Origin of the sequence: Mesorhizobium sp. M1D.F.Ca.ET.231.01.1.1, from assembly GCF_003999155.2 — a bacterium.
Classification (GTDB): domain Bacteria; phylum Pseudomonadota; class Alphaproteobacteria; order Rhizobiales; family Rhizobiaceae; genus Mesorhizobium.
Window position 1 is genome coordinate 1 of the sequence record NZ_RZOZ02000012.1, and the last position, 110,178, is coordinate 110,178.

General features: G+C 65.6%; 113 protein-coding genes and 3 pseudogenes (1 of these 116 only partly in view). 53 read left to right on the plus strand and 63 right to left on the minus strand.

Annotation, left to right across the window (positions count from 1 at the left end; translation table 11 throughout):
* Both EN874_RS25720 and EN874_RS33830 read right to left on the minus strand, forming a co-directional pair.
* Positions 1-190 (minus strand): annotated as a pseudogene (locus EN874_RS25720) (short-chain dehydrogenase); the annotation flags it as partial.
* Between the two features lie 358 nt (positions 191-548).
* Positions 549-692, minus strand: a complete 144-nt coding sequence (locus EN874_RS33830) for a hypothetical protein (protein ID WP_168247611.1) — start codon at positions 690-692, stop codon at positions 549-551.
* A gap of 47 nt (positions 693-739) precedes the next feature.
* On the opposite strand from EN874_RS33830, the gene EN874_RS25725 reads away from it, so the two are divergent.
* Positions 740-1,042 carry a DUF982 domain-containing protein gene (locus EN874_RS25725; RefSeq protein ID WP_126084608.1) on the plus strand — a complete coding sequence of 101 codons (303 nt, stop codon included), beginning with the start codon at positions 740-742 and terminating at the stop codon, positions 1,040-1,042.
* Positions 1,043-1,046: 4 nt separating this feature from the next.
* On the opposite strand, the gene EN874_RS25730 is transcribed toward EN874_RS25725, so the two are convergent.
* Positions 1,047-1,766, minus strand: coding sequence for a Crp/Fnr family transcriptional regulator (locus tag EN874_RS25730; RefSeq protein ID WP_127427908.1), 720 nt, complete (start codon positions 1,764-1,766; stop codon positions 1,047-1,049).
* Positions 1,767-1,951: 185 nt separating this feature from the next.
* Between EN874_RS25730 and EN874_RS25735 the strand changes: the two genes are divergently transcribed.
* From EN874_RS25735 to EN874_RS33835, 3 genes are all read left to right on the plus strand, one after another.
* Positions 1,952-2,185 carry a hypothetical protein gene (locus EN874_RS25735; RefSeq protein WP_127427907.1) on the plus strand — a complete coding sequence of 78 codons (234 nt, stop codon included), beginning with the start codon at positions 1,952-1,954 and terminating at the stop codon, positions 2,183-2,185.
* A gap of 92 nt (positions 2,186-2,277) precedes the next feature.
* Positions 2,278-3,174: an alpha/beta hydrolase gene (locus EN874_RS25740; protein WP_127427906.1), complete on the plus strand. Its 897-nt coding sequence runs from the start codon at positions 2,278-2,280 to the stop codon at positions 3,172-3,174.
* Positions 3,175-3,340: 166 nt separating this feature from the next.
* Positions 3,341-3,517: a hypothetical protein gene (locus tag EN874_RS33835; RefSeq protein ID WP_168247612.1), complete on the plus strand. Its 177-nt coding sequence runs from the start codon at positions 3,341-3,343 to the stop codon at positions 3,515-3,517.
* A gap of 55 nt (positions 3,518-3,572) precedes the next feature.
* Here the strand turns inward: EN874_RS33835 and EN874_RS25745 are convergent, their stop codons facing one another.
* The gene (locus tag EN874_RS25745) at positions 3,573-3,794 is read right to left on the minus strand and encodes a hypothetical protein (protein WP_127427905.1); all 222 of its coding nucleotides are present in this window, start codon (positions 3,792-3,794) and stop codon (positions 3,573-3,575) included.
* Between the two features lie 395 nt (positions 3,795-4,189).
* Here EN874_RS25745 and EN874_RS25750 point away from each other — a divergent pair, with 395 nt between their 5' ends.
* Genes EN874_RS25750 through EN874_RS25765 form a run of 4 tightly spaced genes read left to right on the plus strand, consistent with a single transcriptional unit; the run spans position 4,190 to position 5,510 of the window.
* Positions 4,190-4,681 (plus strand): hypothetical protein, encoded by a 492-nt coding sequence (locus EN874_RS25750; protein WP_127427904.1) that lies wholly within the window; start codon positions 4,190-4,192, stop codon positions 4,679-4,681.
* A 26-nt stretch (positions 4,682-4,707) separates the two neighbouring features.
* Positions 4,708-4,926, plus strand: coding sequence for a hypothetical protein (locus tag EN874_RS25755; RefSeq protein ID WP_126084614.1), 219 nt, complete (start codon positions 4,708-4,710; stop codon positions 4,924-4,926).
* Positions 4,927-4,938: 12 nt separating this feature from the next.
* Complete coding sequence (locus EN874_RS25760; protein ID WP_127427903.1) at positions 4,939-5,136, plus strand: hypothetical protein; 198 nt, start codon at positions 4,939-4,941, stop codon at positions 5,134-5,136.
* A gap of 56 nt (positions 5,137-5,192) precedes the next feature.
* A complete protein-coding gene (locus EN874_RS25765) occupies positions 5,193-5,510 on the plus strand; it encodes a plasmid stabilization protein (RefSeq protein ID WP_126084616.1) in 318 nt (105 codons plus the stop codon).
* A gap of 136 nt (positions 5,511-5,646) precedes the next feature.
* On the opposite strand, the gene EN874_RS25770 is transcribed toward EN874_RS25765, so the two are convergent.
* From EN874_RS25770 to EN874_RS25825, 12 genes and pseudogenes are all read right to left on the minus strand, one after another.
* On the minus strand, positions 5,647-6,150 hold the full coding sequence (locus EN874_RS25770) for a hypothetical protein (protein WP_127427902.1): 504 nt from the start codon (positions 6,148-6,150) through the stop codon (positions 5,647-5,649).
* 175 nt (positions 6,151-6,325) lie between these two features.
* Positions 6,326-6,697: a hypothetical protein gene (locus tag EN874_RS25775; RefSeq protein ID WP_127427901.1), complete on the minus strand. Its 372-nt coding sequence runs from the start codon at positions 6,695-6,697 to the stop codon at positions 6,326-6,328.
* 87 nt (positions 6,698-6,784) lie between these two features.
* The gene (locus EN874_RS25780) at positions 6,785-8,905 is read right to left on the minus strand and encodes an EAL domain-containing protein (RefSeq protein WP_127427900.1); all 2,121 of its coding nucleotides are present in this window, start codon (positions 8,903-8,905) and stop codon (positions 6,785-6,787) included.
* Positions 8,906-9,128: 223 nt separating this feature from the next.
* A pseudogene (locus EN874_RS25785) lies at positions 9,129-9,274 on the minus strand (amidohydrolase); the annotation flags it as partial.
* Positions 9,275-9,287: 13 nt separating this feature from the next.
* Positions 9,288-10,485 (minus strand): annotated as a pseudogene (locus tag EN874_RS25790) (diaminopropionate ammonia-lyase).
* 378 nt (positions 10,486-10,863) lie between these two features.
* The gene (locus EN874_RS25795; protein ID WP_127427899.1) at positions 10,864-11,823 is read right to left on the minus strand and encodes a branched-chain amino acid ABC transporter permease; all 960 of its coding nucleotides are present in this window, start codon (positions 11,821-11,823) and stop codon (positions 10,864-10,866) included.
* A gap of 1 nt (position 11,824) precedes the next feature.
* The gene (locus EN874_RS25800; protein ID WP_126084622.1) at positions 11,825-12,712 is read right to left on the minus strand and encodes a branched-chain amino acid ABC transporter permease; all 888 of its coding nucleotides are present in this window, start codon (positions 12,710-12,712) and stop codon (positions 11,825-11,827) included.
* A 7-nt stretch (positions 12,713-12,719) separates the two neighbouring features.
* Positions 12,720-13,424, minus strand: a complete 705-nt coding sequence (locus EN874_RS25805; RefSeq protein ID WP_127427898.1) for an ABC transporter ATP-binding protein — start codon at positions 13,422-13,424, stop codon at positions 12,720-12,722.
* The gene (locus EN874_RS25810) at positions 13,421-14,233 is read right to left on the minus strand and encodes an ABC transporter ATP-binding protein (protein WP_168247613.1); all 813 of its coding nucleotides are present in this window, start codon (positions 14,231-14,233) and stop codon (positions 13,421-13,423) included. Before EN874_RS25810 ends, EN874_RS25805 begins: the two co-directional genes overlap by 4 nt.
* Positions 14,230-15,438 carry an ABC transporter substrate-binding protein gene (locus EN874_RS25815; protein ID WP_127427897.1) on the minus strand — a complete coding sequence of 403 codons (1,209 nt, stop codon included), beginning with the start codon at positions 15,436-15,438 and terminating at the stop codon, positions 14,230-14,232. The genes EN874_RS25810 and EN874_RS25815 overlap by 4 nt, the downstream gene beginning before the upstream one ends.
* Positions 15,439-15,660: 222 nt before the next feature.
* Positions 15,661-16,368, minus strand: a complete 708-nt coding sequence (locus EN874_RS25820; RefSeq protein WP_127427896.1) for an SDR family NAD(P)-dependent oxidoreductase — start codon at positions 16,366-16,368, stop codon at positions 15,661-15,663.
* A gap of 325 nt (positions 16,369-16,693) precedes the next feature.
* Entirely contained in the window at positions 16,694-17,293 is a 600-nt protein-coding gene (locus EN874_RS25825) for a YdeI/OmpD-associated family protein (RefSeq protein ID WP_127427895.1), read from the minus strand.
* Between the two features lie 155 nt (positions 17,294-17,448).
* On the opposite strand from EN874_RS25825, the gene EN874_RS25830 reads away from it, so the two are divergent.
* A complete protein-coding gene (locus EN874_RS25830; protein ID WP_127427894.1) occupies positions 17,449-18,177 on the plus strand; it encodes an SDR family oxidoreductase in 729 nt (242 codons plus the stop codon).
* Here the strand turns inward: EN874_RS25830 and EN874_RS25835 are convergent.
* Positions 18,128-19,069 carry a LysR family transcriptional regulator gene (locus EN874_RS25835; RefSeq protein ID WP_127427893.1) on the minus strand — a complete coding sequence of 314 codons (942 nt, stop codon included), beginning with the start codon at positions 19,067-19,069 and terminating at the stop codon, positions 18,128-18,130. The two genes, EN874_RS25830 and EN874_RS25835, sit on opposite strands and share 50 nt — an antisense overlap.
* 6 nt (positions 19,070-19,075) lie before the next feature.
* Positions 19,076-19,978 carry a S1C family serine protease gene (locus EN874_RS25840; RefSeq protein WP_127427892.1) on the minus strand — a complete coding sequence of 301 codons (903 nt, stop codon included), beginning with the start codon at positions 19,976-19,978 and terminating at the stop codon, positions 19,076-19,078.
* Between the two features lie 206 nt (positions 19,979-20,184).
* Here EN874_RS25840 and yghU point away from each other — a divergent pair, with 206 nt between their 5' ends.
* Both yghU and EN874_RS25855 read left to right on the plus strand, forming a co-directional pair.
* Positions 20,185-21,054: a glutathione-dependent disulfide-bond oxidoreductase gene (gene yghU / locus EN874_RS25845; RefSeq protein ID WP_127427891.1), complete on the plus strand. Its 870-nt coding sequence runs from the start codon at positions 20,185-20,187 to the stop codon at positions 21,052-21,054.
* 916 nt (positions 21,055-21,970) lie between these two features.
* The gene (locus EN874_RS25855; protein ID WP_127417034.1) at positions 21,971-22,063 is read left to right on the plus strand and encodes a putative RiPP precursor; all 93 of its coding nucleotides are present in this window, start codon (positions 21,971-21,973) and stop codon (positions 22,061-22,063) included.
* A gap of 98 nt (positions 22,064-22,161) precedes the next feature.
* On the opposite strand, the gene EN874_RS34495 is transcribed toward EN874_RS25855, so the two are convergent.
* The 9 genes from EN874_RS34495 to groL form a co-directional block, all read right to left on the minus strand.
* A complete protein-coding gene (locus EN874_RS34495) occupies positions 22,162-22,821 on the minus strand; it encodes a hypothetical protein (RefSeq protein ID WP_245516193.1) in 660 nt (219 codons plus the stop codon).
* Positions 22,818-23,345 carry a hypothetical protein gene (locus EN874_RS34500; protein ID WP_245513675.1) on the minus strand — a complete coding sequence of 176 codons (528 nt, stop codon included), beginning with the start codon at positions 23,343-23,345 and terminating at the stop codon, positions 22,818-22,820. The genes EN874_RS34495 and EN874_RS34500 overlap by 4 nt, the downstream gene beginning before the upstream one ends.
* Before the next feature lie 128 nt (positions 23,346-23,473).
* Positions 23,474-24,250, minus strand: a complete 777-nt coding sequence (locus EN874_RS25865; RefSeq protein WP_127427889.1) for an exodeoxyribonuclease III — start codon at positions 24,248-24,250, stop codon at positions 23,474-23,476.
* A gap of 172 nt (positions 24,251-24,422) precedes the next feature.
* Positions 24,423-25,073, minus strand: a complete 651-nt coding sequence (locus EN874_RS25870; RefSeq protein WP_127427888.1) for an alpha/beta fold hydrolase — start codon at positions 25,071-25,073, stop codon at positions 24,423-24,425.
* A 238-nt stretch (positions 25,074-25,311) separates the two neighbouring features.
* Complete coding sequence (locus EN874_RS25880) at positions 25,312-26,415, minus strand: tetratricopeptide repeat protein (RefSeq protein WP_127427886.1); 1,104 nt, start codon at positions 26,413-26,415, stop codon at positions 25,312-25,314.
* 11 nt (positions 26,416-26,426) lie between these two features.
* Positions 26,427-27,338 (minus strand): Ku protein, encoded by a 912-nt coding sequence (locus tag EN874_RS25885; protein ID WP_127427885.1) that lies wholly within the window; start codon positions 27,336-27,338, stop codon positions 26,427-26,429.
* Between the two features lie 363 nt (positions 27,339-27,701).
* Positions 27,702-30,185: a DNA ligase D gene (gene ligD / locus EN874_RS25895; protein WP_127427883.1), complete on the minus strand. Its 2,484-nt coding sequence runs from the start codon at positions 30,183-30,185 to the stop codon at positions 27,702-27,704.
* 244 nt (positions 30,186-30,429) lie between these two features.
* A complete protein-coding gene (locus EN874_RS25905) occupies positions 30,430-30,654 on the minus strand; it encodes a hypothetical protein (protein WP_127427882.1) in 225 nt (74 codons plus the stop codon).
* Between the two features lie 153 nt (positions 30,655-30,807).
* Positions 30,808-32,436, minus strand: a complete 1,629-nt coding sequence (gene groL, locus EN874_RS25910; RefSeq protein WP_127427881.1) for a chaperonin GroEL — start codon at positions 32,434-32,436, stop codon at positions 30,808-30,810.
* Between the two features lie 323 nt (positions 32,437-32,759).
* Here groL and EN874_RS25915 point away from each other — a divergent pair, with 323 nt between their 5' ends.
* Positions 32,760-33,257 (plus strand): N-acetyltransferase, encoded by a 498-nt coding sequence (locus EN874_RS25915; protein ID WP_127427880.1) that lies wholly within the window; start codon positions 32,760-32,762, stop codon positions 33,255-33,257.
* 40 nt (positions 33,258-33,297) lie between these two features.
* Here the strand turns inward: EN874_RS25915 and EN874_RS25920 are convergent, their stop codons facing one another.
* From EN874_RS25920 to EN874_RS25930, 3 genes are read right to left on the minus strand one after another with little or no spacing between them, the layout of a single operon-like run.
* Positions 33,298-33,669, minus strand: coding sequence for a hypothetical protein (locus EN874_RS25920; protein WP_127427879.1), 372 nt, complete (start codon positions 33,667-33,669; stop codon positions 33,298-33,300).
* A 45-nt stretch (positions 33,670-33,714) separates the two neighbouring features.
* On the minus strand, positions 33,715-34,098 hold the full coding sequence (locus EN874_RS25925; RefSeq protein ID WP_127427878.1) for a hypothetical protein: 384 nt from the start codon (positions 34,096-34,098) through the stop codon (positions 33,715-33,717).
* A 39-nt stretch (positions 34,099-34,137) separates the two neighbouring features.
* Positions 34,138-34,575 (minus strand): EF-hand domain-containing protein, encoded by a 438-nt coding sequence (locus EN874_RS25930; protein WP_127427877.1) that lies wholly within the window; start codon positions 34,573-34,575, stop codon positions 34,138-34,140.
* Between the two features lie 205 nt (positions 34,576-34,780).
* Here EN874_RS25930 and EN874_RS25935 point away from each other — a divergent pair, with 205 nt between their 5' ends.
* The 3 genes from EN874_RS25935 (at position 34,781) to EN874_RS25945 (ending at position 36,904) form a co-directional block, all read left to right on the plus strand.
* Positions 34,781-35,200 carry an EF-hand domain-containing protein gene (locus tag EN874_RS25935; RefSeq protein ID WP_245513676.1) on the plus strand — a complete coding sequence of 140 codons (420 nt, stop codon included), beginning with the start codon at positions 34,781-34,783 and terminating at the stop codon, positions 35,198-35,200.
* Positions 35,201-35,238: 38 nt separating this feature from the next.
* The gene (locus EN874_RS25940; RefSeq protein WP_127427876.1) at positions 35,239-35,661 is read left to right on the plus strand and encodes a BA14K family protein; all 423 of its coding nucleotides are present in this window, start codon (positions 35,239-35,241) and stop codon (positions 35,659-35,661) included.
* Positions 35,662-35,896: 235 nt separating this feature from the next.
* A complete protein-coding gene (locus tag EN874_RS25945; RefSeq protein ID WP_127427875.1) occupies positions 35,897-36,904 on the plus strand; it encodes an aldo/keto reductase in 1,008 nt (335 codons plus the stop codon).
* A 13-nt stretch (positions 36,905-36,917) separates the two neighbouring features.
* Here EN874_RS25945 and EN874_RS25950 read toward each other — a convergent pair whose 3' ends face one another.
* A complete protein-coding gene (locus tag EN874_RS25950) occupies positions 36,918-37,145 on the minus strand; it encodes a hypothetical protein (RefSeq protein WP_127427874.1) in 228 nt (75 codons plus the stop codon).
* 449 nt (positions 37,146-37,594) lie between these two features.
* Between EN874_RS25950 and EN874_RS25955 the strand changes: the two genes are divergently transcribed.
* Positions 37,595-38,131, plus strand: a complete 537-nt coding sequence (locus EN874_RS25955; protein ID WP_127427873.1) for an Hsp20/alpha crystallin family protein — start codon at positions 37,595-37,597, stop codon at positions 38,129-38,131.
* Between the two features lie 41 nt (positions 38,132-38,172).
* Here EN874_RS25955 and EN874_RS25960 read toward each other — a convergent pair whose 3' ends face one another.
* The 3 genes from EN874_RS25960 to EN874_RS25970 form a co-directional block, all read right to left on the minus strand.
* Positions 38,173-38,802, minus strand: coding sequence for a glutathione S-transferase family protein (locus EN874_RS25960; protein WP_127427872.1), 630 nt, complete (start codon positions 38,800-38,802; stop codon positions 38,173-38,175).
* Positions 38,803-38,922: 120 nt separating this feature from the next.
* Positions 38,923-40,023: an NAD(P)/FAD-dependent oxidoreductase gene (locus tag EN874_RS25965; protein WP_127427871.1), complete on the minus strand. Its 1,101-nt coding sequence runs from the start codon at positions 40,021-40,023 to the stop codon at positions 38,923-38,925.
* A gap of 89 nt (positions 40,024-40,112) precedes the next feature.
* On the minus strand, positions 40,113-40,346 hold the full coding sequence (locus tag EN874_RS25970; RefSeq protein WP_126084653.1) for a hypothetical protein: 234 nt from the start codon (positions 40,344-40,346) through the stop codon (positions 40,113-40,115).
* Between the two features lie 136 nt (positions 40,347-40,482).
* Here EN874_RS25970 and EN874_RS25975 point away from each other — a divergent pair, with 136 nt between their 5' ends.
* The 7 genes from EN874_RS25975 (at position 40,483) to EN874_RS26005 (ending at position 47,927) form a co-directional block, all read left to right on the plus strand.
* Positions 40,483-41,082, plus strand: a complete 600-nt coding sequence (locus tag EN874_RS25975; RefSeq protein ID WP_127427870.1) for a DUF922 domain-containing protein — start codon at positions 40,483-40,485, stop codon at positions 41,080-41,082.
* A 376-nt stretch (positions 41,083-41,458) separates the two neighbouring features.
* Complete coding sequence (gene ugpC / locus EN874_RS25980) at positions 41,459-42,535, plus strand: sn-glycerol-3-phosphate ABC transporter ATP-binding protein UgpC (protein ID WP_126084655.1); 1,077 nt, start codon at positions 41,459-41,461, stop codon at positions 42,533-42,535.
* A gap of 36 nt (positions 42,536-42,571) precedes the next feature.
* On the plus strand, positions 42,572-43,897 hold the full coding sequence (locus EN874_RS25985) for an ABC transporter substrate-binding protein (RefSeq protein WP_127427869.1): 1,326 nt from the start codon (positions 42,572-42,574) through the stop codon (positions 43,895-43,897).
* Positions 43,898-44,005: 108 nt separating this feature from the next.
* Positions 44,006-44,944: a sugar ABC transporter permease gene (locus EN874_RS25990; RefSeq protein ID WP_127427868.1), complete on the plus strand. Its 939-nt coding sequence runs from the start codon at positions 44,006-44,008 to the stop codon at positions 44,942-44,944.
* Between the two features lies 1 nt (position 44,945).
* A complete protein-coding gene (locus tag EN874_RS25995; protein WP_127427867.1) occupies positions 44,946-45,839 on the plus strand; it encodes a carbohydrate ABC transporter permease in 894 nt (297 codons plus the stop codon).
* A 252-nt stretch (positions 45,840-46,091) separates the two neighbouring features.
* Entirely contained in the window at positions 46,092-46,319 is a 228-nt protein-coding gene (locus EN874_RS26000; protein WP_127427866.1) for a hypothetical protein, read from the plus strand.
* 63 nt (positions 46,320-46,382) lie between these two features.
* Positions 46,383-47,927 (plus strand): winged helix-turn-helix domain-containing protein, encoded by a 1,545-nt coding sequence (locus EN874_RS26005; RefSeq protein WP_168247614.1) that lies wholly within the window; start codon positions 46,383-46,385, stop codon positions 47,925-47,927.
* Here the strand turns inward: EN874_RS26005 and EN874_RS26010 are convergent.
* Positions 47,924-48,343: a VOC family protein gene (locus EN874_RS26010; protein WP_127427864.1), complete on the minus strand. Its 420-nt coding sequence runs from the start codon at positions 48,341-48,343 to the stop codon at positions 47,924-47,926. The genes EN874_RS26005 and EN874_RS26010 overlap by 4 nt on opposite strands.
* A 433-nt stretch (positions 48,344-48,776) precedes the next feature.
* Here EN874_RS26010 and EN874_RS26015 point away from each other — a divergent pair, with 433 nt between their 5' ends.
* A complete protein-coding gene (locus EN874_RS26015) occupies positions 48,777-49,985 on the plus strand; it encodes an MFS transporter (RefSeq protein WP_127427863.1) in 1,209 nt (402 codons plus the stop codon).
* 47 nt (positions 49,986-50,032) lie between these two features.
* On the opposite strand, the gene EN874_RS26020 is transcribed toward EN874_RS26015, so the two are convergent.
* Together EN874_RS26020 and EN874_RS26025 are read right to left on the minus strand one after the other, a co-directional pair.
* A complete protein-coding gene (locus EN874_RS26020; protein ID WP_127427862.1) occupies positions 50,033-50,326 on the minus strand; it encodes a DUF1330 domain-containing protein in 294 nt (97 codons plus the stop codon).
* A 14-nt stretch (positions 50,327-50,340) separates the two neighbouring features.
* The gene (locus tag EN874_RS26025) at positions 50,341-50,877 is read right to left on the minus strand and encodes a GNAT family N-acetyltransferase (RefSeq protein WP_127427861.1); all 537 of its coding nucleotides are present in this window, start codon (positions 50,875-50,877) and stop codon (positions 50,341-50,343) included.
* Positions 50,878-51,080: 203 nt separating this feature from the next.
* Here EN874_RS26025 and EN874_RS26030 point away from each other — a divergent pair, with 203 nt between their 5' ends.
* Positions 51,081-51,716, plus strand: coding sequence for an ankyrin repeat domain-containing protein (locus EN874_RS26030; protein ID WP_127427860.1), 636 nt, complete (start codon positions 51,081-51,083; stop codon positions 51,714-51,716).
* A gap of 334 nt (positions 51,717-52,050) precedes the next feature.
* On the opposite strand, the gene EN874_RS26035 is transcribed toward EN874_RS26030, so the two are convergent.
* Together EN874_RS26035 and EN874_RS26040 are read right to left on the minus strand one after the other, a co-directional pair.
* On the minus strand, positions 52,051-52,617 hold the full coding sequence (locus EN874_RS26035; RefSeq protein WP_127427859.1) for a GNAT family N-acetyltransferase: 567 nt from the start codon (positions 52,615-52,617) through the stop codon (positions 52,051-52,053).
* Positions 52,618-52,710: 93 nt separating this feature from the next.
* Complete coding sequence (locus EN874_RS26040; RefSeq protein WP_168247621.1) at positions 52,711-54,903, minus strand: cation:proton antiporter; 2,193 nt, start codon at positions 54,901-54,903, stop codon at positions 52,711-52,713.
* A 385-nt stretch (positions 54,904-55,288) separates the two neighbouring features.
* Here EN874_RS26040 and EN874_RS26045 point away from each other — a divergent pair, with 385 nt between their 5' ends.
* From EN874_RS26045 to EN874_RS26055, 3 genes are all read left to right on the plus strand, one after another.
* Positions 55,289-55,495: a hypothetical protein gene (locus EN874_RS26045; RefSeq protein WP_127427857.1), complete on the plus strand. Its 207-nt coding sequence runs from the start codon at positions 55,289-55,291 to the stop codon at positions 55,493-55,495.
* A gap of 107 nt (positions 55,496-55,602) precedes the next feature.
* Complete coding sequence (locus EN874_RS26050) at positions 55,603-56,334, plus strand: DUF2270 domain-containing protein (RefSeq protein WP_127427856.1); 732 nt, start codon at positions 55,603-55,605, stop codon at positions 56,332-56,334.
* Between the two features lie 195 nt (positions 56,335-56,529).
* Entirely contained in the window at positions 56,530-58,749 is a 2,220-nt protein-coding gene (locus EN874_RS26055; RefSeq protein WP_127427855.1) for a diguanylate cyclase, read from the plus strand.
* A 73-nt stretch (positions 58,750-58,822) separates the two neighbouring features.
* Here the strand turns inward: EN874_RS26055 and EN874_RS26060 are convergent, their stop codons facing one another.
* From EN874_RS26060 to EN874_RS26070, 3 genes are all read right to left on the minus strand, one after another.
* Complete coding sequence (locus EN874_RS26060; RefSeq protein WP_127427854.1) at positions 58,823-60,196, minus strand: amidase family protein; 1,374 nt, start codon at positions 60,194-60,196, stop codon at positions 58,823-58,825.
* A 122-nt stretch (positions 60,197-60,318) separates the two neighbouring features.
* Positions 60,319-60,924, minus strand: a complete 606-nt coding sequence (locus EN874_RS26065) for a sulfotransferase family protein (protein WP_127427853.1) — start codon at positions 60,922-60,924, stop codon at positions 60,319-60,321.
* Between the two features lie 46 nt (positions 60,925-60,970).
* The gene (locus EN874_RS26070; RefSeq protein ID WP_127427852.1) at positions 60,971-61,870 is read right to left on the minus strand and encodes a VOC family protein; all 900 of its coding nucleotides are present in this window, start codon (positions 61,868-61,870) and stop codon (positions 60,971-60,973) included.
* Positions 61,871-62,056: 186 nt separating this feature from the next.
* Between EN874_RS26070 and EN874_RS26075 the strand changes: the two genes are divergently transcribed.
* Positions 62,057-62,356 carry a hypothetical protein gene (locus EN874_RS26075; RefSeq protein ID WP_126084676.1) on the plus strand — a complete coding sequence of 100 codons (300 nt, stop codon included), beginning with the start codon at positions 62,057-62,059 and terminating at the stop codon, positions 62,354-62,356.
* Between the two features lie 7 nt (positions 62,357-62,363).
* On the opposite strand, the gene EN874_RS26080 is transcribed toward EN874_RS26075, so the two are convergent.
* From EN874_RS26080 to EN874_RS26105, 6 genes are all read right to left on the minus strand, one after another.
* The gene (locus EN874_RS26080; protein WP_127427851.1) at positions 62,364-62,678 is read right to left on the minus strand and encodes a MocE family 2Fe-2S type ferredoxin; all 315 of its coding nucleotides are present in this window, start codon (positions 62,676-62,678) and stop codon (positions 62,364-62,366) included.
* Between the two features lie 65 nt (positions 62,679-62,743).
* Positions 62,744-63,715 carry a sugar ABC transporter substrate-binding protein gene (locus EN874_RS26085; RefSeq protein WP_127427850.1) on the minus strand — a complete coding sequence of 324 codons (972 nt, stop codon included), beginning with the start codon at positions 63,713-63,715 and terminating at the stop codon, positions 62,744-62,746.
* 117 nt (positions 63,716-63,832) lie between these two features.
* The gene (locus EN874_RS26090) at positions 63,833-64,840 is read right to left on the minus strand and encodes a sterol desaturase family protein (protein WP_127427849.1); all 1,008 of its coding nucleotides are present in this window, start codon (positions 64,838-64,840) and stop codon (positions 63,833-63,835) included.
* Positions 64,841-64,848: 8 nt separating this feature from the next.
* Positions 64,849-65,640, minus strand: a complete 792-nt coding sequence (locus EN874_RS26095; protein WP_127427848.1) for a 3-methyl-2-oxobutanoate hydroxymethyltransferase — start codon at positions 65,638-65,640, stop codon at positions 64,849-64,851.
* Positions 65,641-65,856: 216 nt separating this feature from the next.
* Entirely contained in the window at positions 65,857-66,855 is a 999-nt protein-coding gene (locus tag EN874_RS26100) for a LacI family DNA-binding transcriptional regulator (RefSeq protein ID WP_127427847.1), read from the minus strand.
* 76 nt (positions 66,856-66,931) lie between these two features.
* A complete protein-coding gene (locus tag EN874_RS26105; RefSeq protein ID WP_127427846.1) occupies positions 66,932-67,759 on the minus strand; it encodes an aldo/keto reductase in 828 nt (275 codons plus the stop codon).
* Positions 67,760-67,903: 144 nt separating this feature from the next.
* On the opposite strand from EN874_RS26105, the gene EN874_RS26110 reads away from it, so the two are divergent.
* Genes EN874_RS26110 through EN874_RS26120 form a run of 3 tightly spaced genes read left to right on the plus strand, consistent with a single transcriptional unit; the run spans position 67,904 to position 72,934 of the window.
* A complete protein-coding gene (locus EN874_RS26110; RefSeq protein ID WP_127427845.1) occupies positions 67,904-68,992 on the plus strand; it encodes a chemotaxis protein CheB in 1,089 nt (362 codons plus the stop codon).
* Positions 68,946-72,557 (plus strand): CheR family methyltransferase, encoded by a 3,612-nt coding sequence (locus EN874_RS26115; RefSeq protein WP_127427844.1) that lies wholly within the window; start codon positions 68,946-68,948, stop codon positions 72,555-72,557. The genes EN874_RS26110 and EN874_RS26115 overlap by 47 nt, the downstream gene beginning before the upstream one ends.
* Complete coding sequence (locus tag EN874_RS26120) at positions 72,554-72,934, plus strand: response regulator (protein ID WP_127427843.1); 381 nt, start codon at positions 72,554-72,556, stop codon at positions 72,932-72,934. Before EN874_RS26115 ends, EN874_RS26120 begins: the two co-directional genes overlap by 4 nt.
* Before the next feature lie 36 nt (positions 72,935-72,970).
* Here EN874_RS26120 and EN874_RS26125 read toward each other — a convergent pair whose 3' ends face one another.
* Positions 72,971-73,582 (minus strand): TetR/AcrR family transcriptional regulator, encoded by a 612-nt coding sequence (locus EN874_RS26125; RefSeq protein WP_127427918.1) that lies wholly within the window; start codon positions 73,580-73,582, stop codon positions 72,971-72,973.
* 470 nt (positions 73,583-74,052) lie between these two features.
* Here EN874_RS26125 and EN874_RS26135 point away from each other — a divergent pair, with 470 nt between their 5' ends.
* The 6 genes from EN874_RS26135 to EN874_RS26160 all read left to right on the plus strand — a co-directional run bounded on the left by EN874_RS26135 (position 74,053) and on the right by EN874_RS26160 (position 79,431).
* Positions 74,053-74,553 carry a (2Fe-2S)-binding protein gene (locus EN874_RS26135; RefSeq protein ID WP_127427841.1) on the plus strand — a complete coding sequence of 167 codons (501 nt, stop codon included), beginning with the start codon at positions 74,053-74,055 and terminating at the stop codon, positions 74,551-74,553.
* A complete protein-coding gene (locus EN874_RS26140; protein WP_127427840.1) occupies positions 74,550-75,533 on the plus strand; it encodes a xanthine dehydrogenase family protein subunit M in 984 nt (327 codons plus the stop codon). Before EN874_RS26135 ends, EN874_RS26140 begins: the two co-directional genes overlap by 4 nt.
* Entirely contained in the window at positions 75,530-77,818 is a 2,289-nt protein-coding gene (locus EN874_RS26145; RefSeq protein ID WP_127427839.1) for a xanthine dehydrogenase family protein molybdopterin-binding subunit, read from the plus strand. The genes EN874_RS26140 and EN874_RS26145 overlap by 4 nt, the downstream gene beginning before the upstream one ends.
* A gap of 286 nt (positions 77,819-78,104) precedes the next feature.
* Positions 78,105-78,314 carry a hypothetical protein gene (locus EN874_RS26150; RefSeq protein WP_127427838.1) on the plus strand — a complete coding sequence of 70 codons (210 nt, stop codon included), beginning with the start codon at positions 78,105-78,107 and terminating at the stop codon, positions 78,312-78,314.
* A 110-nt stretch (positions 78,315-78,424) separates the two neighbouring features.
* A complete protein-coding gene (locus EN874_RS26155) occupies positions 78,425-78,802 on the plus strand; it encodes a VOC family protein (protein WP_127427837.1) in 378 nt (125 codons plus the stop codon).
* A 125-nt stretch (positions 78,803-78,927) separates the two neighbouring features.
* Complete coding sequence (locus EN874_RS26160; RefSeq protein WP_245513677.1) at positions 78,928-79,431, plus strand: hypothetical protein; 504 nt, start codon at positions 78,928-78,930, stop codon at positions 79,429-79,431.
* A 29-nt stretch (positions 79,432-79,460) separates the two neighbouring features.
* Here EN874_RS26160 and EN874_RS26165 read toward each other — a convergent pair whose 3' ends face one another.
* Positions 79,461-80,471 carry an NAD(P)-dependent alcohol dehydrogenase gene (locus tag EN874_RS26165; protein ID WP_127427836.1) on the minus strand — a complete coding sequence of 337 codons (1,011 nt, stop codon included), beginning with the start codon at positions 80,469-80,471 and terminating at the stop codon, positions 79,461-79,463.
* 99 nt (positions 80,472-80,570) lie between these two features.
* Here EN874_RS26165 and EN874_RS26170 point away from each other — a divergent pair, with 99 nt between their 5' ends.
* Complete coding sequence (locus EN874_RS26170; protein ID WP_127427835.1) at positions 80,571-81,527, plus strand: LysR family transcriptional regulator; 957 nt, start codon at positions 80,571-80,573, stop codon at positions 81,525-81,527.
* Here EN874_RS26170 and EN874_RS26175 read toward each other — a convergent pair.
* Both EN874_RS26175 and EN874_RS26180 read right to left on the minus strand, forming a co-directional pair.
* Positions 81,496-82,254 carry a slipin family protein gene (locus tag EN874_RS26175; RefSeq protein WP_127427834.1) on the minus strand — a complete coding sequence of 253 codons (759 nt, stop codon included), beginning with the start codon at positions 82,252-82,254 and terminating at the stop codon, positions 81,496-81,498. The two genes, EN874_RS26170 and EN874_RS26175, sit on opposite strands and share 32 nt — an antisense overlap.
* Positions 82,251-83,624, minus strand: coding sequence for a nodulation protein NfeD (locus EN874_RS26180; protein WP_127427833.1), 1,374 nt, complete (start codon positions 83,622-83,624; stop codon positions 82,251-82,253). The genes EN874_RS26175 and EN874_RS26180 overlap by 4 nt, the downstream gene beginning before the upstream one ends.
* Positions 83,625-83,850: 226 nt before the next feature.
* Between EN874_RS26180 and EN874_RS26185 the strand changes: the two genes are divergently transcribed.
* From EN874_RS26185 to EN874_RS26205, 5 genes are all read left to right on the plus strand, one after another.
* On the plus strand, positions 83,851-84,093 hold the full coding sequence (locus tag EN874_RS26185) for a DUF1127 domain-containing protein (RefSeq protein WP_168247615.1): 243 nt from the start codon (positions 83,851-83,853) through the stop codon (positions 84,091-84,093).
* Positions 84,094-84,347: 254 nt separating this feature from the next.
* Positions 84,348-84,926, plus strand: a complete 579-nt coding sequence (locus EN874_RS26190; RefSeq protein WP_127427831.1) for an OsmC family protein — start codon at positions 84,348-84,350, stop codon at positions 84,924-84,926.
* Positions 84,927-84,990: 64 nt separating this feature from the next.
* On the plus strand, positions 84,991-86,217 hold the full coding sequence (locus EN874_RS26195; protein ID WP_127427830.1) for an NAD(P)/FAD-dependent oxidoreductase: 1,227 nt from the start codon (positions 84,991-84,993) through the stop codon (positions 86,215-86,217).
* An 11-nt stretch (positions 86,218-86,228) separates the two neighbouring features.
* Positions 86,229-87,524: an NAD(P)/FAD-dependent oxidoreductase gene (locus EN874_RS26200; protein ID WP_127427829.1), complete on the plus strand. Its 1,296-nt coding sequence runs from the start codon at positions 86,229-86,231 to the stop codon at positions 87,522-87,524.
* Positions 87,521-87,976, plus strand: coding sequence for a MaoC family dehydratase (locus tag EN874_RS26205; RefSeq protein ID WP_127427828.1), 456 nt, complete (start codon positions 87,521-87,523; stop codon positions 87,974-87,976). Before EN874_RS26200 ends, EN874_RS26205 begins: the two co-directional genes overlap by 4 nt.
* 30 nt (positions 87,977-88,006) lie before the next feature.
* Here EN874_RS26205 and EN874_RS34505 read toward each other — a convergent pair whose 3' ends face one another.
* Complete coding sequence (locus EN874_RS34505) at positions 88,007-89,569, minus strand: alpha/beta hydrolase (RefSeq protein ID WP_245513678.1); 1,563 nt, start codon at positions 89,567-89,569, stop codon at positions 88,007-88,009.
* A gap of 224 nt (positions 89,570-89,793) precedes the next feature.
* Positions 89,794-91,221 (minus strand): MFS transporter, encoded by a 1,428-nt coding sequence (locus EN874_RS26215; RefSeq protein WP_127427827.1) that lies wholly within the window; start codon positions 91,219-91,221, stop codon positions 89,794-89,796.
* A gap of 133 nt (positions 91,222-91,354) precedes the next feature.
* Between EN874_RS26215 and EN874_RS26220 the strand changes: the two genes are divergently transcribed.
* Complete coding sequence (locus EN874_RS26220) at positions 91,355-92,248, plus strand: LysR family transcriptional regulator (RefSeq protein WP_127427826.1); 894 nt, start codon at positions 91,355-91,357, stop codon at positions 92,246-92,248.
* 108 nt (positions 92,249-92,356) lie between these two features.
* On the opposite strand, the gene EN874_RS34870 is transcribed toward EN874_RS26220, so the two are convergent.
* From EN874_RS34870 to EN874_RS26230, 3 genes are all read right to left on the minus strand, one after another.
* Positions 92,357-92,479, minus strand: a complete 123-nt coding sequence (locus EN874_RS34870; protein WP_281058966.1) for a hypothetical protein — start codon at positions 92,477-92,479, stop codon at positions 92,357-92,359.
* A 542-nt stretch (positions 92,480-93,021) separates the two neighbouring features.
* Positions 93,022-93,111, minus strand: coding sequence for a lasso RiPP family leader peptide-containing protein (locus EN874_RS26225; protein WP_127427825.1), 90 nt, complete (start codon positions 93,109-93,111; stop codon positions 93,022-93,024).
* Between the two features lie 250 nt (positions 93,112-93,361).
* The gene (locus tag EN874_RS26230) at positions 93,362-94,294 is read right to left on the minus strand and encodes a hypothetical protein (protein ID WP_127427824.1); all 933 of its coding nucleotides are present in this window, start codon (positions 94,292-94,294) and stop codon (positions 93,362-93,364) included.
* 242 nt (positions 94,295-94,536) lie between these two features.
* Between EN874_RS26230 and EN874_RS26235 the strand changes: the two genes are divergently transcribed.
* Positions 94,537-94,758: a hypothetical protein gene (locus EN874_RS26235; RefSeq protein ID WP_127427823.1), complete on the plus strand. Its 222-nt coding sequence runs from the start codon at positions 94,537-94,539 to the stop codon at positions 94,756-94,758.
* A 341-nt stretch (positions 94,759-95,099) separates the two neighbouring features.
* On the opposite strand, the gene EN874_RS26240 is transcribed toward EN874_RS26235, so the two are convergent.
* On the minus strand, positions 95,100-97,106 hold the full coding sequence (locus EN874_RS26240) for an AI-2E family transporter (RefSeq protein ID WP_127427822.1): 2,007 nt from the start codon (positions 97,104-97,106) through the stop codon (positions 95,100-95,102).
* Positions 97,107-97,286: 180 nt separating this feature from the next.
* On the minus strand, positions 97,287-97,832 hold the full coding sequence (locus EN874_RS26245; RefSeq protein WP_127427821.1) for a hypothetical protein: 546 nt from the start codon (positions 97,830-97,832) through the stop codon (positions 97,287-97,289).
* Positions 97,833-98,327: 495 nt separating this feature from the next.
* On the opposite strand from EN874_RS26245, the gene EN874_RS26250 reads away from it, so the two are divergent.
* Positions 98,328-100,286 (plus strand): acyltransferase family protein, encoded by a 1,959-nt coding sequence (locus tag EN874_RS26250; RefSeq protein WP_245513679.1) that lies wholly within the window; start codon positions 98,328-98,330, stop codon positions 100,284-100,286.
* A gap of 50 nt (positions 100,287-100,336) precedes the next feature.
* Here the strand turns inward: EN874_RS26250 and EN874_RS26255 are convergent, their stop codons facing one another.
* Positions 100,337-100,690: a cupin domain-containing protein gene (locus tag EN874_RS26255; protein WP_127427819.1), complete on the minus strand. Its 354-nt coding sequence runs from the start codon at positions 100,688-100,690 to the stop codon at positions 100,337-100,339.
* Positions 100,691-100,924: 234 nt separating this feature from the next.
* Here EN874_RS26255 and EN874_RS26260 point away from each other — a divergent pair, with 234 nt between their 5' ends.
* From EN874_RS26260 to EN874_RS26275, 4 genes are all read left to right on the plus strand, one after another.
* Complete coding sequence (locus tag EN874_RS26260) at positions 100,925-101,245, plus strand: hypothetical protein (protein ID WP_127427818.1); 321 nt, start codon at positions 100,925-100,927, stop codon at positions 101,243-101,245.
* Positions 101,246-101,444: 199 nt separating this feature from the next.
* A complete protein-coding gene (locus tag EN874_RS26265; RefSeq protein WP_245513680.1) occupies positions 101,445-101,723 on the plus strand; it encodes a hypothetical protein in 279 nt (92 codons plus the stop codon).
* Positions 101,724-101,876: 153 nt separating this feature from the next.
* Positions 101,877-102,218: a hypothetical protein gene (locus EN874_RS34875; RefSeq protein ID WP_126084711.1), complete on the plus strand. Its 342-nt coding sequence runs from the start codon at positions 101,877-101,879 to the stop codon at positions 102,216-102,218.
* A gap of 148 nt (positions 102,219-102,366) precedes the next feature.
* Positions 102,367-103,647 carry a DUF763 domain-containing protein gene (locus EN874_RS26275; protein WP_127427816.1) on the plus strand — a complete coding sequence of 427 codons (1,281 nt, stop codon included), beginning with the start codon at positions 102,367-102,369 and terminating at the stop codon, positions 103,645-103,647.
* Positions 103,648-103,862: 215 nt separating this feature from the next.
* On the opposite strand, the gene EN874_RS26280 is transcribed toward EN874_RS26275, so the two are convergent.
* From EN874_RS26280 to EN874_RS34515, 3 genes are all read right to left on the minus strand, one after another.
* The gene (locus EN874_RS26280; RefSeq protein ID WP_128261477.1) at positions 103,863-104,231 is read right to left on the minus strand and encodes a hypothetical protein; all 369 of its coding nucleotides are present in this window, start codon (positions 104,229-104,231) and stop codon (positions 103,863-103,865) included.
* Between the two features lie 121 nt (positions 104,232-104,352).
* Entirely contained in the window at positions 104,353-104,949 is a 597-nt protein-coding gene (locus EN874_RS26285; protein ID WP_127427814.1) for a DUF6456 domain-containing protein, read from the minus strand.
* A 93-nt stretch (positions 104,950-105,042) separates the two neighbouring features.
* A complete protein-coding gene (locus EN874_RS34515) occupies positions 105,043-105,876 on the minus strand; it encodes a GcrA cell cycle regulator (protein WP_245513681.1) in 834 nt (277 codons plus the stop codon).
* Between the two features lie 611 nt (positions 105,877-106,487).
* On the opposite strand from EN874_RS34515, the gene EN874_RS26300 reads away from it, so the two are divergent.
* Together EN874_RS26300 and EN874_RS26305 are read left to right on the plus strand one after the other, a co-directional pair.
* Positions 106,488-107,132 carry a S24 family peptidase gene (locus EN874_RS26300; RefSeq protein ID WP_127427813.1) on the plus strand — a complete coding sequence of 215 codons (645 nt, stop codon included), beginning with the start codon at positions 106,488-106,490 and terminating at the stop codon, positions 107,130-107,132.
* 205 nt (positions 107,133-107,337) lie between these two features.
* Positions 107,338-110,178: the 5' portion of a tetratricopeptide repeat protein gene (locus tag EN874_RS26305; protein ID WP_127427812.1), read on the plus strand. Its footprint extends 792 nt past the window's final position; 2,841 of the gene's 3,633 nt are visible here — the first part of the coding sequence; it begins with the start codon at positions 107,338-107,340; the stop codon falls past the right edge of the window.

Below are 110,178 nucleotides of genomic sequence, written 5' to 3' on the forward strand. Positions count from 1 at the left end.
CCTCGCCGGGCTTCGGGTGATGCTGCTTCGGAAAAGGCGGCACCGGATATTTGCGCGCGCCGGCCTGCATGGCGCCCTCCTGCTTTGCCTTTGGCTTGGCACGGTCGATCGCATCGACCTTGCGCTGCACGCTGCGCTGCCGGCTCGCCGTCTTCGCGCTATCGGATTTGGATCGGATATCGGTCGACATCGCCATCTCCTTTTCGAAAGACAACGCATGCCGGGGGAAAAGGTTGGCTTTCGCCGGGGCGAGCTCGGCCGCGTGGCCACGGCGCGCGCTATATCAAAGTTAAATGCGGGCGCTCGCCATAGCTGCTAATCGATCGATGTTTTGGGGGACTCTGTAGGAGGAGAGTTCCATGGTCGTTCGAAATCTGGTCGGCAGGCTTTCGGCTGCATTTGTGCACCAGCGTGCCGCCGCGCCGATCGCCCCTCTTAAGCCGATCCGGGCCTCGCTCGCCGACGTGCCGCTGAGAGTGCGCCCGCGCCCGCCCCACCGTCCGGCGCCTCCCATCCGGCCCGCGAGCAATATGTAACTCGCCCTTGCGTCAGCCCTGGCCGATCGGATGCAACCGGCCGGCCGCATCTTCGTTTATGGCGATCCCAATCGTGGTGGAGGCAAACATGAAATCCATTCGCATGAGCAATCCCATTTTCATCCTGGCGGCGGCACTGACCGCGGTGCCTTTCATCGGCCGCGCCTGGCGCGCGCATGAATGGCTTGGATGGTGACCAAGAAATGAGCCGGTTCCTGCCGCTCGCCATCCGCTTCCACAATGGCGGCTCGATGGTGGTTTGCTCGGTCGCCGACGCAAAGAAGGCGTTGAACGGTACATGGAAGGACAAGCAGGCCCCGGACTATCTCGCGGCGGCGCGGCTGGTTGACGACGCCATGGCCGGTATCTGCCGTCCGGCGGTGGCTTTCGCGGCCTTCAAGAAGGCCGCAGCCGAGCAGGGTCTCCTGAGGGTGAGCGACCGGAGTGCGGCGCTCACCATGCTCGACGCGCTGTGGTCGCGCGATGGCAAGGCCCCACCGGAGTAGAACCTCACCTCGGCTCGTTGGTCATGCTGAGATAGGTCGGGTCGAATTCCGCGATCTCGACGAGACGCGGCCAGTCGACGATCGTGACCGTTTGGCTCACCCAGTTGATCACATTCATGCGCCGCAACGCGCCGATGACCCGGTTCATATGCACGACCGAGAGGCCGAGCACGTCGGCGAGCTCAGCCTGCGACAGCGGCAGATGGAAACTCATGTCGCGGGTCTTCTTCACGACCTGAAGCCTGACCAACAACTCGCAGATGAGATGCGCCAGATGCGAGGTCTTGGAACGGCGCCCCATGGCCACGATCCATTCGCGGTGGATGGCGCCGTCGACAAGCGTATCCAGCCACAAGAGCCTGGTGAGATGCGGCGCCTGCTCGGTGATCGCGCGCAGCTTGCTGTGATCAGCCGCCACCACATGGCAGGGCGAAAGCGCGATGATGCCATGGTCCATGGTCTTCAGGAGAAAGGCATGCAGGTCGACGAAATCGCCGGCCACCTGCAGAGATGTGAACTGCCTGCCGCCATCCTCGAGCACCTTGTAGCGCGCGGCGAGCCCATCGACGATCAACGTGCTGACGCTCGGCCTCGATCCTTCCGGGACAATGTCCTCGCCGGTGAGGAAATACTTCTCGACCGACATTGCGCCGGCCAGCAGTGCCTTTTCCTCGTCCGACAGGGCGTCGTGCTGGCCAAGGTTGAGATAAAGGGAATCCAGCATTCGGATTTCCATCCTCCGTTAGCGAAACCTAACGTTGGAGGACCGGGACTGGTTGCAGGGGAGCAGTCGTGAAATCGGCCGTAGCAGGAGATCGCGACGGCCCGAACTGTTCTCGGGATCAGTCGCCTGGAACCATGATCGAAGCGATGGATTGATCGTCAAGATAGACGGCAAAGGCGGTGCCGATGGAACGCTTCTACTTCGACCTCTACAACACCGAAAGCACCCAGAAGGACGCCGAAGGGCAGCTTTTTCCCGACCGCGAGAGTGCGCGCATGGAAGCACTGCGGATACTGCATGATGTTGTGCGCGACGAGGCGCTGGGCGGGGATCGTCTCAAGATCACCGTCAAAGTCCGGAACCAGAAGAGGGACCAGATATTCGAGGCATCCCTGACGCTCGATTCCGCGTGGAGCTGAACATCGCGAGGCGCGAGCCGAAAGGACGCTTCGGCCGGCGGTCGCGGCAACCATCCCCAGCCTCATCGCGTTCCGCCTGCCGGAGGCAAAGCATGTTCGACGATTTCGAAAGTGCCGAGGTCGACACTGGCGGGGCACGGATATTCATCCGGATCGCCGGCGGCGGCCCCGCGCTGCTTCTGCTGCATGGCTTCCCCGAAACGCATCTGATGTGGCGCGACGTGGGGCCGAAGCTCACTGACCGCTTCCGCGTCGTCTGCGCCGACCTGCGCGGCTACGGGAAAAGCTCCTGCCCGCCGTCCGATCCGGATCATGCGCCATACGCCAAGCGCGCCATGGCTGCCGACCTTGCGGCGCTGATGACGAAGCTCGGCTTTTCCCGATTCATGGTCGCCGGGCACGATCGCGGCGGCCGCGTCGCCTATCGGCTGGCGCTCGACCACTCCGACCGCGTCGACAAGCTAGCCGTGCTCGACATCATACCCACCGCCGATGCGTGGGACTTGGCCGACGCCCGGCTGGCGCTGGGCTATTGGCCATGGTCGCTGCTGGCGCAAGCCGCGCCGCTGCCGGAAGCGATCATGGGAATGGCCGCGGATGCGATCGTCGACAATGCGCTGGCCGGCTGGGGCTCCTCGCCCGCCGCCTTTCCCGCCGAGGTCCGGCAGGCCTATGCCGATGCCTTGCGCGATCCGGCTCATGCGCACGCCATCTGCGAGGAATACCGTGCGGCGGCGACGCTCGACCGCGAGCACGACCATGCGGACCGGGCAGCCGGCCGGCGCATCGGCTGCCCGGTGCTGGCGCTATGGAGCGGCCATGGCGCGCTCGCCGAGTGGTACCTTCAAGAAGGCGGACCGCTGGCACTGTGGCGGAAGTGGGCTGACAATGTCAGCGGTGGGGCGATGCCCGGCGGGCATTTCTTTCCGGAGGAATTTCCGGACGAAACCGTAGCAGCGCTGTGTGATTTTCGCTCGCCGGAGAGGTAGCGGACCGCAAGTGGGTCCTGCCGGCACTTGCCGGTCGCAGCCAGAGGATCAACCGGCAGGCGCAAGCCGGTGCCAGATTTGCTCCTGGCCCCAGATTTTTTGCTCAGGGTCCATTGTGATGAAACATTCTTCCTCCCTTGCCGTTCGAGGTCCAAGGAGAACCGTTATGATTAGGCATAGCGGCGAAGCAAGCTCGAAGAAGAAGGTCGAAATCGCGGTGCTCGTCTCCCAATTGACACAAGCGACCGGGATTTCCAACGCGGAAGCGCGGAAGCTGATCAAGCTGGTCGGCACCGATTGGCCTTCACTGCTGCGACGGGCCGGCTTCCTGAAAGCCCGGTAAGCTGCCGCCTTCCGTTACTAGGTTGGCGACAACCCGGTTAGCGGGCGCCCGGCTGCTATATTCCGTAGACCACCGTGAGATAGATCGCCGGCGCCACGATCAGGCAGAGCGCCATCGCGATCACCACCGCATTGCCTAGGCGCTCGGTGCGCCTGGCAATGTCGCCGACGTCGTCATCGTTGATGAATTGGAGGATCGAGATTTCGGCGAGAGCGTAGAGATGATTGTCGTTTGCGGCGTGGCTTTCAGCATCTCGCGCTTTGGGCTTGGCAGACATAGAGGTCAAATCGTCGTCTCACTTTCGAAACCGGCAACGCGGCTTCCTCATTCCGATGGTTTAGTTTCGGTTCGATGGCCTTGGGTGCCCGCCGTTGCGCGGAATGGCGGACACCCAAATGCCGCCGACGGAGGGGTCCATCGGCGACCGCTCACCAACTCGAAGCTTCCGCTTTGGTTGCCGGCGACGGCCCAATGCGCGGGACGCTCGGACTTCAGTCGCAGGAACGGTTCGGACCGTGGCCCCTCATGGAGCGCTGGACGGCGCGATGGTCGCGGCGCGCGGCCTCCGGGTACGGCGCTCTCCGTGGTTGGAACTTCTTCGCCTCCCCCCGGTTCCTCAGAAACACGCCGCGGCTCGCCGCCGTCCAGGCGGATGTCTCAACGGAGGAACCGATGTCCGTGCACGCCCTTCACCCCGATCGCGTCGACGAGGCACGCACGCATGCCTATTCGACCTTCGCTCCGCTGTTGATCCATTCGCTGACCCAGAGGCTGGCACGCAGCCAGGGCATGAAGGAGTTGGATAAGATCGAAACGTCGCTCGTGCGCCTTATCGAGGAAACCGTCGTCGCCGCGCCCGACGGCGAGGCGATGAAGGAGTTCGCGGTCGAGCTCGTGGTGTCGACGCTGCGCAACGTGCGTGAGCATCCCGACGCCAAGCACGACCTGGAAGAGATCGAGGAGCGCCGCACGGCCGGGCGCTCCGAGAACCCGGAGACGCTGGAAGAGCAGTTGCAGTCCGGTCTGGAGGACAGTTTTCCGGCGAGCGACCCGCCGGCGGTCGTTTCGACCTCCATCACCGGTGGCTCGAAGGACATCGTCGGAACCGACGAGGTGCTGCGTCGCAAGAAGGAGGCGCGCCGCGGGCCGGAGAAGGCCGGCTAGCGCGGCGACAACAAAGGAGGCCTGCGATGAACCAGGCAAACGACAATATCCCGAACCGACCTGGTGCCGGTCATTCGCCGTCCCCCGGCCGGTTGCCGACCAAGGGCGGCGAGGATCCGGATGTGCGGTTCCTGGCGGAAAACAGCGATCTTTCGCCGAAGCAGGCGCGTGAATTGATCCGCGAGCACGGTCATGATCGAGACAAGCTCATGAGGATCGCTCGCACCATGAAGGCCGAGGGCTGAAGCGAGGCAAAAATGAGCAATTCACCGAAGAAAGGGCCACCGGGAACTTCCGATCAGTGGCCGCGCTGGGAAGGCCCAAAAGAGAGCCGGCCACCCGGCTACCTGCCGGCCAAGGACGATCCAGACGAGGATCGCGACGCCGCCGGCGAGAATAACAAGGATCCGGAACGGTCCGACCTGGGCGACGTCGCCAAGAAGAAAGGCACCTAAGACCAATCCCAGGTCTTCACACCTTGAACTTCACTCAGCGCAACAGGAGAAGAAAAATGCCACGCGGAGACAAATCGAAATACACCGACAAGCAGGAGCGCAAGGCCGACCACATCGCCGAAGGCTATGAGAAGCGCGGCGTGTCCGAGAAGGAAGCCGAGCGGCGCGCCTGGGCGACCGTCAACAAGGACGATGCCGGCGGCAAGAAGGAAGGCGGCTCCGGCCGCGGCAAGCACACCGGCAATCCGGCGGCGCATAAGGGCGGGCGGATCGGCGGCAAGGCTTCCGGCGACCGACCGGCCGCGGCGCGTTCGGCTTCGGCCAAGAAGGCGGCGGCGACCCGCAAGCGCAACGAGAGCCACACGCATCACTGAACGGGTTTAGTCTCGGTTTAGTCTCCCCCGTTAAGGCGGAGATGGCCGGCCAGAAGTCGCCTCGCAAAGCGACGTGCGTCGCCCTCGACGTGAGACGCCCTCGGTGACATCCTTCCTTCAAGCGGGGGGATCAGCCTCAGCCGCCGTAGAGCCCGATCTCATCAGGCTGGATCCAAGCGGCCTCGTCCCCGGCGATCTCGCCCAGGTGCTTCTCCGGCGCGGCGTCCAGCGGGTCGCGGTCGCCGCCAGTCGGATCGACGATCGCATTGACCAGCGTATCGAGCGAAATGCCAAGCTGGTCCAAGCCGAGCTGCCTTTCGATCTCGGCAATCGCCGAGGGCGATTGCCGCTTCAATGCCTCGACCGCATTCTTGACGGCCGAACCGTAGGAAAACACGGACTCGTAGTCGGCCTGGTCGAGGCCGAACTCCTTGCCCGCACGCTCCATCAGCCGGACTTTCGTCGCCGTGACGTTGAGGCTGTTCACGCTGAACATGGATTGAGAAATGCCAGCCGGCGCCTGGACCAGCGACGAGCCGGATCCAGCGAGGCTGTCTGTGGCCGATCTGGCCGTCGCCGGCGGGCGCTGCGGCTGCAGGATCGGCAGGGCAGTGTTGTTCAGCACGGATAGCGGAGACATTCTCGGCCCCAACGGTACCAGTCCGTCATGGAAGGGCGCCGGACAGTCGAGCCAAGACATCATGTCTCGAGCAGAATGAAATCGGTTCGGCAAGGTGATAGCCGCTTATATCTCAAGAATCTCCTAGGCTGCTCAACCTGCGCGCGTGACCGGCGGGCGGCTGTGGCGCCGCCGCTCAGTCGTCGCCGCCGTCATGGCTGCCGCTGTCCCCACCGCTCCCGCCGGCCCCGCCATCATGGCTGCCGCCGTCGCCGCCATCGTCGCCGCCGCTGTCGCTATCGTGATCGGCGCTCTGGTGATCACCGTCCTCGTTGTCGCCTTGGTCGTCCTGATGCGAGCCGGAATCGGCGCCCTCGCCTTCATGGCCGGTGTCCTCATTCTCGGCGACGTCGCGGTCGCCGTCATTGCCGGCGGCGGCGCCCTGGTCGTCATCATCCTCGGTCACGGTCACCTGGCCGCCATGGTCCGAGCCTGCGAAGGATGGCTGCGCTGCGAGAATGCCGAGCAGGCCGATCGCGGTTGCCGCCAGCAATGGAAGGGTCTTCATGATCGCTCCGATCTTATCGTCGGTGCGGATCATTGCCTTGCCGGATTACGGCGCCGTTAAGCGGGTGATTGCAATTTTAGCGGCTGCTCATTTTATGCCGCCCATGCGGGCTTGCCGTCTTTCAAGCGGCGCCGCGCCAACGACCGCCCGCGCCACGACCGCCTCGAGCGGCTCCGGCCTGTGCAGGAGATAGCCCTGGCCATGACCGATTCCCATGCCCGTGAGGACCTCCAGCGCGCTGCTTTCCTCGATCTTCTCGGCCACCACGGCGGCCCCCACGCTGCGGGCGATGCCGGCAATCGCCGAGACGATCTCGCGGTCGAAGCGGCTGTCGGCGATGTGCTCGATGAAGGAGCCGTCGATCTTGATGGCGTCGATGGGGAAGCGCCTCAGATATTCGAAGGAGCTCATGCCGGCGCCGAAATCATCGAGGCTGACGCGGCAGCGGCGCTGCCTGGCCCTGCGCACGAATTCTTCCGCCGCGTCGAAATTGGTGACGGCGGCGGTCTCGGTGATCTCGAAGCCGATGCCTGAGGGCGGCGCGCCGCTCTCGGCAATCGCGGCGTCGACGAAATCCCAAAGCTGCGGATCGGAGAGCGTCTGCGCCGACAGGTTGAAGCCGAGCGAGATGGCGCCGGAACGGATCGCCCTGCCGTGCCGCATCAGCGCCGTGCGGATGATCCAGCGGTCGAGCCGGGCGGCGAGCCCGAAACGTTCGGCTACCGGCATGAACTCACCCGGCGGGATCGGCTTGCCGTTGCTCCCCTGGAGCCGCGCCAGCACCTCGACATGGCGGCTCTCTTCCCAGGGCCTGCCGAGGCGATGGATCTCCTGGCCGAACAGCGTCAGCCTGCCGCCGTCCATCGCATCGACCAGATCGGCGGCGAGCCGCGCGGCGTTGAGGCCGCTGGCGCTGGCGGCCGTCTCGGCCGAGAACACGGCGAAGCGGTCGCGCCCGCCGGCCTTGGCGGCGTAGCAGGCATCGTCGGCGCAGGCCAGCGCGTCGGCCACCGCCGTCCTGGAATCGCGCACGAAGGCGATGCCGATGCTGGCGGCCAGCCTGCGGGAGGTGACAGCGGAGCCAAGATCGGCGTCGCGCACGGCGGCGAGCACGGCGTGCGCAAGCCGCTCGGCGCAGGCATCGCCGCAGTTCGGCACCAACAGCGCGAACTCGTCGCCGCCGAGGCGCGCGGCATGCGCCGAGGGCGGCAGGCTGGCGACGATGCCGGCGGCCACGCTCTTCAGCGCGATATCGCCCGCGGCATGGCCGGCATAGTCGTTGAGCGCCTTGAAGTAATCGAGGTCGACATAGAAGACGGCGAGCGGCAGCCGGTTGACGGCGGCGATGCTTTCGGCCAGCAGCCGGTCGAAGGCCGCACGGTTCAACAGCCCGGTGAGCGCATCGTGGCGCGCGGCATGGGCGAGCTCCTCGGCGCGCTTCTTCTCGTCGGTGATGTCGCGCACCGTGCCGAGGATCTGGCCGGCCGAGCCGACGCCGGCGATGAAGCGCACCAGCGACTCGACATGACGGATCTCGCCGTCGCGCCTGATGATGCGGTATTGCGTGGCGGTAACGCTCTCCGAGCCCGGCGGCGGCAGGTGCGCGCGCTCGGTGGCCTCCTTGTCGTCCGGGTGAAGATAGGTGTGCCAGAGGCCGGCCGTCACCTCGTCGGTGTCGCTGACCAACCCGAATATCTCCCTGGTGCGCGCGTCCCAATAACTCTTGTTGGTGCCGATATCGTAATGCCAGATGCCGGTGCCGCTGGCGGCGAGCGCGAGGCGGAAACGCACGTTGATCTGCTCGAGCGCGGCCTCGGCCTCCTTCTGCCTGGTGATGTCGGTCTGCACGCCCATGAGGCGCAGTGGCTTGCCCTCGGCGTCGCGCTCGACGATACCGCCGCGGTCGAGCACCCAGACCCAGTGGCCGTCCTTGTGCTTCAGGCGCAGTTCCGTCTCGATCGATCCGGTGTGGCCGGCGATATGGCGGTCGCCGCTCGCCAGCGCCCGCTCGCGGTCGTCTGGGTGGGTGAGGGTCAGCCAGAGATCGGAGGTGTCGGCGAGCTCGCCCTCGGCATAGCCCAGCATCCTCCACCAGGTCGGCGAATAGTAGCAACCGCCGGTCGCGAGGTTCCAGTCCCAAAGGCCGAGCTGGGCGCGATCGAGCGCCAGCGCCCAAAACCTTCCCTTACGTGTCTTGTCGTCCGCCATGCCCTGGTTTTGCCTTCCCCCGTCCGGGCATAGAGCATGAAACCAGACAAGAAAGGGTTACCGGGTCGGGGCTGCCAATCTCCCCTCGCGGGGGGCAGTGGCCGGCAGGCCACAGGGGGGCCTCGCACCATCGGCCGCCAGCAGAGCAATCACGCCTAAAGGAGCAATCAATTGTCGGGAAGCGGCAACGGCGTGTCACTCAAGGTCCGCAGGTAAGCGATGAGACGCCCTCGGCGACCTCCAACCCGAAGGCGCGCAGCGTCTCCGCGACGAAGCCGGCGGGGCGCTTTTCCTCGAAGCCGAATTCGGGACGGGCGTGGAGACGCGCAGCCACGCCGTCATCTCGCGGTGAAGCGCCTGCTGGTCCATCGTCGTCTTCCCTTCAGGCAGACTGCAACAGCACGTCTTGCGGCGCCATCCCCACCAGCTCGGCATAGCGGCCGGGATCGGTCGCCCCTTCGGAATTGATGATCAGCACGCGGGAATTGGCATCGAGACCGAGCGCCGCGCGCATGCCCTTGTCACTCGCAGCACGGACGAGACCGGCAAGCCCTGCCCCGCCGCTTTCTCCGGAGACGATCGCCGGATCGTTACCCAAGGGTCGCGCCAGCTGATTCATCACCGCGACCGCGTCTTCCTCCTCCACCGTCATGAAGGCATCGCCGACGCGCGCCAGCACGCGCCAGGCGATCAGGGACGGCTCAGCGCATTCCAGCATTGCCATCACCGTCGACTGCCGATGTTCGATCGTCACCGGACGTCCGGCCGCCGCCGAGGCGTAGACGCAAGCCGAGCGCCTCGGCTCGACCACCACGGTCTTCGGCCGCCGCTCGCCGAGCAGAATCGCCATATGGCCAGCAATCGCCGCCGCAAAGCCGCCAACGCCGGCCTGCAGGAAGACGTGCGTGGGCGGTTCGGCCATGCGCCGCAGCGCCTCGCGCACGCTCACCGTATATCCCTGCATGACAAGCCCGGGGATGCGCTCGTAGCCCAGCCAGGACGTGTTGGAGACGATCTTCCAGCCGCGCTCGGCACCAACCCGGGCGACTTCGCGCACCGCATGATCATAGCCGCCCGCTACCTGCACGATCTCGGCGCCGAAGCGGGCGATGGCCGCCACGCGCCCGGCGCTGACCCCGGCATGGACATAGATGACCGAGCGTGCGCCGACGAGGCCGGCCCCCTGCGCCACCGAGCGGCCATGGTTGCCATCGGTGGCGCAGCAGAATGTCATCTGGGCGGCGATGGCGCGCAGCTCGGAACTGTTGATTTCGCCGACATCGACTGCGCGACCGAAACGCTTGCCGGCCTCCTCCAGCACCAGCCGGATGACGGCATTAGGCGCCGCCCAGCGCCTTGATGCTGCCAAGGCCAAGACGCTGGCCCTCATCCTTGACATGCAGTGCTGCGATGCCGAGGTCATCGGCCAGTGCCGGCAAGGCGCACAAAGGTGTTTCGGTATGGTTGCCGCGCGCCTTGAGATAATGCTCGGCCCGGTCGGCGCCTGCCATGCCGAGGGACTCGGCGTCGGCCGCCACCAGCGGCTGGTTGTGTTCGCGGCGCTGGTTGAGCAGCAGCATGCTATTCTTTCTTCGAGGCACTGAACTCTGCTGGCGGGTGCGAATCCGCCGCTTGAGTTGGCTAAGTGATTGAAGTTTGTATCGATCTGATGTCGCCGAATGCGGCGCTGGAGGACCTGAATGCCTCCAAGATGACTATTTCTGGTGGTAATTGGCCGTGGTCGTCTGCATTCCTCCCCACTATCAGTCACGCCGAACAGCAATCAGTTCGCTGGCGGCCGGCAACATTACTCAAGCCAGTTGCTTCGTCAGCGAACCTCCTGCGGCGTCATCCCGACCAGCTCGGCATAGCGGCCGGGGTCTGTCGCGCCTTCGGAATTGACTATGAGCACGCGCGATTGGGCATCGAGGTGAAGCGCCGCCCGTCTTCGCTCATCCCTACCGCCACAGCCACCTCGCATACACTTCCCCGACGATGCCACGCCGGAAGATCAGCACGCAGACCATGAAGATCAAGCCGGTGGCGATGGTCACCGGAAAGCCGGAGGTCGCCAGCGTATTCTCCAGGCCGACGACCAGGCCTGCGCCGACCACCGGGCCGACCATGGTGCCGATGCCGCCGAGCAGCGTCATCAGGATCACTTCGCCAGACATCTGCCAGGTGACATCGGTGAGCGTCGCGAACTGGAAGACGATAGCTTTCAGCGCGCCGGCAAGGCCGGCAAGTGCGGCCGACATGACGAAGGCGGCGAGCTTGTAGCGGCCGACCGAATAGCCGAGCGAAATCGCGCGGTTCTCGTTCTCCCGGATTGAGCGCAGGATCATGCCGAAGGGCGAGTTGACGATGCGCCAGATGGCGAAGACGCCGATCAGGAAGACGGCGAGGACGAAGAAGTACATGTTCATCGGCACGTTCAAATCGATGATTCCAAGAAGCGTGCCACGCGCAACGCCCTGGATGCCGTCCTCGCCTTCGGTGAAGGGCGCCTGGACGCAGAAGAAGTAGAACATCTGCGCCATCGCCAGCGTGATCATCGAGAAATAAATGCCCTGCCGACGAATGGCGAGGAAGCCCACGACAAGCCCCATTGCCGCAGCGCCCACGGTGCCGAGCAGGATGCCGGCCTCGGGCGGCCAGCCCCAGGCCTTCACCGCATAGGCGCAGAAATAGGCGGCGCCACCGAAGAAGGCGGCATGGCCGAAGGAAAGCAGACCGGTGTAGCCGAGGAGCAGGTTGAAGGCGCAGGCGAAGAGCGCGAAGCACAGCATCTTCATCACGAAGATCGGGTAGATGAGGAAGGGCGCCGCGACGAGCGCCGCTATACCCAGCGCGACAAGTCCCCGTTCCAGCCTCACCGAGGCGGCGAGGCGCTCTTCATGAAGGGTTGCCTCGCTCATCTCAGGCGTCCCTTCCGAACAGGCCGGCGGGCCTGAGCAGCAGCACGATCGCCATGATGACGAAGACGACGAGGTTCGAGGCCTCGGGGTAAAAAACCTTGGTCAAGCCCTCGGCGAGGCCCAGCATGTAGCCGGTGACGATGGCGCCGAGGATCGAGCCCATGCCGCCGACCACGACCACCGCAAAGACGACGATAATGAGGTCCGAGCCCATCAGCGGGCTGACCTGATAGACGGGCGCGGCGAGGATGCCGGCCAGTCCTGCAAGTGCTGCGCCAAGTCCATAAGTCAGCGTGAGCAGCAACGGCACGTTGACGCCGAAGGCCTGCACCAGTTCCGGGTTCTCGGTGGCGGCGCGCAGGGAGGAGCCGAGCCTGGTCTTCTCGATCAAGAGCCAGGTGCCGATGCAGACGATGAGCGAGGCCACCACCACCCAGCCGCGATAGTTGGGCAGGAACATGAAGCCGAGATTGGTGCCGCCGGCGAGCAGCGCCGGCACGGCATAGGGATTGCCGGAGACGCCGTAGTAGAAGCGGAACACGCCTTCGATGACGAGCGCGAGACCGAAGGTGAAGAGCAGGCCGTAGAGCGGGTCGAGACGGTAGAGCCGCGACAGCGCCAGACGCTCGACCACGATGCCGAACAGGCCGACGGCCAAAGGCACGATGACAAGCGCCGGCCAGTAGCCGATGCCGAGATGGGTCAGCAGCAGATAGCCGATGAAGGCGCCGAGCATATAGAGCGCGCCATGGGCGAAGTTGATGATGCGCAAGAGTCCGAAGATGACGGCCAGGCCGAGGCTGAGCATGGCGTAGAAGGAGCCGTTGATCAGCCCGACCAGGAGCTGGCCGAGAAGCGCCTGGATGGGAATGCCGAAGATCATGGTCATTTGGCCATCATACCCCCAGCACCTCGTGCAGCTTCTCGGTGTGCGCGGAAAGTTGCCCGACCGGAAAACCCTCCACCACCTTGCCGTGGTCCATCAGATAGAAACGGTCGGCGATACGGGCGGCGAAGCGGAAATTCTGCTCGACCAGAAGGATGGTCATGCCGCGCTTCTTCAGCGTCGCCAGCAATTCGCCGATGCGCTGCACGATGACCGGCGCCAGCCCTTCGGTCGGCTCGTCGAGCAGCAGCATCTCGACGCCGGTTCTGAGTATCCGGGCGATCGCCAGCATCTGCTGCTCGCCGCCGGAAAGTTTCGTGCCCTGGCTGTTGCGGCGCTCCTTGAGGTTCGGGAAGAGCTCGAAGATCTCTTCCACGCTTATGCCGCCCTTGGCCACCACCGGCGGCAGGATGAGGTTCTCATCAACCGTCAACGTAGCGAAGATGCCGCGCTCCTCCGGCACGAAGCCGATGCCTTGGTGGGCGACGCGATGCAGCGGCAGGCGGATCAGGTCCTTGCCGTTGAAGGTGACGCTGCCCGTGCGCTTGCGGATCAGGCCCATGATGGCGCGCAGCGTCGTCGTCTTGCCGACGCCATTGCGGCCGAGCAGCGTGACGGTCTCGCCGCGCAAGACCTCGAGATTGACGCCATGAAGCGCGTGGCCCTCGCCGTACCAGGCATGGAGGTCTCGCACGGCAAGCAGCGGCTCACTCATGCCCGCCCCTCTTCATGCTCGGTCCCCATGTAGGCGACGCGCACGCGCTCGTCCTGGCTGACGGTGGCGTAGTCGCCGGCGGCGAGCACCTGGCCGCGCTGCATGACGGTGATCCAGTCGCACAGATCGGCAACGACAGTGAGGTTGTGCTCGACCATCAGCACGGCGCGGTCCTTCGCCAGCGAGCGGATGATGCCGGAGATCATGCCGACATCCTCATGCCCCATGCCGGCCATCGGCTCGTCGAGCAGAAGCACTTTCGGGTCGAGCGCCAGCGTGGTGGCGATCTCCAGCACGCGCTTCCGGCCATAGGAGAGATCGCCGGCGAGACGATGCGCTACATCGTCGAGGCCGACGATGGCGAGCAGCTCGCGCGCCCTCGGCGTCAGCTCGTCGAGGGCCGAGAGCGAGCGCCAGAACTGGTAGCCCAGCCCGCCAGGGCGCTGCAGCGCGACGCGCACATTGTCGAGGAGGCTGAGGTGCGGAAAGATCGCCGAGATCTGAAAGGAGCGGACCAGGCCCATGCGCGCCACTCTCGCCGGCGGCATGCGGGTGATGTCGGTGCCGAGCAGTTCGATCGCGCCGCTGGTCGGCTGCAGGAATTTTGTCAGCAGGTTGAAGATGGTGGTCTTGCCGGCGCCGTTCGGGCCGATGAGGGCATGGATTTTCGCATGATGGACGTCGAGGTCGACATCCTTCACGGCGACGAAGCCGGCGAAATCGCGCCTGAGGCCGCGGGCGGAAAGCACCACCCGCAGCCCCTGTTCCGTGCCGCCCTGTCGGACGGGGGTGGCGGTTTCGAGCGTCACTTGGTGACGAGCGGACAGCCGCTGTCCTCGGCCTTCATGAAAGCCTTGTCGCCCGGAATTGTCGCCAGGTAATTGTAATAGTCCCAATCCTTCTTCGACTCTTCCGGCTTCTTGACCTGGTAGAGATACATGTCGTGCACCATCGAGCCGTCGGCCTGCACCTTGCCGTTCACGGTGAAGACGTCGTTGACCGGCATCTCATGCAGTTGCTTGGCCACCGCCTCGGTCTCGTCGGTGCCGGCCTTGTCGATGGCCTTCAGATATTGCGTCACCGCCGAGTAGGTGCCGGCCTGGATCATGTTCGGCATCCGGTTGGTGCGCTTGAAGAATTTTTGCGCGAAATCGCGGCTCACGTCGTCGCGGTCCCAGTAATAGCCTTCGGTCAGCACCACGCCCTGCGCCGCCTGCAGGCCGAGGCCATGCACCTCGGCAAGCGTGAACAGAAGAGCTGCCAGCCGCTGGCCGCCGGCGACGATGCCGAATTCGGCCGCCTGCTTGATCGAGTTGGAGGTGTCGAGGCCGGCATTGGCAAGGCCGATGATCTTGGCGCCGGAGGACTGCGCCTGCAGCAGGAAGGAGGAATAGTCGGTGGAGCCCAGCGGATAGCGCACCTCGCCCAGTACCTTGCCGCCGCTCGATTCGACCAGCTTGGCGGTCTGGTCCTTCAGGGAATAGCCGAAGGCGTAGTCGACGGTGATGAAATACCAGCTGTCGCCGCCCTGCTGCACCAGCGCGCCGCCGGTGCCGACCGCCTGGGAGTGCGTGTCATAGGCCCAGTGGAAGCCATAGGGCGAGCACTGCTTGCCGGTGAGGTCGGTGGAGGCGGCGCCGGTGACGATGTCGATCTTCTTCTTTTCCTTGGAAAGCCCCTGGACGGCGAGCGCTACGGATGATGTCGTGAGCTCCATGATCGCGTCGACCTGCTCAGTATCGTACCACTGGCGCGCGATGTTGGAGGCGATGTCCGGCTTGTTCTGGTGGTCGGCGCTGACGATCTCGATCGGCGCGCCCTGCACCTTGCCGCCGAAATCCTCGACCGCCATCTTGGCGGCCTCGACCGACCATTTGCCGCCGAAATCGGCATAGACGCCCGACTGGTCGTTGAGGATGCCGATCTTGACCTTGCCGTCGGAAATTTCGCCAGCCGCCGCTGGCATTGCGGATGCCGCAATGAGCGCGGCCGAGACGAGATAGGATGCTTTCACTGGTGGTTCCTCCCTTGTGGCCAACCACGTCAAACGCGGCGAGCCTCGCAATGGTTCAACAGTTCCGTCCGATGTCGTGGAAATTCGGGCTCGCGCCCCGATCGCCGTCCCTCCTCTTCCGCCGCATTCCTGGTGCCGGCGGCGAACCTAGCATCACCTTTTGCGGGCCGAGAATGCTATTTTCGTAGCATGGAGGATAGGGCACGCCGGCGCCGCGCCACCTCACCACGGCAGCCGTTTGCCGTCGCGGAAGAAGCCGCCGGTCGGGCCGTCGTCCGGCAAGGTGGCGGCCCACACTATGCCGGCGGCCCCTTGCGCGACGGGGCGTCCGCCGGGGCCGCCCATGTCGGTCGCGACCCAACCGGGACAGATCGAATTGACCAGCACGCCGGTGCTTCGGAGTTCCGCCGCGAGGATGCGCGTCAGCGCGTTGAGCGTCGCCTTGCTGGTCGAATAGGCCGGCGCGCCGGCGCCCATCGAGGCGAGTGAGCCGCCTTCGGAAGAGACGTTGACCAGCCGGCCGTGGCCGGAGGCGCCGAGCAGCGGCGCGAAGGCAACCGCCACGCGCCAGGCGCCGAAGACATTGGTCTCGAAGGCCTCGCGGATCACCGTCCAGTCGGGTCCAAGTGCCCGCGCGGACGGGTCATAGTGGATGGCGGCGTTGTTGACCAAAACGTCGAGCCGGCCGAAGCGGCGCTCGACTTCGGCCGTCGCGTGCGCAGCGGCGTCCGGCGCGGCAACGTCAAGCGCGATGGCCTTCACGCTGCCGCCAAGCGTCCTTGCCGCAGCCTCGCCCTTGGCGAGGTCGCGCACGCCGATGAGCGCCGTGAAGCCGAGCTCCGCGAGCTGGCGGGCCGTCTCCAGGCCGATGCCGCGATTGCCGCCGGTGATCAGCGCCACCTTGCCGTTATGCGTTGTCTTGGCATTCATCGTCTTTCTCGCAGGAGCATTGGTCTTCAGGGCTTGGTGTCTGGCCGCCCGGCGGCTTTGTCGGCACATTCGCACGGTCAGAATTGAATGATTAGATGGAAAGACTTTCAGTCATTGCGCGATCCCTTGCATGAATGGATCATCGCAGTCTGGCGCGCTGCCTGCCATCGCCCCACGGCATCGTCTGGCTCCCACGAAGCGGCTCACGGTTCGCCGCAGCGGCGCCAAGCTCTTCCAGCAGGCGCGTGCTGCGACGCCTCGGCGCGGTCTGCCTCGCCGACTTCGGGCTTCTGCTGGCCGGCGCCAGCTTATAGCTCCGGCCGGCCTATTTCTTGTTCTGCGGATGGATCGTCTCGCCGCGCTTAAGCATCTCGACGAAACTCTCGATCTTCTTCCTGCGCCCCGCCTCGGTCTTCATGTTGTGGATGCGGAAGGCTAGCGCGAAGCGGTTCTGCGCCGAAAGCTCTTCCAGCATCTCCTTTGCTTTCGGCTCGGCGTCGATGGCCGCCTGCAGGTCCGGCGGGATGGTCATATCCCTTGAGCCGCCATAGGCGCGGTCCCAGCGGCCGTCGGCCTTGGCCGCCTCGACTTGGCGCAGGCCATGCTTTGTCATGCGGCCCTGCTCGATCAGGCGGGCAACATTGTCGATGTTGATCCTGCTCCAGATGCTCTTTTTGCCGCGCGGCGTGTAGCGCTGCAGGAAGCTCTTCTCGTCGAGCGACTTGCGCACCGCGTCGATCCAACCGAAGCAGAGAACGACGTCGATCGCCTCCTTCGGCGTGATCGAGGCAAGGCCCGAACCCACCTTGTGGACCCTGATCCAGATCTCGCTTTCGCTGGCGTGGTTGTCGGCCAGCCAGGCGTAGAAGCTTCCCGCATCGGGGAATTCATGAACCTTGTCCGGGTCGACTTTTATGGGAGCCATTGGTGTTCCTCTCGCACGGCGCCAAAGCTGCCGATCTCCCCCCTTGTGGGGGAGATTGACTGAATCACCATCGGACTCCTCGATAGCCCTATCGGTTTCTTCCGTTTTCGTTTCGCCCACTCGCCTGCAACAACAGCGTCCATGCAAGGAAAGGCATGGATATGGACAATCGAAAAATCCTGATCGTCGGCGGCAGCTCGGGCATGGGGCTGGCGCTTGCCAGGCGCTGCCTCGATGAAGGCGCGGCTGTAACTATCGCCGGGCGCGGCGAAGCGAAACTGGGCGCCGCACGGGACGAGCTCGGCCGCCCGGCCGCGCTCGAGACGGCGGTGGTCGACGTCAGCCGCGAGGCCGAGGTCGCCGCGCTGTTCGAGCGTATCGGCCGGCTCGACCATATCGTCAGCACCGCGGCCGACATCGAGGGCGCCTACCGGCTGTTGCCGGAGGTCGAGCTTTCAGCCGCGCAAAGGGTGGTGGAGAGCAAGTTCTACGGGCCGCTGCTCTTAGCCAAGCATGGCGCGCCGAAGCTTTCGGCAACCGGCTCGCTCACCTTCGTCTCCGGCATCGCCGCCTACCGGCCGGCGGCGCGCGGCTCGGTGGTCGCCGCCGTCAACGCCGCGCTCGAAGGGCTGGTGCGGGCCTTGGCCATCGAGCTGGCGCCGATCCGCGTGAACGCGGTGTCGCCCGGCTGGGTCGACACGCCGATCTGGCAGTTCGTTGCCGGCGATGCGAAGAACGAGACGCTCGCCGCCATGGCCAAGCGCCTGCCGGCGGGGCGCGTCGGGCGGCCTGAGGACATTGCCGACGCGATCCGCTTCCTGATCGGCAACGGCTTTACGACGGGAACGACACTGCATGTCGAGGGCGGGCATCGGCTGGCCTGACCGGCGCGAAGCCCGTGTCCGCCGAAGCGAGCAGCGCCTTCAGCGCCGGCGGCTGGACCCGCCCTCGGCGCCAGATCATCACCAGTTGCGCCGAGCGGACAGGACCCGGCCATGCAAGCTCGGCCACCTCGCCGCGATCGATCGCCGTGGTTACCGCAAGCCGCGGCACAATGCCGAAACCCGCGCCGGCCGCCACCAGCCCCGCGATGGCGTCGATGCTGCCGACCTCGGCCGCGAGCTTCGGCCCGTTGAGCCCGGCCTCGGCGAAGGCCCTGTCGACCATGGCGCGGTAGACGCAGCCGGTTTCGGTGGCGACGAAGCGCTTTTCGGCAAGCTCGGCCAGATCGACGTCCGCCCGGTTCTCGCCCGGCGGCGCGATCAGCACCAGCGGCTCGGCCGCGACGATACGCCTGGCGAAGCGGTCATCCGGCGCGCTGGCGCCGGACCTGTCGAAGCAGAAGGCGACGTCGATCTCGCCATCGCCAAGCCTTCGCAGCAATTCACCGCTGCCGGCGATCTTCAGTTTTATGGAGATATCGGGATGAACGGCCTGGAAGTCGGTGAGCCAGCCCGCGAGTCTTACGGAAGCAATCGATTCCAGCGCGCCGATCGATAATGTTGGGGCCGTCTCGCCCTTGCTGGCATCGACGGCGGCTCGCGCATCGTCGGCGAGCGCCAAAAGCCCCTCGGCATAGGGTTTCAGCGCGTCGCCGGCCGGCGTCAGCTCAAGCCCTTGCCGCGAGCGCGTGAACAGGTCGGCGCCAAGCTCGGCCTCCAGCGCCTGGATCTGGTCGCTGACGCTCGACTGCGCGAGATTGACCTCGGCGGCTGCGCGCGTGACGTTGCGCGTGCGCGCGACCGCAAGAAAGGTCTTCAGCAGCCTTGGATGCATGCGGCCCTACTGCAGCTGCGGCTTCTTGAGGAAGGAATTGCGGTCGGCGGATTTTACGCGCAGCCAGGTCTCGCGGCCGTCGCGCACCACGCGCAGCGGAATCTCGGCGCCGGCAGGGTTCTCCCACAACTTGCGATAGAAGTCGGCGAGACCGTCGACCTCGCCGTCGCGCACGTCGGAGATGATGTCGCCCTGGCGCAGGCCAGCCTTGGCCGCCGGGCCGCCCTCGGCGACGCTCATCACCACCACCATGCCGTTCGACTCGGCCGAGAAGGCGCCGAGCCACGGGCGCGGCGGCTTGGCCACCTGGCCGCGCTTCACAAGGTCGTCGAGGATCGGCGTCAGAAGGTCGATCGGCACGATCATGTTGATGTCGGCGATCTCGCCGGCGCGGCTCATCTGCAGGCGCAGCGAGCCTACGCCGAGCAGCTTGCCGTCGCGGTCGAACAGCGCGGCGCCACCCCAGGACGGATGCGCCGGCGCGGTGAAGATCGCCTCGTCGATGAGATATTCCCAATACCCGGCGAATTCCTGCTTGGTGACGATATGCGCATCGACCTGCTGGCCCACGCCGTCGGCAAGCGTCACGGCGTCGCCGATATTGGCCTTCCTGGCGTTGCCGAACTTTACCGCCGGCAGGTTGAGCGGCGACAGCGCCTGCACCAGACCGAAGCCGGTCTCCTGGTCGTAGGCCAGCGCGTGCGCGGCGACCACGCGGCCGTTCTGGTCGGTCAGCCAAACCTCCTCGGCCTCGGTAATCAGATAGCCGATGGTGAGCACCAGCCCATTGTCGCGGATCACCACGCCGCTGCCCTCGCGGCGCGTGCCCAGCGCATTGGCGGTGAAGGCGTCGTCCGGAACCGTGGCGCGCACGGCCACGACGGAGCGCGATACTTTTTCGATGGTCATCGGTCGATCCTGAATTGCGGGTCTTTTTCTATAAGTATGGCCAATGGGACGCGGTGCAAGGGTTCCACCCCTCTCGCGGGAGAAGGGGGGTCCGTGCTGGCCCAGTCACTAGTTCAACGAAAATTGAACTTTTTTCTTTGACGGACGCGTGGTCGCACCTAAGTCTATGCCCAACCAACCCGCATCCGCCCGCAGGAACCCGCAAGATGAACCAGTACACCCCGCCTAAAGTCTGGACCTGGAACAAGCCGAACGGCGGCGCTTTCGCCTCGATCAACCGGCCGGTCGCCGGACCGACACACGAGAAGGAGCTTCCTGTCGGCAAGCATCCGCTGCAGCTCTATTCGCTGGCCACGCCCAACGGCCAGAAGGTCACGATCATGCTGGAGGAGCTTCTGGCGCGCGGCCATAAGGGCGCCGAATACGACGCCTGGCTGATCCGCATCAATGACGGCGACCAGTTCGGCTCAGGCTTCGTCGAGGTCAACCCGAACTCCAAGATCCCGGCGCTGATGGACCGCAGCGAGCCGAACCCGGTGCGGGTGTTCGAATCCGGCTCGATCCTCACCTATCTGGCGGAAAAGTTCGGCGAATTCCTGCCGGCGGAGCGTGCCGCTCGCGCGGAAACCTTCTCCTGGCTGTTCTGGCAGATGGGCTCGGCGCCGTATCTCGGAGGCGGCTTCGGCCATTTCTACGCCTATGCGCCGGAAAAGATCGAATACGCCATCGACCGCTTCGCCATGGAGACCAAGCGGCAGATGGACGTGCTGGACCGGCGACTCGCCGAGAGCGAATACCTTGCCGGGCCCGACTACACCATCGCCGACATGGCGGTCTGGCCCTGGTATGGCGGGCTCGCCAAGGGCCGCAGCTACAATGATGCCGCGCAGTTCCTCTCCGTGCACGAGTACAAGCACGTGCAGCGCTGGGCCGACGCGATCGACGCCAGGCCGGCGGTGAAGCGCGGCCGCATGGTCAACCGCCTCTCCGGCGACCCGGCCTACCAACTGCACGAACGCCACGACGCCAGCGACTTCGAGACGAAGACGCAGGACAAGCTGCAAGCGGCGGAGTGAAGGCAATCTGCCCCGCAAGGGCCGCAAGGTGGGAGATCAGGCGCTCAGCCGCTTTCGCCAACCTCCCACGTCTCGCCTATTCCGCGAACGAAAGCGCGCCCGCCACGCCGAATATCTCGGCGCTCGTCGTGGCGGGAGGTTCGCCGCCCAGTGCCTGATAGAGCTTGGCAAAGCAGGCGAAGCCGACGATGAGCATCCCCAGCGCCAGCAGCCCTGTCGGTCGATCTTTTCATCAGCGCCCCCAGCGCCTTCCCAATCGGGCAGCGGGAAGCGCATCAGCCACCCTAGCCGGGCTTTTTGCCGGGGCTAAGTGCAAGACATCACACGAGGAAAGTTAAATGCGCCTTCGACCGGCGTGTCTTCTCCATCCGGCCGCGGTGGACATTTTCGACTTTACTCGACTGGCGAACCAATATCCGACGCCCGAGACGGCCGCGCCATGTCTTTCGCGCCATAAGTGCCGACCGCGTGAGCAAAAAGCCACACTCCCCAAGAATAAAAAGCTCTACCACCTGCCTTGGTTGACAGGAAACGCGCATGTGACATTATCCAGCGGGGATTTTTAGGAGAGCATTGGCATGAAGAAGATTTATGAGAGGCCTGTCCTCGTCCGCAAAGGCAAGCTTTCGACGATCACCGCGGTTGCGTCGACCGTGATCCCGGGTTGATCCCACACAACCTTATGGGCTTGATCCCGCTGTCCAAGGCACCAGTCTTCCTCACCGATTTGTAGCGCTGTTATTCCGGTGTCGGTGGATAGCCTGACCCATTTGAGGGGGAATCCAACTATGAAGAAGACCTACGAGAAGCCCAGTTTTGTCCGCAAAGGCAAGCTTTCCAGGATCACGGCGGGACCGTCGGCTCCAGTCACAAACGGTTCAACCTGATCCGAAGAGGGATTCAGGGAAACTCAGCCATGAAGAAAACCTATGAGAGGCCGACCCTGCTCAAGAAGGATAGGCTTTCGGCGATCACCGCTAACGGCGCCGCTTCGCCCGTTACGATCTGAGTACCAAAGCGCCCCGCACCGACATTGAGGCGGCGCACCATAGCGCTTGCCTGACCTGTGTCGTTTGCCCCGAAGCTGCCGCGCTTGGCCGGCATGCGTCAGAGCGACAGCACCAGATCATCAAGCACCATCTGCCAGTGATGCTTCGTCGACAGGCGTACACGCGTCACCGCTTTCAGCATCGGCGCGTAGTGAACCGGCGCCAGCGCCGACAGCGCGACCTCGTCGCGCGCGACCAGCTCGTCCCCCAGCCAGCTTTCGACCAGGGCGGTCTCGCCCTGTGAGCGCAGCCACGCGGCAGTCAGCATCACCGAATGGAAGCCGAAGGGCGCCGCGCGGCCGAGCTCGGCCGGATGGCCGCTGCTGGTATAGGCGATGTAGGCGCCCGAGACGTTGCCGTTGACGTAGCCCTGGCTGTTCTTGGTGTGGTCGCGCGACATGGCGTTGAGATTGTACCAGTCCAGCCCGGCATGGCCCGACGGAATCTTGCATAGGCCGCGCGTGGTTACATCGTCGAAGGCGATGGCGCTGAGCGGCGCATCGGGCTCGAGCGCCCCGGGCGCAAGCAAGCCGAGCTCGACCGGATAGGCCGAGAGCGCGAGGCGCCGGTCGAGCCCGCCGCCGGCAATCACGACTTGATCGGCCTCGACGGCGAGAGGGAAATGGAAGGCCTCGCCCGGGCCGAGCGGCCGGCTGTCGAGCAGCCGGCCCTTGCCCATCACCGATAGCGTCGCTGCGGCCGGCGTCCTGCCGCTCACCATGCGCGCGGGCGTGAGCCCGACGGCCTAGGCAGTCCCTCCCCGGCCATGCCCACGAGCGAGCCGCGCGAGTCCATCAAGCGCACCAGCTGGTTCTCGTTAGCGCCGCTAGCGCGCCAGCCCGGCGGCACTGAGACGGAAAAGCGGTAGGTTCCGGGCGTGCGGATCGCAGCGCTGCGCCGCTTCGACGACATCGGGAAATTGGCAAAGCCGGCAGCATTGCTTCGCACCGCGGCAATAAAGCGGCCCTGCTCGTCGAACAGCCGCACCGCGACGCCAGCCATCGGGCGGTCGGTCAGGCCATAGGTTCCGTCGCCGTCGACATCCATGAAGACGAAGGAGGAGAAGTTCAGCTTGCCGGATGTCGGGCCCCACGCGGTGCGCGGCGCATAGTCGCCGGCCGGATTGGGATTGCCGCGAGCCCTGCGGCGCTTGCGCCGCCAGCGCAGGGCGAGCGCGATGAGCGCTACGGCGCCGGCGAGGACAAAGGCGCAGATGAAGAGGACGAGGGCGTTGTCAGCCATGGCGAGGGTCGCGGGCTGTAGGGTTGATGGTCAGCAAAGGCGACGATCCTTGGTTGTTCTGATGCAACCTAGCTTGCTGCAAAGCGGCTGGACAGACAGCACCCTCCTGCTCCCACAAGCGGAGAAGGTCAGGTCGCCAGCTCTACCCACACCGGCGCGTGGTCGCTGGCATTGTCCTGGCCTCGCACATCGCGATCGATGCCGGCCGCCTTCAGCTTTCGCGCCAGCTTCTTCGGCAGCAGGATGTGGTCGAGCCTGAGGCCAGCGTCGCGCGGCCAGCGGTTTCGGCGGTAGTCCCAGAAGGTGTAGAGCTTCTCTTCCTTCGGGAACGTTTTGCGCAGCGCATCCGTCCAGCCCTGCTCGATCAGCGAGGCGAAAGCGGCGCGGCTTTCAGGCTGCACCAGCGCGTTGTCGTCATAGGAGCGGGTTTGGTAGATGTCGCGCGGCTCGGGCACGATGTTGTAGTCGCCGGCAAGCACCACCGGCAGGCCGGTGTCGAGGAGTTGCCCGGCATGCGTGGCGAAGCGCTCGTGCCAGGCGAGCTTGTAATCGAGTTTCGGCCCCGGCTGCGGGTTGCCGTTGGGCGCGTAGAGGCAGGCAATGACGACGCCGTCGACCGCCGCCTCGATGTAGCGCGCCTGGCGGTCGGCATCGTCGCCGGGAAGCGCGTCGCGCGTCAGCACCGGCTCGGCGCCGCGAGCCAGTATGGCAACGCCGTTCCAGGTCGGCTCGCCCTTCCACACCGCGCCGTAACCGGCATTCGCCAGCCTGGTCAGCGGAAACTGGGTGTCGCGCGCCTTGAGCTCCTGCAGGCAGACGACATCAGGCTTGGCGCGGGCAAGCCAGGCCAGAAGGTTTTCCAGCCGGCTGTTGATGTTGTTGATGTTGAAGCTGGCGAGTTTCATTTTTGGATGCCGAAGGCGCCCTCGCTTCGTCATCCTCGGGCTTGACCCGAGGATCCATGCCGTGCCCCTCGCCGTGGAACGCGGCGAGGCAGAATTCTGAACCGTTGCAACGCCTTAGCGTCACGGAATGGATCCTAGGGTCTACGCGCGTCGCTTCGCTCCTTGCTCCGCCCTAGGATGACGAAGTCGATGGCCCTATCCACGCCTTAATCGTATCCGCCACCGTCTTCAGGTGATCCGCCGTCGAAAACCCCGACACCGCCTTGCGCGGTTTCAGGTCGTGGTCGCCATCTTCCAGCCAGACCAGTTGGATGGCGTCGGAGAGGCCGTAGGTCGCGACCTCGTCCTTCGTGCCGAACTCGTCGCGCGTGCCCTGGAAGATCAGCGTCGGCGTCTTGAGGTCGATGAGATGCTTTGTGCGCAATTGCTCCGGCTTGCCCGGCGGATGGAACGGATAACCGAGGCAAACCAGGCCGGCGATCTCGCCTTTTTCAAACATCTCGTCGGCGACCATGGAAGCGACGCGGCCGCCCATCGACTTGCCGCCGATGATGAGCTTGCCGGTCACGCCCCTGGCGCGAAGATCGGCGATCGCCTTCACATATTCCGGGTTCACCGTCTCGGCGCGCGGCGGCGGCTTGCGATGGCCGTAGCGGCGCGCCGCCATGTAGTGGAACTCGAAGCGCGCGACACGGAAGCCGGCCGCGGCGAGCGCCTTGGCCGTGGCGGCCATCGAGGCCGAGTCCATCGGCGCCCCGGCGCCGTGCGCGAGCAGGATGATGACGGGGGCGGTATCGGGGCCGTCGAAGAGGAGGTGGGTCATGGGGCTGTGCTCGGCGCGACGGCGAAGCTGCTGATCTCCCCCCTTGTGGGGGAGATGGCCGGCAGGCCAGAGGGGGGCGCGAAGGAACGCCGACTTCGACTCTTACAAACCGAAAAACTTAGAGGTCGCCGCCGCGAGCCGCTGAGAGGCTGGCGGGACAGCGCCCCCCTCTGTCCTGCCGGACATCTCCCCCACAAGGGGGGAGATTGGCTGTCGCGACGGCCTTCGCCAATCATCGTCATCCCGCTGTCCGCGCCATATGCAGATCCACGAACTGTACGCCCTTCCGCGCCAACCTTGCCCATTCGGACTCAGCGTCGAGCTCAAGATACCGCACCCACAGCCGGCGGGCCTCGGCAAGATTGCCGGCGTCGAATTCCAGCCGGGCGAGGTTGAACACCGGGTCGGCATAGGTCTTGTCGAGCGCGGTCGCCTTCTGCAGATGACGGCGAGCCGAGGCAACCTTGCCCTCGTCGCTCATCAGGCCGGCAAGGTTGAACCAGGCTTCGACGAAGCCGGGATCGAGCTTGATCGCGCGGGCATAGTCGTGCGCGGCTTCCGCCACGCGGCCGGCGCCGCGCAGGCAGTTGGCGCGGTTGAAGGCGGCAATGGCGTCCTTTGGGTCGATCGCGAGGCAGCGCTGGTATAGCGCGGCCGCATCGTCGTGGCGCCCCTCCTCTTCCGCGGCTTCGGCCTCGGCGAAGAGTTCCTCCAGCGTGTCGTCTTCCGAAGACCCGAGGTCGAACAGCAACTGGCCGTCGAGCTCGCTCGTCCCCTCGTCGAGATAGATCGCGTCCGGGCGGCCATGCTGCGAGCCGAGGTTGAGCGACTTGGCGGTGAGCGAGGCGACCGGGCCGGAGCGATGGACGGAGCGGGCGATCGCGCCCCAGGTGGCGCCGCTGGCAATCAACCCGGCGTATTTGCGAGCGAGGATAAGATCGCGGAAGGAATAGGGCTCGCCGTCATGCTCGAAGGCGTCGAACAGCGACAGCATGTCGAGGTCGTCGCCGGCAAGGCGCGACTGGTCGACGAGCGACTGCCTCGACAGCGACGAGGCCTCCGGCGCCTTCATCAGGCCGAGCAGGCGCAAAAAGCCGTTCTCGCTGATCAGCGCACGCCCGGCGTCGCGCTCGGCTTTCACGCGGCGCTCGATCTCGGCGTCGCCGAACTTCGTCAGTCCCGCCTTGGCGAGAAGCGCACGACCGAACACGACATGGGTGGTGCGCCGCGTGACGCCGCGCCTCAGCTCGGCATGGCGGCGCTCGACCTCGCGCGCGGCGAGGCGCAACGGAAAGGCGGCCAGCGCGCCGACGACGCCGAAGACGGCGCCGGGAACGATCACCGGCCCTCCGGTCACTTCTTGCTCTTGCCGACGGCCTTCAACAGGTTCGCCTTCAGCGGGTTCTCAGGCGCGCCGCCGCCGGCGGCCGCCTTTTTGGCGGGTTTCGCGGGCGCTTCCTCGGCCTTGCTCTTCGACTTGGCAGGAGGCTTCGCCTGCTGCGACAGGCTCGCCTTCAGCGCATCCATCAGGTTGATGACGTTGCCGCGCTCGGGTGCGGCCGCGATGATCGGCTTGTGGCCCTTCAGCTTCTCGCGGATCATGGCCATCAGCGCCACTTCATAGCGATCCTCATAGTTCTTCGGGTCGAAATGGGTTTCCTTCTGCTTGATCAGCGCCTGGGCGAGGTCGAGCATTTCCGGGTCCGGCTTGCCGGCCGGGATGTTGCCGAAATATTCAGTCGTGCCGCGCACTTCGTTGGGGTTCCTCAAGGTGCAGACGAACATGCCGTTCTCGCGCGCGCCGATCGTCACCACGCGCTCGCGGCTGGAAAGCACCAGCCGCGCGATGGCGAGCTTGCCGGATTTGCGCATCGCCTCGCGCAGCACCGCAAAGGTCTCCTCCGCCATGGCGCCGTCGGGCGCGAGGTAATAGGGCGAATCCTGGTAGATCACGTCGACTTCGCCCTCGTCGACGAAGGCCTCGATGTTCATCGTGTGGTTGGATTCGATCCTGACCGCATCGAGGTCGGCGTCGTCGATGATGATGTACTGCTTGTCCTCGTATTCGTAGCCGCGCACTAGGTCCGAGCGCTCGACCAGGCCGAGCTCGGGATCGACCGGCTTCATGTTGATGCGGTTATGCGTCTTCTTGTGCAGCTGATTGAACGAGATGCGCTCGCTCGCGCTGGTGGCCGGATAGAGCCGGACCGGACAGCTGACGAGGCTGAGCTTGAGGTAACCTTTCCAACTTGCCCTGGGCGCCATGATGAACTCCTACGCGGCCATGCACTGACATTCTGGCTTGAGCATGATCTTGTCCAAAAACCGGTTCCCACTTTTTGGGATCATGCTCTCTGCAGCGCTTCCCGCTCAAGGACGGTTGGCGCCATGGAAATCCTACACCGACCCCTCATGATACCGGCAAATCCCTAGCGAAGTCTTTTGCGGGGCTGGGCGGGGAGGATAATTCAAATTGTAGGAAGCGTCGATGGAGATGGAACTGAGAGGCTGGCGAGTTGCCGAAAGCCTTTAATGCTTCGTCATCCTAGGGCGGAGCAAGGAGCGAAGCGACGCGCGCAGACCCTAGGATGACGAAGGCGAAGTGGCCGCGCCACCCTTCACCGGCCCCTACCTCCCCTCCATCACCGGCAGATCCCTCGCCGCCTCATCGATCTCGGCCCACGGATCGCCCGAGGTCTCCAGCAATCCTGGCAGCGAGGCGTAGTTCAGATCCTCCGGCGCGTCGATCGTCTCGAGATCGGTCCAGCTCACCGGGGTCGAGGCCGGCAGGTTGGTGCGGGCCCGCAGCGAATAGGGAGCGGCGGAGGTGTGGCCGCGGGCGTTGCGGTGGAAGTCGATGAAGATGCGCTTCTTGCGGTTTTCCTTGCCCATGGTGGTGACAAACGTGTCGGGCGCGGTGGAGGCAAGATAGGTCGAGATGGCGCTCGACGCCTGGTGCAGCTTCTTCCAGTTCTGCTTGCGCGTCACCGGCACGGTGATGTGGATGCCCTTGCCGCCGGAGGTTTTCGCGAAGGGCACTAGGCCCAGGCCTTCCAGGCCGGCCTTGATGTGAACCGCTGCCTCGACCACTTCGCGCCACGAAATCCCCTCGCCCGGGTCGAGGTCGAAGACGATCTGGTCGGGCTTGTCGAGTTTGGTGCGGTGCGTGCCCCAGGTGTGGAACTCGACGACGCCGAACTGCGCCAGCGCCAGATAGCCCTTGGCATCCTCGACCGAGAGATAGGTCTTGGTCTCACCCTCCGAATTGGTCGACTCGAACACCGCCACCGAAGGCGGCATGCCGGTGAAGGCATGCCGCTGGAAGAAGCAGTCCTGCGGCTTGCCGGTCGGGCAGCGCACCAGAGACACCGGGCGGCCGATGATGTGCGGCAGCATGAAATCGCCGACCAGCGCGTAATAGACGGCGATGTCGAGCTTGGTCGGCCCGGTCCTGCCGAACAGGCGGCGGTCCGGATTGGTGACCCAGATGGTGGCGAGGTCGGACTCCGCGATCAGCCGCTTGCGCTTGACCGGCACCGGCGTCGTTAGCCCGCCGACATCGCGCAAGCCGCGAAACACGCCATGGCGGATCGCATTGTCGGCGGTGCGGTTGGAATAGCGGATGCGGGCCGACAGCAGCGGCTTCACCCAATGCATCTCGCGCATGATCTCGCGCGGCGCGCCCTCGGGCGGCGTGGCGCCGGCGGTCAGCCGCTCCAGCCGGGCAAGCAGGTCCGTCGCCATGTCACGGTCGAAGCCGGTGCCGACCTTGCCGCGATAATGCAGTTCGCCGTTCTCGAACTCGGCCATGCCGAGCGCCGCCAGCCCTTCCGCCCGGTCGGAGACGGTGTAGCCGGCGATGACGAAATCTTCGGTCTTCTGCGCCTTCACCTTGGTCCAGCTCTTGGTGCGGCCGCTCTGGTAGATGGCGTCGGCGCGCTTGGAGACGACGCCTTCCAGCCCAAGTTCCGAGGCCTGATCGTAGAGCCCCTGCCCGTCGCCCTCGACATGGTCGCTGAACTGGATGGCGGAGTTGGCGGCCTGGTCGGCGAGCAGCTCGGTAAGCAGCGCCTTACGCTTCTGCAAAGGCACCTTGCGCAAGTCCCAGCCATCCAGATGCAATAGGTCGAAGGCGTAGAAATGCAACTTGGTGCCGGCGCCCTCCGCAAGCGCATCCTGCAGCAGCGCGAAGCGGGAAATGCCCTTGTCGTCGAGCACCATGATCTCGCCGTCGATGATCGCCTGGCTGACCGGCAACCGGGCGAAGGCCTGTGGCAGATCGCCGTAGCGCTTCGTCCAGTCGATGCCGCCGCGGGTGATCAGCCGAACCTCGCCGTCGACGACATGCGCCATGGTGCGGTAGCCGTCGAATTTGATCTCGTGCAGCCAGAGCTCGCCGGTGCGCTCCGCGGGATCGTCGCTACCCGGGGGCTTCGGCACCTGGGCGGCGAGTTGCGGCTCGATGCGGCTTGGCGGCTCGCCCTTCACCGCGCCGGGCAGCGAGCCCGGCTTTGGCGGCAGGCGCCGCGGCTTCTTTTCGGCGATCAGCTGCTCGATGCGGCGACCCGACTTCACGCTTTCCGGACGCGCCTCGAGGATGTCGAGACTGGTGTCGGAGGCGAGGTCGCGCTCCTTGAACAGGAGCCAGTTCTTCTTGTTCTCGTCCTCGCCGGGCTTGGGCTTCAGCCTGGTGAGCATCCAGCCGCCATTGAGCTTCTCGCCGGCCAGCCGGAATTTGAAGGCGCCGGTCCTGAGGCTCTTTTCGACATCCTCCATCGGCGCCCAGGTGCCGGTGTCCCAGACGATCATCGGCCCGCCGCCATACTCGCCCTCGGGAATGACGCCCTCGAAGTCGATATATTCGATCGGATGATCCTCCGTCTCGACGGCGAGGCGCTTGTCGGCCGGGTTGAGCGAGGGCCCGCGCGGCACCGCCCAGCTTTTCAGCACGCCCCCCACCTCTAGGCGCAGGTCGTAATGGTCGGCCGTGGCGTGGTGCTTGTGGACGACGAAGCGGTTGCCGCCGCCGACCGCTGGCCCGCCGGCGGGCTCCGGCGTGCGGCTAAATTCGCGCTTGGCGCGGTAGGTCTTGAGTTTGGCGGGGCCTGGCATGGGTTAGTTGCAGAAGGACGGAATAGAAAAAGGCGAAGGCCGAGTTCCTTCGCGCCCCCCTCTGTCCTGCCGGATATCTCCCCCACTTGGGGGGAAATTGGATGTCGCGCGGGTGTTCGCCAATCGCCGACGTTGCAGGAAAAGCGCCGACGACGAAGCTGCTCTCCCCCCTCCTGGGGGAGATGTCCGGCAGGACAGAGGGGGGCGCTGTCCCGCCAGCCTCTCAGTCGTCATCCTCGAATGCTCAATCGTCGGCAGCCGGCGTCAGTTCCAGCTCGGCTGGCGAAAGCCCTTGCCTCAGCTGCGAAAGCCGGAACTCGTCGACCCAATAGGCCTCGCCGTCGACCAGCACGCGGGCGCTGTAGGTGCCGCCGGAAAAGCTCTGCGCGGTGACATAGACTTTGTGACGGTCGAGCGCCTTCTTCACCGCGGCGCGGCGGGAATTTTCTCTGGCGGCGGGACTGGCCATGGCCTCACTCTGTATACGCTGCCGCTCAAAGGTCGGCGCTTGTAAGGATGGCGGAGAGCGGCGAGTGAGTCAATTTGGCGCAGTTGGCGGCGATCGCCCCTGCAACATCGACAGCTGGCGAAGCATCGCGCTTCGCCAGCCATGGCCACTGCGCTAGTAGTCCATTCCCGCCCCCGGAGGCATCGAGGGGGCGCCCTCCTTCTTCGGCTTTTCCGCCACCATCGCCTCGGTGGTGACCAGAAGCCCGGCGATGGAGGCGGCATCCTGCAGCGCGGTGCGCACCACCTTGGCGGGATCGATGACGCCTTGGCTGTAGAGATCGCCGTAATCGCCGGTCTGGGCGTTCCAGCCGAAAGAGAACTGCCCGTTCTCGCGCAGCCTGCCGACGATGATCGAGCCTTCGGCGCCCGCGTTCTCGGCGATCTGGCGCACCGGTGTTTCCAGCGCGCGGCGCACGATCTCGATACCGGTCTTCTGATCGGGATTGTCGGCGGCGGCAGCGTCGAGAGCCTTTGCGGCTCTCAGCAACGCCACGCCGCCGCCCGGCAGGATGCCTTCCTCGACCGCGGCGCGGGTGGCGTGCAGCGCGTCGTCGACACGATCCTTGCGCTCCCGGACCTCGACCTCGGTCGAGCCGCCGACGCGGATGACTGCGACGCCCCCGGCGAGCTTGGCCAGCCGTTCCTGCAGCTTCTCGCGATCGTAGTCGGAGGTGGTTTCGTCGATCTGCTGCCTGATCTGGGCGACGCGGCCCTGGATCTCCTCCTTCCCGCCGGCGCCGTCGACGATAGTGGTGGCCTCCTTCTCGACAGTGATCCGCCGCGCGCGGCCGAGCATGTCGAGCGCGACATTCTCGAGCTTGATGCCGAGATCCTCGGAGATGACCTGGCCACCGGTGAGGATGGCGATGTCTTCCAGCATGGCCTTGCGGCGGTCGCCGAAGCCCGGAGCCTTGACGGCGGCGACCTTCAGCCCACCGCGCAGCTTGTTGACGACCAGCGTCGCCAGGGCCTCGCCTTCGACATCCTCGGCGATGATCAGAAGCGGCTTCGCCGACTGCACCACCGCCTCCAGGATCGGCAGCAGCGCCTGCAGATTGGACAGCTTCTTCTCGTGGATCAGCAGATAGGGCTCCTCGAGATCGGCGCGCATCTTGTCCTGGTTGGTGATGAAGTAAGGTGAGAGATAGCCACGGTCGAACTGCATGCCCTCGACCACCTCGAGCTCGGTCTCGGCGGTCTTGGCCTCCTCGACCGTGATGACGCCTTCATTGCCGACCTTCTGCATCGCTTCGGCCAGGAAGCGGCCGATCTCGGCGTCGCCATTGGCCGAGATTGTGCCGACTTGGGCGATCTCGTCGTTCTTGGTCACCTTGCGGGCATTGGCCTTGAGATCGGCGACGATCACTTCCACGGCCCTGTCGATGCCGCGCTTCAAATCCATCGGGTTCATGCCGGCGGCAACGGCCTTCGCCCCTTCCCTGACGATCGTCTGGGCGAGGACCGTGGCGGTGGTGGTGCCGTCACCGGCAACGTCGCTGGTCTTCGACGCCACCTCGCGCACCATCTGCGCGCCCATGTTCTCGAACTTGTCCACCAGTTCGATTTCCTTCGCCACGGTCACGCCGTCCTTGGTGATGCGCGGCGCGCCGAACGACTTGTCGATGACGACATTGCGGCCCTTAGGGCCGAGCGTCACCTTCACCGCGTCGGCCAGGATATCGACGCCGCGCAACATCTTGTCGCGGGCCTCGGTGTGGAATTTCACTTCCTTGGCAGCCATGGAACCTCCCTCAGCGAAGCTCTCAAGCCAGGCCTCGCGCGCCTATCGCAACTAGTCTGGCGCGAAGAGGTTTCAAGGGTGGCGGCCGGAAATTTTCGGCATACAGCCCGCTTCAACGCGCTGTAATCATGAGCTTATTCGAGATAGCAGAAGCGGAGACAGCGGCTTTTCTTCTCGCCGCCGGAACCTGTGCAACGCAGCATCGGAACACTTCGCCCCGTCAGTCCGTTCAAAGGAGCCTGGGCCGGCGGCCTTGCCAGGCAGGCGTGCGGGCTGCGGTAGTGGGCCGCGTCACGTTGCGCCGGCGAATGAGGGAGATGGCAATGGTCCACATCCGGGCGATGACGAACGACGATCTGGCGGCTGTCTCGCGACTGCTAGGAGGGTCTTGGCGGCGGACCTATGCGCCGATCCTGGGTGAGGAAAACACGGCCCGGCTCTCCGATGAGAGACATGCACCGGACAGGCTGGCCGAAGAACTCGCCGACGAGAACAAGATGTCGTTCGTCGCCGAGCGAACGGACGGCTCGATCGCCGGCTATGCGATGGCGGCGATGGACGAAAAAGGCGACGTCACGCTCAACCGGCTGCATATTGAGCCGCAGGAGTTCGGCAGCGGCCTCGCCGTCGACCTGCTGCACGCGGTGCTTGCCGCTCATGCCGGCATTCCTTCGATCGCGCTGGAGGTGATCGAGGGCAACGATCGGGCGATCGCCTTCTACCGCAAGCACGGCTTCGAAGTGGCCGAGCGCCGGCCGGCCGCTCATGGCGTCGGCGGCCACGCCTCTCTGATCATGCGCCGGCTGCTGCCGATGGCGTAGACGGCCGGTCAGGCGGCGGTCCGCAGCCGCAGCGTTTGCATCACACTTTCCTCGAACGCGCCGGGCGAGCCCGAGGCTTCGGCCAGTTGCCGCGCATCCCAGGCGCGGCCGATGCGGCCTTCGGCAAGCAGCACGGCGCGGTTGCAGAGCGCCGGCACCGCCTCCACCACATGGGTCGAGACGATGACGGCGTGACGGCCGCTTGCGGCGGCGAAACGATGACGCGCTTCACCTCAAAGGCGGCGACGGGATCGAGGCCGTTGAGCGTCTCGTCGAAGATCAGGAGCGGCGGCGCGCCGAGCAGCGCCGCGACAATGGCGATCTTGGCGCGCGTGCCCAACGAATAATCGGCGATCGGGCGGTCGATCCAGCGACCGAGATCGAGCCGCTGCACGAGGTCGCCATCCGGCAAATGGTCCGGCCCGCAGGCGCGGATCGAGGCGACGAGCTCGACATGTCAGCGGCGCCAGCGGCGGAAGCCGTAGACCGTGTTGCCGTTCGGGCCCGTAAAGCTGCCGACCGAGCGGCCGCCGAACGGCCCGGCCGCCGAGTAGCGTTGGCCCGAAAAGGTCTGCCCGTTCGGCCCGGCGCCAGAATAGCTTCTGGAACAGCGGTCAACAACGCCCGCCTTGCAGGTGGAGCTGGACGTGTAGGTGCCGCCATTGGGACCGGTGCGCGTGGTCGAGCCGGTGTAGACGTTGCCGTCGCGGGTCACGCTGCGGCTGATCTCGCCGCCATGCGCGGTCTTGCGTGTCCATTCCTCGGCGGAGGCCGGCGAGGCGACCGACCAGACGACCATGGCGCCGAGGCAGATGAGCGGAAGCTTGCGTGAAGAGATCATGTCGTGTTCCTGGTTTCGATGAGGGGGTGACGCCGCCCTTCAGTTGGCGCGATCGGCGATCAGCTTGCGCACGGCGGCGATCTCGTCGGCCGAGAGCTTGCCGTCGCCATTCCTGTCGACGAGGTCGAAGAGGGGTGTGCTGGTGCTGAACTCGTCCTGCGAGACCTTGCCGTCGCCGTTCCTGTCCATGCGCCGCCAGCGGTTGCCGAGGCGCGCCTCGGCCGCCAAGGCACGATCGTCTATGGCCTGGCGGGCGGTCTCGATCTCGTTTTCGTCGATGACGCCGTCGCCATTGCGGTCGAGCCTTTTGAACATGCGCTCGCGGGCGGCCATGATCTCGTCCTTGGTGACTGCGCCGTCACCATTGGTGTCGACGTGCTGCAGGAAGCGCTGGGCCCGTGGCGCATCCTGAGCCTGCGCGGACGAGAGCGGCGCAAGCCCGAGAAGCAGGGCCGCAAGGAGGAATGACTGTCTCATGATGGTGGTCCTTTCGTTGGGTCGCAGGGGGCGACTGCAGGCCAATACGCAAGGACCGCCCCGCCCCTACGCCGGCTGCAAAATTTTTTCCGACCGTGCTTTCAAAAAAATCGGCGCGGGTCGCGTAGGCGCCGGCAAGCGGCTGCGTAGAAGGCGGCTGAAGGACAAGTCCGCGGCGGGCTGTCCGACCCAACCGGAGACCGACATGAGAAAGACGATCATCGCCCTTGCCGGCCTGCTCTTGAGCGCGGACAGCGCGCTGGCGGCCGGAGGTGGCAGGGAGCTGTTCCAGCGCATCGACACCAATGGCAACCGCAAGCTCGAGTTCAGCGAGATCCAGGCGATGCGGGCGCAGATGTTCGATCGCATGGACCTGAACCACAACGGCCTGCTCGACGCCGACGAGGTCCGAGCGGCGGTCGAACAGGTCAAGTCGAAGCGCGACCTGCAGACGGCCCGCTTCGCCGGCCTGCAGGACGAGGCAGCCGCATGGACCGCAACGGCGACGGCAGGATCTCGCGCGAGGGAATTCACCACCCTCATTCCGGACCGGCTGCTGCAGGCGGACACCAATGGCGACGGCGCGCTGTCGATGGCCGAAATGCGGGCAATGCGGCCCCAGTGATTCAACCCAGATGTGAATCAACCCAGAAGGAGTAAGCAATGAACCGGACAGTCACCGCTTTTTGCGGCTTCATGCTCGGCGCCGCGGCGCTGGCCGCACCGGCCGAAGCCATGCCGATTGCGCCTGCCGCGGGCTCGCCTTCCGTGACCAGCCAGGCGACGCCGGTCTGGTACCGGCGCGGCTTCTATGCCGTCGGCGGCGTCTACTACTATAACGGCTATCGGGGCTATTGGCGCGTGCGGCCCGGCTACCGCTACTACAACGGCTACTGGTTCCCGGCCGCCGCCTTCGCGGCCGGCGTCGCGGCGGCCACGGTCGCGCCGGCGCCCCTCCCGGCGGCGCGCCTGGCCGCCGCGCATGTGCGCTGGTGCTCGGAGCGCTACGTCTCCTTCCGCGCGTGGGACAACAGCTACCAGCCCTATGAAGGGCCCCGGCAGCAGTGCTGGTCGCCCTATAGCTGAGTTGAGCGGCCGTTCGCCGAGCGCGGCGATCCGGGTGGTTCCGTCAGGGTCCGAGGGAGTGGATCGGCCGGAACCACCCGCCCGCCTTGTGTCCTTCCCAAGACAGACCGCACCATACGATATCGCTTTTGCGTCTCGTTTGACCTGGATCAAGCGCCGCAGAGGCCGACGCTGGACGCGTTCCGTCCCAGCTCTATAATTTAGCCGAGTTGCAAATTCGGCCGGAGCAAGACGCATGAGCCTGGGCAAGCAGAAACTCGGGGGCCAGGGGCTCGTCGTCTCCTCGATCGGCCTCGGCTGCATGGGCATGAGCCAGTCCTACGGGCCGGCGGACGAGGCGGAGTCGATCGCGACGATCCACCGGGCGATCGAGCTCGGCTGCACTTTCCTCGACACGGCCGAGGTGTATGGGCCCTTCCTCAACGAGGAGCTGCTCGGCCGCGCGCTGAGGGGCCGGCGCGATAAAGTGACGATCGCCACCAAGTTCGGCTTCCGCATTGTCGACGGCAAGCAGGACGGGACCGCCCGCGACAGCCGCCCAGAGCATGTCCGCGAGGCGGTGGACGCCTCGCTGCAGCGCCTCGGCACCGACCATATCGACCTCCTCTACCAGCACCGCGTCGACCCGGCCGTGCCGATGGAGGACGTGGCGGGCACGGTCGGCGAGCTGGTGGCGGAAGGCAAGGTGCGCTTCTTCGGCCTATCGGAAGCGGGTATCGCCAATATCCGCCGCGCGCATCAAGTGCATCCCGTCTCGGCGCTACAGAGCGAATATTCGCTGTGGGAGCGCAACCTCGAGCCCGAGATCATCCCGGCGCTTGCCGAGCTCGGCATCGGCCTGGTGCCGTTCGCGCCGCTCGGACGCGGCTTCCTTGCCGGCGACGTGAGGCGCGCGGAAGACTATCCGGAAGGCGATTTCAGGCGCGGCGACCCGCGCTACCAGGGCGAGAATTTCGACTTGAATGTCGCGGCGGCGGCCACAGTGCGCGACATCGCCGCGGCAAAGGGCGTCAAGCCCGGGCAGGTGGCGATCGCCTGGCTGCTCGCCAAGGGGCCGGAATTCGGCATCGACATCGTGCCCATCCCCGGCACCAAGCGGCGGACCTATCTCGAAGAAAATGTCGCGGCGGCCGACATCGAACTCGATGCCACCGAGATGCTCGGGCTAGACATGGCGCTGACGCCCGACAAGGTGTCAGGGCCGAGATATAACGAGCGGACGATGTCGATGGTGGATCGGTAGGCCCTGTCAGCTCCTACTTCTTCTTGCAGTCCGGCAACGCCTCCATCGCCTTCCTGGCCTCCCCTTCGCTGGCGTATTTCTTCTTGCCGAGATCGACGACCAGCGTCCCGTCCGGCTTCTTCGGCACGATCTCGCACTGCTTCGAGACAGCATCCCTGGCGACCCAGTACTCCTCCGCCGCCACGGCGGGCAGACTGACAATGCCGGCGGCGAGGCTGGCGATGGCGATGGGGCGAACCATTCCTGATCTCCATTGTGCTGCGGGAAAGCAGGCCGGCGTCTTGCGCGAACGGCGTCGGCTCACTGCTCTAACCATTTGTTTTTGCGCAATTCCGGCCAGAAAACCGCCACGCGCTTTCCCGAAATTGCTTGAACGGAAACGCCCTGCACGGCCTTCCGTTCCGGCATGTTCCATCGTCGCGCGGCGACGACAGGCAGACTGGAAAATCATCGCGTCCGTCGGCCCTTCGAAAAAGCCTGACGCAGCGCCAAAGCGGGCCTTGACTTCGGCGAACCAATCACCAGATCGATGCTAGCCGATCTCGTGCGCAAGCGCTGGACATACCGGGTGTGTTTGAAGTGCGGCCGACGCCCTGGAGGACCAGTCAGGCCAGGCAGTGCACAGCCTCGAAGCTGTCCGGTGCCCAGGCACCTGCATCGCCTCACGCAACCGAGAAAGGAGACATTGAAATGGCAATTCGTGATCTCATTCCTTGGGCCAGGGAAGGAAATCAGGCCCCCGGTCTCTATCGCGACAGCGATCGCGACCCCTTCATGGCGCTGCATCGCGAGATGAACCGCTTGTTCGACGACGCATTCCGCGGTTTTGGCAGCAGGATGCCGTCGCTCGCTGAGTCTTTTGGCGGTCGCGCCGGATGGCCGAGCGTCGAAATCTCGGATACCGATTCCGAGGTCCGCATCACGGCCGAGATGCCCGGCATGGAGGAGAAGGATGTCGAGCTGATGCTGGACGACGGCGTGCTGACGCTGCGCGGCGAGAAGAAATCGCAGACCGAGGACAAGGACAGGCAGTTCTCCGAGCACTTCTATGGCCGCTTCGAGCGTCGCATCCCGCTCGGCACCGAGGTCGAGGAAGACAAGGTGCGCGCGGATTTCCACAATGGCTTGCTCACAGTGACGCTGCCCAAGACTCCGCGCGCCCAGGCGAAGGCCAGGCGTATCCCGATCGGCGGTGCCGGTGCCGGCTCCACCAAGAGCAAGCATTGAAGCCCGCTCGCCGGCTGGGCGCGCTGCGCCCGGCCGGCAGTTCAACCGCCCGAATGCGGATCGATGCTGTAGGGATGGACGGGATAAGCGGGGCCGATCGCTTCGCGGACCCGATCGATCCAGGCGCCGACCGCCGGATAATCGGCAAGCGCAAAGCCGCAATCCCCAGCGCGGTGGCTATAGGCGTAGACGGCGATGTCGGCGATGGTGAGCGAGCCGCTGACGAGGAACGGCGTGTCCTGCAGGCTGCGCTCAAGAGCGCCGAGCGCGCGGGCACCCGCCTCGCTTTTGCCGGCAACCATCGGCTGGTTGCGCTCCAGCCGCCCGGTCAGCGTCCAGAAGCGCAGCGAGCCGATGACCGGCTCGACATGATACTGCTCGAAGAACAGCCATTGCATGACCTTGGCCCGGGAGAAGCGGTCCGCCGGCAGAAAGGGCGTGCCCTCGGCGAGGTAGACGAGGATGGCGTTGGACTCGGCGATCGCCTCGCCGTTCTCCAGGCCAAGCACCGGGACGGCGCCGGCCGGATTGAGCTTGAGAAAGTCCTCGGTGCTGCTCTCACCCTCGAAGATCGACACCTGCCGCGTTTCGTACGCGATGCCGAGCAGCCCCAGCAAGACGCGCACCTTCCAGGCGTTTTGCGACGGCAGGTAGTCGTAGAGCGTGAACATGGCTGGGTCCCCTCTCGTGCAGATGGGGTGGCCTCGCATGGAGCATGTATGGGCGCCACCCGATTCATGCGGCGCCGACTCTCGGCATTTGAACACCCCCAATGCAGCACTTGGGAGTGTTCACCCCCGCCTCGCAATATCCTTCGCCACGGCCTGCGCCTCGATGCCGATCTCGCGCAGCAGGCCGGTGACCGGATTGTAGAAGCCGACGAGATAGACGCCGAGATCGGACGCTCGCGGATTGACGCCGCTCTTTGCCGGCCTGAGCTCCGCCGGCAGGATGCCGTCATAGCCCGGCCGGTAGCCGGTGGCGAAGATCACCGCGTCGAATTTCTGCTCGCGCCCGTCGGTGAATTTCGCGCCGTCCTCCGTGAAGCGGACGATGTCGGGGAGGATGCTGATCCTGCCCGCCTTGATCGCCGCCACGGTGCCGACATCGATCACCGGAATGCGGCCGGCGTCGATCTGCGCAAGAATGCCGGTCTTCGGCCGTCTGATGCCGTACTTCTCCAGTCGGCCCAACGCCAGGTCGAGGATTTTTGGGAACATCCAGTCGTTCAGGGACTGCGGCATCGGCCGGCTGGCGATGCCCACCATCTGGATCGGCACGCCGAAGAGCTGGCGCGGCACGATGTGGACGCCCTTGCGCACCGAGATCGCCGGATGCGCACCGCTTTCGGCGAGGTCGAGCGCGATCTCGGCGCCGGTGTTGCCCATGCCGACGACCAGCACATCCTTGCCGACATAGGACGCCGCTTCGGTGTAGGCGGCACTGTGTAGCACTTCGCCCTCGAACGCCTCGATGCCGGGGAAGCCCGGCACGATCGGTTCGGCATTGTTGCCGGTGGCGACGACGATTTTCCGGGCGACGATGCCGCCGGCATCGGTCTCGACCAGGAATTTCTCGCCCGCGCGGCGGATCGATTTCACCGTCACGTTGAACCGCGGCTTCAGGCCGAAGCGCTGGGCATAGGCATCGAGATAGACGACCACCTTTTCGCGCGGGACGTAACGAGGGTGGCTTTTGGGGAACGGCACGAAGGGTAGCGAGGAGAAGGACTTCACCGTGTGGAGATGCAGCCGGCGATAATGCCGCCGCCAGGCCGGCGCCACCTCGCTGGCCTTTTCCAGAATGGTGAAATCGACGCCAGCCTGTTGCAGGCAGGCGCCGACGGCCAGACCGGCCGGCCCGGCGCCGACAATGACGACATTGGTGTCCAAGCTAGCCTCCTCCCCAAGGCAGGAAGAAGCTATGCCCGCGGTGTCGGAGGGGCAAGTGGGGGAAATCACCTATACCCCGCGCGCCAGCGTTACTCCATCGCGCCAGGCACCTCGGGCTCGTCTTCGGGCGGTTCCAGAATCTCGATCAGCCGCGCCACCCTGGCGCCCGGCATCGCGCGGCCCTCGTTCACCAGCGCCTCGTCGGCGCCAATCCAAGCGAAGGCCTCGCGCAATTCCTCGAGGCTGGCACCGGTGAGCGCGATGTCGGCGATCACGGCCTCATCGACCGGGCCAAGAACGGAAATGATCTCGTTGCGGGTCATCCTTGTCTCCCCTGGGTCGGAACGATGCAAGGAAACGGCGGGCGGGTGGAGCAGGTTCCGATGCCGTCGCCATCTTTGCTCCCGCACCGACAACCGCTATGGACGAAGCCTCGCTCCGCGATCCTGTAGAGTCCTCATGAAACCCGCCCTGCTGCTTTCCGCCCTGCTGCTCGCCACGCCCGCTCTCGCCGACTGGAAACCGGTCGAGAAGGTCGCGACCTATGCCATCTCGGGGCAAACGGTGGAGGCGCTCTATGTCTCGATCGGCGAGAAAGGCCCGGTGATCGGCAAGGACCCGGCCGGCAACGAGCGGCGGGCCATCGCGCACACTTTCTTCAAGCTGACCTGGCAGCGGGACTACCGGCCGCAAGGCGGTGCCTGCGTGCTGAAGACGGCGCGGCCAAAACTCATCATCACCTATACGCTGCCCAAACCCGCCGGGAAACTTGCCCCCGCCGTGCAGGCGCGCTGGAATGCGTTTGCCGATGGGCTCGCCGCGCATGAGAAGGTGCACGGCGCCGGCATCGTCGACATGGTGGACAAGATCGTCGCCTTCAGCACTGGCCTCACCGTCGCCGACGACCCCGGCTGCACGAAGATCAGGGCAGAGCTGACGCAATATCTCGACCAGCTCTCCAGGGCCCAGCGCCAGGCCAGCCACGATTTCGACAAGGTGGAGTTCGGCCAGGGCGGAAATTTGCAGAAGCTGATCGCGGCGTTTTTGATCGGGGGCTGAGAGGGGCTGGGTATCGGCCGGTTGATCGGCGGCAAAGCCGCGGCCCAAAGCGCGTCGCGATCTTTCAGGTTTGCTCCACGCGCTTTAGGTTTTGATCATACGCATGGCCGGTTCCTACTTTCGCGAGACGTGCCCTAGCTTGACTTCGCCTCGCGGCGGGCTTTGCCCGTTGTCCCCAACGACGAAAGCATAAGCGTGCGCGCCGCCGCTTTACAGGCGGATTTGGTAGCGCTACCGTTTCACAGTCGCGTGACCCGGGGGAGCTGGGGCAGACGTCGCCGACGCCAGTGGTGGATGCTTGCCGGCATCCGTTTCGGCCACACCTGATAGAAACGGCTCTCCGCGAGACTTCGCAGGGACCATCGGGAGGAATGCGATGGCGTCTGTCGCGATTGGCGATGTCTACAAATCGTTCGGGGCTACCCAGATCCTGCATGGCGTCAGCGTCGACATAGACGACGGCGAGTTCGTCACGCTGGTCGGCCCCTCCGGCTGCGGAAAATCGACGCTTCTGAGGATGATCGCCGGACTGGAAAAGATCTCGCGCGGCCATATCTCGATCGGCAGCCGCATCGTCAACGACGTTGCGCCAAAGGAGCGCGACGTGGCCATGGTGTTCCAGAACTACGCGCTTTATCCGCACATGACCGTTGCCGAGAACATGGCGTTCTCGCTCATGCTCAAGGGCGTCCCGAAGGCGGAAAGCGATACGGGCGTGAAGCGGGCGGCCGAAATCCTCGGGCTGGTGCCGCTTTTGTCGCGCTATCCGCGCCAGCTTTCAGGCGGCCAGCGGCAGCGCGTCGCCATGGGCCGGGCCATTGTGCGCAATCCGCAGGTGTTCCTGTTCGACGAACCGCTCTCGAACCTCGACGCAAAGCTGAGGGTGCAGATGCGCGCCGAGATCAAGGAACTGCACCAGCGGCTGAAGACCACGACGGTCTATGTCACGCACGACCAGATCGAGGCCATGACCATGGCCGACAAGATCGTGGTCATGCATGACGGGGTCGTGGAGCAGATCGGACCGCCGCTGGAACTCTACGACCGGCCGAACAACCTCTTCGTCGCGAGCTTCATCGGCTCGCCCGCCATGAACCTGCTCAAGGGCACGTTCGCCAACGACGGCGCGCCGTCGTTCCGGGGCGCGGGAGGCGTTTCCGTGCCTCTGCCGAAACCACCCTCGATCGGCAACGGCGAGGCTATCGTGCTCGGAGTGCGGCCCGAGCATCTGCGGCTGGCCGAGGACGGCATTCCGGTGACGGTGGTGGTGATCGAGCCGACCGGCTCGGAGGTGCAGATCATCGGCCGGACGGCCGGCGGCGAGGATATCGTCGCCAATTTCCGGGAGCGCCATTCCTTCGCGCCGGGAGACACCATCCGGCTGTCGGTCGAGCCCGGGCCCATCCATCTGTTCCACGGCGAAACCGGCCAGCGGATCGAAGCGGCGCGATAAGCCACCCAGCGAGGAAACACACAGGAGGAGACGAGCATGAAGTTCACCAGACGCGACGTGATCCGCACGACCGCCGGCGCGGCCGCTGGAGCCTTGGGCAGCCGCTTTGTCGGCTCGGCGGCCTTTGCGCAGGACGCCCTCACCTACAAGCCCGAGGACGGTGCGAAGCTCAGGCTGCTGCGCTGGTCGCCCTTCGTGCAGGGCGACGAGGACCAGTGGCTGAAAAACACCAAGCGGTTCACCGAGGCCACCGGCGTGGAGGTCCGCGTCGATAAGGAAAGCTGGGAGGATATCCGGCCGAAGGCCGCGGTCGCCGCCAATGTCGGCTCCGGCCCCGACCTGATGCTGGTCTGGTTCGACGATCCGCACCAATATCCCGACAAGCTGCTCGACGTGACCGAACTCGGCGACCATCTCGGCAAGAAATATGGCGGCTGGCACGATGGGCCGAAGCAGTATGCGACGCGCGAGGGCAAGTTCCTCGGCCTGCCGCTTGCCACCATCGGCAACGCCATCGTCTATCGCGAAAGCTGGGTGAAGGAGGCTGGTTTCTCCGAATTCCCGAAGGACACGGCCGGCTTCCTCGAACTCTGCAAGGCGCTCAAGGCGAAGGGCCATCCGGCCGGCTTCACGCATGGCCACGGCGTCGGCGACGGCAACAATTACGCGCATTGGCTGCTGTGGAGCCATGGCGGCCAGATGGTCGACGAGAAAGGCAAGGTGACGATCAACAGCCCCGAGACCCTGAAGGCGATCCAGTATGCGCAGGAGCTCTACAAGACCTTCATCCCGGGCACGGAAAGCTGGCTCGACGTCAACAACAACCGCGCCTTCCTGGCCGGCGAGGTGAGCGTCATCGCCAACGGCATCTCCGTTTACAACACCGCCAAGGTCAACAAGGACAAGGATCCGAAACTGACCGAAATCGCCAAGGACATGCGCACGACCAACCTGCCGATCGGTCCGGTCGGGAAATCGGTCGAGCTGTTCCAGGTGACCACGGCTGTCATCTTCAACTACACGCCCTATCCCAACGCGGCCAAAGCCTATCTGCAGTTCATGTTCGAGGATCCGCAGATGTCGGACTGGATCACCTCGTCGGCCGGCTATTGCTGCCAGACGCTGAAAGCCTTCGACAGCAATCCGGTGTGGAAGGCCGACCCGAACAATGCGGCTTACGCGAAGGCCTCGGCGACGCTGCGCCCCAACGGTTATGCCGGGCCGCTCGGCTATGCCTCGGCGGCGACCATGGCCGACTATGTGCTGGTCGACATGTTCGCCAAGGCCGTGACGGGCCAGGCCACGCCGCAGGAAGCAATGGAAGAGGCGGAGAAGCGCGCCAACCGCTACTATCGCGTTTGATCCTGTTCGTCGCCTGAACCGGGGTGGCCGCGCCCGTCGTCCGGAAGCATCCGGAACGGACAGCGGCCGCCCCGCACGCTGTACCAGACCTCGCAGGGAGCCCGCGCCATGGCCGTGCCATCCGTTGCCGTTCAGCAACGTCCGTCGATGCTTTCGCGGCTCGCAGAAAGCCGCAACACCCTCGGCCTCGGCTTCATGCTGCCGGCGGCGGCGCTGCTCCTGGTCTTTCTCACCTATCCGCTGGGGCTCGGCATATGGCTCGGCTTCACCGATACGCGCATCGGCCGCCCGGGCATCTTCATCGGCGCCGAGAACTATGAGTATCTGTGGAGCGACAGCGTATTCTGGCTCTCGGTCTTCAACACGCTGCTCTACACGGTCAGCGCTTCGATCCTGAAGTTCGTGCTGGGCCTCTGGCTGGCGCTCATCCTCAACGAGAAACTGCCCTTCAAGTCGTTCTTCCGCGCGGTAGTGCTGCTGCCCTGGGTGGTGCCGACGGTGCTGTCGGCCATCGCCTTCTGGTGGATCTACGATTCACAGTTCTCGATCCTGTCCTGGGGGCTGCAGCAGATGGGACTGATCGACCACCGCATCAACTTTCTCGGCGACCCGACCAATGCGCGCGCTTCCGTCATCGCGGCCAATGTCTGGCGCGGCATTCCCTTCGTCGCCATCACGCTGCTTGCCGGCCTGCAGACGATCCCGCAATCGCTCTATGAAGCCGCCACGCTCGACGGCGCCAGCCGCTGGCAACTGTTCCGCCATGTAACGCTGCCGCTGCTGACGCCGATCATCGCCATCACCATGACGTTTTCGGTGCTGTTCACCTTCACCGATTTCCAGCTGATCTATGTGCTGACCCGCGGCGGGCCGGTGAACGCCACGCATCTGATGGCGACATTGTCGTTCCAGCGCGGCATCTCAGGAGGCCAGCTCGGCGAAGGCGCGGCAATCGCCGTCGCCATGATCCCCTTCCTGCTGGCGGCGATCCTGTTCAGCTATTTCGGCCTGCAACGGCGCAGGTGGCAGCAAGGCGGCGGAGACTGACATGGCCGCGATCAAGGAAGTCGAGCGCATGTGCACCGACGAAGGCGGCATGGGCTACCTGCAAAGCCTGCCGCGCCGGGTGGTGACGGTCTATCTGCCGCTGCTGGTGTTTCTGATCGTGCTGTTGTTTCCGTTCTACTGGATGACGATCACGGCGGTTAAGCCCAATGTCGAGATGACCGACTATGTGAACTACAACCCGTTCTGGGTGGTGCATCCGACGCTGGAGCACATACGCTACCTGCTCCTCGAGACCTCTTATCCCGGCTGGCTCTTCAACACGGTGATCATCTCCACCGCCGCCACCTTCCTGTCGCTGGCGGCCGCGGTGCTTGCCGCCTACGCGATCGAAAGGCTGCGGTTCTCGGGCGCGCGCCAGGTCGGCCTCGCCGTCTTTCTCGCCTATCTGGTGCCGCCCTCGATCCTGTTCATTCCGCTGTCGGTCATGGTGTTCAATCTCGGCCTTTATGACACTCCGTTCGCGCTGATCCTCACCTACCCGACCTTCCTGATCCCGTTCTGCACCTGGCTCCTGATGGGCTATTTCCGCTCGATCCCGTTCGAGCTGGAGGAATGCGCGCTCATCGACGGCGCAACTCGCTGGCAGATCCTCACCAAGATCGTGCTGCCGCTTTCGGTGCCTGGCCTGATCTCGGCCGGCATCTTCGCCTTCACCCTGTCATGGAATGAATTCATCTACGCGCTGACCTTCATCCAGTCGTCCGAGAAGAAGACGGTGCCGGTGGGTGTGCTGACCGAGCTGGTCCGCTCGGACGTCTATGAATGGGGAGCGCTGATGGCGGGCGCGCTGATCGGCTCGCTGCCGGTCGTCGTGCTCTATTCCTTCTTCGTCGAGCACTATGTTTCCTCGATGACGGGCGCGGTGAAGGAATAGCGTCGCCTCGCGTCGGCACCGGCTTCGCAGCATCGCGGATGCCGGAGCGGCGTCGGGATTGTTGACAGCATAGCCCGCTATCGCGGCACGGCCTGCGCATGCCTGCCGGCCGTGAACCGATTGCGATGGAATTCAGCAAAATATCAGCAGCCATTCAGGACAAAGCGCCCCTGTCGCGGCGATGCTTGCGCAAACAGCCGATGAGCGACCCTGCAGCGAGCACCGCTGCCGCTGGCTACCTGGAGGTTGATCATGCATATCAACGCCGAAGCGCCGTTCCCGCCTGCCCAGCTGGCACGAGAGGAAATGCTTCGTTTCCTTTCGACCGGATTTGGCGGTCCATGTTGTGGCGAGAGCAACGAGATGCTGGCCTACCTCGAAGGGGTGGCGTCCAGCGAGAAGGCTGCGGTCACCGAGCCGCCCAGACCAAGGTCTCGCCTGCGCGGCCTCTTTTCGGGCTTGCACTTGTTTCCAGCTTGACCTTGCCGGCATTTGCCATTCCCATTAACGGCGCGCGATGAAGCGCGGCGATGGGGCAAGAGCTTGGCGCTACGGATCGGCGGCGCGGTGCTCGATCTCGACCGGGGTACGCTCCGGCGTGACGGCGAGATCGTGCCGGTCCGGCCGAAGACCCTGGAGCTGCTGGCCTATCTGACGCGCAATCCCGGCCGTGTGCTGAGCAAGGAAGAGTTGCTGCAGGCTGTCTGGCCGGGAATCATCGTCTCCGACGACTCCCTCACCCAATCGATCCACGATGCACGCAAATCGATCGGCGACGAAGCGCAGGCGCTGATCCGCACCGTGCCGCGCCGCGGCTATCTGTTCCAAGCCCCCGAGGTCGAGGCGGCAACTCCGCATGCGGGCGCCATGGCTGCCGCCCGGGCGGAGCCGATGGTGGCCGTCCTGCCGTTCCATGTCGATCCGGCCGACAGCGCCGCCAAGGCATTGTTCGACGGCGCGGTCGAGGAGATCACCAATGCGCTGTCCTACTTCAAGACCGTCGCCGTGCTGGGGCGTCATTCCGCATTCGCTCTGGCCGAATATTCGCGCGAGGACATCCGCGCGACCGCCGAGCGCCTCGGGGCCGACTATGTCAGTGAAGGCAGCGTCGAGACTGCCGGAGCGGATTACAGCGCACGGGTGGTCCTGACCGAAACGGCGTCCGGCCGGCGCGTCTGGGCCCAGACCTTCACTTTCGCCAAAGGCGAGATCTTCACGTTCCAGACGATGGTGGCGCAACGCATCGTGACGGCCCTGGTCGCCAACGTCGAAAGCGCGGTGATGCGGCGCGGCCTGCCCGCGGCGGCAGCCAATGTCGAAGCCTATCTGCATTTCCTGCGCGGGAAGGAATTGCTGCGCAGCTATGGCGAACGGGTCAACCAGGATGCGCGCGAGCATTTCCTCAAGGCCATCGAGCTCGATCCTCGTTCCGGCCTGGCGAACGCCTATCTGGCGCTCGCAGATGTCATCATCGGCGGCTACGCCGATGCGCCACGCGCCGTGCTCGACCAGGCGCGGGACCGCGCGCTCCATGCCATCGCGCTTAGTCCCGACGAGGCGCGATGCCACCGCATGCTGGCGCTGATCCTGCTTTATCGCGGCCGTGACGAGTACGACGCCGCCGAAAAACATTTCGCCCGCGCGGTCGATCTCAATCCCTATGACGCCGACACGCTGGCGCAGACCGGCTTCTTCCGCGCCATGCGCGGTGACGGCGAGGCTGGACTCGCCCTGCTGGACAAAGCCGTCCAGCTCAATCCCATGCATCCGACCTGGTATTATTACGATCGCGGCGAAGCCCTGCTGGCCGTCGGCCGCTATCAGGAAGCGGCGGCGTCCTTCTCATGCCTGCCCCGCAAGAGCGCCTGGCAATGGGCGCGGCTGGCCGCATGCCACGCATTTGCCGGCGACCACGCTAAGGCGTTGGCCTGCGTCAGGGAAGGTCGCGCCTTGGAGCCTGACCTCACCATCGCCCAGATCGTCCGGGAAATGCGCATGGAACGCGCTGAGGACCGCGAACGACTCCGTCGCGGGCTCGAGCTCGCCGGCTGGGACGCGGCCGGCTGTATCGGCCGGGACCCTCCCTAGAAGCTGATCTCCACGGCCGCGGCGTTCCGCCTGGCCTCCCCATGGAACACCGCCTCGATGTTGTTGCCGTCGGGGTCGAGCAGGAAGGCGGCGTAGTAGCCGGGGTGGTAGGGGCGCTCGCCCGGCGCGCCGTTGTCCCTGCCGCCGGCGGCCAGCCCAGCCTCGTAGAAGGCGTCGACCATCGCGCGGTCCTTGGCCTGGAAGGCGAGATGGTGGCGACCGGTGAGCACGCCTTGCGCCGCCCGGCTGTCGGCGCTGGAGACGAACAGCTCGTCGGCCCAAAAGTAATCGTCGGCCTCGCCGCCGACCGGAATGCCCAGCACCTTGAACGCCGCGCCATAGAAGCGCCGGCTGGCCTTCAGGTCGAGCACGACAAGCTGGATGTGGTCGATGAGTCGGCCGCGATAGAGTTCCATGGGTGTCCTCCTGGTTGAGGGGGTCAATTTAGAAGCGGCCAGCGAGCGGTCAATGCGGGGTATGGCGGTCTGCTGACACTGAGACGTCGGCGGGACAGCGCCCCCCTCTGTCCTGCCGGCCATCTCCCCACAAGGGGAGATCAGCCGTCACTGGGCCTTTCGCTAATCTCCAACATTGCGGGAAAGCGCCTGCGCCTAAGCTGCCAGTCTCCCCCCAAGTGGGGGAGATGTCCGGCAGGACAGAGGGGGCGCGAAGGGAACTCAGCCTTGCAGGCGACAGCCCAATATTCCACCCCAACAAAATCCGGATAAAAAATGCAACCAGATTGTAGGATCGGCTTCTCCTGCGGCGTCCTTCGGACGCAAGCGGCACGATGAACCTGGCAAAAGCGTGCCGCATCAAACAGGATGCCTTACGGCATGGAGACGAACCATGAACCATTCCTATCGTTGGGTCATTGTCGCGGCTGGCGCGCTGATGACCTGTGTGGCGCTCGGCGCAATGTTCTCGCTGGCGATCTTTCTCGAGCCGATGTCGCTCGACACCCAATGGTCGCGCGCCGGCATTTCCAGCGCCATGACCTTGAATTTCCTCGTGATGGGCGTAGGCGGCTTCGCCTGGGGCTCGATCTATGACCGTGTCGGGGCGCGTCCCGTCGTGCTTGCCGGCGCGGTGCTGCTTGGCCTCGCTCTGGTGGTGGCGAGCCGCGCCAACTCGCTGCTGGTCTTCCAGCTCAGCTACGGCGTGATCGTGGGCCTTGCGGCCAGCGCCTTCTTCGCGCCGATGATCGCGCTCACCACCGCCTGGTTCGACACCAACCGCAGCCTTGCCGTATCGCTGGTCTCGGCCGGCATGGGCGTGGCCCCGATGACCATCTCGCCCTTCGCGCGCTGGCTGATCTCGGCCTATGACTGGCGCACCGCCATGTTCGACATCGGCGTCATGGCCTGGGTGCTTCTCCTGCCCGCCGTCTTGCTGGTGCGCCAGCCGCCGGCGGCGACTGCGGCATCCGATGGCGCGCCACGACCTGCCAACGATGATCCCGGCATGAGCGTCGGCCAGGCGCTGCGCTCACCGCAATTCCTGATCCTCGGCCTCACTTTCTTTGCCTGCTGCGCAGCGCATTCCGGGCCGATCTTCCATATGGTCAGCTACGCGATGGCGTGCGGCGTGGCGCCGATGGCGGCCGTCTCGATCTACAGCGTCGAGGGCCTTGCCGGGCTCGGCGGGCGCCTGCTTTACGGCGTGCTTGCCGATCGGCTGGGCGTGAAGCCCGTGCTGGTCACCGGACTCGCCATTCAGGGCCTGGTGATCGCCGCCTATCTCGGCGCCGGCCGTCTGGAGCATTTCTACATACTGGCCGTCATCTTCGGCGCCACTTATGGTGGCGTCATGCCGCTCTACGCGGTCTTGGCGCGCGAATATTTCGGCGGACGCATCATCGGCACCGTGCTCGGCGCCGCCACCATGCTCTCCAGCCTCGGCATGTCATTCGGGCCTTTGGCCGGCGGCATGATCTACGACGCCTATGCCAGCTATTCCTGGCTGTTCATCGGCTCGGCGCTGGTGGGTCTCGGCGCCGCCGGCATCGCCATCGCCTTCCCGCCGCAGCCAAGCCGGCAGCGGCTGCAGATGGCGTAAGCGGAAGCTGGGTTGCTCGCCCCCGCTATACCGGGGGCGAGCGACAGCTAAGCCGACACCCCTTCGATGGCCATGATGCGTGTATGGGCGCTGCGGAAGCGGATTTCCTTCAGGCGCGCATATTCCGGCGAGTCGTACCAGGCGGCGAGCGAAGCCATGTCGGGAAATTCGATGATGACCAGGCGGTGCGGTTCCCAGTCGCCCTCGAACACCCTGGTCGCGCCGCCGCGCGCAAGATAGCGCCCGCCATAGCGCGCCTCCGTCGCCGGGACCTCGCGCCTGTACTCGTCGAAAACGGCTATGTCGGTGATTTCGACATCGGCAATCAGATAGGCGGACATCGCAGCTCTCCCTCTCAAATCGTCTTCCACATCATCAGGATCGGCACCGGCGCGCCGCCAGTGTCGTCGAAGATCCTCTTGCCCAGCTGGTAGCCGCAGGCCCGGTAGAGCGGCTCTCCGGCCATCGTCGCGCCGAGCTCGACACGGCGGAAGCCTTCCTTCCTCGCGGCGTTTTCGCAGACGGACAGGATGAGGCGGCCAACGCCGCGCCGCACGAAATCGGGGTGAGTGTACATCGCCCTCACGCGCGCTGCGTCCCTGCCGGGATCGAGCAATGCGGCGCTGCGCCCGGGCGTCTTGTCGCCGCCATACATGGTGGCGCGCCGGCTCCAGCCGCCGCAGCCGGCAAGCGCTTGTCCGCAGGTCACGACGAAGTAGGTTCCGTCGTCGATCAGCTGGGTGTCGAGACCCATGATGGCGCGGCTGGATTCGATCTGGGCGTCATCGAGGAAGGGTTTTTGCAGTTCGGCGATCGCCAGCGCCATCAGCGCCGAAATCCCTTCGATGTCGTCGCGGGTCGCTGTCCGGTACTGCAACTCCTGGCCGGCCATTCGCGGAATGCCAAGCGCCGTTGGAATGGAGCTATGTTATATTGGCGTGCACTCAGATCAAGGGCCGAGCGGAGCCACGCCTTGGCTGGCGCGAAAATCCATTTGCCGGATGCCGGCTACTGTGAAACCCTCCGCCAGGGAAGCCGCAAACCGATGCGTTCCGGCCACTTGCCGGCACGCACCATGATCCGGGGAACATTGCAGTGACGGCAAGCTTGGAAGCCGAAGACGCCAGGACCTGGTCGAACCTGCTGGTCGCGGCCGAGAAAGGCGACGCGGAGGCCGTGCGCGCGGAACTCGCCGCCGGGGCGGACATCAACCAGGCCGACGAGGGCGGCTGGTCGGCGCTGCACCTCGCCGCCCACAATGCCCGTATGGCGGCGCTCGAGGCGCTGATTGCGCACCCGGCAATCGACGTCAATTCCAGGAACAGATGGAAGAGCACGCCCTTGAGCCTGGCCGCCGCCAAGGGGCACTACGACTGCATCCTGGCCCTGGTGAGACATCCCCGGATCGATATCAACGCCCGCGCCGATTATTACGGCAGGACGGCGCTGATCGAAGCGGCAAGGAACGGCCATCTCGATGTCGTCAAGCTGCTCCTCGAGCATGGCGCGGACGTCAATCTGGCCGACAAGACGGGACGCAACAGCGCGCTCATAGAGGCCATCAAGGGACGGCACTACGAAGTCGCCGAGTATCTGCTGGACTCCCGGAAGGTGAACTTCCTCAACAAGGACATGCGGCTGAACGCGCTGATCTGGGCCGGCAGCACGCGCAACGCTGAGCTCATCGGGAAGCTGGACGCAGCGATTCACGCTTTCTTCGAAGGCGAGTGAGCGAGATGCCTTCAGTATTGTAGCGCGATCGCCACAGCGGCAGCGCCCATGCACATGACCGCGCCGCGGTTTGAACGGGCGCGCGGCGACTGCAAGCTGCGCCGCGTGCCGGCCCGGCGACAGCGAAAGAGGAACCGTGCCGGGGCCAGATGATGGCGGTGATGGCCGGAAGGACAGTGCCCTCAGGCTGCCGGCCCTCCGCAGCGGCGCTGCAATCGGAGGGTGGGAGCTGCTAGAGCAATTCCAGGAAAAGTGTGTAACGGTTTTCCGTCCGGAATTGCGTAAAAACAAATACTTAGAACGGTTCGGCGATTCTATGAATTGCTGAATTGCTCTAATCGTTTTGCGCCGCCACCCTCTTCTCCACCACCCAGCGATGCTTGCCGATCCGGCGGTTGCGGCTGAAACCCTGGGCTTCGAACATCGCCAGCGTGCCGTTGTGCAGGAAGGCGCCGGCGACCTTCCGGCCTTCGGCATCTTCCGGATAGCTTTCCACCGTGCCGCCGCCGAGACGGCCGATCTCGGTCAGCGCGCCGGCAAGGGCTGCCACGGCCACGCCCTTGCCGCGAAGAGCCTTGTCGGAGAAGAAGCAGGTGATGCGCCAGTCGGGCAGCGCCGCCAACCCTTCCTCATAGGCGCGCCGGTGCTTTATGCGCGGCAATTCGGCGGTCGGGCCGAACTGGCACCAGCCGACGCAGGCCGGACCGTCGAAGACGAGCGCGGCATGCGCCCGGCCCTCGCGCACCAGCGCCTGCTTCGCGTCGCGGTTGCCGGCGGCGCCAACGCCCTTGGCATGGAAGGCCATGCACCAGCAGCCGCCCCACACGCCATTGTGCCGTTCGACCAGCGCGGCGAAATGCGGCCAGGTGGTTTCGTCGAGCGGTTTTGTGCTGAAGCTCATCGCCAACCTCCGAGCGCCGAGGATAACCGATTTTGGGCGGGCGTCGAAGCTGCCGATTTCCCCCGTGGAGGAGATTGGTCAATCGCCTGCCCCTCACCCCGTCCCCGACCTCAGCGCCTCCCTGCCCTCGTCGTCGCGGCGCAGGCGCGCGTCGGAGACCAGCACCACGGGGCACGGGCAGCGCTGCAGCACGCCGCTCGTCGTTTCACCGAAGATGAGCTCGTCGCCCGGCCGCCGCGCCACGCCCATGACGATCAGCGCGACGTTCCTGCCGGCCTGTCGGGCGATGGCGTCGGCGGCGGCGGCCCGCGAGCGGATGGCTGTCTCGATCTCGACGCCATAGCGGTCGGCAAGCGCGACAATGTCCTTCAGCACAGCCTCCCTGCGGCGATGCGAAACCGTGTCACGCGGCTCGTCACGGGCGACCCGCGCAACATAGAGCATCTTGACCGGCGCGCCGGTCACGGCGGCGATGGAAAGCGCCAGCTCGGCGCCACGGCGGGCGACCGACGTGCCGTTGACCGGCACCAGGATCCGGCCCGACTGGTGGCCGAGCCTCGGCATATGCCGGCCGGCGCCCGTCGGCTTCAGCACCAGGCAGAGCGGGCCGTCGAAGGCGCCGGCGATCTCGTTCAGGCGATGCGAGAAGCTGCCTTTCGAAGTCACGGCGCGTCCGAGACCGATCAACAGCATGCCATAGCCCTTGCGCGCTTCCCTGGCGACCGCCTCGGCCGAGAGCGGGTCATCGTGCCGGCGGCGCATGAGCGGCGTTTCATGCGCCGGCTCCTCGTCGGCTTGCCTCGCCGCCTCGCGGCCCTCCTCGGCGCCCTTCTCGATCTCGTCGAGATGCGCCGCCTCGCCGGGCTCGGCTTCGCTTTCGCCGCTGGCATGCAGCGCCGTCATCGGCTTGCCGGCGCCGATCACGCCGGCAAGGTAGGCGGCGAACCGGCCGACCACGCCCTCGTCGACCACCACCAGGATCCGCTCCAGGTTGGCGATGAAGCCGCGCTGGTCGACCTCCTCGCGCTCCAGCCTTTTCTTCTCCGCCTCGCCGATCGGCAGCCGGCCCAGCGCCCAGCGCAGCGTCGGGGGCATGGCTAAAGTGGTGATGACGGCCATGGTGAGGATCATTGTGAAGAGGTTGTGCGAAAGCACGCCGATCGATAGGCCGATCGAGGCGACGATGACCTCGGTCGAGCCGCGCGCGTTCATGCCGCAGCCGACGGCAATGCCCTCGCTGCGGCTCATGCCGGAAAATTCGGCGCCGATGAAGGCGCCGCCGAACTTGCCGATGCTGGCGATCACCACCAGCGCTACGGTGAGCAGCGCAAGCTGGGTATCGGCAAGCACGGTGAGATCGGCAGACAGACCCGCGACGCCGAAGAACACCGGCATGAAGAGCGCGGTGATGACGCCGCGCAATTGCCCCTCGATGTGGCGCGACAGGATCGGCGACTCGCCGACCAGTATGCCGGCGACGAAGGCGCCGAGCACCGTATGCACGCCGATCAGGTCGGTGATCAGCGCCATCGCGCCCATGATGGCGAGGATGACGGTGACCACGGCATATTCCGAGCGGAAGGTGTCGTTGGTCCAGCGGATGGCGTCGAAGACGATGCGCCGGCCGAGCGTGAAGGAAAAACCCATGAAGGCGGTGACGCCGGCGAGCGTGAAGGCGAGGCTGCCGAGCTCGATGCGGCCATGCGTGGCGATGCCGATGGTGATGGCGATGATCACCCAGCCGATCGTGTCCTCGATGATGGCCGAGGAGACGATGACCTGGCCGAGGTCGCGGCGCATGAAGTTCATCTCGCGCACCACCATGGCGACGATCTTGACCGAGGAGATCGACAGCGCCGTGCCGAGGAAAAGCCCGGCAACGACACGCTCGCTGCCGGTGGCGAGCAGCGATGCCGGCATGAACTGCGCCGCCGTGAAGCCGAGCACGAAAGGCACGGCGACGCCTGCGGCGGAGATGGAAAAGCAGGCGCGGCCGACGCGGCGCACCAGCCTCAGATCCGTTTCCATGCCGGTCAGCAGCAGAAGCATCAGGACGCCCAGCTGGGCGATGGCGTTGATCATCGACTTCTGCGCGGCATCGCCGGCAAAGACCAGGCGCTCGGCCGCGGGCCAGAGCCAGCCGAGCAGCGAGGGGCCGAGCAGGATGCCGCCGATCAGCTGTCCCATCACCGCCGGCTGGCCGAGGCGCTCCAGCAATTCGCCGATGCCGCGGCCGACGACGAGCAGCAGGATCACTTCGAGAACGAAGATCCCTTCGCTGGACATGCCGGTCTTCTCGGCAGCCCAGGCGACGGCCGGCGTCAAAAGGAGCGACGCGGCGCCAAGTGCAATCGTCCAGCGCCGATTCGGTAGGAAGGACAATTTCTGCACCCCTCGATTATGCTTGGCGATAACGGTTTCGCATATCCATCGGTTACACGGCCTTTCCTCGCCCCTACGATAGTGGAGGAGAGGTGGCTCGGCAAAGCCGAGACGGAGAAAGGAGCGCCCTACGACCGACCCTCTCCGCCCGCTTCGCGGACACCTCTTCCCGCTTTGCGGGGACGAGGAAAGTTCGCGACAATTCTATTCAAATGCGATTGTGGATGTTTGCGTTTGGGTAAAGCGACTCGCGCATGGTCGATACAAGGCGGGCAATAAGGAGAAGCTAATGAAAAGCGACTTTGCCGCCGCGCACCTGCACCTCGACAGGGCCTGCCACTATCTTCGCGGCGACGACGAAACCAGCCGCATGGCGCTTGCGGCGCTCGACCTTGTGATCGAAGCGGTAGCGACCGCCCAATATGCCAAGCCCGAGGCCGAAGTGGTGCCATTTCCGGCTGCTTCAAAGCGAGCGCTGCCTCCCATCGCATCCTGACTTATCCGCCTGAACAGCGGGAACATTTTTGCCGGCCGCACATTATGCTATATGGGGTGTGGCCGGCTCGTTCGGCCGGCCACGGCGGGAGGCACGTGGCAAGGGGAATGTCACAGGTCCAGACCATAAAGCCAGCCGAGGCGGCCGCTGCGCCGCGAGGGTCCGACGCGTTCGCGCTGAAGCTGACGTCTTCCGAATTCGCTACCACCATGTCGCATTTCCACCGCGCCGAGATCGCGCGCATGGCCGGCTGGCGCGACCGGCTCGACCGCACCAGCAACTGGTCGATCACGGTCGTTGCCGCGATGCTCTCGGTGTCGCTGTCGACGCCGAGCGCCCATCACGGCGTGCTGCTCTTCGCCATGCTCTTGATCACGCTGCTTTTGTGGATCGAGGCGCGCCGCTACCGCTTCTTCGACGTCTACCGGGCGCGGGTGCGCCAGTTCGAGCGCTACTACTTCGCGCAGATCTTCTCGCCGCAGCCGGATTTCGCCTCCAACTGGCTGGCGATCCTTGGCGAGGGCCTGCGCTCGCCGCGCTTCCTCATCTCGCAGCGCGCGGCGCTGGTCCGGCGGCTGCGCCGCAACTACGTCTTCATGTACACGATCCTGATGCTCGCCTGGGTGCTCAAGATCACCACGCCAAGCCTGGCGCGCGAAGGCTCATCCATCGGCTTCGGCGCGTCACTCCTCGACACGTTCCGGGTGGCGACGCTCGGGCCGATCCCTGGCGTCGTGGTGGTGTGCGGTGTGGCGGTGTTCTATGTCGGCATGCTCGCCGCGGCTTTCCTGATCAGCGCCGACGACGGCGAGCTTTCGTTCGGCGACGTGCATGTGTGAGCGGCGAAAGCCGCAACTTTTTTCAAATCAGCCACAGCTTTCGAAGAAGCAAAGCGCACGCCGATGCCTGCCGGGACAACCTCAGGGCCGCGCCGCCGTTAGCACGTTGATAAGCATTTGGTAATAAAAGACGACGGATGAGAGACAGGCCTGGATTCGCAACCAGAAAAGCGCTGTTGCCTGCAGGGCCATGCGGTGCGCATTAAGAGTCAGATCATCCTCAGCATGGTTAGCGCCGCGGCGCTGATCGGGCTGGTTGGCGGTGTCGCCATCTTCACGCAGATGACGGCGACCAAATATCTCGGGCTGATCGAAGCGACCAATGTCGCGCGCGAGCTCGCCGACACTATCGTCTTCAAGCCCTCCGACGGTACGCCTTCGCTGCTCGATCGGCCCGAGGCGCTCACGCAGTTCCTGGAGCAGCAGCATCGGCGCGCGCGGCGGGATTTCATCGTCGTCGATCGCAACAAGGTAATCGTCGCCCATGCCGCCGACGAGGAGCACAAGGCCGGCGACAAATTCGACCACGACCCCGGCAACGAGGTCGGCCAGACACTGCAAGACGGCATCCCACGCAAGTTCGTCGATCAGAACGAGATGAACGCCATCCTGGCCGTTCCGATCGAACGGGGCGAGGACAATATCGTCGGCGCCGTGCTGCTGGAATACGATCCCGTGGTCAACGCCGCCGAGCAGCGCACCAATAACCTGCTCTGGCTGGTCGGCCTCAGCACGGCCGCCGCCATGCTGGTCGCGGCGGGTTTCGCCTGGCTGCTGCTCAGCCGCTTCGGCTCCGGCCTCAAGGACATGATGCACGGCATGCAGGCGCTGGCGCGGGGCAACGCCATGACGCGCATCAGCCATGCCCGCAAGGACGAGTTCGGGCAGCTGGCCGACGGCTTCAACACGATGGCCGATCAGCTCGCGTCGGCGCGGGCGCATATCGAGGACATCGTCGAGACGGTGGCCGAGGGCATCGCGGTGCTCGACGGCGACGGCCGCATCGTCAGCGTCAACCCGGCCGCGACGACGATGATCGGCCGGCGCGCCGACAAGATCGTCGGGCTGCAATGGGACCTGGCGGTGAAGCTGCACGACGCGAAGGGCGGCGACTTCACCGGCGGGACGTCGCCCGTCGAGATGGCCTTGGCTACCGGGCGCCAGCACCAGGGCGAAGTGCGCCTGGCCAGGCTGGATGGCTCGCAAATGCCTGTCATCGCCAGCTGCAGCCCGCTGAGCCGGTCGGAAGGCGGCCTGGTGCTGACCCTCAACGACATCAGTGAATTGCGCCGCGCCGAAGGCATCGTCAACGAGCGCGCCGATCAACTGGCCATCCTCAATCGCGAGCTGCACGAGAAGTCGGAGACGACGACCCGGCTGGTCAAGCTCGGCGAATTGCTGCAAGCCTGCGTGACTTTCCCCGAGGCCTTCTCGGTGGTCGGCACGGCGATGACCGAGTTCCTTGGCGGTTTAAGCGGCAGCGTGCATCTGACCAGCGCCTCGCGCAACATGGTCGAGGAGATGGCCCATTGGGGCGATGTCCGCTCGAGCATCACCCAATTCGCGCCGGAAGATTGCTGGGCGCTGCGGCGCGGCCAGGAGCATGTCGCCGGACCGGGCATGCTGACACCGCGTTGCGCGCATATCACCGAGAACGGCAAGAAGGGCTATGTCTGCATGCCGCTGGCCGCGCAGGGCGAGACGCTCGGCATCCTGCACCTGTGCGAGCCAAACGCGGCCGAGAAGCCGCAATGGCTCGCCGAGCGGCAGCAGATCCTGCGCGGCGTCGTCGACACATTGGCGCTGGCGTTGGCCAATCTGCGCCTGCGCGAGACGCTCAGGCAGCAGTCGATCCGCGATCCGAACACTGGCCTGTTCAACCGGCGCTACCTCGAAGAAACCAGCAGCCGCGAGCTCAGGCGCATGGAGCGTTCGAGCCAGCCGTTGGTGGTCATCATGCTCGACGTCGACCACTTCAAGCAGTTCAACGACACGTTCGGCCACGAGGCCGGGGACCTCGTGCTGAAGCAGGTCGCGGCGACGTTGATCGAGCATGCGCGCGACAGCGATGTGGTGTCGCGCTATGGCGGCGAGGAATTTGCGCTCGTCATGCCGGGATGCTCGCTTCAGGAGGGCGCCGAGCGCGCTGAAACGCTGCGACAGGCGATCAAGAATCTGCATCTGGCGCATCGCGGCCGCACGCTGGGCACCGTGACGGCCTCGTTCGGCGTCGCAGCCTATCCTGAGCATGGCGCGGGCTGGGCCGAGCTCACCAACGCCGCCGACCACGCGCAATACGATGCCAAGGCCGAGGGCCGCGACCGTGTGGTCGTGGCCAGGAACACCCCGCCGGGCGAGCGCCCCGCGATCCAGCTGGTGCCGTCGAAGAAATCGGGCGCGGACGTCAAGGGCTGAGGCCGCCGGCAGCGCGGGGCCGATCGGGCTACTCGCCGTGCGGTCGGCGATGAACTCCGGAGCGCCGCCTGCTTTACAATCCCGGCGGCCTGACGAAGCCGTCGGTAAGCCGCGCGAGCGCCTTGGCGACTGCCAGCAGCTTCATATCCGAATGGCGGCGGCCGACGAGCTGGGCCCCGATCGGCAGGCCCCCGCGGTCGAGGCCGATCGGGATGACGGCGGCCGGATGCCCGGTCAGGTTGAAGCGGCAGGCGTGGCTGAGCGCGCTCCAGTACGGCGTCTCGACGCCGTCGACGGGGATCGGCGCCCCCGTCTCGCGGTGGTGGAAGGCGGTGCACATCATCGCCGGGCAGACCAGCACGTCCCAATCGTCGAAGAAGCGTTCCCAGGCGTGGATGAATTCGTCGCGCCGGTTGAGTGCCTCGAGATAGGCAGCCAGCGAGGGCAAGGCTTCGCGCTGCCGGAAGGCCTGCGAGTACCAGGTGATGAGATCGGAGAGCAGCGCCCTTTCCGCCACGAAATCATGCTGCGGCAGGGCCTCCCGCACGCGCGCTCCCCCGACCTCGATAGCGCCGGCGAAGCCTGCAATTGCCTCGGCGATGTCGAACGCGGTCGGCACGCCCGGGAATTCCGGCGCGAAAGCCACCCGGAGCTGCCCGAGCGGCGGCTCCGGCACTTCGTCCGTCGTCACAGGCGGAACTTCGGTGTCGATGCCGTCGGCGCCGGCGATGATGCGGTGCGCGAGGATGAGGTCGTCGACGTCTCGGGCCAAGGGCCCGATACCGAACAACAGGCGGAAGCTGCGCGGCATGTCGGGCTGATCGGCATAGCTGCCGGTGGCCGGCACGGTCGCCTCGGTCGGCATGAAGCCGTAGATGCCGGTGAGATGCGCCGGCACGCGGATCGAACCGCCGGCGTCGCTGCCGATCTCCAGCGGCACCAGCCCGGCGGCGACCGCGGCCGCCGCGCCGCCGCTGGAGCCGCCCGGCGTGCGGGTGACGTCCCACGGATTGACGGTGCGGCCGAAGATCGGATTGACGGTCTGCAGATCGCGCAGCCTGGGCGGCACGTTGGTCTTGCCGATGATGATCGCGCCGGCCTGGCGCAGCCGCGCAGCGATGGTGCTGTCCGTCGCCGGAACGTGGTCGGCAAAGGCCTCCAGGCCGACAGTGGTGCGCATGCCGGCGGTGGCATGGCCGTCCTTCAGCGTGACCGGCACGCCATGCAGCGGACCGACGGCTTCGCCGCGCGCGAGCGCCTGGTCGGCGGCCTCCGCTCCGGCGCGGGCAGCTTCCTCGTCGAGGGTGACGATGGCGTTTAGGAGCGGATTGACCAGCTCGATGCGGGCAAGCTGTGCCTCCATCGCCTCGACGGCGCTGACGCGCCGCTCGCGGATCGCCACCGCCAGCTCGCCGGCGGTCAGGAAGGTGGTGTCGGAGTGGGTCATGTGTTTTCTCCGGAGGGAGTGGTGAATGGTGAATGGTAATAGTGAGTAGTGAGTAGTGAGATTAGGCTGTACGCATGCCGCGCACTTTGATTTCTATTTTCCATTCACCATTCACTACTCCCCTACTCCCCTATCTTCAGCGCCGTGCGGAACTCCTTCGTGGTGTTGCGGTTCGGATAGGGCTCGGCCGGCACCGGGACACCGAGATGGGCGCAGAGCGGTTCCCAGCCGTCGCCGAGCTTGTGGACCAGCAGGCGCTCGGCCGGCACGGTGTCGAGCACCGCCTCGACATTGGCCTCGTAGGTAGCGATCGCGTGCGCGCGATCATCCGCCCGCCCGCCGAAGACCTTTCTTGAGACCAGCGAAATGCCCAGCGACTCCTGATCCTGGCTGTCGGCGATGGCCGGCAGGATGGTCTTTGCGAAACTCTCCCACCAGCTTTCCGGCGAGCGCCAGGTGAGGATGACGCGCGCGTGCGGGTAGGCTGCGATCAGCTCGCGCCAGTAATGCGCTGACGGCCAGTCGACGCAGGATTTGTAACCGGCGAAGAGACGATCCCAATCCGGCGCGGCGCCCTTGGCGAGCGCCCGCCAAAGCCGCTTCTGCTCGTCATGTGCCATCACCTCCGACATGTGATGACACGGCCCGAAGCCGAGCATCGTCAGCGCCTCGCGCATCGAATCCGTGCCGGTTCGGCCAAAGCCGGTCCCTACTACCTTGATCGACATTTCCCCTCCTCCCTCTGTCCTCCCCGATGGGTCCGCTGCGGCGCGATCAACCTTCCTGAACCACTATCCGCAAGAGATTGCCCTCCGGATCGGCGGTCTCGACGGCACCACCGATGTTTTTCGACGGCGCGCCGGCGGCGGCGAGCCTCAGCGCCACCGCCGCAAGCTCCTCCGCCGACGCGAGCTCGACCGTGAAACAGTCGAGGCCGGCCGCACGCGGCGGCGGCTCGCGCAGCTCCTCGCGCGCCCAGATATTGAAGGCTACCATATGGGGCCGGCGTCCGGTGCCGCAGTCGAACATGCCGAAGGTCCTCGACTGGATGTGCGGGCGGAAGCCGAGCACGCCGACATAGAATTTCATCAGTTCCTCCGGCGCGCGGGCGCGCATGTGGATGTGGCCGATGAAGGCGTCCTCGGCGATCCTCTGCTCGACGTGGCCGGAATTGCCGAGGTCGCGCAGCAGGCCCGGGACGTCCAGCGCCTCGAGCCCGGAATGCGCGCTGCCGTCGGTGGCGATCAGCGTCACGCGGCCATCGGCCGATACCTCCCGGCGAAGGAAGCGCTCCGGCGTGTCGAAGCAGATCTCGATGCCGTTGCCGGACGGGTCGGAAACGTAGAGCGATTCCGAGATCAGATGGTCCTGGGCGCTGTATCTCAGGCCCGATGCCTTAAGGCGGGCGGCCGCGTGGGCGAGGTCGCGCCGCGTCGTCACATGGATGGCGACGTGGAAGAGATCGCGCGATTTCTGCGGCAGCGGCGTCTGCGCTCCGGCATGGAGCACGATCAGCGTCCTGCCGCCGGCGCCTAGCTCCGCGGTCGCGTCGTTCTCGCCCATCGGTTCGAGTCCAAGGGTATCGCGCCAGACGATCAAAGCCGCCGGGATATCGGTCACCTTGAGATGGACCGGCCCGAGGCGGGTGGCTTGAGACAGCAATCCTTCGTCCATCGTCGTCTATCCGATTGCGGTCGGGAACATATTAGCTCTGAACGATATTTCTGTCTTGCGCCAAGTTCGGGTTGACCCCTTCCCGGCGGGCGGCGACTATTGTCAAAAGGCAGTTTGTTTTACGCAATTCCGAATGAGAAACCGCCGCCCGGTTTTCCCTGAATTGCTCAGTCAGGAGGATTTCCCATGGACGAGACCGACCACTGGCGCAACATGGCGAGCGCGCCGCGGGACGGCAGCCGCATCCTGGTCACGGTGCGCTCGTCCGAGCAGGGACCGGCCGAGGTCGACATGGCCTACTGGTCGCGCGCCGACCAGTTCGGCGCGGAAGGTTGGCGTGCGTCGGACTCTTCGCCCGGACGCGTGGTCGAATATGCCGAGCCGGAGCTGAGATGCTGGATGCCGCTGCCGTCGGCAGGGCGGGGATCGATGCCGAGCCCCTGGGAGGGCGAGGATGTGCCGCTGGTGGATGGCGAGGGGATTTAGGCGCGCCTCACCCCACCTCCACCATCACTTCCCCCGCCTCCACCTTCGCCGGATAGGTCCGCAGATTTATACACGGCGGCACGCGTTTTGCCGCTCCAGTGCGGTAGTCGAATGCGCCGGAATGTTTTGGGCATTCGACCTCGTAATCCATGACCAGGCCGTCGGCAATGTGCACCGCCTCATGCGTGCAGAGTCCGTCGGTGCAGAACACCTCGTCGTCCGGCGACCGGAAGACGGCATAGGTCCTGCCGCCGTGGTCGAAGCGGCGGGCGCCTTCCAGTTCGATGTCGTCGAGGCCGCAGGCCCTGATCCAGCCGGTCATTTTTCCTACCTCTAAGTTCGATTGCGGCGGGCCTGCGGGATTGCCCCGGAGGCCCAGCCCTGCGATCAGTTCTTGCCGAGGTACTCCGCCGCGTTGGCCGGCGTCACCAGCTCGAAGGGCACGTAGACGACGCGGTCGACCTTCTCGCCCTTGGCTAAAGCAAGCGCCGCATCCACCCCGCCGCCGCCCTGCCCCTTGGCGTTCTGGAACACCGTCACCGAGAGCTCGCCGGCCTTCATCGCCTGCAGGCCATCCTGCGTGGCGTCGATGCCGCCGACCACGACGTTCTTCATGTCGACGCCATTGGCCTTCAGCGCCAGGATGGCGCCGATGGCGGATTCGTCGTTGTTGGCGATGACGGCGTCGGGCGCCGGACCGGCGGTCAGCCAGTTGGTCATCAGGTTCTGCGCATTGTCGCGCGACCATTCCGACGACTGCTTGTCGGTGACCTTGATGAAGCTGCACATGTCGGTCGAAAAGACCTGCTCGACATCCTTGGTGCGCTGCAGCGCCGCCTGGTGCACCAGGCTGCCCATGACGATGTAGGCCGTGGCGCCGGCGGACCTCCCCTTGGCGCGCAGCATCTTGCACACCTCGAAGGCTTCCAGCGTGCCGGACTCGACCTCGTTCGAGCCGACATAAACCTGCTTTTCCGGCAACTTCGCCATGTCGACCGGCTCGAGGTTGACGAAGACCAGCGGAATGCCGGCCTTGGCCGCTTCCTCGCTGATGGTCTTGGAGGCGTTGGTGTCGACCAGCGTGACGATGATGGCGTCGACGCCGCTGGCGATGAAGTTCTTGACCTGGTCGAGCTGCTTGGCGACGTCGTTCTGCGCGTCCTCGACCTGGATGTCGACACCCTTTTCCTTGGCGCGGTCCTGCATGCCGTGCATCAGAAGCGTCTGGAAATTGTTGTCGAAATTGACGATCGAGACGCCGAGTTTGGCGGCGAAGGCGGTTGCCGGCATCGACAGAGTCGCGGCAAATGCCGTCGACCACAGAGCGACCAAAACCGTCGAGATGAGAAGTTTCTTCACGGATTTCCTCCCTTTGCGGATGGGCGCCGGTTCACCCTGCTTTTGTCTCCGGCCCTTTCGGGATGGCTCAGGTGGACGGGCGGCTCACGCCGACCCATTTGGCTGTCTATTCGGGCGTCATTTGGCGGCGGCGTTGGCGCGCGCCTTCTTCTTCTCGTAGCGAGCCTGCATGCGGTCCTCGCCTTCCTTGCTGCCGTCGTGAAAGGTGCCGAACCAGCGGTCGAAGGGGATCAGGCCGTCGCCGTAGTTCACCTCGAAATATTTGTGGTGGAGGTAGTGGATGTAGGCGTGGCTATCGACGGCTCTGTCCTCGGTCAGTTCGACTTTGTCGAAACCGACATGGCCTGGAATGGCGCCGAAGCCGGCATAGTGGAGCTGATAGAGCGCCATGAGCGGGTTGGACGGAATGATCAGGTGCCAGAGGGCGACGCCGAGATAGCCGAGCTGCTCCACCGGATGCATCGACAACGACGACCAGGGCGACGGATTGACCGAATTGTGGTGCACCGAATGCACCCATTTGTAGAGCGGGGCCCAGTGGATGGCGCGGTGCAGCAGGAAGAAGTGCGTCTCGTGGATGATCGGCACCACCAGCGCCAGGCAGAACAGGTAGACCGGATGCGCGGCGAAGGTCAGCCACGGCACGTAGCCATTGGCGTAGGCATAGAGGATCGCCACCTCGATCGCGGTCCAGATCGGCATGCCGGTGCCGAAGGTGCGCAGCATGTTGTCGATGTTCTGGTTCTCGAAGAAAAAGGCCTTGCTCTTCTGGTCCGAAGGCCATTTACCGTTGTATTTGAAGCGGTTGCCCTGGGCTCTCAAAATGTAGAGTCGAAGCTCGAAGAGGCCGAAGAAGACGAGCAGCGCCGCGCAGTTGACGATGAAGAGACGCAGGAACCAGCCAACGGAGAGCGTCTTCATCACCTCGACGTCGGGCAGCACGAAGCGCCACCACGCCACCGCCGAAAGCGCGAACAGCAGGTTGTAGGGCAGGAAATAACCCGGCAGCCATTTCAGCACCGCCAGCGGGCGCGGCGGAAAGACGAAAAGCGGCGCGGTGCCGGCCGGTTCGATCGGAGCCCAGTCGCCCCTTTCGTTGCGCGTGCCGTATCGAAGATCGTCCATGGCTGATCTCACAAGGATTGTGCGAGGGTGAGGAAGCGATCGTAGGCGGCATCGTCCATGTCCACCTGGTGCTTCGCTTCCGGATAGGCGCCTTCGGCGACGTCGCGGCCGAAGGCGCGGAAAGCCGCGATGCGCTTTTCCTGCAGCTCTGCTTCAAGCGTGACGAAATCGGCATAGTGCTTGGCGTGGCGCGGATAGTGGCCGGCATGGGTGCCAAGCACGTCGCAGGAGAAGAGATACTGCGTGTCGCAGGCGCTGCCGCAGCCCATGCCCATGGTGATCAGCGGCGTCGAGCGGGTGATGTGCTCGGCGAGCCTTACCGGTACCACCTCGACCTCGATGCAGGCCGCGCCCGCATTTTCAAGATCCTTTGCAGCGCGCAGAACCTTGAAGGCTTCCTCGGCGGTGCGACCAACGGCACGGAAATTCGTCCAGGTGGCACGGTTTGGCACCAGGCCGACATGGCCGGTGACCGGGATGCCCTCGGCCGCCATCGCCTCGATGAAGCGCGGCGAATGCGATGAATAGACCGCATCGGCGCCGCGCTTCATCATGGCGAAGCCCAGCCGCACCGCCTCCTCGGGCGAGGCGACGGCCCCATGCGGCATGCCGACGGAGAGGAAGGCGTGAGGTGCCGCCTCGCGGATGGCTTCGAGATTGTGGTCGGGCTCGCAGGAGAGGATGGCGATGCCGCAGGCGACCGCTGCGGCGGCCTCGACCGGCGTGTCGACATGCAGTTGCAGCCATTTGCGGCTGCCCTTGGCGCTCTGCAGGTCGTAGGCCGTCAGCCGTCTCGTCACCGATGTTCCTCCCGTTCGCGGGCGGATCGATGGCGGTTGGAAAAGCTCCCCCTCACCCGGATTGCCACCTCTTCCCGAGAGAAGAGGATGCCGCCGGCGCCGGTGCTGCGCGGCGGCCGGATGAGGGGGAGAATGCCTGCGCCGATCGTCTCCCGGTCACCGGCGAGTTAGCACCGCGCTCGCGGCAAAGGCTCGCGGTTCCTTGATCAAATCAGATCAGAGATTCTCGGCGGTGAAGGTGACGAAGCGGATCGGCGGGTTGTCGACCGGCAGGTCGTGCAGGTTGAGCCCTGCCAGCACCAGGTCGACGGCGCGGCGTGCCTGCGCCTCCGGCGCCTGGTCGAGCACGACGTCCATCGTGCCGTCGCGCAAGGCCCGCGTGCTGCGCTCGGTCAGTTCATGGCCAACAAAGAAGATGTCGCGACCGTGCTTGCGCAGCACCTCGTTCAACGCGGTGTTGGCGCCGCCGGCATTGTAGAGGCCGGCAAGGTCCGGCCAGCGCTTCAGCGCTTCGTGAAGCTGCTCGGCGTTGCGGTCGCCGTCGTCGAAGCCAAACAGCGCCGCGGTCGGCTCGAAGTCCTCGGCCCCCTCGATCAGATGGTCGAAGAAGCCGCGCACGCGGTCGCGGTGGACGCGGTAGATCTGGCTGTGGCAGATCGCGACCACCTTGCCCGGCCGTCTCTGCATGCGTGCCATCAACAGCCCGGCCATGCGGCCGGCGGCGTAATTGTCGATGCCAACGTAGGTGCTCGTGGTGCCGGAGATCTGGGTGACGATCTGCACCGTCGGGATATTTTCCGCCTCGAGTTTTCTGAGCGCCGCGCTGACCAGCGGATGGTCGGGCACGGCGAGGATGAGAGCGGCGCGCCGCATCTCCGGCTCGAGGATGCGCTTCGCTATCGCCGCCGGATTGGCCTCGTCGAGGAAGGTGCGGTGGACGGCAATCGTGCGGTCGAGCGTTGCAGCGATGCACTCGAACGCGCGGGAAAGCCTGGCGAAGAACGTCGCGTCAGGCCTGACCAGGATCACCTCGATGCGGATAACGCCACGATGCGCCTCCGGCAGCCGGCGCGGATAGTCGAGCGTGCGTGCGGCCGCCACCACCTTCTCGACGGTCTCCGGACGCACCCCGCCCCTGCCGTTCAAAACACGCTCGACGGTCGCCGTGCCGACCCCGGCGCGGCGCGCGATTTCGAGGAAGGTGGGCTTTGGAATGGGCGGGGCTCCTGGACGGCGGGCGACGCGCGGACCCTAACCCTTCTCGCCTGGTGGGAGAAGGGGAGCTTCATCCTCAGAACAAGAACGCCGCCGCGGCCGGATCAGGCCCGGTGCGGCCGTCGCTCGAATCCATCCCGCGGATGGTCTGCATGTCCTCGCTGTCCAGCTCGAAACCGACGTCGAAATTACCGGCGATGCGGTCCTGGCGGATCGATTTCGGGATGACGATCAGCCCCTCCTGCAGGTGCCAGCGGATGATGACCTGCGCCACCGACCTGCCGTGCTTCTTCGCGATCGCTGCAAGCGTCGGGTCGGCGAGCAGCCGGCCGCTGCCCAGCGGGCTCCAGCTCTCGATATGGATGTTGTGCTTCTTGTGGAAGTCGCGCTTGTCCCGCTGCTGGAAGCGCGGGTGCAATTCGATCTGGTTGACGACGGGAGTCACGCCGGTTTCACCGATGATGCGCTCCAGATGATCCTGGTTGAAGTTCGACACCCCTACCGACTTGATGCGGCCGGCTTGCTTGAGCTCGACCAGCGTCTTCCAGGCCTCGACATATTTGTTCTGGCTGGGCACCGGCCAGTGGATGAGGAACAGGTCGATCTGGTCGATGCCGAGCTTCTGCATCGTGTCGTCGAAGGCGCGAAGCGCCGCATCGCGCTGGTGGCCGCCGTTGCGCAGCTTCGAGGTGATGAACAGTTCCGACCGCGGCACGCCGGCGGCGCGGATCGCCTCGCCCACGCCTTCCTCGTTGCGGTAGCCCTCGGCGGTGTCGATCAGGCGATAGCCGGCCTCGATCCCCCAGCGCACGACTTGTGACGTGACATCCGGATCGACCTGCCACACGCCAAGTCCGATCTGGGGAATGGTTGAGCCGTCGTTCAATGTCAGCTGTCCTGGCATGCGGATGTCCTTCTGCACGGTGTTTTGCCCCGCTCTATCTAGGCTGCGCGTTCACGAATGCGAGTCGATGACGCGCGCGCCATGGAACCTAGTCCCCCCTTGGCCGATTTTATGATTGAGGGTGGGGCGCAACCCACGGATGCCATGGCCGACGTTCGAAACCGTGTTTCACTTGGGACAAGCTCGCCGCGAGCACAGGCGCTGAACCGCTTCATCATCGTCATCGGCGCGTCGGCGGGCGGAGTCGAACCGCTGAGGCGGATCGTGAGCGACCTGCCCGCCGATCTGCCGGCGGCTGTGTTCGTCGTGCTCCATGTCGGCCAGGTCAGCTACCTGGCGGAAATCCTCAGTCGCACTGCAGTGCTCGATACCTCGGTGGCCAAGAACGGCGCGACCTTCAAAACCGGCAACATTTACGTGGCGCCGCCCGGCTTCCATCTTCTGCTTCATGGCGATCACATGATGCTGCGGCGCGGACCGCGCGAAAACCTCGCCCGGCCGGCCATCGACCCGCTGTTCCGCTCGGCGGCGCTGAGCTACGGCGCGAGCGTCATCGGCGTGCTGCTGTCAGGCTCGCTTTCCGACGGCACCGCCGGCTTGAGGGCCATCAAGGCCGTCGGCGGACTTGCGGTCATCCAGCACCCGAAGGACGCGCCGGTGCCGGCTATGGTGGAAAGCGCGCTGCACTACGTCGAGATCGACCATTGCCTGCCGGCGGCGAAGATCGGCAAGTTGCTGGCGAAGCTGGCCGCCGAGCCGGCCGGCGAAACCTTCGCGCCGCCGCCGGGTGTGAGGCTGGAAGCGGCCGTCGCCGCACAGGAGCATTCGACCATGAAAGAAGAAGATCGACTTGGCGAATTGTCGGTGTTTACATGCCCGGAATGCCACGGGCCGCTGTGGGAGATCGAAGACGGTGACATGCTGCGCTATCGGTGCCATACCGGGCACGCCTTCAGCGCCGACGCGGTGATGGAGGCGCAGGCGATCGAGGCGGACGAGATCTTGTGGAGCCTGCTGCGGTCGCATCAGCAGCGGGCGGAGTTTGCCCGGCGCGTGGCCGAGCGGGAGCGAACGAGGGATCGCTCCAAACTCGCCGCCGAATTCGGCAGGCGAGCCAAGGAATACGAGGCGGATGCGGCTCTCATCGAGAGCATCCTCGAAAGCAGGCGGGTTCAGGTAACAGGCAATGGCTCGGTCGACAAGGAAAGCAAGCACAAGGAAAGCAAGGGCTAGTTCACGCGACGCCGGGAAACAGCCAGCGTCTTTTCCGATCATTGGCATCGGCGCGTCTGCCGGTGGTATTGCGGCGCTGCAGACATTTTTTCCGGAAGTTCCGGCCGACAGCGGCTTTGCCTATGTGGTGATCCAGCATCTCGACGCCGAGCATGAAAGCGTGCTGGCAAGCATCATCCAGCGCTGCACCGAGATCGAGACGAAAACGGCCGCCGAAGGTTTGGAAATCGAGCCGAACCACATCTACGTCATCCCTCCGGCGGCCTCGGTAACCATCGAGAACCACCGTTTCCACCTGGCCAAGATGGCAGCCACGCGCGCCAGACGGACGCCCATTGATGATTTCTTCACGTCCCTCGCGCTGGAGCAGTCGGAGAATGCGGCAGGCATCATTCTTTCCGGAACGGGCAGCGACGGCACCATCGGGCTCAGGGCAATCAAGGAACGCGGCGGCCTGACGCTGGCCCAGGAAAGCGCCGAATATGACGGCATGATGCGCAGCGCCGTCCAGAGCGGCCTCGTCGACATGGTGCTTCCGGCACAAGAAATGGCCACCAAGCTGGTTGGCTATTTCAGCCACGCCAAACGCGCGGAAAACGAGAGCGACCGCCGCAAGCGGGAAGTGGCCGAGCAACTTTCGCGCATCGCGGCGCTGCTTCGTGTGCGCACCGGCCACGATTTCAGCGGTTACAAGGACAACACCATTCTGCGGCGCATCCAGCGCCGCATGCAGGTGCTGCAGATCGACGATCCAACCACCTTCTACGAGCGGCTGCGCGAGGAGCCGCAGCAGGTCGACCTTCTGTTCCAGGATCTTTTGATCGGCGTGACCAGCTTCTTCCGCGATCCGCAAGCCTTCGAAGCGCTCGAACGCTTCGTTATCCCCAAGCTTTTCGAGGACCGCAAGCCGGACGAGACGATCAGGGTATGGGTGCCGGGCTGCGCCACCGGCGAGGAAGCCTATTCGATCGCCATGCTCCTGAAGGAGAGCGCGCCAAGGGGTGCGGCATCGCCAAACCTGCAGATCTTCGCCACCGACATCGACGAGCGCGCCCTGGAAGTGGCTCGCGCCGGCCGCTATCCGGCCACGATCGCGACCGATGTGACACCCAAGCGGCTCAAGGAGTTCTTCTCGCGTGAGGACGGCACCTACCGTGTCGCCTCCGATCTGCGGGAGACCTGCCTGTTCTCGGCGCACAATCTGCTGCGCGATCCGCCGTTTTCCAAGCTCGACCTGATCGCCTGCCGGAACCTCTTGATCTATATGGGACCGGAACTACAGGAAAAGATCGTCCCGATCTTCCACTACGCGCTGCGCAGCAGCGGCTATCTCTTCCTAGGTTCCTCGGAGAACGTCACGCGCCACGCTCGCCTGTTCTCGACCATCGACAAGGCGAGCCGCATCTTCCAGAAGCGCAGCGGGATCGCCATGCAGCGGCTGCCGGAGTTTCCGTTGGCGGCCGCGGCCAGGCAGGCGCCCCCGGTCGCGCGCCGGGGGGCGACGTCGGCGACCCTGCGGGAGGTTGCGGAACGGGTCCTCGTCGAACGCTATGCGCCGGCCTATGTCGTCGTCAACGCCGACGGCGAAGTGATGCATAGCTCGGGAGGTACAGGCAAATATCTGGAGCTCGCCGCCGGCGCTCCCGACCACAACGTCTTTTCCATGGCGCGGCGCGGGCTTCGCATGGACCTGAGGGCGGCGCTCCACAAGGCGGTCAGTACCGCACAGGTGGCGGTTCAGAACAAGATAAGCATCGGCACCAATGGCGGGCGCCAGACGATCAGCCTGGCCGTGCAGCCGCTGCCGCCCGACGGCTCGTCCGATCCGCTGTACATGCTGGTCTTCCGCGACATCGGCGGCATCAAGCCGGAAGCCGAGGACCAGCCCGTCCACACGACCGACGACGTCGAAAGCGCCAATGTCAGTCAGCTCGAAAAGGAGCTCAGGGAAACCAGGGAGAGGTTGCAGATCACGACGGAGGAACTTGAATCCTCCAACGAAGAGCTGAAATCCTCGAACGAGGAACTGTCCTCGATCAACGAGGAACTGCAATCGTCAAACGAGGAGCTTGAAACCTCCAAGGAAGAGCTGCAATCGATCAACGAGGAATTGCAGACCGTCAATGCCGAGCTCAACATCCGTGTGGACGAGCTCAGCCGCGCCAACAACGACATGGCGAACCTGCTCGAAAGCACGCAGATCGCCACCGTGTTCCTCGACCGCGACCTCTGCATCAAGAGCTTCACGCCGACGGCGCGCGACCTGTTCAGGCTGGTCGAAAGCGACGTCGGCCGGCCGCTGGCGCATGTGCGCCCGCGCTTTGCCGCCGATGGGCTGCAGGCCGACATGGAACAGGTGCTGCAGCGGTTGGGCAACATCGAGCGGCAGATCGAAGGCAGCGAAAGCGGCAAGCGCTACATCATGCGCGTGCTGCCCTACCGCACAGTCGACAATCTCATCGCCGGCATCGTCGTCACCTTCGTCGATGTTACCCAGATCGCGCGAGCCGAGGAAAAGATCGGCGCGCTGTCGCACGACCTGCGCAACCGGCTCGAGAGCCTGGAAACTGTTCTGGACCTGGTCCCGGTGGGCATCTTCATCGCCGAGGACGGTAACGGCGATGCCATCCGCGCCAATCGTCGCGCGGCCGAACTCGCCGGCCGGCGCGCCGCTGACGGCAAGCTGACCACGGTGCCGGCCGAACTGCCGCTGATGATCAACGGCGCCGCGGTGGAAGCGGGCGACCAGCCCCTGCAGAAGGCGATGCGTACCGGCAGGGCCGTCCCCGGCTACGAGGCCCGGATCGCGCAGGCCGACGGCTCGAGCATCGACGTGATGATGTCGGCCAATCCCCTGTTCGACGAATCCGGCAGAGTTCGAGGCGCGATCGCGGCCTTGGTCGACATATCGAACCACAAGGAGGCCGAGCGCGCCCAGGAGAGGCTGCTGCACGAGTTGCAGCACCGGGTGAAGAACATCCTCGCCACGATCACCGCGCTGGCCGCGCGCATGATCCGCTCGTCAAGCTCGATGGGCGAGTTCTCGACCTCGTTCCACGAGCGACTGCACGCCATGGCGCGCACGCACGAGGTGCTGTCATCCTACAACTGGGGCGACGCCGACCTCGAGCAGCTGCTCAGGGCGACATTTTCTCCCTACAGCGGCGCGGAACGCAACGCCCTCGCTATCCACGGACGACCACTCCATCTCGACGCCGCGACGGCGGCGACGCTCGGCATGGTCTTCTTCGAGCTGGCCAGCAACGCCGCCAAATATGGAGCGCTTTCCGTCGACACCGGCCGTGTCGAAGTCTCCTGGGGCTTCGCAAAGCCGGGCGTATTGTCGATCAAATGGAGGGAAGTCGGCGGTCCGTCCGTCACGGAACCGTCGCGCAGGAATTTTGGAACCACTTTCATCCAGCAGAGTTTAGAGTACGAGTTGGGAGGGAGCGTCGTGTTGAACTTCAAGCCTACCGGCTTGGAGTGCCTGCTTGAGATTCCTTCCCCCCCCCGGAAGGCAGCCCTGCTGTCCGGCAACGTCAGCAACTGGCTTAGCGACGAATGAACAAGAGCGCTCCATTGTCCGGCATGCGGATCCTCGTCGTCGAGGACGCTTTCCTGGTTGCGCTCGATCTCTCCGACGAACTGACCGACGCGGGCTGCGATGTCGTCGGACCCGCGCCTTCCGTCCAACAGGCACTCGAGCAGATCGACGGCGTCGAGCTGGACGGGGCGGTTCTCGACGTCAACCTGCAGGGCGAACGCAGTTTTCCGATCGCCGAGCATCTCGCCTCACGCGACATCCCTTTTGTTTTCCTCACCGGCTATGACAGCGCCACGGTCTTTCCCGATCAGTTCCAGGATTCGCCGAGACTGTCGAAGCCCGTCGACACCAGGGTGCTGATCGAGGCGGTCGCGCGCTTCGGCAACCACAAGCATTGAGCAGCCCTTCCTTCTCCCACAAGGAAGAAGGGGAGCTCACCCTCTCGCCCCGAACCTCAACCCGTCCATCAACAGCTTCACCAGCCGTCCCGACCGCTCGCGCCAATCAGGCGTGTTGGGGGCGGAGTAGATGCCCCCGAGCGCATGCATCACGTCGGAGGCGTCGACATCGGCGCGGATTTTCCCAGAGGCGGCGGCGGCCTCGATCAGGCGCCTCATCGCCGCCGAGACGCGGCCGGAGGTGTCGGAGAAGAGCGTCGAGTTGGTCGTCAGCAGGACCCGCAGGCTTGTGGCCAGGCCGCGCTTGGTGGCGATGTAGTCGACGAAGCGCTGCATCCAGAACTCCAGCGCGACATCGGCCGGATGATCGCGGGCGAGTTCCTCGGCCGCATGGCATAGCCCTTCCACCTCGCGGCGGTAGACCACTTCGACCAGATGCTCGCGCGTCGGGAAATGCCGATAGAGGGTGCCGATGCCGACCCCTGCCCGCTTCGCGATCTCCTCCAACGAGGCGTCGACGCCGTCAGTCGAGAACGCCTGCGCCGCCACCTCGACCAGCTTGTCGCGGTTGCGCTGCGCATCGGCGCGCAACGGCTTCTGTGCCGGCGCTTCCCGCTTGTCGGCAATCTCTGGCGTCTGTTCGGACAGTTTTTTCTCCACTCTCGCAATATGGGGCTTGAACCCATGCGGGTCAGCCCCCACGTAGATAAACGGAGGCGCCTCCGCTTTAGTGGAGTTGTCTTATCATATAATCAGGGGAAGCGGTATGTCACGTGTTCGAGAACGGAAAGCTTACCCTGTCCGCTGGAGAAGGGCGGCGGCGCCTTTCGCGACGTCTGCGGTTGGCGAGTTCGCTCGCGAGGTCGTCATCCTAGGGCGAAGCAAGGAGCGAAGCGACGCGGCGCAGACCCTAGGATCCATGCCGTTCCCTGCGAGCGCAGCAGCGGCGCAGAATTCTGATCCGCCGCATTCCTCGGCGACCGTCACGGCATGGATCCTCGGGTCAAGCCCGAGGATGACGAACGGAGGTCGCCTCTCCACAATCACCACCCTTGCCCCTCTCCTCCCAAGCCCCATTTCCATCCGCCTAGCGTCCAGCAATCGGAGCCCGACGCCCTATGAATGACCAAGCCACCGTCAGTCCCACCACCCTTTCGATCCAACTCACCATCAACGGCCGCGAACACGCGCTCGATATCGAGCCGCGCGTCACGCTGCTCGACGCGCTGCGTGAGCGGATTCATCTCACCGGCACCAAGAAGGGCTGCGACCAGGGCCAGTGCGGCGCCTGCACCGTGCATGTCGACGGCGAGCGGGTGCTTGCCTGCCTGACACTGGCGGCGCAGGTCGAAGGCCGCTCGATCACCACCATCGAGGGGCTCGCCGGCGAGGACGGCACGCTGCATGCCGTGCAAGCCGCCTTCCTCGAGCAGGACGCCTTCCAGTGCGGCTATTGCACGCCGGGACAGATCATGTCGGCGGTGGCCTGCATCCGCGAGGGTCATGCCGGCTCCGACGAGGAGATCCGCGAATACATGGCCGGCAATCTCTGCCGCTGCGGCGCCTATCCGCACATCGTCGCCGCCGTTCGCCAGGCAGCACAGGAGCTTCGTTCATGAGAGATTTTTCCTACCTGCGCGCCGACAGTGTCGAGGCCGCGCGCAACGCCGCCGCACTTCCCGGCGCCATGCTGCTCGCCGGCGGCACGACGCTAATAGACCTCGCCAAATGCGGCGTCGCGGAACCCGCCACCGTCATCGACATCAGCCATATCAAGGGGCTCGACGCCATCGACGTCAGCGCCGACCGCGCCGTGATCGGCGCGCTGGCGAAGATGAGCCACGTCGCCGACCATGCCAAGGTGAAGAGCTTGTTTCCGGCCGTCTCGGAAGCGCTCTGGCAGGCGGCCTCGGCGCAGCTGCGCAATATGGCGACCATCGGCGGCAACCTGATGCAGCGCACGCGCTGCCCGTATTTTCGCGACCCCGCCAACTTCTCGGCCTGCAACAAGCGGTCGCCCGGCAGCGGCTGCTCGGCGATCGGCGGCGTGACGCGCGGCCATGCGGTGCTTGGCGTGAGTGAATCTTGCATCGCCACCTATCCAGGCGATCTCGCCATCGCGCTCGTCGCCTTCGACGCCGAGGTCGATCTCGGCGAGCGGCGGTTGAAGGTGGAAGACTTCTTCCTCGCCCCCGGCGCGACAGCCGAGCAGGAGCATGACATCCGCCCCGGCGAGGTGATCACGGCAATCGAAATCCCCGGCTCGGCTGCCGCGCGGCGCTCGACCTATCTGAAGGTCCGCGATCGCCAGTCCTACGAATTCGCTGCCGCAAGTGCTGCCGTCGGACTGGAACTCGAAGCCGACGGCCGCACCATCCGCGACATCCGCGTCGCGCTCGGCGGCGTCGCCACCAAGCCGTGGCGGGCGCGCCAAGTCGAGGCGGCGCTGAAAGGCAAGCCGCTCGATGAAGAGATCGTGCGCAAGGCGAGCGAACTCGCAATGGAGGGCGCCGTCGACCATGGCGCCAACCACTACAAGATCGCATTGGCGCCGCGCGTTGTCGCTAGAGCCATCCTCGAATTGGGAGAGACGGCATGACCGTTCATGACATGAAACACGCAGCGTCGGACAGCGCGCGCCTTGAAGCGGTCGGCGGACGGCTGTCGCGCGTCGACGGACCGGCCAAGATCACCGGCGCCGCGCATTACGCGTTCGAACAGCAGATCGACGGGCTGACGCATGCCGTGCTGGTCAGCGCGACCATTGCCGCTGGCAAGGTGGCGGCCATCGACACACGCGCGGCGGAAACCGCGCCGGGCGTGCTTGCCGTGCTGACCCCCGACACCATCATGGAGCTGAAAGCTGCGTCGGACTGGCTTGGCAACCCGCCATCGCAGCCGACCTATAACCCCCTGGCTCGCGAGGTCACCTTTTCCGGCCAGCACATAGCCGCCGTGGTCGCCGAGACTTTCGAGCAGGCCGTGGCGGCGGCGGCACTCGTCAAGGTCAGCTATGACGAGACGCCGGCCATCGTCGATCTGAGCGACGGCACCGACGGCATCCCGATCGACGCGATGACCAAGGAATGGGGCGACGCCGAAGCTGCCTTTGCAGAAGCGCCGGTGCGCGTCTGCGTGGCCTACAACACGCAGCGCGAGTTCCAGGCGGCAATGGAGCCGCATGGGCTGATCGCGCACTGGGAAGGCGACGCGCTCACCATCTGGGAGCCGAGCCAGTGGGTCGACGGCATGGCGCGCACCTATGCCGAATGGTTCGGCGTGCCGTTCGAGAATGTGCGGCTGGTCTCGCCCTATATCGGCGGCGGCTTCGGCTCCAAGGCACTGGCCTTGGCGCACAGCGCGGTGGCGGCGGCAGCGGCGAAGATGCTCGGACGTCCGGTGAAGCTGGTGCTCAACCGCCCGCAGAATTTCACTTCCTATGGCGGCCGTGCCGCCACCCGCCAGACGGTGGCGATCGGCGCCGACCGCGAGGGCCGCATCCAGTCGATCGTGCATCGCGGCGTCAACGAGACGGCCGTCGACGGCATGTGGGTCGAGCCGCTCGGCTCTGTCACCTCGATCATGTACGCCACGCCCAACTTCTCCTCGAAGCAGAATGTCGTGCGGGTGAACACGGTCGTGCCGGGCGCCAAGCGTGCGCCGGGCGAGAACCCGAGCGCCTTCGGCATCGAATGCGCCATCGACGAGCTTGCCTATGAACTTGGGCTGGATCCGCTGGAGATGCGGCTGATCAACTATGCCGAGCAGGACCCGCATGCGAAGAAGGCTTGGTCGACCAGGCAATTGCGCGAGGCCTTTGCCATCGGCGCGGAAGCCTTCGGCTGGGCGAAGCGTTCGCCAGCACCGCGCTCGATGCGCGACGGCCATCAGGTGATCGGCTGGGGCGTGGCGGCCGGCACCTATCCGGTGCGGCGCGCCCATGGCGAGGCGGTGGTGAAGATTTTGGCCGACGGGTCGGTCGAGGTCGAAAGCTCCTCCATCGACATGGGCCAGGGCACCTACACGATCCTGGCGCAGACCGCGGCCGAGACGCTCGGCGTGCCGGTGGAGCAGGTGTCGGTGAAGCTCGGCGACTCGCTTCTTGCCCGGGCCGGCGTCACCGGCGGCTCGCGGCTGGCCGGCGTCATGACCGGCGCCGTCCACAAGGCGGCCGGCCAGGCGCTGGACGAGCTGATCGGGCTCGCGCTCTCCGACCCGCGCTCGCCCTTCCAGAAGCTGCAGGCGAACACGCTTCAAGTGCGAGACGGCCGCATCGCCTCGCCGCGCGGCGAAGGGCCGGAGCTGTCGATCTCGGACTTCATGGGCGCCATTGGCCGCGAGCGGATCGAAGCCAAGGGCGACACCTTGCCGGCGACCACGACGCCGGAGGAGCGCTACAAGAACTACACCACCATCGCCATGGCGATCCCCCACACCGAGGGCGACTATTCGCGCCATTCCTGGTGCGCGCATTTCGTCGAGGTGCGGGTCGATGAAGATTTCGGCACGGTGCGCGTCTCGCGCGTGGTGTCGGCGCTGGATTCCGGCCGGCTCTACAATCCGAAGCTGGCGGAAAGCCAGTGGAAGGGCGGCATCATCATGGGCATCGGCCAGGCGCTCTTGGAGGAAGGCATCGTCGACCGCCGCCACGGCCGCATCGTCAACGGCAATTTCGCCGACTACATGCTGCCGACCAACGCCGACATTCCGGACATCCAGACCATCTCGGTCGGCATCCCCGACCCGCATTCCTCGGCGCTCGGCGGCAAGGGCGTGGGCGAGCTCGGCATCGTCGGCGTGGCGCCGGCGATCGCCAACGCAGTGTTCCACGCGACGGGGAAGCGGGTGCGGGATCTGCCGATAACACTGGAGAAGTTGATCTGAGGGGGCGGTCGGCGGAGCGCTTAATCTCCCCCCTTGTGGGGGAGATGCCTGGCAAGGCAGAGGGGGGTGCTGTCCCGCCATCATCTCAGCCGATCCCCGGTACTACCTCAGCGACTGCGCTAGAGAGTGTTGATCCTCGAAGGTCTGCGTTCCTTCACACCCCCCTCTGTCCTGCCGGACGTCTCCCCCGCAAGGGGGGAGATTGTCAGTTCCGGCGACGGCGCCCGAAACCCGCCCTCCATCGCCCACGTTTGCAAAGGAGCACTACGCGAAATGGAGATGGACAATGGCAAGCGCAGCCGACCGCGATCCGCGGCACCACACGCAGAAAATGCAGAAAGCATTCCAGGAGATCCAAGACCACCTCCGGGAAGACATCACAAAGGTGGATGAGCCCCAGCTCAAGGCAATGTTCGAAACGTCGGCGGAGGTCCTGGGCGGCCTGATCAAAGCGTTCCGGGATTATGAGCACAAGAACGAGGCAGCCTGGCGATAGCCCGGCTGGAGCGTTTCACCGCTCCACGGAAACGGCGAGCCGCTTTATCTTTTTTCCGAACGGGGAAACCGTTACGCACTTTTCCTGGATGAGATCAGCGAGGCAAGACGATGTCCGCGACTGTAAATGTCCGATACATGGTCGACGACGTCGACGACGCCGTGGCCTGGTACACGCAGCACCTGGGCTTCAAGCAGCCTTCGAACCATGCGCCGGCCTTCGCGGACGTCACGCGGGGAGCGCTTCGGCTGCTGCTCAGCGGTCCGACCAGTTCGGCGGGCCGGCCAATGCCGGATGGCGAGCGGCCGGGTCCCGGAGGCTGGAACCGCATTCACCTGATCGTCGAGGACCTTGCGGCGGAGGTAGCCCGGCTGAAGACGGCGGGCCTCAATTTCCGCAATGAAATCGTGAAGGGTCCAGGCGGCTCACAGATCCTGCTGGTCGATCCTTCCGGTAATCTGGTGGAACTGTTCCAACCGGCCCAGTGAGCGCAATATCCAGGTGACGGCGGGCGAGAGACCGGTGCCGCGCCGGCGCGCCGAGACAGCTATTGCGTGCTGCCACCGGAGCTTTTGTTTTGTATGTTCCGGGACCACCACCTGGAGAGGGAACCATGCAGCGCATCCCGGCAATACTCGTCCTTGCACTTTTCCTCCCCGCCGCCTTTCTGGCCACCCTCCCCGCCCACGCCACATCCTGCGGCTGGTCCGCCAAGATGGAGGAGGACGAAGGCGGCAGCGTGATGACGGCTTCGGTCTGCGGCGGGCCGAAGGGCGATGCGAATCTGATGGTGACTTGCTTTGCCAAGCCGGTGCTGAGCTACGATCTCGGCGCCGCGGGCGGGCAACTCGAGCCCGGCCTCAACGCCTCCTTCACCTTCAAGGCCGGCGGCAAGAGCGTGACGCGGAAGCTCGACCTTGAAGCGATGTACAACTACTTCACGGCCGAGCTTTCCGGCCCCGCCGACCCGCTGCTCGCCCTTCTGCGGGGAAAAGGCGAGGTGACGATCGGCGCCGCCAAATATGGCGCGGCGAGCTTCCCGCTGACGGGATCGAGCGCGGCGATCGGCAAGGTGCTGGCCGCGTGCGGCAAGGGCTCGGGCGACGAAGCGGATTGAGCCGCCGATCCCTCCGGTCGGTGCCTTCCTTACCACTCCAGTCCGAACACCAATTTGCCGAAATGCAGGCCGCCGGCGGCCATGTGGGTGTAGGCTTCGGTCGCATCGTTGTGTGAAAACACCTTGTCGACGACCGGCTCGATGCCGGCGGCGCCGACGGCGCGGGCGGCGTCGCGCAGGTCGGACACCGATCCGGTGTTGTTGCCCACCACCCTCAGCGCCTTGATGATGATCGGCAGCAGGCTGACGGTCGCCTCGGCGCCGCTGACGAAGCCGATGGTGAACAGCGTGCCGCCGGGGGCGGTGGCGTTGACGGCGCGCGCGAAGGTAGCAGTGCCGCCGGTCTCGACGACAAGGTCGGCGCCAAGACCATCGGTCAGTTCCAGCACCTTGCCGTCCCAGTCGGGCGTCGCGCGGTAGTTGATCAGGTGATCGGCGCCGAGCGCCTTGGCCCGCTCGAGCTTCTCGTCCGAAGACGAAGTGATGATGACGGTGGCTCCGGCCGCCTTGGCTAGTTGCAAGGTGAAGATCGAGACACCTCCGGTACCGAGCAGCACGACCACCGAGCCCGGCCGGACATCGGCGGCGCGAAGCGCGTTCCAGGCGGTGGTGCCGGCGATGGGCAGGGTCGAGGCCGCCTCGAAGGAGAGATGCTGCGGGATCGGCACGACCGAATTGGCCGGCAGGGCGACATATTCGGCCAGCGACCCGGGCAGCGAGATGCCGCGCATCTGCGTCATCTCGTAAGGCCGCGGCCGGCCGCCGATCCAGCGCGGCTTGGCGTGGGCGACGACGCGGTCGCCGACGGCGAAGCGGGTGACGCCCTCGCCGAGCGCGACGATCTCGCCGGCGCCATCGGCGACCGGAATGAGCGGGAAGACCGGTCCGGGATAGTTGCCGCTCGCGACGGCGACATCGACGAAATTCAGGCTCGCGGCGCGCTGGCGGATCAGCACCTCGCCGCGCTGCGGTTCGGGCGTGGCGACGGTGGCGGCGCGGAAGGCGTCCAGCCTGGGCTGGCTGAGTTCGATGGCTTTCATGGTTCACTCCGTGGGGTGGTCGATTGATGGGTTGAGCGAACCTAGCTACTGCGCTATTTCTCGATAATCTTTGGACTTTGCAATTGAGCATTGCAAATCATGCAGCAATCCTATGAACCCTCCGCGCTTGCCGAAATGGCGGCCTTCGCCGCCGTAGCCGAGGCGCGCTCCTTCACCAGGGCGGCAGCGCGGATCGGACGCGATGCGACCATCCTGTCGCGCCGCCTGCAGTCGCTGGAGGAGCGGCTGGGGGTCAGGCTGCTCCACCGCACGACCCGCAGCGTAGCGCTGACGGAGGCGGGCGCGGAATTCCTGGTGCGCGTGCGCGCCATCCTCGCCTCGGTCGACGAGGCGGAAGCCGCCGCCTCGGCGCATGCCGGCGGCCGGCCGCGCGGGCTGCTCCGGCTTTCGCTGCCCGGCACGTTCGGGCGCATGTGGATCGGGCCGTTCCTGCCGCAGTTCCTCGCCGAATTCCCGGAAGTGCGCATCGAGGCCGAATTCTCCAACCGCTTCGCCGATCTCGTCGCAGAGAATTTCGACGCTGCTGTCCGGCTGGGCAGCCTGGAGGATTCGCGGCTGGTGGCGCGCAAGGTGGCAACGCGGCGCCGGCTGCTCTGCGCCGCGCCCTCCTACCTCGCCCGAAGGGGCAGACCGGAAACGCCGCAGGCGCTGCTTGAACATTCCTGCCTCGGCTTCACCGGTTTCCAGACCTTTCCGGCCTGGGAGATGACCGACCGCGAGGGCCGGCGCGTGCGCGTCGAGGTTTCGGGGCCGCTGGTCAGCGACGACGCCGAGGTGCTGGTCGAGGCCGCCGTGCAGGGCGTCGGCCTGATGATGAGCACCGACTGGCTGGTCGGGCGCGAGCTCGCCGACGGCCGGCTGGTGCCGATCCTGGAGGACTGGACGCTGGCCGACGAGGGCGCGGTCTATGTCGTCATGCCCTCGGCCAAGGGCCAGGCCGCCAAGACCCGCGCCTTCGCCGACTGGATCGGCAAGCGCTTTTCGCCGGAGCCGCCGTGGCGGCTCACTTCCCCTGCCCCTTCAGGAACTGGCTGAGCAGATCCACCGGCAGCGGGAACACAACCGTGGAGGAGCGCTCGCCGGCGATGTCGTGCAGGGCCTCGAAATAGCGCAGCTGCATGGCCTGCGGCTCGGCCGCCAGCATGCGGCCGGCCTCGACGAGCTTTGCCGCCGCTTGCTGCTCGCCGTCGGCGTTGATGACCTTGGCGCGCCGCAGCCGCTCGGCCTCGGCCTGCTTGGCGATGGCGCGGATCATGCTTTCATTCAGGTCGACATGCTTGATCTCGACGTTCGAAACCTTGATGCCCCAGGCATCGGTGCGCTGGTCGAGGATCTCCTGAATATCGCTGTTGAGCTTGTCGCGCTCGGCCAGCATCTCGTCGAGCTCGTGCTTGCCGAGCACCGAGCGCAGCGTGGTCTGCGCCAGCTGGTTGGTGGCGGTCATGAAGTCCTCGACCTGGATGATCGCGCGCTCGGCGTCGACGATGCGGAAATAGAGCACGGCGTTGACCTTCACCGAAACGTTGTCGCGCGAGATGACGTCCTGCGGCGGCACGTCCTGCACCACCACGCGCAGGTCCACCCGCACCATCTGCTGGATGAAGGGAACGAGCAGAATGAGGCCAGGCCCCTTCACCCCGGTAAAGCGACCAAGCGTGAAGATCACGCCGCGCTCATATTCCCTGAGGATGCGGATGGCCGCCGACAGGAACATGATCACCAGCAGCGCAAGGACCAGATAGGCGACATAACCGACCGTCATTGTCTTGCTCCGTCATTTTTCGAGTTGCGCCGCCGCACCGTCAGCACCAGGTCGCTGACCGCGGTTACCTCCGCGCGATCTCCCGGCGCTATCGGCTCGTCGGCCTTCGCCCGCCAGCGCTCGCCGAGCGCCAGCACGTGGCCCTCGCCGCCCTGCCAGTCGAGGATCTCCACGGGGAGGCCACGCATCGCCTCGCCACCGGTACGCGGCGGATTGCGCCGCGCCGCCCAGAGGTAGCTGCCGGCAAAAAGTGCCAGCCCCAGCGTCAACGCCGCGGCAGGACCGATGATCGCCCAGGATATGGCGAAGCCCGGCCCCTCGATCTTGAGCAGCATGGCCGCGCCGAGCAGGAAGGCGGCCGCGCCTCCGACCCCCAGCACCACCGTCGGATTGAAAGCCTCGACGATGAGGAAGCCGACGCCGAGCAGCATCAGGGCGAGCCCGGTATAGTTGATCGGCAGTAGATCGAGCGCATAGAGGGCGAGCACGAGGCAGACGGCGCCGATGACGCCCGGCGCCACCGCGCCGGGGCTCGTGACCTCGAAGACGATGCCGTAGAAGCCGATCAGCATCAGCAGGACGGCGACGTTCGGATCGGTGATGACGGAGAGAAGCCGGATGAACCAGCCGGGATCCAGCGTCTCGACGGCCAGGCCCTTCGTGGTCAGCACCACTTTCTTGCCGGCCAGGTCAACGGTGCGGCCGTCGGCCATCTGCAGGAGCTCGGTCGTGTCGCGGGCGACGAAGTCGATGACATGTTGCTGCAGCGCAGTGCTTGCCGAAAGGCTTGCCGCCTCGCGCACGGCCTTCTCGCCCCAATCGCCGTTGCGCCCGCGCAGCTCGGCGAGCGACCGGATCAGCGCCACCGCGTCGTTGGTCACCTTGGCCATCATCGCGTCGCCGGCCGGCCGCCCGCTGGCGTCCTTCTGGTCCTTGTCCTTCTCGCCGCCGGGAAGCGAGGGCAGCCCGCCGAACTCGACCGGCGTCGCCGCGCCCAGATTGGTGCCCGGCGCCATCGCCGCCACATGGGTAGCGTAGAGGATATAGGTTCCGGCGCTTGCCGCATGGCCGCCGGCCGGCGCGACATAGCCGATGACGGGAACGGGAGAAGCCAGGATGTCGGCGATCATCTCGCGCATCGAGGTGACCAGGCCGCCCGGTGTGTCGAGCTGAACGATAAGGACCACGGCATGGCGCTCGGACGCCACCTTGAGCGCATCCTTGAGCTGGCGCGAGCTCGCCGGACCGATGGCGCCGTCGATCGCGATGCTGAGAGCGACCCTCTCCGCCGCCATTCCGGCCGAGGAGAAGGGGAAAAGAACCGCAGCCACGAAGGCCGCTGCCAGAAGGGCCACCCGCGCGAGTCTCACGCTCAAAGCTCCTTCGATTCAATATGGGGTTGTGCCGGGCGAAGTCCAATGAGGGGCGGGTGTAGCGCTGCGCTCTTCCCTTCTCGCACGTGGGAGAAAGGCGCTTTCGCCCCCGCACGATTCCACGGCAGTTTCGACGCCGGCTCCAACGCTCGCTCCGTCGCCCGTGCCGCATTGTCCCCATCGACGACGCGAAGGAACGCGTCCGCAACCGATGGAGATGACGATGACCACCTTTGATCACGCAACCTACGAAACCCGCAGCATCGGCTTCAACCTGCTCGGCCCTGCCGGCCGCGCGTTGCGGCTGGCCTACCACGCCATGCGGCTGCGCAGCGACCGCGCCGCGCTGCGGGCCATGCCGGACTATCTGTTGAAGGACATGGGCATCAGCCGCTCGCAGATCGAATACTACACATCCGCGCGCGGCGCGCTCGCCGAAGCCGACAGGACGCCTGAAGCGGGATGACCGACTGCATCGGCGGCCGGCCGGAAGGTCGACGAAAACCCCGGCATCGCCGGGGTTTTTCGCGTCTGACCTAGCCCGCTGACCGGCCTGCCGGCGTTGGGTTCCCACGCCCCAAATGAAACGGGCGATGCAATTTCCACGGTGGGCGTATCGAAAATTCCACGCCCGCACCCACTCTCGTTCAAACGCCCGACTGTCAAAGAAGGGCCGTCACGGCAACCAAGCCGCAAACCAACCTTTTTGGGAGAAGACAAATGCAACCGAACACCAAACCTGCACGACTTCCGCTCAATGGCGTCGACACGCCGAACCTGTTGGCGACGATCAACTTCGTCGCCGGCCAGCCGGAGCTGGCGAAGTTCCAGTTCCGCGCCCACAATGAATGGATCGAGGGCACGCACAGCAAGAGCGTCATGCACGGCTTCCACGGCGCCGGCCAGGAGCAGAAGCACGAAAAGCCCTTCTATGCCGACAGCGACCATCCCGCGATCCTGTGCGGTGCCGACAACGCGCCGACCCCGGTCGAGTGGCTGCTGCATGGGCTGGCGAGCTGCCTGATGGCGGGCCTTGCCAACATCGCCGCGGCGCGCGGCATCAAGCTCGCCAAGGTCTCATGCTCGGTCGACGGCGACATCGACCTGCGCGGCATCCTCGGCATCTCGGACGAGGTCCGCAACGGCTTCCAGAACATCCAGGTCTCGTTCGAGGTCGAGGGCGACGCGCCGGCCGAAAAGCTCCAGCAGCTCGTCGAGCAGGCCCGCGCGCGCTCGGCCGTGTTCGACGTCCTGACCAAGGGCGTTCCGGTGACGGTCGGGATCAAGACCATCCAGTGACGCAAGACTGGGAGACGGTCCGGGGAATCCGGACCGTCCCTTCCCTAGGTTTCGGAACAGAGCCATGAAACACGCTGACGTCGTCATCATCGGCGGCGGGCAGGCCGGGCTTGCGCTCAGCCATTGCCTTGGCCGCGTCGGCATCGACCATGTCGTGCTGGAGCGCGGCCGCATCGGCGAGCGTTGGCGCGCGCAGGCCTGGCAATCGCTGAGGCTGCTTACGCCCAACTGGCTGAATGGCCTGCCCGGCTCGCCCTATGACGGCCCGGACCCTGACGGCTTCAGGACGAAAGACGCGTTCGTCCAGGATCTCGAAACCTATGCAACCCGCTGGCAGGTGCCGGTCGAATGCGGCGTCGAGGTCGTCTCCTGCAGGCGGACCGGCGGCGGCTTCGCGCTCGCCACCAGCGCCGGCGACTGGACGGCAAAAGCCGTCATGGTGGCGACCGGCCACTGCGACCGGCCGGTGATCCCCTTTGCATCCGCGACAATGGGCGGGCGGCTGAGCATCCACGCCTCGCAGTATCGGTCCCCCGGCGAACTGCCGCCTGGCGGCGTGCTGATCGTCGGCGCTTCCTCCTCCGGGGTGCAGATCGCCGACGAGGTCGCGCGCGCCGGCCGGCGTGTCACGCTTTCGGTCGGCAAGCATACGCGCCTGCCCAGGCTGTGGCGCGGCAAGGACATCTTCTTCTGGCTCTGCAAGATGGGCCTGATGGCGCAGCCGCTCGACGGACTCACCAACCCCGAAAGCGCCAGGCGCCAGCCCTCGCTGCAGCTTGCCGGGCGGCCGGACAAGGCCGATGTCGACCTCGCCACGCTGCAGGCGCTCGGCGTCGGGCTGGCGGGCCGTGTGCGCGGCATCGCGAACCGCGAGATCGCCTTCGCCGACGATCTCGCGGCGAGCGTGGCGGCGGCTGAAGCGAAGCAGGCGCGCCTGCTTGCCGGGATCGACCGCTTCGCCGGCGCCGCGCGGCCGACCCGCCGCCAGCCGGTGACAGTGCCTTCGGTCAGCCCAATGCGGCTTTCGCTGGCGGACGGGTCGATCCCCACGATCATCTGGGCAACCGGCTATGCCCGCTCGTTCGACTGGCTGGAGCCGCTTGCGCTCGCCGCCGACGGCGAGATCGCGCATCAGGGCGGCGTCACCAGCGTTCCCGGCCTCTACGCGCTCGGCTTCCGCTTCCTGCGCAAGCGGGACTCCAACTTCATCGGCGGCGCCGGCGTCGACGCGCAAGCGATCGCCGCCGAGGTCTCCCGCTATCTCGACCGCAAGGGCCTGAGGGCCGCCTGAGGACACTGACGATGCCAACGACTGCGATTTCCCTACCGCCGACGCCCAAGCGCGCCCGTTACGACGCGATCGTCGTCGGCGCGCGCTGCGCCGGCGCCTCGACGGCGCTGCTGCTCGCCCGCGCCGGGCTGAAGGTCCTGGTCATCGAGCGCCGGCCCTATGGCTCCGACACGCTGTCGACGCACGCGCTGATGCGGCCGGCCGTGCTGCAATTGTCGCGCTGGGGCGTGCTCAAGCCGCTCATCGAGGCCGGCACGCCGCTGGTCGAAACGACGACGTTCCACTATGGCGACGAGGAGATCACGATTGCGCTCGACGGCGGACCGGACCTGCCCGGCCTGATCGCGCCGCGGCGCACGGTGCTCGACCGCATGCTCGTCGATGCCGCGCGCAAGGCCGGGGCCGAGTTCCTGCATGACATCGCCGTCGCCGACCTCTTCGCCGACACGCGCGGGCGGGTGCGCGGCGTCGAGATCCGTGGCGCCGGCCGCGCCGCCTTGCGGGTCGCCGCCGATATCGTGATCGGCGCCGACGGCATTGGCTCGCTGGTGGCGAAATGCTGCGACGCCGAGGTGCTGCGACAAGGCGCGGTCTCGGCCGCCCATGTCTATGGCTATGCGCCGGTCGAGCCCGGCACCGGCTATCACTGGTATTTCCGCGACGGGCTCGCAGGCTCGCTGATCCCGACCAATGACGGCATGGCCTGCATCGTCGCCTCGGTGCCTACCAGCCTGTTCGACCAGCGCTTCCGCACCGGTCATGCGGGCGCCCGCATGGAGGTGCTGGAAGCGCTTTCGCCCGCGTTTGCCGCGCAAGCCGACCGCGCTGCCAGGGATGCCCGCCTGCAGGCGTTCCGCGGGGTGCCCGGCTATATCCGCCGGGCCTACGGCCCGGGCTGGGCGCTGGTCGGCGACGCCGGCTTCTTCCGCGACCCGATCACCGCGCACGGCATTTCGGATGCGCTGCGCGATGCCGAGGGCCTGGCGCGGGCCGTCCTGGACAGATCGGAAGCAGCCTTCGCGGCCTGGCAGCGCGAACGCGACCTCTTCGCCAATCACGTCCTCGACGCTACCGACGCCGTCGCGGGTTTCGACTGGACGCTCGCCGAGATCGGCGAGCGTCATCGTCGCTTCAGCGCGGTGATGAAGGCGGAAGTCCAGGCGCTCGCAGGGCAGGAGATGCCGAGCCGCACCCTCCACGCTGCCCGACGGCGGCCGGCGGCGCGACAGGCGCCGGCAAACGACACCAACGCACCGGCCGCCGCCGGCTCGATCACGCTACGCAACCGAATAGCCACGAGACTATGACCGCACATATGATGAAGGACGGATGGATCGGCGTCGTCAACGGACGCCCGCAGGTAGGCGCGTCGGCCGAGCGCTCACGGCGGACACGCGCACAGGACATCGACGCGTTCGCCGAGATGACCGGCGACCGCAACCCGCTGCACTACGACAAGGGCCTTGCCGAGGCATCGGTCTTCGGCAAGCTCATCGTGCAGGGCGGCGTCACCTCGGGCATTCTCAACGCGGTGGTGGCGGAAGACCTTCCCGGTCCGGGGTCGGTGTTCCTGGAGGTCTCATGGAAATTCGTAAAGGCGGTCGGCGTCGGCGAGCTGATCACCGGCCGCGTCGAGGTCACCGAGGTGCGTTTCGACAAGCCGATCACGAAGCTCGAGACATCCGTGCGCAACGAAGCCGGCGAACTGTGCCTGACCGGAACCGCGACGGTGTTCACCGTGCCGCTGATCAAGGACTGAGCGGCGCTCCGTCGGCGCTCGCCTTCCGGATCAGGGCCCGGCCGTCTCGGCGACGAAGGCGCGGACATGGGCAATAAACTCGTCGAAGGCCGGCTCGCCTTCGAGCAGAATGTGGTTCTGGCTTTCCAGTTCGAAGAAGCGCGCGCCGGGAATGCCGGCGGCCATGGTGCGGCCGGACTCGACAGGGGCAACGTTGTCTTCCCGCGCGTGCAGCACCAGGGTCGGCACCCGCACCTGTTCCAGGAGCTCGCTGACATCGATCACCGAGAAGGCGCTTTGCAGACGGAAGGCATCGTCCGGAGACACGGTGCGCAGCATCAAGTCGTCCATCCAGGAGAAATGCTCGTGCGTGGCGCCGGGGATGAACATGGAGCAGAAGACCTGGCGGAACATTGGGTTCTGCTTACCCCACCCCTCGCGCATCAGCGTCGCGATCGCCTCGCGCGTCGCGATCTCACCGGCGTCGCCGCGCGCCCGCCAGCCTTTGACATAGCCGCCGTAGAGGATCATGCCCGATACCTTCTCGGGATGGCGTATGGCGTAGGCGATCGAGACCGCGCAGCTCTGTGAAAGGCCAAGCAGGGTGAAGCGATCGAGCCCCGCCGCCTCGACCACGCATTCGAGGTCCGACACCATGGTGTCGAACGAGACGTCGACCACGTGGCGTTGCGACAGTCCGTTGCAGCGCTCGTCGTAGCGCACCAGCCGGTTCTCGCACGACAATTCCGACATCCAATGGCGCCAGATCGGACTGTCCCAGTCGAAGGTGAGATGCGACATCCAATGCGCGGCGCGCAGGATGGGCGCGCCGCTGCCGGTCATGGCGTAGGCGAGCCTCGTGCCGTCACGAGCCCGGCAGAAATGAACGGCGCGGCCGGGATCCTGCGCGGTAGCCGGGCTCTTTGCGGGCGAAGGCGATTGCGCCGGGGCAGCGCCGGGTTGCGCAGAGCGTCCCGCGGGCTGGGCGGCGGCGGCCCTCACCTTCTCCTCCAGCGCCTCGACCTCTTCCGCCAGGCCGAGGTCCTCAGGCAGCAGGCGGCGCAGGCGCCGCGCAAGCGGCAGCGCACGCCTCGGCTCGCCAGCCAGGCGCTCGACCAGCTCGCGCAATATGCCAAGCTCGGCGAGCTCGACCTCGCTGGCGACGCCCGCGCGCCAGGCCTGGTATTCGAAGCAGCGCTCGAGCGCGAGATCGGCGAGGAAATCGCCGCGGATCGAACCGGCAGCGGCCTCCAGTTCCTCCGTCGACGCCAAGGAAAGATCGCCCTTCAGCAGCGGCAGCAGCCGGGCGTAGTCCGTTGCGACCTTGAGCGCGACAGTGTTGCGGTCGGCGATTAAAGCGCATTCGTCCTCGCCAAGCACCTGGCGGATCTTGGACAGGCTCCAGCGCAGCGCGCCGCGCGGATCATCGGGAAGGTCCCAGAAGATTTCGCAAAGCCGCTCGCGCTGGTGCGCCTTGCCGGTGACGGCGAGATAGGCGAGCAAGGCCCTCGTCTTGCGCGACGGCGGCAGGTCGATGAGTTCGCCGCCACGGGTCACCTGGAAATCACCGAGCACGCATAGATCCAGCAGCCCGGCTTGCGGACTGTCGATCATGCGGCCGGGCATCCTTCCACTGCCACTACCCCCTTCGTTTCCTCATCAGCTCGGCGAGAGAAACCACTCCGCATATCAAAATCAGCTAAAATGCGGAAGTCTCGCTGGCCACGGGCATGAGGAATGCCGATACGGCAAGATGGCTGTGAGGACTGTGTGACGGGTTACATTGGGGGCTGGCGAGGCGCGGTGCAGACGCCGCCAACCTTCCCCCCGTGGGTAGATCAAGCGCTCCGGCGCCTTCGCCAACCGCCGGCAATTGCCACCGCCACCAGCACCAGCCCAGCCGCCACCGCGAATGTAAGTCGCGTCCCGCCGGCTACCGCCTCAGGCGCGGCGCCTGCGATATCCTTCATCCCCGCCGCAAAAGCAAACACCGCGCCCATCGCCGCCGTGCCGGTGATCAGGCCGAGATTGCGCGACAGGCTCAGCATGCCCGACACCACGCCGCGCTCGTTGCTGTCGACATTGGCCATGACGGCGGTGTTGTTCGCCGCCTGGAAGAGCTGGTAGCCGGGCGTCAGCAGGATGATCGCCGCGGCGTAGCCGGCGACGCCGAACAGTGCCGGCAGCACGGAGAGCGCGACGCAGCCGGCGGCCATCAGCGCCAGCCCGGCGATGACCATTGCCGCCGCGCCGAGGCGGTCGACGACGCGGCCCGCCACCACGCCGCAGAGTGCCGAAACAACCGGGCCGATCGACAGGATGGCGCCGACCAGCGCTTCGCTCAGGCCCAGGGCGCGCGACAGGAAGAACGGTCCGACCACAAGCGTCGCCATCATCACCGTCGAGACCAGCGCGTTCATGGCAAGACTCGGCGCCAGCACCGGGTCGCGGAACAACGCTGGTTGGACCAGCGGCGAAGCCACCTTGCCTTCGGCGTAGAGGAAGAGGCCGGCGCCGAGGATGGCCATGCCGAGCAGCCCGACGTTCAGGCTGCCGAAATGGCCGCGCCCAAAAGTCATCGCCAGCGCGTAGGCGGCGAGCGTCAGCGCAAGCAAGATCGTGCCGAGCGTATCGAAGCGAGCGCGTCCCCTCCTCGCGCCCTGATCTTCCCTCGCCTCGCCCACAGGCAGGAAGCGCCGTGCGGCAAGCATGGCCGCAACGCCGAGCGCGGCATTGACGAGGAAGATCGAACGCCAGCCGCAAGAAACGATCAGCACGCCGCCGAGCGACGGCCCAAGCGCCGTGCCGACCGCCGACATGGTGCCGAGCAGGCCCATGGCGCTGCCCGTGCGCTCCTTCGGCACCGTCTCGCCGACGAAGGCGATGGTCGATGCCATCATCACCGCCGCGCCCAGGCCTTGTGCGGCGCGGGCGGCGATCAGCAGCGGCAGGGTCGGCGCGAGCGCCGCCGCCAGCGAGGCGGCGCTGAACAGCGCGAGACCCGCAACCAGCAGCAGCCGGCGGCCGACGAGATCACCCAGACGCCCGACGCTGACGATGAGCGCGGTGATGGTGAGCAGATAGGCAAGCACGACCCATTGCACCGCCGGGAAGGATGCCGCGAAAGCCATGCTCAACGTCGGCAGCGCGACATTGGCGATGCTGGTGCTGAGCGAGGAGAGCAGCATGGCCAGCGACAGGCTGGCCAGCGCGCCGGTTGCCGAGCGGCCTGCTGATGCGATGCGTGGATCTGCGATGTCGGCCATGGCTCTTCTCCGGCTCGGTGGAACTTGCCGGGAAGATAAGCGCGTGCCTGATATGGCGGAACACGCAGCATTTGCACTTCATCAGTGCGTGAAACGCCATGTCACAAGGTTGCAAACGTGCTAGGATCGCGCCATGTCGCGACCCGATCTCAACCTGCTCGTCACGCTGGACGTGCTGCTTGCCGAAGGCAGCGTGGCCGAAGCCGCGCGGCGGCTGAAGCTCAGCCCCTCGGCGACGAGCCGGGCGCTGGCGAGACTGCGCGAGGCGACGGGCGATCCGCTCTTGGTGCGCGCCGGGCGCGGTCTGGTGCCGACGCCGCGCGCGGTTGAACTCAGCATGGAAGCCGGCCGGCTGGTAAAGGAAGCGGAGGCCATGCTGCGTCCGGCAGAGCGGCTCGACCTCGAGCGTCTCGCGCGCAGCTTCACGTTGCGCAACAGCGACGGTTTCGTCGAGAATTTCGGCCCTGCCCTGCTGGCGCGCGTCGCCGAGGAGGCGCCGGGTGTGCGGTTGCGCTTCGTGCCGAAGCCCGACAAGGACAGCGCGCCGATGCGCGAGGGCAGCGTCGACCTCGAAACCGGCGTGGTCGGCGGCTCGACCGGCCCCGAGGTACGGGCCCAGGCGCTATTCCGGGACCGTTTCGTCGGCGTGGCGCGCATCGGCCATCCTTTAAGCGAAGGCAAGATCACCGCCGCCCGTTTCGCCGCCGGCCGCCACATACTGATCTCGCGCCGCGGGCTGGACCGCGGGCCGGTCGACGATGCGCTGGAGCCCACCGGTCTGGCGCGAACGATCGCGACGGTGGTCGGCGGCTTTTCGGAGGCGCTGGCGCTTGCCCGCGGCTCCGACCTCATCGCCACCGTGCCCGAGCGCTATACGGGCAAGCTGCGCGAAGGCCTGTTCACCTTCGCGCTGCCGGTAAAGCTCGTCCCGCTCACCATCTCGCTGCTGTGGCACCCGCGCCTCGACACCGACCCCGCGCATCGCTGGCTGCGGGGCGTGGTGCGGGAGGTGTGTGGGGGCCGGTGAACCATCTCCTTCCTGCGGCGAGATGGGCGGCAGGCGAAGGATCGCGATGCGTTGGGTTTTTGGTTTTGCGCATGTCTCGAAACCGGTCCACGCTTTGGGGAGACGTGCTTAAGCGCCGGCGCCGCCCATGAGACCGGCAATCAGCGTTGCAAGGAAGATGAGCAGCCCAAGCGCCAACCTGTCCAGCCAGGATTTGCGCCTGGCAAGCACTTCGAGCAACCGATCGCCCATGGCACCCTCCCTCGCTCGCATTGGATATTATAGCACGCCTGCATGAGGGTATCATGAAGCGGTTCACAAGCGGCCAGCGCTCTCGCCTTGACCGGAGATTTGGCGCCGATGTTGCGCTGCGGAAATGCGCCCAAAAAAAGTCAGGTTGAGAACCGGGCGTCAAGATAGCTCAGCCGACGAAAAACGAACTTATTCAAACGGATAGACATATAGGTCCGCATTTGACGACAAGGGGGCCGAAAAGCCCGGAAATCCGCCATTTCCACGCTTCCGCCAAAAGCAATGGCGCGATCGCGGCAGGCCGGTTTCAGCCCTTTGCAACAACAAAAAGCGCCCTCTATTGGGCGCTCCGGCCGGCGTTGACAGCGAGGCCCGCCAATGGCACTCCGCAATCACTGGTCACGCCATGACCGTTGCTGTTGGGGACGGACGGGGTTTCAGCAGCTTGGCGGCGGCGCCGGACGGGCGGGCACTGCGCAGTGCACCGCCCGCTCCTGGCCGGGAGCGGCGCGCAGCTCATATTTCAGGCTGGCGCACGGCTGTTAGAGCGTTATCGACGAGCCATTGCCGGCCGTGACGGCGGAAAGTTTCCCGCGCTTTTCGAGCGTCGGCTTTCTGTAGACCTTCTTCATCGAGATTCCCCCTGAAGACGATGCGCGCAAAATGAGCGCCGCGGGCAGCTATTGTCAAGTTTGGACCGCCCGGCGGCTTCAGAACGTAAAGCCGGACGCTGGCGCGGCAGCGGTCGCGGCCGAGAGCCGGTCGCGCTTTTCAAGCCTGGGCTTTTCGTAGGTCTTCTTCATCGTTCGTTCCTGCGCGGGTCAACGACCGGCGCAGGTGAACGCGATGCGGCCGCCCTGTCAAGTTTGCCGGGATGCCGCGTCAGCCCGCGTGCTGCAGCCAATGGCGGTCGAAGACATTGAGGATGGCGCGAAAATCATCCGGCGGGATCTGGTTGGCGCCGCCGCCGCTGTCGGCGCCAAGGAACTGCTCAAGCTGCCGGTCGACCGTTTCCGGGTGCGCCACGGCGATGCCGAGGCTCGCCAGGTCGCCGGCGATCGAGCCGCCGGCCGGCAGGTATCCGCCCCATGTCTGGGCGCCGAATGCCGCATCGCGCAGACGCACCAGAAGTATCCTGGTGATCGATGGCTGAGCCTCGGGCCCGATGACGGCGGCGCCGCACATATAGCCGCCGAGCACACTGACCGGCTGCGTCTGAGGGAAGAGGCAGAGAAAGAATTGGGCGTCGCCGCCCACCTCCTTCAGATGCACGTAAAGGCCGCGCTTTGCCGGGTTGACCGGGCCGCCGAGCAGCAGCTGCCCGGTCGGCAAGATCTCGCGATAGGTGGCGGCAAGGCCATGCGCGCCGGGCCCGGCCTCGATCGACAGGCGGCCCTTGATGAGCTGGCCGCGATAATAGGGCGACCAGGCGCGCGAATAGCAGGCATAGGCCCCGGCAAGCCCGGAGCCGAGGCTGCGCTCGTCATGCGTGGCGGCCTCGAACTGCATGCCGGCGCGGCGCTCCAGTTCGGCGCTGCCGATGCCGTGGCGGGCCGCGATCGCGGCGGTGAAGCTTGGCAGGTCGCTCTCGGCGATCCAGGCACCGGGCTGTTCCAGCTCGAGCAGCTTCGCCCAGTCGTCATAGACGCTCACCTGGCGCGGGCGCGCGCGGCCCTGCAGCCATTTGTCGGCTCGGCCGAGATCGAACGCCGTCTTCGGGTTGACGGCGCGGAACGCCGCCGCGAGGTCCTTGCGGGTCACGGTTCCCAGCAAGGCCGACGTCAGTCTTAGTTTTTGCGCGATGTGCTGCGCCATGCGACAAGCCCCTCGATGTTTTTGCCGCTAGAGCATTTCGGCGTTTGGCAGGGAATCGCCGAGTTGTTCCAGCCATTCGGTCTAGCACGCCGGCAAACAGTCTCCATTCCCGGCCATGCCAATTTTCCACCGCCTAATATTCCAGGAAATCCAGAGAATTCCACAACCTTCCGCACACGCTGCCTTTGCGGCCGGGCTGCCGGCGCTAGGGTCGCCGCCGGGGTGGGTGCAGGGGAGCTGTCATGAAAGTCGTTCTATCCGCTCTTGTCCTCACGCTTGCGCTGTCGCCGGCCGTCGAGGCCAAGACGAAAACTCTGGTGTCCGAGACAAAGATCAACGTCGAGAAGAAGCGGCCGCCGCTTGACCAGACGTCCACCGGTGGCATCGCGCTCGCCGGCACCACGACGGCGCCGCAAGGCGATCCAGGCCAGGCCTATCCGCCTGCGCTGGACCTGCATTTCTAGAAGCAATCCGGGAAAATTGCGCAGCGGTTCCCGTCCGGAATAGCGCAAAAACAAAGGGGAGCGGTTCCGGAAGACCACGTGGCGGTTTCCGGTCCCCGATCGGCGAGGAAAAACGACCGGCAAAAAGGCCGGACCAGACAGCCACCCGGCCAGCCTGAGGGTTGGGGGCTTGGCGCCGCCGCGGGGGCAGGCGCCCGCCCGCGCGGATCGCCAAGCTGCGGTTCGCGCGGGCCGTGCCAATCCCGGCCAATTCTTGCCGCACCGCCATCGGGGTCGCCGCCCTGCCGTTCGATCTCCCGGTCGAGATCGAGGCCGAGTTGATGATCGATCGATAGGAAGCCTCACCCCGCGGCCGCCTGCAACTCCTTCTTGCGGGCTGTACGCCGCCGGCGTGGACGGCGCTGGGGGGTGAGCTTCAGCGCCACGACCGGTTCGCTCGAAAGGGCGCCTGCCACCGCGTCGACCATGCCGTAGGCGACGAAATCTGCGTTGAGGTCGCCCGCCAGTTTCGCCGCGGCCTCGGTGTCGCCATTGCCGATCTCCGACCAGAAGACGATGCCGACCCTCAGCTTCGGATTGAGGCGCTTCAGCCGTCGCACCACGAAGCGCGCGTGCTTGGTGGATTGACGGTTGAGGAAGCCGATGACGGCCGCATCGACGGTGTCCAGGAGGAGGCGGCGGATGCCCAAGGGCTCAAGGTCGATGAAGCTCGCCCGCGACGTCTCGGCGCCCTGCACTTCCAGGACCTGCGCCAGCATCGCGGAGGCGGCATCGTCGAGCTCGCCGCGCCCGCCGGTGCAAAGCACGGAAATGCCGGATCCGTCCGGCAGGTCGACCTCCTCGGCATCGGCGTCTCCCTTGCCCTCGGTTGCCTTGCCTTTGGGGGCCTCCTCGCTGGAAGCCGGCTGTTCGTCCTCCTCGGCGTCTGCTTCCTCCTGGGCGCTGTCGTCGAGATTGGCAACCAGCGTCAGCGCGCTCTCGGCCACCTGCTTCCTCTGGTCGTCATCCATGACGCCGCGCATGCGATCCTGCTCGGCGAGCAGCAGTGCGGGGATGGCTACCTGATCATAGAACTCGAACAGGTACTTTTCCTCGAGCATCTCTTCGGCATGATCCGTCGCCTCCTCCGGATCGCTGGCAAGAAGCCGCTGGTAGAGCCTTGCATGCGGCTCCAGCACCGGCTCGTTGCCGAACAGCACATCGAGGAACTCGAATTGCGGCACATGTCGGCCGAGCACGACAAGACAGACGGTGAGCGGCGTCGACAGCACCAGGCCGATCGGGCCCCAGACCCAGGTCCAGAAGATCGCCGCGACGATGATGGCGAGCGGCGAAAGTCCGGTATGGGAGCCATAGAGCCAAGGCTCGATAACATTGCCGGTGATCAGCTCCATGACGATGAAGAGGGCGCCGGTCCACAACAGCAGCGACCAGCCGGGCGCCACGGCCAGCGCCAGGAAGAGCGGCAGCAGCGCGCCGATGATCGGGCCGATATAGGGGACGAAACGCAGCGCAAGCGCCAGCATGCCCCAAAGCAGCGCATTGGGGATGCCAAGCACCCACAGGCCGATGGTGATCGGTATGGCGTAGACGATGTTGACCGTCAGCTGCATCAAAAGATACTGGCCGACCCGCTTGCCGGCATCCTGCAGCGCCTGCGTGGTTCGGTGGAGATCGCCATAGCCGACGAGACGGATAAAGCGGTCGCGCAGGTCCTCCCGCTCCATCAGCATGAAGATCACGACGACAATGACCAAGCTGGCCGAGGCCAACGGGCTGATGAGCGGCGCGACCAGGTTCTGCAACACTTCGAGCGGCTTCTCATGCGAGACGATCTCGACCGGGATCGGATCGCGCTTCGGCGCCTCGGTCGCCGAGGGCAGTTGCGGCTCCTGGCGGTCTATCTCCTGGCCGACGCGCTCGATCACCCCGCTCAGTCGCGAAATGATGCCGCCGCCAAGCCCGTTTTCCTTCAGCGCGCGGATCTTGGTCAGGATGTTGATCTGGTAGACGGGAATGTTCTGGGCGAGGTCGCTGACCTGGCTGGCGACGACAAAAGAAAACAACGCAAGGGCGGCGAACGCGCCAAGAACGCTGGCGATGACCGCCGGAAGGCGCGGGATGCCGACGCGCTTCAGCGCCGAGACGACCGGAGCGATGGCGAAGGTCAAAAGCAGTGCCACCGCGATCGGCAGGAACACCTCACGGCCAAAATACAGCGCCGCGACCGTGGCGACGACGGTGGCGACAGTCGGCAACGCCGTGCGCGGGTGGCCGCGCGAGGCCGCAAGCAGGCCCGCCAGCCCCGGTTCGGATGCGTGCGTGCCATTTTGACGATTGCCCGCCACCTGAAGCCTCCACCCTGCCCCGCCATGATTGGCGATATTTCGCCGGCGTGCAACGCGCGGAGCGGGGGATGGTTGCGCGGAGCGGCTGGAGATTGGCGAAAGCGCCGGTGAAAGCCGGTCTCCCTCGCAGGAGGGGAGATCGGCAGATCACGGCGCGCCGGCGCTCGCGCGCGGTCCCGTCTACTTAACCGGGATCATCAGATGGGCGTAAGGCCTGCCCGGCCACATCACATAGGGCTTGGCCGTGTCGGGCTTCGGGTCCGACGGATAGCCCCCCATCACATCCATGGCGTTGACGATCATCACGTGTGGGCCGGTCTCAATCCAATTGTTGCCTTCCGTCGGCGCCGTTGCATACGGATCGGTGTTGCTGCCGTCGGTGCCGCCGGACCGCATGTAAATGAAGCCGACCTTGCCCTTGGGCGGGTCCTTCTTTTGCAGCCAGGCCATCGCCCATTCCATCGCGTTGGCGTCGCCGCACATCGGGTCGGGGCCGGGCGAGGCTGGATTGTCCGGCATGCACCAGAAGCCGTTCTTGCCCTCGCGCAGGGTGCGCATGGCGCCCTTGGCATCCATGGCGTAGATCGCCGCGCCGCTGGCCACGGCCGCGGATGCGGCGGACTCGGCGCTCTTGATCAGCGCAGCGTCGTCATCGGCGGCTGCGCCTTGCATTGCAATCAAACTGCCGGCTCCGCAAAGCGCAGCGACCGTCAGAAGCCGTTTCATGGCCATTCTCCGGTTTCACGTAGATCTCTTGTGCATGATGTCGGACGCACGGCTTTCCCGAGCCGTTTGTCGGTGTTCAAATTTTAACAGATCGCTGCAGGCGGCCAATTATGCCTTAGCTACCACTAATGTGCTGAGCTGCCTGAAAGTTGGCGAAAGCGGCTGAGCGCGCGATCTCCTCCCAAGCGGGGGAGATGTCCGGCAGGACAGAGGGGGCGCGAAGGAATGAGGCCTCGATCAACCTGTCCGCGCCAAGAAACCTATGCTGGTCTGGGAAGCGCAATCGGCTGATGGGCCGGCAAGACAGCGCCCCCTCTGCCCTGCCGGGCATCTCACCCACAAGGGGGGAGATTGACAGCTCCAGCGTCTCGCGCCCTTATTCGCTGCCTCCCCTTATGTTGCGCTGCGTTAGATTTGTTGCATTGCAATATGACGGTGCAGAGCCGAGGCTTGCCCCAAGGCGGGATACGAACGAGCGTTGCGAGGTTCGCCTTCGTGTCAGCACCATCGCCGGACTTCCGGCCAGACATTGAGGGGTTGCGTGCGCTGGCCGTGGCGGGCGTCGTCGCCTTCCATTTCGGCCTTACCGCGCTGCCCGGCGGTTTTGCCGGCGTCGACATCTTCTTCGTCATCTCCGGCTACCTGATCACCCGCCAACTCGTCACCGAGATTTCCGGAACCGGCCGGCTCGACTTCCTGCGCTTCTACGCCCGGCGTGCGCGCAGGCTTTTGCCGGCGGCGCTTTTCGTCATCGCGGCGACCCTTGCCGCGGGCGCGATCATCCTCTCGCCGGAGGAGCAGGCGCTCTATTCCAAGGGAGCGATGTGGGCTTCGGCCTATATGATCAACCTGTGGCTGATCCGCTGGTCATTCGACTATTTCGCCAACGACGCCGCCAACAATCCCTTCATCCATTACTGGTCGCTGTCGGTGGAGGAGCAGTTTTATCTCGCCTGGCCGGCGCTGTTGATGCTGGCGGCGTGGCTGAAGCCCGGCAAGCGGACGATCATGCTTGCGATCGGCATTGCCGGCCTCGTCTCCTTCGCGGTCTGTGCCTGGCTGACCACCATATCGCAGCCCTGGGCATTCTATTTCTCGCCGCTGCGCGCCTGGGAATTCGCCGCCGGCGGACTGGCCTCGATGGCGCCGGCATGGCTGCTCCAGAAGCGCCCGTGGCTTGCCCTGGCGCTCAGCCTGGCCGGACTGGCGATGATTGCTTTTGCTTACCTGACTTTCAGCGAGGAGGCTCCCTTCCCCGGTTTCCTGGCGCTGGTGCCTGTTGCCGGCACTGTCCTTCTCTTGCTGGCGGGCGCGGCCGGCGCCAGGGTCGGCGTGAATGCCGCCCTGGCGCTGCCGCCCTTGCAGTGGGTCGGAAAGCTTTCCTATTCGCTCTATCTCTGGCACTGGCCGGTGATCGTCTATGCCGGCATGCTGGTCGAGGAGCTGACTTTTCCCCAACGCCTTGCCTGCCTCGCGCTGACGCTGGCGCTCTCGGCGCTGAGCTACCATTTCATCGAGAATCCGATCCGTCGCAACGGCTGGCTTATGGCCAATGCGGCGCGGGCGCTGGTGCCGGCCCTCCTCCTGACCGGCACCGGCGTCGCAGCCGCCTACGGCAATGCGGCACTTGCGGTGCGCCACCAGGACCCCGAGCAGCGCGAGATCGCGGCGAGTGCCGCCGAGCCCGCAACCGCGCGCGCCGAAGCCTGCGTGGAGGGCTACGACACGGTGATGCCGAAGCCGTGCACGTTCGGCAATGGCCGACGCATGATCGCGCTGTTCGGCGATTCGCATGCCGACCACTGGTCGACGCCGTTGATCGAGGCGGGAAAGAAGAACGGCTACCGCGTCGAGACCTGGCTGAAGAGCTCGTGCCGGCCCTCGCGCTTCTCCTATTTCGTCACGAAACTCAACCGCGACTACCGCGAATGCGACCGATGGCGCGAGCAGGCGATCAAGGAGATCATCGCGGCCAAGCCTTCGCTTGTGGTGATCTCGGAGCTGGCGCTGACCTCGGCGCGCAAGATGGCGGCCGGCAAGGGCGAGCCCGACACGCCGGACGCCGTGTGGCAGGCCGGCCTGCGCTCGACGCTGACGACTTTAAGCAAGGCCGGACTGAAGATCGCCTTCATCCGCGACGTGCCGTTCAACGACGAGAACATCGACACCTGCGTGGCTCGAGCGCTGTGGCGCGACAAGACGCCCTCGCTCTGCGACCAGACGCGCAGCTATGCCGCCAACGACGCGATGGCCGCGGTCGAGCGCGAGATCGTCGACAGCGTGCCTAACGCCTCCTATGTCGACCTCACCGACCGCTTCTGCAACGCCACCACCTGCCACGTCTTCATCGACGGCCAACTCGCCTTCCGTGACCAGCACCATCTGGCCACGCCGTTTGCGGAATCGCTGGAGCCTGAGGTGGAAAGACGTGTGATTTCGAAGGTGGGCAGGTGAAGTTGCCAATCTCCCCCCTTGTGGGGGGAAATCAGCAGTTGCCGTCCCCCTCACCCCACCACAACGACAAAATGCTTGGTCACCGGCTCGAGGATCTTCCAGGTGCCTTTGAAATCGGCCTCGACCACGAAGGCGTCGCCGGGGCCAACCTCTACCGGCTCGCCGCCGTCCGGCGTGATGACGATGCGGCCGGCGATCATGTGCACGAATTCGTAGTCGGTGTAGGTGGCATGGTAGGTGCCGGGCGAAGCGCGCCAGGTGCCCGACATCACCTTGCCATCCTCGCTGGTGTGCTGGACGGCGGTCTGCATGGTCGGCCTGCCCTCGACGACGATCCAGCCCGGCAGGTCGCCGGCCTCTGCATGCTCGACGGCGCCGAATTTGAGGATTGTGGGCCTGGTCATAAGGGGACTCCTGCGGCTGGGTTGGGGTTGTCAGGGTAGATAGCGGATCGGCCTATGGGGCGCTCGCGAGGCCGCGACACAGCGCGCCGGTATGGCAACGAGGCGCCGACGAGGATCAGCAGTTTCAGCGTCGCTCCGCGCTCCGAACGCCACATTTTCTGGGAACACCGCCCGACCTGAAACCGTTTACCCGTCGAAGGGGCATCCATCGAAACCCTCGAAGAGGAGGCAGCGATGAAAAAGCTTATGTTTGCTTCGATGATCGCCATCGCCTCGGCGTTCGCGATCGCGCCGGCCAGCGCCGGCAGCGTCCAGCTTGGTATCGGCGTCGGCCCGTCCTATGACCCGTACTACGGAGATGACTACTATGGCGGGTATTACCCTCACCGCTATTACCGACACGTCTATGATGACGACTACTACACTCCCTATCGTGAGCGTTATGTGGTTCGCTATCATAACCGGTATTATGGCGATAATTGCCGGGTCAAGATCGTGAAGCACTGGCGCCATCACCACCGCGTCATCGAAAAAATCCGTATCTGCGAGCGCTGATAGAGCGGTGCCCGCGATCGGCCGATCTCCCCCGCGGGCGAGATGGCCGCCCGCCCATCCCGGCGATGGGCGGGCGAATATTGGCGACTGGGAACATAGGCTGCCTCAGGCACGTTTAAGGGGTGATCAACCTCAGGAGGAGGTAGCCATGAAAAAGCTCCTGCTCGCCTCCGTAATAGCCATTGCGTCGGCGGCCGCCATGATTGGCCCGGCCAATGCCGGCCGGCTCGAGTTCGGGATCGGTATCGGCGACGGCTACTACAATGACTACTACAACGACTACGGACCCTACTACGGCGACTATTACCGCGATCGCTACATGCATCGCCCGTACTACGGCGAATATTACAGCTACAGGCCACACTACTACCGGCACCATTACTACTTCCGGCACTACAGGCGTTGCCACGTCGAGTATGTGAGGCACTGGCGTCACCACCACAGAGTCTACGAGGCAATCCGCGTCTGCAGGTATTGAGCCTGACTGACACGGCAAGCTGGCTTCTAGCCGCTTTTGCAACCCATCGTTGAGGGCGAGTGTCACGCTCGGCATCGGCGAACATTAGCGACCGGGAACATAGGCTTCCCGCGGCGCGTTTATCCGATGATCAGCCTTCAGGAGGAGGTTGCCATGAAAAAACTACTACTTGCTTCGGTAATTGCCATCGCCTCCGCGGCAGCCACGGTCGCGCCTGCGGACGCACAGTTCTTCGGTCCGTTCGGTCCGTTCGGCGGCTTCGGCCCGTCTCCGTTCTACGGCGGTCCGTTCTACGGCGGCCCGTTTTACGACTATGGCCCCCGCTATTACGGCCAGCGCTACTACGGTCCGCGCTACTACGGCGGCCCCAGATACCTGATGCGCTATCCGCACCGCTACTACCGGCATCATCATCGCCGCTGCCACCGCGAATGGGTGAGGCATTGGCGTCATCACCACCGGGTGGTGGAACGCGTGTGGGTGTGCGGATATTGACGAGGCTACAGCTTCGTCATCCTAGAGTGAACAAGGAGCGACGCGGCGCAGCCCGAGGATGACGAAGCGAGGGGGTGGTCCGTCACGTCACCACCTTGCAAATCCCATGCAAAATGCCATCTAACTCCCGGCATACCGGGAGAAACACGTGACGCAGCGAAGCGGCAGCGCCGACCTGCCGCTGCATGGCGGGCGGGTCCCGAAATGGCTGGGCGAGCGCATGACGCGGCTCGGCGCGGTGCTGTGCGAGGCCATCATCCACCACTACGGCCGCGACGAGCTTTTGCGGCGCCTAGCGCATCCGTTCTGGTTCCAGTCCTTCGGCGCCGTGATGGGCATGGACTGGCATTCCTCCGGCATCACCACCTCCGTCATCGGCGCGCTGAAGCGCGGGCTGAACCCGATGGCAGCCGAGCTCGGCATCCATGTCTGCGGCGGGCGCGGCGCGCATTCGCGCAAGACGCCGGACGAATTGCTGGCCATCGGCGACCGCGTCGGCCTGAACGGCGAGGCGCTCGCCACCGCCAGCCGGCTGGTGGCCAAGGTGGACAGCGCCGCCGTGCAGGACGGCTACGACCTCTATCTGCACGGCTTCATCGTCACCGATGACGGGCGCTGGGTGGTGGTGCAGCAGGGCATGAACGGCGACGCCCGCCAGGCGCGCCGCTACCACTGGCTGTCGGAGGGGCTGACGAGCTTCGTTGATCAGCCGCACGCGGCGATCGAGGGCGAGCGCCTAGGCGAGATCGTCAACCTCACCGACCGTCGGGCGGAGAAAGCGCGTGGAAGCCAGATAGAGCTTTTGAAGACGATGAGCCCGGAAAAGATCCTGACCGAGCTCGCGGTGCTGGAGCCGCAGCCCGAACGAGCTAAGCCAGAAATGGAGCACGCCGCGCAGCCTCTGCTGCCCAACCTCGTCATGCCCGCGCATCACGACGTGCGCGAGAGCGACATCGTCATGCGCCGCCTGCACGGCAACATCGCCTCGGCGATCGAAAGCGGGCCGAAGGATTTCCCCGAGCTGCTGCTGGTCCCCGGCGTCGGGCCGCGCACGGTGCGGGCTTTGGCCATGGTCTCGGAAGTGGTGCACGGCGTGCCCTACCGCTTCTCCGACCCGGCCCGCTTCTCCCTCGCCCACGGCGGCAAGGACCGCCACCCCGTCCCCGTGCCGCTGAAAGTCTATGACGAGACGATCGCGGTGCTGAAGTCGGCGGTAGGAAAGGCGAAGCTCGGGCGGAGTGAGGAGTTGGAGGCGCTGAGGCGGCTGGATGGGGAGTCACGGCGGATGGAGCGGTATGTGACGGGGCCGAGCCTGAAGGAGATCGTGGCCGGCGAGATGGACCAGTCGCATCTGCTGGGCGGGCGGAGTGTGTTCGGGTGGGAGGGGGCGGCGGAGGGCGAGCCGAAGCAGCTGAAGAAAGGCGCTTGAGGTCCGCTGCTCAAACAGCGTCACGCAAAGCATGCGTAACCGCGTCGGTCGGCGCTGCCCCTCATTGCCCTGCCGGGCATTCCATCGGGATCCTCCGGACGATCACGGTGTAAGGAGTTGATCGTGGCCGACTGGCGGCTTCATCTTTAGTCCGGCGATCAGACAGAACACCAAGGCGGTCAGGCCAGCCACTACAGCGAATGCCGCGGCGACGATCAGCCTTCCTGACAGGGGGGTTCAAAGTCTGAGGAAGCGACAAACCACGGGAAGAGAAATCCTGCCGCGGCGCTGACCACCAAAGCCCAGACCAAGCAATTCCGGCCTGTCAGTCTCACTGTGAAGTAGAGGACACCGACGATCAACGCCCCAAGGCCGATGCTTATCGGATAGCTCAGCACCATCAACGCAAGCACGATGTCAAAATGCTTTTCCATATGTCCGGGGCCAGAGTATGGATAACCAGAACCAAGAAGCATGCTGAAACAGTAGACCAACGGTCCCGTCGCCGGCGCCAGTGCGATGGCCGACAAGAGTCGCCAGGGTTTCCTGTCTTTCGCCAATTCAGCCGCAATCACGCTCGCCATTCCCCTTGAACACTACTCGGCGCATTTCAGAGGTAATATCACTTACAGGTATCTTACGCCAACTTGGGCGCTGTAATCTCATCTCATGGTTATTCCGCGATCAACCAGCACTTTCTAATACTCACCCCGCCTTCCTCCCCATCATCCCATAGTGCACCGCCAGCAAATCCAGCCCGACCTTCAGCAGCTTGACCACCACATCGCGCCCCTCGCCGCTGCGTTCGGCGATGGCCTTCACCGACTGGCCTTCGAGGCAGATCTTTCGCACCACCTCGGCCACTTCCCAATGCCCAAGCGCGGCCGCTGCCTGGGCGTGCGCCTGGCCGGCTGAGAGCACGCGGTCGGGGATGCCGCCGCCGACGCGGCCGCCATCTACGCGCTCGCTCCAGGATTGCGGCTGCAGGCCTTCGCGCTGACTGCGCTCGAAATCGTCGCGGAAACGCTGGCCGGCCTCGCGCTGCTGGCGGGTAAGCGAGGTGATGCCCACCAGCGGATCGACATTGCGTAGCCGCACGATGCCGCCGGTGGAGGTGTAGCCGCCGTTCGAGACCTCGTAGACGCGGCGCGCCTCGGCCGTGCCGGAGGCGAGGCGTTGGCGGCCGAAGCGGTCCTCCTTCAGCGCGAAATCATGGCCGATCTCGCGGCGGATGCGCACCTGCTCGGCCTCGCCCTTGGGGAGCTTCGACGGCTGCGGTTTTTTGGAGGCCTTGCGGGGCATGGATGTTCCTTGAGGTTGGGAGCATTAGCGAGGCTGGTGTTCCTGCGCCCCGCTGGGAGATCGGCGATTGCGGCGATCGCACAACGATCACATTCAGCGATGCCCGTGAAACCTGGCATGATGGTGCGCGCAATAGCTGCGTGTGGCGGAGGTCGGGAGGCCGCAGCAGAGCATGTCCGGCCCCGGGCGCGCGCCGGGCGGGTCGTCCTCGGGCTCTTCGCGCAAGGCGAGGTCGATCGGCGCGCGGCAGCGGCCGAACAGGCAATCGAGGAAACGCATGGCCGCGACATGCGGCTGTCGGCCGGGATTTACCCGGGGCGGCGGCGCGGGGAGCTTGTAGAGCTGAGCTTCGGATTTTTGGCGCTCGCCGGGGGAGAGCCAGGCCGGCGGCAAGGCCCGCGCAGGCTTTCGCGCTTTGGGTTTTTTGGGCGGGGTGCGAGCGGTGACGATGCTGGTTGTCTGTGCGGAGAGTTCGTACACGGAGACGTCGGCGGGACAGCGCCCCCCGCTGCCCTGCCCGTCCTCCGGAGCAGCTGCGCTGCAGCTGCGGGAAGTGGACCGGGCATCGCCCCCACCTGAGGAGAGATTGGCAGTTCCAGCCTCGGCGCCTTCCAACAGTTCGGCGTATCTCGAAAGCGCCGCCGGCTCGGAGAGCGTGAGGCCTCCAGCCACCGCCCTGCCCCGCCGGCCCGGACGCTCCGGCCGCTCGTTCTTCCTCGGCCGGCCGCCGGCGCGGCCGCCTTTCGGGTTGGCGAAGCCGATGGCGCTGAGGCCGGCGTTGCGGTGCACGATGCCGATGATGGCGTTGCGCGAGACCGGGCTGCCACGCAGCGCGCTGAAACGGCCGGCGATGCGCGAGGCCGAAAGCCCCTCCTTCAGCCAGGCGGCGATCTCGTCGATTTCCATTTCGGTGTAGGCGGCTGCCATGTCTCATTCCAGTTGCTTGCGAAGGGCTCGGGGGAAGGCCTTGGCTCTGACCAAGCGCCAGGGTTCGGCCGCGAGGCCGTTGATCAGGTCGGGAAAGGATTGAGGTCAGGCGGGCGCAGCACCAGGCAGTCGAAGAAGCGCTGCCTCGGCGGCGGCCCGCGTCACTCCCGACACCGCCCGGCCCGTCATCCAGTCGAACAGGATGACGGTGCCGTCCTCGGTGCGGATGCAGCTTATGCCGCTTGAATCGGGGGCCGGAGCCGGGGGAGGAGCGGCTCCGGCCGTTCCGGTGAACCGGGGTGCGGGCGGTTCGACCGGATCCGGGGCAAGCGCCCCGGAATGCGTCCGGACCGGGGAGGAGGACGGTCCGGACGATTGGAATTCAAAAGTCGAGGGATCGGCGGCGAAGGTGCCGATGCTATGCCGGCGACGTGTTGGCCCCGAGTTGCTCGTGGGCGGTCCCGAGATGGCCGTGGGCAGACTCAAGATGCTCATGGGCAATGCGGAAATGCTTGCGGGATGCTCATTCATGCGCTAAGCGTACGTTATGTACGAATGACGCGCAAGCGAAATCGTACATTTTGGACGATAATTTTCAGGCATTTTGTACGATGATGGATTCTCGGCACAGATTGCAGCAGGCGCGCGCCCAGGCTGGCTATGCCTCGGCCAGCGATGCGGCGCGGGCGCTGCGCGACATCAACAAGAACACCCTCATCAGCCACGAGAACGGCAACCGGCCGCTGTCGCGCAAGGCGGCGGAGAAATACGGCCGGCTGTTCGGCGTCGACCCGGGCTGGCTCTTGTTCAATGGTGGTTTGGGGGCCGACGGCGCCGAGGCCGGCCCGGCGCAGCTCGCCCCCTCGCCCGTCACCGTCGACGTGCCGATCGTGTCCTGGATCAGCGCCGGCGAACTCGGCAGCCAGGACAGCGTGGTCAACCTTTCCGACTATCCGACCATCCCCACCGCCGACCTCGAGGAAGGCGAGTGGATCGCGCTGCGCGTCGACGGGCCGTCGATGAACAAGATCTCGCCGCCGGATTCGATCATCTTCGTCAACCTGCGCGACAAGCGGCTGGTGACCAATGGCTGTTACGTCATCGCCGACGAGACCGGCCGCGCCACCTACAAGCGCTACCGCCCGAACGACACCCCGCCCTTCCAGCCGGCGTCGTATCTGGATATTCCCCCGCCGGAGTTGGAAGGGGCGATCACGATCATCGGGCGGGTGAAAAGGTCGATGATCGATATGTGAGGCGGCGGCCGTGCGGTGCAGTCCGGCCGAGACGCCACGCCCATTTTCTCCCTCCGACCCAGGCCTTGCGAGATGCAAATTTGGCCCTGCCGGGGCGTGCAAAGACGACCATCGCAATTTCTGCTTGCATTAAGGAACAAAAACAGAACTATATAGGCAACTGCGGTCGCCGTCGCGGCAACTCCGGGGGGGAGGATCAGAAACCATGTCATGCCGCACCGGCGCGCTTGTGCGTGCGTTCGTTGTCTGGCTTTCACGCTGGCCGCTTTTGGTGCTGGCGGGGACGGTGGCGCTTGGCGCCCTCACCACGCCCGCGTCCGCCGTTGCGAAGGACTATGCCCTTTGCTTCGGCGACGAAAGTGACGACAAAGGCTTGGGCGGTGGCCCGATCTACAAAAAGGGAGCGAATGTCGACAAGGTCGGGGTCGAGCAGCGCATCGCTGCCTGCACGGGGATTGCCGAGGACGATACGGAGGCGTTGCGCCTGCGCATCAAGGCCTATTTCTATCGGGCCGCCGCCCGCGACGACAAGCAAGACTGGGATGGTGGGATCGCCGACTATGGCGAGGTGATCGCCCTCGATCCCAAACGCGCTTCGGCATACGTCAACCGCGGTGCCGACTGGTACAACAAGGGCGACGACGACCGCGCGATCGCGGATTTCAACATAGCCATCAGCATGGAGCCGTCCGCCGGCGACGCCTATTCCAGTCGCGGCTCGGCCTTCCTGCGCAAAGGCAAGGTCGACGCGGCCATCATCGACTTCCAGCAGGCGATCGAGGCCGATCCGCGGAATGGCGACGCCCATACCGGGCTCGGCACCGCCTGGAGCAGAACGGGCGAGTGGGAAAAGGCGATCGCCGAGTATGACGAAGCGATCCGCATCGATCCGACGGATTTGGTTGCCTATGTCAATCGCGGCATCCTCCGTGCCGCCAAGGGTGAGTTCGACCGAGCCATTGCCGACTACGACACCGCAATCAGCGTGGATGCCCAGAGCGCTGACGCCTATGCCAACCGCAGCGCCGCCTGGATCGGCAAGAACGACTGGGCGCGCGCGATCGCCGACGCCAACAAGGCGATCGCGCTCGATACCGGGATCGTCGACGGCTATTATTACCGGGCCGTCGCCTGGGCAAGCAAAGGCAGCAACGATCGCGCCATTGCCGATTTCGACAAGGCGATCGAACTCGATGCAAACTATGCAAGAGCCTGGTCCGGCCGGTCGCGGACGCGGGCGCGCATGGGCGATGCCGCCGGCGCGGCGGCCGACTGCCGCGAAGCCATCGCGCTCGACCCGGAGAAGACAGGCGATTGCGAAACGGGAGACGCCAGTGCCGAAGCACCGACCGCAACCCAGCCCACCGAGTTCGCACAGCCTCCTTCAAACGCGATGCTGCGGGCATCCGCCGATCGAGTTCGTTCAAAACTTGTTGCCGGGTACATCAAACGAGGGCTGGAGCAGCAGATACAGGGCGACGTTGCAGGAGCGATCAACTCCTTCAGTCTGGCTATCGGACTCGACCCTGATAACGCCGAAGCAGTTTACGACAGGGCGATGGCAGAGGCCACGCACGGGGACAGCACGCTTGCCGCGACGGACTGTCGGCGCGCCGCAGAACTCGACCCCCAACTTGCCGGCGCGTGCGCCGCGCTCATGGCCGGCCAGCAAGTCGCTCAGGTCGCCGGGACACAGGATCAGGCCGCCGCCAGGATATTGGTCGATCGCGCCGGCGCGCGTCTGGCAAAGTATGGCGTGGACGGCGCACTGCTCGATTTCGACAAGGCAATCAGCCTCGATCCCAAAAATGCCGACGCCTATCTGGGCCGCAGCCGCGCAAGGACGCTCAAGGGCGACCAGGCCGGCGCGGCGGCTGATTGCCGGCGCGCCGTCGAACTGGCGCCTGGGCGGTCGGGAAGCTGCGACGAGCACGCTGCCGGCGATGACGGCGAACCCGCGCCGGCGCAGGATGCGCGGCAGCCGAAGCCGGCGGTCGCCGCTCCAAACCAGCAAACCGTTCGTCCGAATTTGACGGCTACAGACGACACACTGGCTGCAAGGTCGCTGGAGACAAAAGACCCGCGCGCCCTGCAAGCGATCCTCGGTGGCGATGCCTGGCTGGACATGGGCAAATACGACAAGGCGATCGGCTCCTATGACCAGGTGATCGTGCTCGAACCCTACAACCGCTTCGGCTATTTCGGCCGCGGCAGGGCCAGAGCAGCCCTGCGCGACTACGGCCAAGCGATCGCCGACTTCGACATGGTCATCCAGGTCGCCCCCAATTTTGCCGCCGGGTATTTTCGCCGCGGCCTCGCCAAGGTCACCGCAGGCGATGCCGATGGCGCTCTTGCCGATTGCGACCGAGCCGCGGCGCTCGACCCGAAGGCGCGCGACGCCCATTACTGCAAAGGCATGGCCTGGCACGCCAAGGGCGACAGCGGGCGCGCGATCGCTGCCTATTCGGTTGCGGTCGGCATCGATGCGAAGGACGACGCCATCTATTATGCGCGCGGCATGGCGCGGGCCGACCGCAAGGACTATGCCGGCGCCATCGCCGACTTCGACCAGGCGCTCAAGCTCGATCCGGGCAATGCCGACTATGCCGTCGCCCGCAAAGCAGCGGTGGCGGCGGAGGGACAAGGCGAAGAGGCCGACGCGGATCTCCAGGCCGTCATGGCACTGTTGGAGCGCGGCGACGCGTTCTACAAGAAACGCAAATACGATCGCGCCGTCGCTGAATACAGCCGCGCCTTGGCGCTCGCGCCAAACGAACCGTCGACCTATTCGGCGCGCGCTAGGGCGCGCCTGCAAAAGGGCGACTATGACGGGGCCCTGGCCGACGTCAACCGCGCGCTTGAGATCGATCCATCCTACATCGCAGCCTATGACGGCCGCGCTCTGATACTGGTGAAGAAGCGCGAGCCGGAAAAGGCCATCGCCGATTTCAACCGTGCGATCGAAATGAAACCGGACTATGCCCCGTTTTATTTCGGGCGCGGCAGCGCCTGGTACTATATGGGCGACTTCGATCACGCCATTGCC

What these genes read in the sequence shown, in the direction of transcription:
- EN874_RS33830 (WP_168247611.1), bottom strand. Translation starts at nt 692, where the DNA reads ATGAAAGGCACCGCGGTCAGTGCCGCCGCCAGGATGAAAATGGGATTG.
- EN874_RS25725 (WP_126084608.1), top strand. Translation starts at nt 740, where the DNA reads ATGAGCCGGTTCCTGCCGCTCGCCATCCGCTTCCACAATGGCGGCTCG.
- EN874_RS25730 (WP_127427908.1), bottom strand. Translation starts at nt 1,766, where the DNA reads ATGCTGGATTCCCTTTATCTCAACCTTGGCCAGCACGACGCCCTGTCG.
- EN874_RS25735 (WP_127427907.1), top strand. Translation starts at nt 1,952, where the DNA reads ATGGAACGCTTCTACTTCGACCTCTACAACACCGAAAGCACCCAGAAG.
- EN874_RS25740 (WP_127427906.1), top strand. Translation starts at nt 2,278, where the DNA reads ATGTTCGACGATTTCGAAAGTGCCGAGGTCGACACTGGCGGGGCACGG.
- EN874_RS33835 (WP_168247612.1), top strand. Translation starts at nt 3,341, where the DNA reads ATGATTAGGCATAGCGGCGAAGCAAGCTCGAAGAAGAAGGTCGAAATC.
- EN874_RS25745 (WP_127427905.1), bottom strand. Translation starts at nt 3,794, where the DNA reads ATGTCTGCCAAGCCCAAAGCGCGAGATGCTGAAAGCCACGCCGCAAAC.
- EN874_RS25750 (WP_127427904.1), top strand. Translation starts at nt 4,190, where the DNA reads ATGTCCGTGCACGCCCTTCACCCCGATCGCGTCGACGAGGCACGCACG.
- EN874_RS25755 (WP_126084614.1), top strand. Translation starts at nt 4,708, where the DNA reads ATGAACCAGGCAAACGACAATATCCCGAACCGACCTGGTGCCGGTCAT.
- EN874_RS25760 (WP_127427903.1), top strand. Translation starts at nt 4,939, where the DNA reads ATGAGCAATTCACCGAAGAAAGGGCCACCGGGAACTTCCGATCAGTGG.
- EN874_RS25765 (WP_126084616.1), top strand. Translation starts at nt 5,193, where the DNA reads ATGCCACGCGGAGACAAATCGAAATACACCGACAAGCAGGAGCGCAAG.
- EN874_RS25770 (WP_127427902.1), bottom strand. Translation starts at nt 6,150, where the DNA reads ATGTCTCCGCTATCCGTGCTGAACAACACTGCCCTGCCGATCCTGCAG.
- EN874_RS25775 (WP_127427901.1), bottom strand. Translation starts at nt 6,697, where the DNA reads ATGAAGACCCTTCCATTGCTGGCGGCAACCGCGATCGGCCTGCTCGGC.
- EN874_RS25780 (WP_127427900.1), bottom strand. Translation starts at nt 8,905, where the DNA reads ATGGCGGACGACAAGACACGTAAGGGAAGGTTTTGGGCGCTGGCGCTC.
- EN874_RS25795 (WP_127427899.1), bottom strand. Translation starts at nt 11,823, where the DNA reads ATGAGCGAGGCAACCCTTCATGAAGAGCGCCTCGCCGCCTCGGTGAGG.
- EN874_RS25800 (WP_126084622.1), bottom strand. Translation starts at nt 12,712, where the DNA reads ATGACCATGATCTTCGGCATTCCCATCCAGGCGCTTCTCGGCCAGCTC.
- EN874_RS25805 (WP_127427898.1), bottom strand. Translation starts at nt 13,424, where the DNA reads ATGAGTGAGCCGCTGCTTGCCGTGCGAGACCTCCATGCCTGGTACGGC.
- EN874_RS25820 (WP_127427896.1), bottom strand. Translation starts at nt 16,368, where the DNA reads ATGAATGCCAAGACAACGCATAACGGCAAGGTGGCGCTGATCACCGGC.
- EN874_RS25825 (WP_127427895.1), bottom strand. Translation starts at nt 17,293, where the DNA reads ATGGCTCCCATAAAAGTCGACCCGGACAAGGTTCATGAATTCCCCGAT.
- EN874_RS25830 (WP_127427894.1), top strand. Translation starts at nt 17,449, where the DNA reads ATGGATATGGACAATCGAAAAATCCTGATCGTCGGCGGCAGCTCGGGC.
- EN874_RS25835 (WP_127427893.1), bottom strand. Translation starts at nt 19,069, where the DNA reads ATGCATCCAAGGCTGCTGAAGACCTTTCTTGCGGTCGCGCGCACGCGC.
- EN874_RS25840 (WP_127427892.1), bottom strand. Translation starts at nt 19,978, where the DNA reads ATGACCATCGAAAAAGTATCGCGCTCCGTCGTGGCCGTGCGCGCCACG.
- yghU (WP_127427891.1), top strand. Translation starts at nt 20,185, where the DNA reads ATGAACCAGTACACCCCGCCTAAAGTCTGGACCTGGAACAAGCCGAAC.
- EN874_RS25855 (WP_127417034.1), top strand. Translation starts at nt 21,971, where the DNA reads ATGAAGAAAACCTATGAGAGGCCGACCCTGCTCAAGAAGGATAGGCTT.
- EN874_RS34500 (WP_245513675.1), bottom strand. Translation starts at nt 23,345, where the DNA reads ATGGCTGACAACGCCCTCGTCCTCTTCATCTGCGCCTTTGTCCTCGCC.
- EN874_RS25865 (WP_127427889.1), bottom strand. Translation starts at nt 24,250, where the DNA reads ATGAAACTCGCCAGCTTCAACATCAACAACATCAACAGCCGGCTGGAA.
- EN874_RS25870 (WP_127427888.1), bottom strand. Translation starts at nt 25,073, where the DNA reads ATGACCCACCTCCTCTTCGACGGCCCCGATACCGCCCCCGTCATCATC.
- EN874_RS25885 (WP_127427885.1), bottom strand. Translation starts at nt 27,338, where the DNA reads ATGGCGCCCAGGGCAAGTTGGAAAGGTTACCTCAAGCTCAGCCTCGTC.
- ligD (WP_127427883.1), bottom strand. Translation starts at nt 30,185, where the DNA reads ATGCCAGGCCCCGCCAAACTCAAGACCTACCGCGCCAAGCGCGAATTT.
- EN874_RS25905 (WP_127427882.1), bottom strand. Translation starts at nt 30,654, where the DNA reads ATGGCCAGTCCCGCCGCCAGAGAAAATTCCCGCCGCGCCGCGGTGAAG.
- groL (WP_127427881.1), bottom strand. Translation starts at nt 32,436, where the DNA reads ATGGCTGCCAAGGAAGTGAAATTCCACACCGAGGCCCGCGACAAGATG.
- EN874_RS25915 (WP_127427880.1), top strand. Translation starts at nt 32,760, where the DNA reads ATGGTCCACATCCGGGCGATGACGAACGACGATCTGGCGGCTGTCTCG.
- EN874_RS25925 (WP_127427878.1), bottom strand. Translation starts at nt 34,098, where the DNA reads ATGATCTCTTCACGCAAGCTTCCGCTCATCTGCCTCGGCGCCATGGTC.
- EN874_RS25930 (WP_127427877.1), bottom strand. Translation starts at nt 34,575, where the DNA reads ATGAGACAGTCATTCCTCCTTGCGGCCCTGCTTCTCGGGCTTGCGCCG.
- EN874_RS25935 (WP_245513676.1), top strand. Translation starts at nt 34,781, where the DNA reads ATGAGAAAGACGATCATCGCCCTTGCCGGCCTGCTCTTGAGCGCGGAC.
- EN874_RS25940 (WP_127427876.1), top strand. Translation starts at nt 35,239, where the DNA reads ATGAACCGGACAGTCACCGCTTTTTGCGGCTTCATGCTCGGCGCCGCG.
- EN874_RS25945 (WP_127427875.1), top strand. Translation starts at nt 35,897, where the DNA reads ATGAGCCTGGGCAAGCAGAAACTCGGGGGCCAGGGGCTCGTCGTCTCC.
- EN874_RS25950 (WP_127427874.1), bottom strand. Translation starts at nt 37,145, where the DNA reads ATGGTTCGCCCCATCGCCATCGCCAGCCTCGCCGCCGGCATTGTCAGT.
- EN874_RS25955 (WP_127427873.1), top strand. Translation starts at nt 37,595, where the DNA reads ATGGCAATTCGTGATCTCATTCCTTGGGCCAGGGAAGGAAATCAGGCC.
- EN874_RS25960 (WP_127427872.1), bottom strand. Translation starts at nt 38,802, where the DNA reads ATGTTCACGCTCTACGACTACCTGCCGTCGCAAAACGCCTGGAAGGTG.
- EN874_RS25970 (WP_126084653.1), bottom strand. Translation starts at nt 40,346, where the DNA reads ATGACCCGCAACGAGATCATTTCCGTTCTTGGCCCGGTCGATGAGGCC.
- EN874_RS25975 (WP_127427870.1), top strand. Translation starts at nt 40,483, where the DNA reads ATGAAACCCGCCCTGCTGCTTTCCGCCCTGCTGCTCGCCACGCCCGCT.
- ugpC (WP_126084655.1), top strand. Translation starts at nt 41,459, where the DNA reads ATGGCGTCTGTCGCGATTGGCGATGTCTACAAATCGTTCGGGGCTACC.
- EN874_RS25985 (WP_127427869.1), top strand. Translation starts at nt 42,572, where the DNA reads ATGAAGTTCACCAGACGCGACGTGATCCGCACGACCGCCGGCGCGGCC.
- EN874_RS25990 (WP_127427868.1), top strand. Translation starts at nt 44,006, where the DNA reads ATGGCCGTGCCATCCGTTGCCGTTCAGCAACGTCCGTCGATGCTTTCG.
- EN874_RS25995 (WP_127427867.1), top strand. Translation starts at nt 44,946, where the DNA reads ATGGCCGCGATCAAGGAAGTCGAGCGCATGTGCACCGACGAAGGCGGC.
- EN874_RS26000 (WP_127427866.1), top strand. Translation starts at nt 46,092, where the DNA reads ATGCATATCAACGCCGAAGCGCCGTTCCCGCCTGCCCAGCTGGCACGA.
- EN874_RS26010 (WP_127427864.1), bottom strand. Translation starts at nt 48,343, where the DNA reads ATGGAACTCTATCGCGGCCGACTCATCGACCACATCCAGCTTGTCGTG.
- EN874_RS26015 (WP_127427863.1), top strand. Translation starts at nt 48,777, where the DNA reads ATGAACCATTCCTATCGTTGGGTCATTGTCGCGGCTGGCGCGCTGATG.
- EN874_RS26020 (WP_127427862.1), bottom strand. Translation starts at nt 50,326, where the DNA reads ATGTCCGCCTATCTGATTGCCGATGTCGAAATCACCGACATAGCCGTT.
- EN874_RS26025 (WP_127427861.1), bottom strand. Translation starts at nt 50,877, where the DNA reads ATGGCCGGCCAGGAGTTGCAGTACCGGACAGCGACCCGCGACGACATC.
- EN874_RS26035 (WP_127427859.1), bottom strand. Translation starts at nt 52,617, where the DNA reads ATGAGCTTCAGCACAAAACCGCTCGACGAAACCACCTGGCCGCATTTC.
- EN874_RS26040 (WP_168247621.1), bottom strand. Translation starts at nt 54,903, where the DNA reads ATGTCCAGCGAAGGGATCTTCGTTCTCGAAGTGATCCTGCTGCTCGTC.
- EN874_RS26045 (WP_127427857.1), top strand. Translation starts at nt 55,289, where the DNA reads ATGAAAAGCGACTTTGCCGCCGCGCACCTGCACCTCGACAGGGCCTGC.
- EN874_RS26050 (WP_127427856.1), top strand. Translation starts at nt 55,603, where the DNA reads ATGTCACAGGTCCAGACCATAAAGCCAGCCGAGGCGGCCGCTGCGCCG.
- EN874_RS26060 (WP_127427854.1), bottom strand. Translation starts at nt 60,196, where the DNA reads ATGACCCACTCCGACACCACCTTCCTGACCGCCGGCGAGCTGGCGGTG.
- EN874_RS26065 (WP_127427853.1), bottom strand. Translation starts at nt 60,924, where the DNA reads ATGTCGATCAAGGTAGTAGGGACCGGCTTTGGCCGAACCGGCACGGAT.
- EN874_RS26070 (WP_127427852.1), bottom strand. Translation starts at nt 61,870, where the DNA reads ATGGACGAAGGATTGCTGTCTCAAGCCACCCGCCTCGGGCCGGTCCAT.
- EN874_RS26075 (WP_126084676.1), top strand. Translation starts at nt 62,057, where the DNA reads ATGGACGAGACCGACCACTGGCGCAACATGGCGAGCGCGCCGCGGGAC.
- EN874_RS26080 (WP_127427851.1), bottom strand. Translation starts at nt 62,678, where the DNA reads ATGACCGGCTGGATCAGGGCCTGCGGCCTCGACGACATCGAACTGGAA.
- EN874_RS26090 (WP_127427849.1), bottom strand. Translation starts at nt 64,840, where the DNA reads ATGGACGATCTTCGATACGGCACGCGCAACGAAAGGGGCGACTGGGCT.
- EN874_RS26105 (WP_127427846.1), bottom strand. Translation starts at nt 67,759, where the DNA reads ATGCCAGGACAGCTGACATTGAACGACGGCTCAACCATTCCCCAGATC.
- EN874_RS26110 (WP_127427845.1), top strand. Translation starts at nt 67,904, where the DNA reads ATGGCCGACGTTCGAAACCGTGTTTCACTTGGGACAAGCTCGCCGCGA.
- EN874_RS26115 (WP_127427844.1), top strand. Translation starts at nt 68,946, where the DNA reads ATGGCTCGGTCGACAAGGAAAGCAAGCACAAGGAAAGCAAGGGCTAGT.
- EN874_RS26120 (WP_127427843.1), top strand. Translation starts at nt 72,554, where the DNA reads ATGAACAAGAGCGCTCCATTGTCCGGCATGCGGATCCTCGTCGTCGAG.
- EN874_RS26135 (WP_127427841.1), top strand. Translation starts at nt 74,053, where the DNA reads ATGAATGACCAAGCCACCGTCAGTCCCACCACCCTTTCGATCCAACTC.
- EN874_RS26140 (WP_127427840.1), top strand. Translation starts at nt 74,550, where the DNA reads ATGAGAGATTTTTCCTACCTGCGCGCCGACAGTGTCGAGGCCGCGCGC.
- EN874_RS26145 (WP_127427839.1), top strand. Translation starts at nt 75,530, where the DNA reads ATGACCGTTCATGACATGAAACACGCAGCGTCGGACAGCGCGCGCCTT.
- EN874_RS26150 (WP_127427838.1), top strand. Translation starts at nt 78,105, where the DNA reads ATGGCAAGCGCAGCCGACCGCGATCCGCGGCACCACACGCAGAAAATG.
- EN874_RS26155 (WP_127427837.1), top strand. Translation starts at nt 78,425, where the DNA reads ATGTCCGCGACTGTAAATGTCCGATACATGGTCGACGACGTCGACGAC.
- EN874_RS26160 (WP_245513677.1), top strand. Translation starts at nt 78,928, where the DNA reads ATGCAGCGCATCCCGGCAATACTCGTCCTTGCACTTTTCCTCCCCGCC.
- EN874_RS26165 (WP_127427836.1), bottom strand. Translation starts at nt 80,471, where the DNA reads ATGAAAGCCATCGAACTCAGCCAGCCCAGGCTGGACGCCTTCCGCGCC.
- EN874_RS26170 (WP_127427835.1), top strand. Translation starts at nt 80,571, where the DNA reads ATGCAGCAATCCTATGAACCCTCCGCGCTTGCCGAAATGGCGGCCTTC.
- EN874_RS26175 (WP_127427834.1), bottom strand. Translation starts at nt 82,254, where the DNA reads ATGACGGTCGGTTATGTCGCCTATCTGGTCCTTGCGCTGCTGGTGATC.
- EN874_RS26185 (WP_168247615.1), top strand. Translation starts at nt 83,851, where the DNA reads ATGACCACCTTTGATCACGCAACCTACGAAACCCGCAGCATCGGCTTC.
- EN874_RS26190 (WP_127427831.1), top strand. Translation starts at nt 84,348, where the DNA reads ATGCAACCGAACACCAAACCTGCACGACTTCCGCTCAATGGCGTCGAC.
- EN874_RS26195 (WP_127427830.1), top strand. Translation starts at nt 84,991, where the DNA reads ATGAAACACGCTGACGTCGTCATCATCGGCGGCGGGCAGGCCGGGCTT.
- EN874_RS26200 (WP_127427829.1), top strand. Translation starts at nt 86,229, where the DNA reads ATGCCAACGACTGCGATTTCCCTACCGCCGACGCCCAAGCGCGCCCGT.
- EN874_RS26205 (WP_127427828.1), top strand. Translation starts at nt 87,521, where the DNA reads ATGACCGCACATATGATGAAGGACGGATGGATCGGCGTCGTCAACGGA.
- EN874_RS34505 (WP_245513678.1), bottom strand. Translation starts at nt 89,569, where the DNA reads ATGATCGACAGTCCGCAAGCCGGGCTGCTGGATCTATGCGTGCTCGGT.
- EN874_RS26215 (WP_127427827.1), bottom strand. Translation starts at nt 91,221, where the DNA reads ATGGCCGACATCGCAGATCCACGCATCGCATCAGCAGGCCGCTCGGCA.
- EN874_RS26220 (WP_127427826.1), top strand. Translation starts at nt 91,355, where the DNA reads ATGTCGCGACCCGATCTCAACCTGCTCGTCACGCTGGACGTGCTGCTT.
- EN874_RS34870 (WP_281058966.1), bottom strand. Translation starts at nt 92,479, where the DNA reads ATGGGCGATCGGTTGCTCGAAGTGCTTGCCAGGCGCAAATCCTGGCTG.
- EN874_RS26225 (WP_127427825.1), bottom strand. Translation starts at nt 93,111, where the DNA reads ATGAAGAAGGTCTACAGAAAGCCGACGCTCGAAAAGCGCGGGAAACTT.
- EN874_RS26230 (WP_127427824.1), bottom strand. Translation starts at nt 94,294, where the DNA reads ATGGCGCAGCACATCGCGCAAAAACTAAGACTGACGTCGGCCTTGCTG.
- EN874_RS26235 (WP_127427823.1), top strand. Translation starts at nt 94,537, where the DNA reads ATGAAAGTCGTTCTATCCGCTCTTGTCCTCACGCTTGCGCTGTCGCCG.
- EN874_RS26245 (WP_127427821.1), bottom strand. Translation starts at nt 97,832, where the DNA reads ATGAAACGGCTTCTGACGGTCGCTGCGCTTTGCGGAGCCGGCAGTTTG.
- EN874_RS26255 (WP_127427819.1), bottom strand. Translation starts at nt 100,690, where the DNA reads ATGACCAGGCCCACAATCCTCAAATTCGGCGCCGTCGAGCATGCAGAG.
- EN874_RS26260 (WP_127427818.1), top strand. Translation starts at nt 100,925, where the DNA reads ATGAAAAAGCTTATGTTTGCTTCGATGATCGCCATCGCCTCGGCGTTC.
- EN874_RS26265 (WP_245513680.1), top strand. Translation starts at nt 101,445, where the DNA reads ATGATTGGCCCGGCCAATGCCGGCCGGCTCGAGTTCGGGATCGGTATC.
- EN874_RS34875 (WP_126084711.1), top strand. Translation starts at nt 101,877, where the DNA reads ATGAAAAAACTACTACTTGCTTCGGTAATTGCCATCGCCTCCGCGGCA.
- EN874_RS26280 (WP_128261477.1), bottom strand. Translation starts at nt 104,231, where the DNA reads ATGGCGAGCGTGATTGCGGCTGAATTGGCGAAAGACAGGAAACCCTGG.
- EN874_RS26285 (WP_127427814.1), bottom strand. Translation starts at nt 104,949, where the DNA reads ATGCCCCGCAAGGCCTCCAAAAAACCGCAGCCGTCGAAGCTCCCCAAG.
- EN874_RS34515 (WP_245513681.1), bottom strand. Translation starts at nt 105,876, where the DNA reads ATGGCAGCCGCCTACACCGAAATGGAAATCGACGAGATCGCCGCCTGG.
- EN874_RS26300 (WP_127427813.1), top strand. Translation starts at nt 106,488, where the DNA reads ATGATGGATTCTCGGCACAGATTGCAGCAGGCGCGCGCCCAGGCTGGC.